At 39.7% G+C, this 89,547-nt stretch carries 84 protein-coding genes, 4 tRNA genes, 2 pseudogenes and 1 riboswitch; of the genes and pseudogenes, 36 read left to right on the forward strand and 54 right to left on the reverse strand.

Going from position 1 to position 89,547, the window contains the following annotated elements; genetic code table 11:
- Window positions 1–178: 178 nt before the first annotated feature.
- From MSG66_RS10985 to MSG66_RS11070, 18 genes are all read right to left on the reverse strand, one after another.
- Window positions 179–253: transfer RNA gene (locus MSG66_RS10985), tRNA-Thr, on the reverse strand.
- 13 nt (window positions 254–266) lie between these two features.
- Window positions 267–342: transfer RNA gene (locus MSG66_RS10990), tRNA-Gly, on the reverse strand.
- 37 nt (window positions 343–379) lie between these two features.
- Window positions 380–463: transfer RNA gene (locus tag MSG66_RS10995), tRNA-Tyr, on the reverse strand.
- A gap of 54 nt (window positions 464–517) precedes the next feature.
- Window positions 518–593 (reverse strand) — tRNA-Thr (locus MSG66_RS11000).
- Between the two features lie 98 nt (window positions 594–691).
- Entirely contained in the window at window positions 692–2,185 is a 1,494-nt protein-coding gene (trpE, locus tag MSG66_RS11005) for an anthranilate synthase component I (protein ID WP_045437291.1), read from the reverse strand.
- 109 nt (window positions 2,186–2,294) lie between these two features.
- Window positions 2,295–2,963, reverse strand: coding sequence for a phosphoglycolate phosphatase (locus tag MSG66_RS11010; RefSeq protein ID WP_262474530.1), 669 nt, complete (start codon window positions 2,961–2,963; stop codon window positions 2,295–2,297).
- 65 nt (window positions 2,964–3,028) lie between these two features.
- On the reverse strand, window positions 3,029–3,658 hold the full coding sequence (locus MSG66_RS11015) for an FHA domain-containing protein (protein ID WP_324654141.1): 630 nt from the start codon (window positions 3,656–3,658) through the stop codon (window positions 3,029–3,031).
- A 44-nt stretch (window positions 3,659–3,702) separates the two neighbouring features.
- Window positions 3,703–5,970 (reverse strand): type II secretion system secretin GspD, encoded by a 2,268-nt coding sequence (gene gspD / locus MSG66_RS11020; RefSeq protein ID WP_324654142.1) that lies wholly within the window; start codon window positions 5,968–5,970, stop codon window positions 3,703–3,705.
- 41 nt (window positions 5,971–6,011) lie between these two features.
- Complete coding sequence (locus MSG66_RS11025; protein ID WP_262474524.1) at window positions 6,012–6,851, reverse strand: type II secretion system protein N; 840 nt, start codon at window positions 6,849–6,851, stop codon at window positions 6,012–6,014.
- Window positions 6,851–7,594, reverse strand: a complete 744-nt coding sequence (gene gspN, locus MSG66_RS11030; protein ID WP_324654143.1) for a type II secretion system protein N — start codon at window positions 7,592–7,594, stop codon at window positions 6,851–6,853. Before gspN ends, MSG66_RS11025 begins: the two co-directional genes overlap by 1 nt.
- A 335-nt stretch (window positions 7,595–7,929) precedes the next feature.
- A complete protein-coding gene (locus MSG66_RS11035; RefSeq protein WP_075431230.1) occupies window positions 7,930–8,256 on the reverse strand; it encodes an H-NS family nucleoid-associated regulatory protein in 327 nt (108 codons plus the stop codon).
- A 194-nt stretch (window positions 8,257–8,450) separates the two neighbouring features.
- A complete protein-coding gene (locus MSG66_RS11040; protein ID WP_003654484.1) occupies window positions 8,451–8,891 on the reverse strand; it encodes an acyl-CoA thioesterase in 441 nt (146 codons plus the stop codon).
- A gap of 7 nt (window positions 8,892–8,898) precedes the next feature.
- On the reverse strand, window positions 8,899–10,092 hold the full coding sequence (locus MSG66_RS11045) for a heme biosynthesis protein HemY (protein WP_324654144.1): 1,194 nt from the start codon (window positions 10,090–10,092) through the stop codon (window positions 8,899–8,901).
- A gap of 9 nt (window positions 10,093–10,101) precedes the next feature.
- On the reverse strand, window positions 10,102–10,944 hold the full coding sequence (locus MSG66_RS11050) for a hypothetical protein (RefSeq protein WP_133975739.1): 843 nt from the start codon (window positions 10,942–10,944) through the stop codon (window positions 10,102–10,104).
- 8 nt (window positions 10,945–10,952) lie between these two features.
- The gene (locus tag MSG66_RS11055; RefSeq protein ID WP_324654145.1) at window positions 10,953–11,720 is read right to left on the reverse strand and encodes a uroporphyrinogen-III synthase; all 768 of its coding nucleotides are present in this window, start codon (window positions 11,718–11,720) and stop codon (window positions 10,953–10,955) included.
- A gap of 3 nt (window positions 11,721–11,723) precedes the next feature.
- Window positions 11,724–12,641, reverse strand: coding sequence for a hydroxymethylbilane synthase (hemC, locus tag MSG66_RS11060; protein ID WP_262474517.1), 918 nt, complete (start codon window positions 12,639–12,641; stop codon window positions 11,724–11,726).
- Between the two features lie 101 nt (window positions 12,642–12,742).
- Window positions 12,743–13,483 carry a LytR/AlgR family response regulator transcription factor gene (locus MSG66_RS11065; RefSeq protein WP_324654146.1) on the reverse strand — a complete coding sequence of 247 codons (741 nt, stop codon included), beginning with the start codon at window positions 13,481–13,483 and terminating at the stop codon, window positions 12,743–12,745.
- A gap of 60 nt (window positions 13,484–13,543) precedes the next feature.
- A complete protein-coding gene (locus MSG66_RS11070) occupies window positions 13,544–14,683 on the reverse strand; it encodes a sensor histidine kinase (protein ID WP_324654147.1) in 1,140 nt (379 codons plus the stop codon).
- Here MSG66_RS11070 and argH point away from each other — a divergent pair.
- Together argH and MSG66_RS11080 are read left to right on the forward strand one after the other, a co-directional pair.
- Entirely contained in the window at window positions 14,674–16,107 is a 1,434-nt protein-coding gene (gene argH, locus MSG66_RS11075) for an argininosuccinate lyase (RefSeq protein WP_324654148.1), read from the forward strand. The two genes, MSG66_RS11070 and argH, sit on opposite strands and share 10 nt — an antisense overlap.
- 9 nt (window positions 16,108–16,116) lie before the next feature.
- Window positions 16,117–16,386: an oxidative damage protection protein gene (locus MSG66_RS11080; protein ID WP_004699209.1), complete on the forward strand. Its 270-nt coding sequence runs from the start codon at window positions 16,117–16,119 to the stop codon at window positions 16,384–16,386.
- Between the two features lie 312 nt (window positions 16,387–16,698).
- Here the strand turns inward: MSG66_RS11080 and phoU are convergent, their stop codons facing one another.
- The 4 genes from phoU to MSG66_RS11105 all read right to left on the reverse strand — a co-directional run bounded on the left by phoU (window position 16,699) and on the right by MSG66_RS11105 (window position 20,433).
- Window positions 16,699–17,421 (reverse strand): phosphate signaling complex protein PhoU, encoded by a 723-nt coding sequence (gene phoU / locus MSG66_RS11085; protein WP_003654470.1) that lies wholly within the window; start codon window positions 17,419–17,421, stop codon window positions 16,699–16,701.
- A 105-nt stretch (window positions 17,422–17,526) separates the two neighbouring features.
- Window positions 17,527–18,858 carry a TolC family outer membrane protein gene (locus MSG66_RS11090; protein WP_324654182.1) on the reverse strand — a complete coding sequence of 444 codons (1,332 nt, stop codon included), beginning with the start codon at window positions 18,856–18,858 and terminating at the stop codon, window positions 17,527–17,529.
- A 95-nt stretch (window positions 18,859–18,953) separates the two neighbouring features.
- Complete coding sequence (locus tag MSG66_RS11100; RefSeq protein ID WP_324654149.1) at window positions 18,954–19,859, reverse strand: DMT family transporter; 906 nt, start codon at window positions 19,857–19,859, stop codon at window positions 18,954–18,956.
- Complete coding sequence (locus MSG66_RS11105; RefSeq protein WP_324654150.1) at window positions 19,852–20,433, reverse strand: TetR/AcrR family transcriptional regulator; 582 nt, start codon at window positions 20,431–20,433, stop codon at window positions 19,852–19,854. The genes MSG66_RS11100 and MSG66_RS11105 overlap by 8 nt, the downstream gene beginning before the upstream one ends.
- Window positions 20,434–20,541: 108 nt before the next feature.
- On the opposite strand from MSG66_RS11105, the gene MSG66_RS11110 reads away from it, so the two are divergent.
- The 6 genes from MSG66_RS11110 (at window position 20,542) to gluQRS (ending at window position 26,967) form a co-directional block, all read left to right on the forward strand.
- Window positions 20,542–21,627, forward strand: coding sequence for a hypothetical protein (locus MSG66_RS11110; protein WP_324654151.1), 1,086 nt, complete (start codon window positions 20,542–20,544; stop codon window positions 21,625–21,627).
- Between the two features lie 34 nt (window positions 21,628–21,661).
- Window positions 21,662–21,796, forward strand: a riboswitch (TPP riboswitch).
- An 88-nt stretch (window positions 21,797–21,884) separates the two neighbouring features.
- Window positions 21,885–23,762 (forward strand): phosphomethylpyrimidine synthase ThiC, encoded by a 1,878-nt coding sequence (thiC, locus tag MSG66_RS11115; protein WP_202743757.1) that lies wholly within the window; start codon window positions 21,885–21,887, stop codon window positions 23,760–23,762.
- Between the two features lie 75 nt (window positions 23,763–23,837).
- Window positions 23,838–24,473 (forward strand): NUDIX domain-containing protein, encoded by a 636-nt coding sequence (locus MSG66_RS11120; protein ID WP_324654152.1) that lies wholly within the window; start codon window positions 23,838–23,840, stop codon window positions 24,471–24,473.
- Window positions 24,470–25,282, forward strand: coding sequence for a 3',5'-cyclic-AMP phosphodiesterase (cpdA, locus tag MSG66_RS11125; RefSeq protein ID WP_042894358.1), 813 nt, complete (start codon window positions 24,470–24,472; stop codon window positions 25,280–25,282). Before MSG66_RS11120 ends, cpdA begins: the two co-directional genes overlap by 4 nt.
- Window positions 25,283–25,492: 210 nt before the next feature.
- Window positions 25,493–26,032 (forward strand): RNA polymerase-binding protein DksA, encoded by a 540-nt coding sequence (gene dksA / locus MSG66_RS11130; protein ID WP_042894354.1) that lies wholly within the window; start codon window positions 25,493–25,495, stop codon window positions 26,030–26,032.
- Between the two features lie 2 nt (window positions 26,033–26,034).
- The gene (gene gluQRS, locus MSG66_RS11135) at window positions 26,035–26,967 is read left to right on the forward strand and encodes a tRNA glutamyl-Q(34) synthetase GluQRS (protein ID WP_133975757.1); all 933 of its coding nucleotides are present in this window, start codon (window positions 26,035–26,037) and stop codon (window positions 26,965–26,967) included.
- A gap of 51 nt (window positions 26,968–27,018) precedes the next feature.
- On the opposite strand, the gene ftsW is transcribed toward gluQRS, so the two are convergent.
- The 5 genes from ftsW to MSG66_RS11160 all read right to left on the reverse strand — a co-directional run bounded on the left by ftsW (window position 27,019) and on the right by MSG66_RS11160 (window position 32,132).
- The gene (gene ftsW / locus MSG66_RS11140) at window positions 27,019–28,215 is read right to left on the reverse strand and encodes a putative lipid II flippase FtsW (protein WP_133975759.1); all 1,197 of its coding nucleotides are present in this window, start codon (window positions 28,213–28,215) and stop codon (window positions 27,019–27,021) included.
- 24 nt (window positions 28,216–28,239) lie between these two features.
- On the reverse strand, window positions 28,240–29,586 hold the full coding sequence (murD, locus tag MSG66_RS11145; protein ID WP_324654153.1) for a UDP-N-acetylmuramoyl-L-alanine--D-glutamate ligase: 1,347 nt from the start codon (window positions 29,584–29,586) through the stop codon (window positions 28,240–28,242).
- Between the two features lie 160 nt (window positions 29,587–29,746).
- Window positions 29,747–29,998 carry a DUF6587 family protein gene (locus MSG66_RS11150; protein WP_324654154.1) on the reverse strand — a complete coding sequence of 84 codons (252 nt, stop codon included), beginning with the start codon at window positions 29,996–29,998 and terminating at the stop codon, window positions 29,747–29,749.
- Window positions 29,999–30,018: 20 nt separating this feature from the next.
- Complete coding sequence (gene feoB, locus MSG66_RS11155; protein WP_324654155.1) at window positions 30,019–31,872, reverse strand: ferrous iron transporter B; 1,854 nt, start codon at window positions 31,870–31,872, stop codon at window positions 30,019–30,021.
- Window positions 31,869–32,132, reverse strand: coding sequence for a FeoA family protein (locus MSG66_RS11160; protein ID WP_016801736.1), 264 nt, complete (start codon window positions 32,130–32,132; stop codon window positions 31,869–31,871). Before MSG66_RS11160 ends, feoB begins: the two co-directional genes overlap by 4 nt.
- A gap of 143 nt (window positions 32,133–32,275) precedes the next feature.
- Between MSG66_RS11160 and xerD the strand changes: the two genes are divergently transcribed.
- The 4 genes from xerD (at window position 32,276) to thrC (ending at window position 36,895) form a co-directional block, all read left to right on the forward strand.
- Window positions 32,276–33,196, forward strand: coding sequence for a site-specific tyrosine recombinase XerD (gene xerD, locus MSG66_RS11165; RefSeq protein ID WP_324654156.1), 921 nt, complete (start codon window positions 32,276–32,278; stop codon window positions 33,194–33,196).
- A gap of 146 nt (window positions 33,197–33,342) precedes the next feature.
- Window positions 33,343–34,155 (forward strand): DsbC family protein, encoded by an 813-nt coding sequence (locus tag MSG66_RS11170; protein ID WP_324654157.1) that lies wholly within the window; start codon window positions 33,343–33,345, stop codon window positions 34,153–34,155.
- Window positions 34,156–34,399: 244 nt separating this feature from the next.
- On the forward strand, window positions 34,400–35,701 hold the full coding sequence (locus MSG66_RS11175; protein ID WP_042894330.1) for a homoserine dehydrogenase: 1,302 nt from the start codon (window positions 34,400–34,402) through the stop codon (window positions 35,699–35,701).
- Between the two features lie 54 nt (window positions 35,702–35,755).
- Window positions 35,756–36,895, forward strand: coding sequence for a threonine synthase (gene thrC / locus MSG66_RS11180; RefSeq protein WP_202743750.1), 1,140 nt, complete (start codon window positions 35,756–35,758; stop codon window positions 36,893–36,895).
- Window positions 36,896–37,003: 108 nt separating this feature from the next.
- Here the strand turns inward: thrC and pbpG are convergent, their stop codons facing one another.
- Window positions 37,004–38,050, reverse strand: a complete 1,047-nt coding sequence (gene pbpG, locus MSG66_RS11185; RefSeq protein WP_202743749.1) for a D-alanyl-D-alanine endopeptidase PBP7/8 — start codon at window positions 38,048–38,050, stop codon at window positions 37,004–37,006.
- 212 nt (window positions 38,051–38,262) lie between these two features.
- On the opposite strand from pbpG, the gene MSG66_RS11190 reads away from it, so the two are divergent.
- Genes MSG66_RS11190 through MSG66_RS11200 form a run of 3 tightly spaced genes read left to right on the forward strand, consistent with a single transcriptional unit; the run spans window position 38,263 to window position 41,922 of the window.
- The gene (locus MSG66_RS11190) at window positions 38,263–38,898 is read left to right on the forward strand and encodes a response regulator (RefSeq protein ID WP_042894320.1); all 636 of its coding nucleotides are present in this window, start codon (window positions 38,263–38,265) and stop codon (window positions 38,896–38,898) included.
- Window positions 38,899–38,908: 10 nt separating this feature from the next.
- The gene (locus tag MSG66_RS11195; RefSeq protein ID WP_262474490.1) at window positions 38,909–40,477 is read left to right on the forward strand and encodes a sensor histidine kinase; all 1,569 of its coding nucleotides are present in this window, start codon (window positions 38,909–38,911) and stop codon (window positions 40,475–40,477) included.
- 23 nt (window positions 40,478–40,500) lie between these two features.
- The gene (locus MSG66_RS11200; RefSeq protein ID WP_324654158.1) at window positions 40,501–41,922 is read left to right on the forward strand and encodes a sigma-54 dependent transcriptional regulator; all 1,422 of its coding nucleotides are present in this window, start codon (window positions 40,501–40,503) and stop codon (window positions 41,920–41,922) included.
- A 3-nt stretch (window positions 41,923–41,925) separates the two neighbouring features.
- On the opposite strand, the gene MSG66_RS11205 is transcribed toward MSG66_RS11200, so the two are convergent.
- The 4 genes from MSG66_RS11205 to lptF form a co-directional block, all read right to left on the reverse strand.
- A complete protein-coding gene (locus MSG66_RS11205; protein WP_324654159.1) occupies window positions 41,926–43,110 on the reverse strand; it encodes a S41 family peptidase in 1,185 nt (394 codons plus the stop codon).
- Between the two features lie 15 nt (window positions 43,111–43,125).
- Window positions 43,126–44,673, reverse strand: coding sequence for a 2,3-bisphosphoglycerate-independent phosphoglycerate mutase (gene gpmI, locus MSG66_RS11210; RefSeq protein ID WP_324654160.1), 1,548 nt, complete (start codon window positions 44,671–44,673; stop codon window positions 43,126–43,128).
- A 126-nt stretch (window positions 44,674–44,799) separates the two neighbouring features.
- The gene (gene lptG / locus MSG66_RS11215; protein ID WP_042894311.1) at window positions 44,800–45,870 is read right to left on the reverse strand and encodes an LPS export ABC transporter permease LptG; all 1,071 of its coding nucleotides are present in this window, start codon (window positions 45,868–45,870) and stop codon (window positions 44,800–44,802) included.
- On the reverse strand, window positions 45,870–46,970 hold the full coding sequence (gene lptF, locus MSG66_RS11220; protein ID WP_042894309.1) for an LPS export ABC transporter permease LptF: 1,101 nt from the start codon (window positions 46,968–46,970) through the stop codon (window positions 45,870–45,872). The genes lptG and lptF overlap by 1 nt, the downstream gene beginning before the upstream one ends.
- Window positions 46,971–47,113: 143 nt before the next feature.
- Between lptF and MSG66_RS11225 the strand changes: the two genes are divergently transcribed.
- The 4 genes from MSG66_RS11225 (at window position 47,114) to MSG66_RS11240 (ending at window position 49,989) form a co-directional block, all read left to right on the forward strand.
- Window positions 47,114–48,562: a leucyl aminopeptidase gene (locus tag MSG66_RS11225; RefSeq protein WP_133975783.1), complete on the forward strand. Its 1,449-nt coding sequence runs from the start codon at window positions 47,114–47,116 to the stop codon at window positions 48,560–48,562.
- Window positions 48,555–48,962, forward strand: a complete 408-nt coding sequence (locus tag MSG66_RS11230) for a DNA polymerase III subunit chi (RefSeq protein WP_042894304.1) — start codon at window positions 48,555–48,557, stop codon at window positions 48,960–48,962. The genes MSG66_RS11225 and MSG66_RS11230 overlap by 8 nt, the downstream gene beginning before the upstream one ends.
- Window positions 48,963–49,000: 38 nt before the next feature.
- Complete coding sequence (blhA, locus tag MSG66_RS11235) at window positions 49,001–49,639, forward strand: cell division protein BlhA (protein WP_324654161.1); 639 nt, start codon at window positions 49,001–49,003, stop codon at window positions 49,637–49,639.
- Window positions 49,640–49,770: 131 nt separating this feature from the next.
- Window positions 49,771–49,989: a hypothetical protein gene (locus MSG66_RS11240; RefSeq protein ID WP_003654423.1), complete on the forward strand. Its 219-nt coding sequence runs from the start codon at window positions 49,771–49,773 to the stop codon at window positions 49,987–49,989.
- A gap of 60 nt (window positions 49,990–50,049) precedes the next feature.
- Here the strand turns inward: MSG66_RS11240 and MSG66_RS11245 are convergent, their stop codons facing one another.
- From MSG66_RS11245 to glnK, 6 genes are all read right to left on the reverse strand, one after another.
- A complete protein-coding gene (locus MSG66_RS11245) occupies window positions 50,050–50,709 on the reverse strand; it encodes a riboflavin synthase (RefSeq protein ID WP_324654162.1) in 660 nt (219 codons plus the stop codon).
- A gap of 43 nt (window positions 50,710–50,752) precedes the next feature.
- Window positions 50,753–52,045: a DNA adenine methylase gene (locus MSG66_RS11250; protein WP_075431217.1), complete on the reverse strand. Its 1,293-nt coding sequence runs from the start codon at window positions 52,043–52,045 to the stop codon at window positions 50,753–50,755.
- The gene (gene ribD, locus MSG66_RS11255; protein ID WP_324654163.1) at window positions 52,042–53,127 is read right to left on the reverse strand and encodes a bifunctional diaminohydroxyphosphoribosylaminopyrimidine deaminase/5-amino-6-(5-phosphoribosylamino)uracil reductase RibD; all 1,086 of its coding nucleotides are present in this window, start codon (window positions 53,125–53,127) and stop codon (window positions 52,042–52,044) included. Before ribD ends, MSG66_RS11250 begins: the two co-directional genes overlap by 4 nt.
- A gap of 15 nt (window positions 53,128–53,142) precedes the next feature.
- Entirely contained in the window at window positions 53,143–53,601 is a 459-nt protein-coding gene (gene nrdR, locus MSG66_RS11260) for a transcriptional regulator NrdR (RefSeq protein WP_003654416.1), read from the reverse strand.
- 124 nt (window positions 53,602–53,725) lie between these two features.
- On the reverse strand, window positions 53,726–55,120 hold the full coding sequence (locus tag MSG66_RS11265; RefSeq protein ID WP_042894292.1) for an ammonium transporter: 1,395 nt from the start codon (window positions 55,118–55,120) through the stop codon (window positions 53,726–53,728).
- Window positions 55,121–55,176: 56 nt separating this feature from the next.
- Window positions 55,177–55,515, reverse strand: coding sequence for a P-II family nitrogen regulator (gene glnK / locus MSG66_RS11270; RefSeq protein WP_000780326.1), 339 nt, complete (start codon window positions 55,513–55,515; stop codon window positions 55,177–55,179).
- Window positions 55,516–55,793: 278 nt separating this feature from the next.
- Between glnK and MSG66_RS11275 the strand changes: the two genes are divergently transcribed.
- From MSG66_RS11275 to MSG66_RS11290, 4 genes and pseudogenes are all read left to right on the forward strand, one after another.
- Window positions 55,794–56,021: an accessory factor UbiK family protein gene (locus MSG66_RS11275; protein ID WP_324654164.1), complete on the forward strand. Its 228-nt coding sequence runs from the start codon at window positions 55,794–55,796 to the stop codon at window positions 56,019–56,021.
- Window positions 56,022–56,086: 65 nt separating this feature from the next.
- Complete coding sequence (locus tag MSG66_RS11280) at window positions 56,087–57,571, forward strand: YifB family Mg chelatase-like AAA ATPase (protein ID WP_324654165.1); 1,485 nt, start codon at window positions 56,087–56,089, stop codon at window positions 57,569–57,571.
- 105 nt (window positions 57,572–57,676) lie between these two features.
- Complete coding sequence (locus tag MSG66_RS11285; RefSeq protein ID WP_324654166.1) at window positions 57,677–58,222, forward strand: NADPH-dependent FMN reductase; 546 nt, start codon at window positions 57,677–57,679, stop codon at window positions 58,220–58,222.
- A gap of 15 nt (window positions 58,223–58,237) precedes the next feature.
- Window positions 58,238–58,327 (forward strand): annotated as a pseudogene (locus MSG66_RS11290) (hypothetical protein); the annotation flags it as partial.
- A 25-nt stretch (window positions 58,328–58,352) separates the two neighbouring features.
- Here the strand turns inward: MSG66_RS11290 and MSG66_RS11295 are convergent.
- Window positions 58,353–59,786: a PLP-dependent aminotransferase family protein gene (locus MSG66_RS11295; protein WP_202743738.1), complete on the reverse strand. Its 1,434-nt coding sequence runs from the start codon at window positions 59,784–59,786 to the stop codon at window positions 58,353–58,355.
- 111 nt (window positions 59,787–59,897) lie between these two features.
- Here MSG66_RS11295 and MSG66_RS11300 point away from each other — a divergent pair, with 111 nt between their 5' ends.
- Window positions 59,898–60,674 carry an aldolase gene (locus tag MSG66_RS11300; protein WP_324654167.1) on the forward strand — a complete coding sequence of 259 codons (777 nt, stop codon included), beginning with the start codon at window positions 59,898–59,900 and terminating at the stop codon, window positions 60,672–60,674.
- A 15-nt stretch (window positions 60,675–60,689) separates the two neighbouring features.
- Window positions 60,690–61,568: a dihydrodipicolinate synthase family protein gene (locus MSG66_RS11305; protein ID WP_202743736.1), complete on the forward strand. Its 879-nt coding sequence runs from the start codon at window positions 60,690–60,692 to the stop codon at window positions 61,566–61,568.
- 42 nt (window positions 61,569–61,610) lie between these two features.
- Here the strand turns inward: MSG66_RS11305 and MSG66_RS11310 are convergent, their stop codons facing one another.
- Complete coding sequence (locus tag MSG66_RS11310) at window positions 61,611–62,423, reverse strand: TorF family putative porin (RefSeq protein ID WP_197730948.1); 813 nt, start codon at window positions 62,421–62,423, stop codon at window positions 61,611–61,613.
- A gap of 959 nt (window positions 62,424–63,382) precedes the next feature.
- Here MSG66_RS11310 and MSG66_RS11315 point away from each other — a divergent pair.
- Window positions 63,383–64,672: an OprD family outer membrane porin gene (locus MSG66_RS11315; protein ID WP_324654168.1), complete on the forward strand. Its 1,290-nt coding sequence runs from the start codon at window positions 63,383–63,385 to the stop codon at window positions 64,670–64,672.
- Between the two features lie 108 nt (window positions 64,673–64,780).
- Here MSG66_RS11315 and ppa read toward each other — a convergent pair whose 3' ends face one another.
- Complete coding sequence (gene ppa / locus MSG66_RS11320; RefSeq protein ID WP_004640620.1) at window positions 64,781–65,305, reverse strand: inorganic diphosphatase; 525 nt, start codon at window positions 65,303–65,305, stop codon at window positions 64,781–64,783.
- Between the two features lie 127 nt (window positions 65,306–65,432).
- Window positions 65,433–65,831 carry an MAPEG family protein gene (locus tag MSG66_RS11325; protein ID WP_202743734.1) on the reverse strand — a complete coding sequence of 133 codons (399 nt, stop codon included), beginning with the start codon at window positions 65,829–65,831 and terminating at the stop codon, window positions 65,433–65,435.
- 106 nt (window positions 65,832–65,937) lie between these two features.
- On the opposite strand from MSG66_RS11325, the gene MSG66_RS11330 reads away from it, so the two are divergent.
- Complete coding sequence (locus MSG66_RS11330; protein WP_324654169.1) at window positions 65,938–66,327, forward strand: hypothetical protein; 390 nt, start codon at window positions 65,938–65,940, stop codon at window positions 66,325–66,327.
- Window positions 66,328–66,366: 39 nt separating this feature from the next.
- On the opposite strand, the gene MSG66_RS11335 is transcribed toward MSG66_RS11330, so the two are convergent.
- The 6 genes from MSG66_RS11335 to MSG66_RS11360 form a co-directional block, all read right to left on the reverse strand.
- A complete protein-coding gene (locus tag MSG66_RS11335) occupies window positions 66,367–68,046 on the reverse strand; it encodes a long-chain-fatty-acid--CoA ligase (protein WP_324654170.1) in 1,680 nt (559 codons plus the stop codon).
- 295 nt (window positions 68,047–68,341) lie between these two features.
- Window positions 68,342–70,561, reverse strand: a complete 2,220-nt coding sequence (gene parC, locus MSG66_RS11340; RefSeq protein ID WP_324654171.1) for a DNA topoisomerase IV subunit A — start codon at window positions 70,559–70,561, stop codon at window positions 68,342–68,344.
- Between the two features lie 152 nt (window positions 70,562–70,713).
- Window positions 70,714–72,033: an MFS transporter gene (locus MSG66_RS11345; RefSeq protein WP_324654172.1), complete on the reverse strand. Its 1,320-nt coding sequence runs from the start codon at window positions 72,031–72,033 to the stop codon at window positions 70,714–70,716.
- Between the two features lie 81 nt (window positions 72,034–72,114).
- A complete protein-coding gene (locus tag MSG66_RS11350; RefSeq protein ID WP_324654173.1) occupies window positions 72,115–72,759 on the reverse strand; it encodes a trimeric intracellular cation channel family protein in 645 nt (214 codons plus the stop codon).
- A 45-nt stretch (window positions 72,760–72,804) separates the two neighbouring features.
- The gene (locus MSG66_RS11355; protein ID WP_324654174.1) at window positions 72,805–73,272 is read right to left on the reverse strand and encodes a YchJ family protein; all 468 of its coding nucleotides are present in this window, start codon (window positions 73,270–73,272) and stop codon (window positions 72,805–72,807) included.
- A gap of 71 nt (window positions 73,273–73,343) precedes the next feature.
- A complete protein-coding gene (locus tag MSG66_RS11360; protein WP_133975815.1) occupies window positions 73,344–74,936 on the reverse strand; it encodes a TerC family protein in 1,593 nt (530 codons plus the stop codon).
- 326 nt (window positions 74,937–75,262) lie between these two features.
- Between MSG66_RS11360 and MSG66_RS11365 the strand changes: the two genes are divergently transcribed.
- The 5 genes from MSG66_RS11365 (at window position 75,263) to MSG66_RS11385 (ending at window position 80,044) form a co-directional block, all read left to right on the forward strand.
- On the forward strand, window positions 75,263–75,886 hold the full coding sequence (locus MSG66_RS11365; RefSeq protein ID WP_042894269.1) for a TIGR00730 family Rossman fold protein: 624 nt from the start codon (window positions 75,263–75,265) through the stop codon (window positions 75,884–75,886).
- 201 nt (window positions 75,887–76,087) lie between these two features.
- Entirely contained in the window at window positions 76,088–77,479 is a 1,392-nt protein-coding gene (gene mdtD / locus MSG66_RS11370) for a multidrug transporter subunit MdtD (RefSeq protein WP_324654175.1), read from the forward strand.
- A gap of 77 nt (window positions 77,480–77,556) precedes the next feature.
- On the forward strand, window positions 77,557–78,315 hold the full coding sequence (locus MSG66_RS11375) for a GH25 family lysozyme (protein WP_133975819.1): 759 nt from the start codon (window positions 77,557–77,559) through the stop codon (window positions 78,313–78,315).
- A 1-nt stretch (window position 78,316) separates the two neighbouring features.
- A complete protein-coding gene (gene dinB, locus MSG66_RS11380; protein WP_133975821.1) occupies window positions 78,317–79,372 on the forward strand; it encodes a DNA polymerase IV in 1,056 nt (351 codons plus the stop codon).
- Window positions 79,373–79,690: 318 nt separating this feature from the next.
- On the forward strand, window positions 79,691–80,044 hold the full coding sequence (locus MSG66_RS11385) for a RidA family protein (protein ID WP_239975894.1): 354 nt from the start codon (window positions 79,691–79,693) through the stop codon (window positions 80,042–80,044).
- A gap of 147 nt (window positions 80,045–80,191) precedes the next feature.
- On the opposite strand, the gene MSG66_RS11390 is transcribed toward MSG66_RS11385, so the two are convergent.
- From MSG66_RS11390 to MSG66_RS11405, 4 genes are all read right to left on the reverse strand, one after another.
- Window positions 80,192–80,692, reverse strand: a complete 501-nt coding sequence (locus tag MSG66_RS11390; protein WP_133975825.1) for a DUF2726 domain-containing protein — start codon at window positions 80,690–80,692, stop codon at window positions 80,192–80,194.
- Between the two features lie 314 nt (window positions 80,693–81,006).
- Complete coding sequence (locus MSG66_RS11395; protein ID WP_324654176.1) at window positions 81,007–83,388, reverse strand: YgiQ family radical SAM protein; 2,382 nt, start codon at window positions 83,386–83,388, stop codon at window positions 81,007–81,009.
- Window positions 83,389–83,602: 214 nt separating this feature from the next.
- Entirely contained in the window at window positions 83,603–84,862 is a 1,260-nt protein-coding gene (locus MSG66_RS11400) for an esterase-like activity of phytase family protein (protein WP_133975829.1), read from the reverse strand.
- 142 nt (window positions 84,863–85,004) lie between these two features.
- Window positions 85,005–85,409: a helix-turn-helix domain-containing protein gene (locus MSG66_RS11405; protein ID WP_324654177.1), complete on the reverse strand. Its 405-nt coding sequence runs from the start codon at window positions 85,407–85,409 to the stop codon at window positions 85,005–85,007.
- 81 nt (window positions 85,410–85,490) lie between these two features.
- Between MSG66_RS11405 and MSG66_RS11410 the strand changes: the two genes are divergently transcribed.
- The 4 genes from MSG66_RS11410 to MSG66_RS11425 all read left to right on the forward strand — a co-directional run bounded on the left by MSG66_RS11410 (window position 85,491) and on the right by MSG66_RS11425 (window position 87,695).
- Window positions 85,491–85,976 carry a DUF2938 domain-containing protein gene (locus tag MSG66_RS11410; protein ID WP_324654178.1) on the forward strand — a complete coding sequence of 162 codons (486 nt, stop codon included), beginning with the start codon at window positions 85,491–85,493 and terminating at the stop codon, window positions 85,974–85,976.
- Window positions 85,977–85,992: 16 nt separating this feature from the next.
- Entirely contained in the window at window positions 85,993–86,559 is a 567-nt protein-coding gene (locus tag MSG66_RS11415) for a flavodoxin family protein (protein ID WP_324654179.1), read from the forward strand.
- Window positions 86,560–86,563: 4 nt separating this feature from the next.
- The gene (locus MSG66_RS11420; protein ID WP_202743724.1) at window positions 86,564–86,782 is read left to right on the forward strand and encodes a DUF2798 domain-containing protein; all 219 of its coding nucleotides are present in this window, start codon (window positions 86,564–86,566) and stop codon (window positions 86,780–86,782) included.
- Window positions 86,783–87,086: 304 nt separating this feature from the next.
- On the forward strand, window positions 87,087–87,695 hold the full coding sequence (locus tag MSG66_RS11425; RefSeq protein WP_324654180.1) for a lytic transglycosylase domain-containing protein: 609 nt from the start codon (window positions 87,087–87,089) through the stop codon (window positions 87,693–87,695).
- Between the two features lie 54 nt (window positions 87,696–87,749).
- Here MSG66_RS11425 and cysK read toward each other — a convergent pair whose 3' ends face one another.
- Together cysK and MSG66_RS11435 are read right to left on the reverse strand one after the other, a co-directional pair.
- Window positions 87,750–88,748, reverse strand: a complete 999-nt coding sequence (gene cysK / locus MSG66_RS11430) for a cysteine synthase A (protein ID WP_324654181.1) — start codon at window positions 88,746–88,748, stop codon at window positions 87,750–87,752.
- Between the two features lie 288 nt (window positions 88,749–89,036).
- Window positions 89,037–89,547 (reverse strand): annotated as a pseudogene (locus tag MSG66_RS11435) (GNAT family N-acetyltransferase); the annotation flags it as partial.

Raw genomic sequence — 89,547 nt, forward strand, 5'->3', positions numbered from 1 at the left:
GGCTTATTACGTTCAAACTTAGCCTTAGCCATGTTTATATTCCTCGTTTACGTCGAACACCACTCTGAGCCGAACTCAGCATCGACATATCGCCTAAAAAATCAAACACCCAATACTTGAAAAGCAGACTAATAAGCCTGCTTTTTAAATCTTTGTAGAAAATCTACTAAACTGTATCTGGAGCTCTTATCGAGATTTGAACTCGAGACCTCTCCCTTACCAAGGGAGTGCTCTACCACTGAGCTATAAGAGCGATTATCCTTCGATGGAGCGGGAGACGAGGGTCGAACTCGCGACATGCAGCTTGGAAGGCTGCCGCTCTACCAACTGAGCTACTCCCGCACGATGCTGGTATACTTAGCACTTCAATCGAAGTTAATGGTGGTGAGAGAAGGATTCGAACCTTCGAAACTTTCGTAGCGGAGTTACAGTCCGCCCCCTTTGACCGCTCGGGAATCTCACCACTTCACACTTATTTCAGTGTTATTCTTCACTCAACAACTTTACACTTTTAAGATGGTGCCGGCACACGGATTCGAACTGTGGACCTACTGATTACAAGTCAGTTGCTCTACCAACTGAGCTATGCCGGCGTTTCTTAGTGTTTCGTACGTTTCGTATCGGAACGGTGTGCAGTTTAGCAAAACTTCCAAACGATGCAAGCAGTTTTTTAAAAAAAACTGCTAAAAACTCATAAAATCAATCCGTTTGACGATAATTCAACCGCTTTGATCACTGCGCGAGCTTTTATTTGTGTTTCATTCCATTCTGATTCAGGGTTTGAATCGGCAACCAAGCCTGCTCCAGCCTGCACATATACCTTCTTATCACGGATAACACACGTACGGATTGCAATCGACATATCCATTTCCCCATGCCAACCTAGATACCCCACCGCCCCACCAAAAACGCCTCGCTTAACAGGCTCAACTTCATCAATAATTTCCATTGCACGAATTTTCGGTGCGCCAGATAAAGTACCTGCCGGGAAAGTTGCTTTAAACACGTCTAGTGCATCAATATCATCACGCACCTCACCTTGTACATTTGACACAATGTGCATGACATGCGAATAGCGCTCGATGACCATTTGATCAGTCACTTTAACCTTACCAATTTTAGAAACTCGACCGACATCATTTCGACCAAGGTCAATTAACATTAAATGCTCTGCTATTTCTTTTTCATCAGAAAGTAAGTCTTTTTCTAAAGCGATATCTTCTTCTTTAGTTTTTCCACGTGGTCTGGTACCAGCAAGCGGGCGAACTGTCGCAATTCCATTTTCCAGACGAGAAAGAATTTCAGGCGATGATCCTACAATATGGAATGGTTTGTTATCTGTAATGGTTTGACCCTGTACCAAAAACAAATATGGTGAAGGGTTTAAATGACGTAAAGCACGGTAAACTTGCAAAGCCTCACCATCAAAGTCCGAAACCATACGCTGGCCCGGAACAACCTGCATCACATCACCTGCACGGATATATTCTTTAACCTTTTCTATGGTCTCAAGGAATTTCGCCTTACCCGTAATCGATTCAAAATGAGGCGGTGTATGCGGCTTAGCTTGCAAACTCACTGGTGTAGCTAATAACTGCTCTAATTGATCTAACTTTTGCTGAGCATCTTCATAAGCATGTGCCTGCGTTGTATCTGCATGCACAATTAAAAATAAAGTATCTTTCAGGTTGTCAAAGACAATGACTGTCTTTGAGAGCATCAACCACAAGTCTGGTAAAGCAATTGGATCAGCCGCAGGTACATTCTTTAAACGTGGCTCAATATAACGAACTGCATCATATCCCAAATAACCCACTAGCCCGCCAGTAAAACTTGGTAATGCTGGCAAAAGCTCAGCTGGTGGCACTGTAAATTGCTTCTGAAATTCACGAATATATTGAAATGGATCTAGGCAATCTTCTTGTGTAATTGAGCCATCAGCATGCTGTATAGACAAGACCCCTGCATTACATGAAAAAACTGTCGATTCGCCTAAACCGATCATGGAGTAGCGCGCCCAATTTTCACCACCTTCAACTGACTCAAATAAATAAGCTTGTTTTTGCTCCTTAAAACGAGCAAAAACAGATAAAGGTGTTTCCGTATCTGCCAAACGCTGGCGATAAACTGGAATAGTGTTGTAACCCGATGCCTTAAGTTGTTCAAATTGCGCTAATGTGGTCATGAATTTTTCTCTAATATGGTTTCGATTTAAAACGGTGTTTTTCTAGTTTCGATTTAGACACGCCATCGAAAAACCATACGCTTATTCATGCTGATCTCCATTTCACTCATTAAATAATTAACTCAGCCAAACTATCAACCACTTGCTGAGGTTGGCAATCATAGATATTTTCTCCATGATTATAGCCATAGCTAACCACAATACAATCAATTCCCGCACGGCGCGCCGCCTCAATATCATTACTTGAATCGCCAATCATGAGCGCGTGCGAAGCAGATACCTTTAAACTTTGCATACAATGCAACAACGGCAATGGATGTGGTTTTCTCTCTGGCAAACTATCTCCCCCAAGGACAACTTGAAAATAAGAAGAAAGTTCTAAGGCATCAATTAACCCTTGAGCAAGTTGCACAGGCTTATTGGTAACACATGCCATATGTATATTCAAAGCTTTACAGTGCTTTAAGAACTCAGTTACTCCAGGATAAATTTGAGTATTCACACAAAGCTCTACCCCGTATATGTCAACAAATTTCTGTAAGAGGACTTTATGTTGTTCGGTGTCTAATTTTCCAAAAATATGCAACAGAACACTTTCACAAAGTTTAGACACTCCTTTACCGACCCATGCTCGTATCTGGGCTTCTGTTATTAAAGGCCATTCTAATTCTTGCAAGCTTAGATTCATTGATCTATATAAATCAGCAGCAGAATCAACCAGTGTTCCATCTAGATCAAATAAAATTAAATCGCGCTTACTTAGTTGTGCAACAGACATCTTCTTCTTCTCAAAATTAAAAAGGCATGCGTTTAGCATGCCTTGATTGTAAAAGCACCAACAGATTATTTAAAGAATAACCATGCTAATAAAGCTAAGATTACTAAAATAATAATAGTGATTAAACCAACTGAGGCATTCTTCTGTTGCTCTTTTTCTTCAGCAATACGAGAAACAGGCTCATCAAAGCTAACAGGCGCTTGTGGCTGCTGTGCTTTAACATCTATACCTTCTGGAATAGGTGCAGGTTTTGGTATAGAAATATTTTGCGGCATACCATCGCGGCTCACTTCTATTTCAGTAGCACGCTCTGTAAGGCTTGGCATCCCTTGATCGCTTAAATCTTGAGATGGTGCCGTATTTACAGGTTCTGCTTCAATTTCGGGTAAATCAGCAACTTCTTGCGCAGGTGCAAACACAGAGAATTTAAAGCTAGCGAATTGAACAATATCGCCCTCATACAATTGCTTCTCTTGCTCAATACGAATGTCATTTACAAATGTACCATTCGAAGAGTTTAAGTCTTGAACCCAAAGTAATTGGTCTTTTAAAAGCAGAGCTGCATGGCGACGTGAAATCTCAGCAGCTTGTAATAATAAATCGGCATCTTGATGGCGCCCCACCAACATATCACGATCAATATTAATTTCTTGTCCAGTAAACTCACCAGTAATTGCTTGTAATTTCCAAGTCATGCCTATGTGTCCTAATCCATCATTTTCTCAATAATAACACGCTACTATGGTGCTGTGCTTGGACGCAATGTCGTTGTTGTTACCGTATTTTTAGTACGGTTCACCTCAGGGTCTGGTAACTGTAAAGTTTGCTTTTGCACTGCTGGCTCTACAGCAACTGGTGTAGTGACTGTCGAGCTTTTTCCACCAGAAGGAACCTGTTGATAATTTTTTGGCTGAGAGGCAATACTTGGCGGCGTCATTTTTTGATTGTAGACGTCATCAACCTGTTCAGGCAGTTTGGCAAAATTGCCATTTTTATCCATCGCCAATTGCAAGCTGTAAAGTTGGCTATAGCGCTGCTGAGACAAACGGCGTACATCATTTGCATCACCCACAATTGTTGGATGAATAAAGACAAGTAGATTACGCTTGATATTACTTCGAGTATCCGATCGGAACAATCTACCTACGTATGGAATACTGCTTAATCCCGGTATTCCTTGGCGATTAAATTCAACATCATCAGATACTAAACCACCCAAAACCACCGTCTGTCCATGTTCAGCCAATACAGCCGTTTTAATAGCACGTTTATTGGTAATCAAATCGGCAGCCTGACCTTTACTCGCCTGAACATTTGAAACTTCTTGTTCAATTTCAAGTCGAACTGTGCCATTTTCACCTATGTGAGGTATAACTTTTAATGTCACCCCCACATCTTTACGTTCAACAGTTGTATATGGGTTGATACCGGTACTATTCGTAGTAACTGACCCCGTTACAAATGGAACGTTCTGACCTACAACAATATAAGCTTCTTCATTATCCATTGTCACAATAGATGGTGTAGACAATAAATTAGAAGCTGTATTTTCTTTTAATGCTTGAATTAGAGCGCCATAAAGTTGACGAGAACCATCTGCACCCTCTTTATATTTACCTAGTGCTATTGAACTACCCGCACCAATTGCACTTCCTAGACCAGAGGCACCGCCAGTTAGGTAACCTGCCGCAAGCGATGCCAAACTAGAACCTGCATTGGTAAAGTTAATTAAACCTATACCACTATTAATATCACCAAGTGCCCACTGCACCCCCAATTGATCGGCATCTTTCCCAGAAACTTCAATAATCGCTGCTTCAATGAGTACCTGCTGACGGCGGATATCAAGCTGCTGGATAGCAGACTCAATTTCACGCATTAACTGTGGATCAGCCTTAACAACTAATGAGTTTTGGGCATTATCCGCAATAATGCTTACACCATTTTGGTTAAAGCTACTGATATTATTCTGATTATTACTATTTGAATTACCATTCAAGTTTATTGAAGGCGTAGAAATTGAAGTACCACTTGAACCTGAATTTGTTGAACCTGAATTTTGGTTATTACCCATTAAATTATTAATCGGATTCGACGAATTAGAAGAATTATTACTATTTGACGAAGAAACTGCTTGTCCTGTTACAAGGCCTTGTAAAATTTCTGATAAATTTTTTGCACTTGCATATTTTAATCGAAAAACTTTTAGGCCCCCTAAACGGTCTGCCGAAGGCACATCTAGCATTTCAATCATGTGGCGAATGCGCTTACGTGTTTCAGGATCACCTTTAACCATAATACGATTCGTTCGATTGTCTGCAATAATACGGATACGTGCACCGCTAAAATCTTTCGAAGCTCCTGTTGCACTCATCGCCTCAAGTTGAGTAATGATTTCTTCCGCCTGACTCGATTGCAAGCTAATGGCTTCAATATCATTTTGCCCCGTACCATCTAGATTACGAATGATATTTTCAAGTTGATATATATTCGCAGCCCTGTCTGAAACAATCAGCGCATTCGTGCCTGCTATTGCAGCCATATGTGCAAATTGAGGCATTAAAGGGCGAAGTGCGGGAATTAAGTCATTTGGATTGGTATTTTCAAGCCAAATCACTCGAGTGACGATTTGATCACCCCGCAGTCTATTTCTAGAATCGTAAGGAATTCCCGAATTTTTAACATTGCTATCCGGCACCAGTTTAATGGTGTTCCCAGAGGGAATTGCCACCACCCCATTTACATTCAAGACCCCGAGAAATAGATCATAAACTTCATCTTTATTGAGGGGTTTATTGGATATTACGGTGACATTGCCACGCACTCGCGGATCTACTGCAAAGTTTTTCCCCGTAATGTCTGCAACTTCATTAATAAATGCAGTTAAGTCAGCATCACGTAAATTGATCTTCCATGTCTGGGCATAGGTACTGCTGCTCACTGTCGCAATCAATGGGGCTGCTGCAAGTAATGCCCAAAGTGGACGTTGATGATTCAAAAAAGCCATAACTTGCGATATTTCCTAACTCTTATGGTGACGTGTTATCACTAAAAATTTTGTTGTATGGTCATCACTTGATCACCACGTTTTATTTCTAATTTCACTTGCCCAGCTCGACGAGCCTGTTCAAGTAACTGCACATCCGTTTGTCCCTGCCCAACCGTTTGACCATTTAAAGAAACAATACGGTCACCCGGCCTTAAACCTAACTTATTTCGAAGCGCAGTGGGTGTACGTTCTGTAACTTCAAAACCTTCACTTGAGCTCCCGCTTACGCCCATATCACGTAGATATTGTTCACGGTTACCTTGCATTTGCTGAATAGCCTGTCCAAGCGCTTCTTGAGTACTATTAGCCGAAGGTGCCTGTTGAGTAGCGGTCGGCGGATTTGCTGGGGATGCCTCTGGATTAGGTGGTTGATATAATCCGTTTGGCAAACCTTTAAACTGAAGCTCACGCGTACTTCCATTACCTTGACGTAATATCACGTGATCCCAATAAACTTCTGCTAGCTGGTAGGATGTAGAAGCTATTGTTTCACCCACCCGATAACGATCAGCAGTATTATCAAGCTTAATAACAGCCGAAGAAAAACGGTTAGGATAACCCACTATCACACCTTGCAATTCTAGGTTGACATTTTCCTGAGCTGCATTGGCTGAAGGTTCATTAAAAAGCGAAAAAGTACTAATGTTAGGAATTTGTGGCTGCTGTGATCCTAACTCTACCCGATCAAACTGCATCATTTGAGGAGGTGCAATGACCCACCAAAATAATGAAGCCAATTTCCAGCATAGCCATAAAATTAAAAAGGCAAATACAATAACGCTTAGCCGATCTAATTTTTGCCATTGTAGTTGCTGTAATTTTTCAATCCATACTTTCATTAGTTACCCCCTTGCATCAAAGGTTGGCGAGAACTAATGACAAATGTATCTAAACCAGCTTTCCCATCATAAGACGGAATATTCAGTAATAATCTTTGTGTAAGCTGCACATCAAGCATCATATTGGCATCTAATAAAAGGTTTGCCATTTTTTGACTGCGTTGATCACGTATATCTATCTGTAATTGACCATTTTGATCCGTTAATTGCCCATTTAAAGAAGGCATATTCATTCGGTCTTGACGGTCACCAATATTATAAATTAAAGCACCACCACCCCAATGCAATTGGCCATCAACTGCGGTGAAACCTTGGTCTTTTTTATAATTAAAATCAATATCTTTTAACTGGATACTGTTCACAGGCCATTGCCAGTTCACAACTTGTTTTAATGTTTCAGGCGCGATTTGACCATTCATTGTCCTTATAAGTACTTTTTTACCCATACCATAAGCCATTACCCCAGATAATTGGGTATTTCCACTATGGATATCTACATCAGCCGCGAACCTTAATAAAAACAGGTCAAGAGGTCTAGTTTTCCAATGAATCGAGCCTCTCAAAGTACCGCGCCGCCAATCTGCTTGGCCTTGCCAGATATTTCCACTTACATTGTGTAGAGTTTGATTATTCTTTGAAAATTTAGAAATAAGCCACGTCGCGGGGATCTGTAAAATAATAAAAATTAAAAATGCAATGAGGGCAAATAACCACCACTTCCATTGCTTAGACTTTTTCTTCATTCAGCCTTACCAACATGCAAATTATCGTCCTTATTTTGAGAGTAGCTCCCTAGTCTGACATTATGCATACTTTTTCAACATCGCCAATTCACTTCATATAAAAAAACCAAGCAATCAGGCTTGGCTTCTGTATTAAGACTATAAGTTGAACGTATGACAAAATCATGAAAACTGGCTAATCAACTTACTAAGTGTACATTTGATCTCAACAATCTATTTAAAAATGAATTTAAGTACTCAATTTTTTAAATAATATTTACTACAAAATTTTAGATATTTTCACGCATAAAAAAAGCCAAGCAGATTTGCTTGGCTTTTTATTATGAGCAATACAATTAGATTAAGAAATCTTCAAGTTTTGCGCCTTTTTCAATTTCAGCAACTAACCAGCGTGGTTGTTTACCACGACCAGTCCAAGTCTCTTCAGAATTGTTTTTGTTACGGTAACGAGGTTCTACAGATTTACGTGTAGTTTTCTTACGTTTTTGAGCACCAAATTCAAGAAGCTGTTCAACAGTAAAGCCAACTTTTTCAGCAATCTCGATAATTTGATTATAAGCATCTTCGATTGCTTGATCTTTTTTACTCACAATTAAAGCTTCCGCTTCTTCTTGTAAACGTTTTAACTCTTCAACAGATAATTCACTGATATCCGGTTTCATTAATAAATACTCCAGTCTTACAGACAATTCAAAATAATACAGACAAAATTTAAAAACATAAAATCAAGACCAATATTATTTATAATCTATTCAATAAGCAATAGTTTGAAAGCCGTGTTCATCAGAATAACCAAAAAAATTACCTTTTAATTACATTATCAATTATAAATGAAATATATTTAATTAATATTTATTTAAGATAAATGTATTAAGTCATGTCCAACAGTTTTTTCTAGCTCTATAATTTTTTGTTTTATTTCCTGAGGTATTTCACATTTTCGTTCTGTTAATTTATCTACGCATACCATAACAGCTTCACCAGTAGCCACAATTTGTTGTTGTGTTTCACTCCATAATATATAAGCCATACGGAACGCACTATTACGGAGCTCTTCCACGCGAACACCGACTTTCAACACATCAGGATAAAAAACTGGCTTTAAGTATTTACACTGGCTTGAGGCTACAACGGTATATAATTGTGGCGTTAATATATTTATCGCTTCCATATATAAAATACGTGAGCTTTCAATATAACGATAATATTGTACATTATTGACATGACCAAAAGCGTCCATATCTCCCCAAGCTACTTTCTGTTCATATATTATCGGATAGACAGACAGTTCTTTCATTTTTGCCTCATATTTTAAATTTTAAAAAATTCGCATCATTTTCAAAGATTAGGTTTAACTGATTGATTAACACTTCATCTTCTTTAAGGGTCGACTTAATACGCAAATAGCTCATTAAAATATTATCTGGATATAATGTTAATAATGTTTCAGCCTCTGCTTGACGTCCGGTTGCCATATAGACATGCCATTTTGCAAAAGTTAAAACTGGTAAATTCATATATTGATTTTCAAATTCGATAATTTTTTCTTCGACATCAACATAGTCTGGAACCTGTTTAAGCAACTGTTGCTGAAACCACAGGTAAAACACTTCTGGATCGAACTGCTCTTTTAATAGGTGTATTGTTAAGGCTGCATGCTGCATGCTCATATCAGGCATACGCGCTAATAGTTTGAGCCATAACAACTTACTACTATAAGGTCGAGTTTGAATCTCAGACTCTAAATCTAGATAACGTTGTTGCAAGGCATGCAAGTCGTCAATTGAAGCTTGATCAAACTGCTGAAGAAGTTGCTGCAACCATAAATCACGGTGCTCAGCATCTAATAATCCATACTTCATTGACCGTAAATATACCCATGGATGTTGCAGCGCTAATTGCCCCCATAACGCAGTTAATCTTTGCTGGTAGGCTGTTTCTATTTCCTCAAGCCAAGGCGATAACTGATGCTGGTATAAAAATTCGAGATGGGTTAATGCACGGTCAGCTTCGTTTTGGGCTAAAAAGATTTCGATTCGCTCTAACTCTGCCAATTCAAATGCCATGGGCGGTGATTGATCTAAAGCAGTTAATGCTTTTGGATAATCTCCACTTAAAACCAGAAATCTGGCATCAATAATATTTTTTAAAAGTCCTGACTGAGTAAAAACACGTTCAATAAATACACGTTGGTCTTCGGCGGCTTCTAATAACCAGACAATACCTAATTGCTCATAGGGATGAAGGTTTTTAAACTGGAAAATGTTTTCATTTTTTCTTTGTTCACGAGAGGAATATCGTTTAACCCAAAGCCATATGAGTTGAGCAATAAAACTCATCACCACAAAAGCAAGGGTTAATCCCCAGACATTTGTTTGCAACTGCAATTGTCGCCAGTAGATATAGACATACCCCATTCCATAGCCATAACTAAATAAAGCTAAAGCTGCAAAGAGTATTAAGCTAATTACGAAATAAACCGACAGGAGGTGTTTCATATCTCCTCCTTATGAGCCAATTAGACCAAGTGTAGATAATTTAGGAACAGGCACTACCGATAAATGTGCCACTTTAGCAATACGTTTTTTTAACTGCTGACTGGTTGCATCAGGCATTTCATCTAACTTTTGCATCACAGATTGCAACTCATTTTGAAACTCTGTCATTTTCCCTTGATTGAGTGCCTGTTCAGCAATTAATAATCTTAGTTGAACTTCTTTGAGCACTACACTTCGATTCATTAAATTAATAGATGGGTTTTCTACTTTTTCTATACGGAACCATTTTTTCCACCAAGACACAGCCTCTGATTGATCCATCTCAAGTTTAGGCTGAGCTAAAGCTTGCTGAATATTTTTATCAATCGTCTGTAATAAATCGTCAATCAATTGATGGCGTTGATTTTGAGCCAATGTAAATTGTTGAACTGCCTGCTTATCCTGCTCAAGCGATTGATTTAAGCTTTGTTGCAATGCAGGAGCAATTTCATAATGCACAACGGATTGCTGCAACTGATTTAATTGATCAACTGCATAAATCAATTGTTGCTGATCAATTGCAAATTGAATTAAATCCAATTTTTGTTTTATTAAAACTGTAGGAGCAATCCCCATCGGTGGAGCTTCTAAATTGCTGGCTGGACTCAGTTTATTGCCTATATTTACGGGCTGATTCTGTAATTGTCGCTGCAAAGCAACCAATTGATCATTTAGATTGGCATAGTGCTGTTCTGATTGAAGCAGACTTTGCTTAAGCTCAGGAACAGTACGAGAAATTTGCCACATATCGTAACTGAGCTTAGCCAACCAAGCCACGCCCAGTAAAATGATGATAGAAACAAGTTTTCTCATACGAATCCTTATAATGCCTGAATGTGATGAATCATCCCCGAAGGCGATAAATTTTCAAGTTGAATAATGTGAAAATGAGCCTGTTGCTGATCGCAATATTCTTTAACAATTTGAAAAAGACGTGGTCCTAAAACCAAATATACACAATCAGGTTTTATATTATTTTTTGAACAAAGCTCTAACCAATACTTCCAGCTCGCCTCACTCGTAATTAAGATCAGCCATTTATTTAAATTATAATTTGAATTCTGTGTTAGATGTTTGAATGTGGAATATGAAGTTTCTGGGCACTGCCGATGATATAAAACGAAATTTAAAATCTGAATTCCTTGCTGCTGCAAAGTCTCCATCATAAATTGACGTCCACCTTCTCCTCGCCAAAAAGCGATGCTACCGGCCTGCTTCATATGATGCAGAATAGGTAGATTTAACATCCCCTCAGAGGTTTCAACATCTGGAATATGCGCTTCTATTCCATACTCATTTAGACAATTGGCCGTTGACTGCCCAACGGCAATCCACTGAATATTTTTTAAATCACTGAGCTTTAAACCGCTTTGCAGTAAATACTTCATCCCCACCTCAACAGCGGTTGGACTCACTACAACAATAGCTTGTGCCTTAACTAATTTTTGGTAAAGCTGAAGTAAATGTTCGGAAAAGGGTTTAGCAACGAGTTCTAAAAGAGGTAAAGACTCAACCTGATAACCTTCATTTTGCAAAACTTCAGTTAATTCTGCAGCCCGAGAATCAGGTCGAGTATTAATAAACAACATAGCTTAGTAGAGAGCCTTTAATAGCTCGCCAGCACCTTGATCAAGTAAGTTTCGAGCAAGGTTTTCACCTAATTGATGAGCATTGCTGGCTTCGTCTGTCAGTTCAGCACGTAATAATGTTTGACCATCAGGACTTCCGACACGCCCTTCAATATGGATTTTTCCATTTTGTAGTGTGGCATAACCTGCAATGGGTACCTGACAACCACCTTCAAGATAAGCATTAAAAGCACGCTCAGCACGCACACAAACATCTGTTTCTTGGTGTAATAACGGTTGAATTAAAGCTAATACGTCTTGGTCAGTTGCACGGCATTCCAAGCCCAATGCACCTTGACCCACCGCAGGCAAACTAATGTCTGGTGTTAAACAATGACGAATACGTTCTGACAGCCCTAACCGCTTCAAACCAGCACTCGCTAAAATAATCGCGTCATATTGACCATCATCTAGCTTCGCTAAACGTGTCCCAACATTTCCACGCAAGTCAATAATTTGCAAATCAGGGCGTTGTTTTAAAATCTGAGATTTACGACGTAAACTTGATGTACCAACTTTTGCACCTTGAGGCAGATTAGCAAATTTTTCAAATTGATTTGAAACGAAAGCATCTAATGGATCTTCACGTTCACAAATGACCGCCAAGGTTAAACCTTCTGGCAAAGCCATCGGAACATCTTTCATTGAATGTACAGCTAAATCTGCACGCCCATCTAAAAGTGCTGCTTCTAACTCTTTAACAAACAGCCCTTTCCCACCAATTTTTGCTAAAGGCGTATCTAAAATTTTGTCGCCCTGCGTGACAAACTTAACCAACTCCACCGTTAAATCGGGGTGAAGCTCCTGTAATCGGGCACGAATATATTCTGCCTGCCAAAGAGCAAGTGGGCTTTGTCGTGTAGCAATTTTCAAGGTTTTCATAAATTCAAGCATGGGCTGGTCAAACAATACACCCTAAACTTAACTTGATCCCTTAAAATTGCAAGTAAAATCTCGCACGTCCAAGATAACTCTTTTTAAGTTTAGAGCTGATGAATTCGGTCTCTAAGCATAGATAAATGTCGACGGCTCACCGAAAGTCGTTCATCTAAACCACGTAATCGAACTTGATATTGTCCCGAACTGACCAACTCCAATCCATCTAAATAGGCAACCGCAACTAATGCATTGCGATGAATACGAATAAATTGATCTGCAAATTCGGTTTCAAGCTCTTTTAATGTTTCATCAATTAATACACTGCCATTTTGATGACGCACCGTGACATATTTCTGATCTGCTAAAAAATAATAAATATTTTCAACAGGAATCAGCTCAACTCCACGATAGGTTTTTGCGGCAATTTGATGCCGTTGTGTTTTTAGATCATGTAAAAAATCATGTTGTGGCAAAGCATTGAGCTGTGCTTGAGTCAGTTGAGTCAGTTGACTAAAAACTTGTTCAAGTTCTTGAGGATCAATGGGTTTAAGAAGATAAGCTTGAGCCTGAGATTTAAATGCTTCCAATGCATGTTGATCATAGGCAGTACAAAATACGATAGCAGGTCGTGGATTGAATTGACTTAACTGTTCTGCGCAGACAAGACCATTCATACCTGGCATTTGAATATCAAGTAAGATTACATCCGGTTGATGAAGCCGCGCCTGTTCCAAGGCCTCCTGTCCATGATGAGCTGTTGATACAACTTCATGTCCCATCTTTGAAACTAAACGTGATAATCGCTCCACTGCAAGTGGTTCGTCATCACAAATCAGCACCTTCATTCATCCTCCTTGTCACCGTTAACTTGATCCATTTTTTTATGGTTAACTCTGACTAACTTATTATTTTGTTTGATATTGATAGCTCATAATGGTGGTATATAAGGCTTCACCTTTATAAACCTGAAATCTTACGGAATTCCCATAATATGCTTTCAGGCGTTGTTTTACATTTTCAAGCGCGATTCCATGCCCTTTCCGTGAATTTATTGTATCGTCTGTATATGGGTTGGTAATGACTATACTGACCTGATTTTGCAATATTTCAACCAATACCCCTATGGTTGCTTTGCCCAACATTGGTTCTACCCCATGAAAAATACTATTCTCTAACAAGGGTTGTAATGTCAATAAAGGAATAGTGATCTGTTTCATTTGCACAGGTGAAAGCTCAATTTTCCACTCTACTTTTAAACGTTCTCCCAAACGCACCTGCTCAATCATTAAATATTGTTTACTCAGCTCAATTTCTTCATGCAGACTCACCAATTTCAATTCTTGGAAGCTTGCGCGAAATAAACGTGACAGGCTAATCAACATACCTTCTGCTTTGTCTGGGTCTATCGCAATTAAACTCACCACATTATTTAAACTATTAAATAGAAAATGAGGATGAATTCGTGCTTGCATGGCCTGAATACGGGCATTTAATTCTGCATATTGTTGATGCAGCCACTGTTCTCTGACATATAGATAACGTAAGCAGAAAGCCCCCAGCAATATTCCATAACTTAGATATAAAGGCACATTGGTAAAATAAATGCTCCAGTCCTGTGTTAAAGAAGCATGTTTATTTAAAAGGCCAAACTGAAAAAAATTACTCATTAAGGTCGTCAAAACAACAATACCTTGCAGCATGACAAAACCGATAGCCAAGGCAAATTCTTGACGTAGGCTGCTAAAAAAATACTGAAAGCGTTCAACCAAGGCAAAAAACGACAATATGACCCAGTTAATGAAAACGATGTATTGTAAAAGACGTCCACCGCTTAATGCTTGCCATGACTGGGCTTCAGCCAGTGCCAAAACCAGTGCCAAAATGTTACTTGCGATAATTAATTCGAATAAGTGTTGCCAACGCCCGTTTTTCGTAAAAAAATAGGAGGAATTTTGATTTCGGTATGCTGTAGGAAACAACTTTGTTTGTTGAGCTTCGGCAAGTGATATACTCTTTTTTATTTTACTGAGCCACCATGACCACATCTTCAAATCCCCCTAATTCAGTAACCCCAGACCAGACCTCAGGTATGTGGGGTGGTCGTTTTTCTGAAGCGACGGATGCTTTTGTAGCCGAATTTACCGCCTCTGTTCAGTTTGACCAGCGTTTTTATAAACAAGACATCGCGGGTTCTATTGCGCATGCTACCATGCTTGCGAAAGTTGGCGTACTCACAGAAGCAGAACGCGATGACATTATTGAAGGTTTAAGCACCATTCGCTCAGAAATTGAGGCTGGAACCTTTGAATGGCGCATCGATCTTGAAGATGTTCACATGAACATTGAATCACGTTTGACTCAACGTATTGGTATTACAGGTAAAAAATTACACACTGGTCGTAGCCGTAACGATCAGGTTGCAACCGATATTCGTCTTTACCTACGTGACGAAATTGATGACATTTTAAAATTATTAGAGCGCCTACAAAAAGGCTTGTTAGGCTTGGCTGCCAAAAATGTAAATACAATTATGCCGGGCTTCACACATTTACAAACTGCTCAGCCCGTGACTTTTGGTCACTACTTGCTGGCTTGGTTTGAAATGTTAGTACGTGACTCTGAGCGTCTTCAAGATTGCCGTAAACGTGTCAACCGTCTACCACTTGGTTCTGCCGCTCTTGCCGGCACGACATATCCGATTGACCGCGCTTACACAGCAGAATTATTAGGTTTTGAAGCTGTATGTGAAAACTCACTCGATGCTGTATCTGACCGTGATTTTGCCATCGAATTTAATGCAGCTGCATCTTTAATTATGATGCACTTATCACGTATGTCAGAAGAACTGATTCTTTGGACTTCTGCTCAGTTCAAATTTGTAAATATTCCTGACCGCTTCTGTACTGGTTCTTCAATCATGCCACAGAAGAAAAACCCAGATGTTCCAGAACTGATCCGTGGTAAATCAGGCCGTGTATTTGGTGACTTAATTAGCTTACTTACGCTCATGAAAGGTCAACCATTGGCATACAACAAAGACAACCAAGAAGATAAAGAACCTTTATTTGATGCAATCGATACGGTTCGTGGTTCACTTATGGCTTTCGCAGACATGATTCCTGCATTGGTTCCAAATATTGAAATCATGCGTGAAGCTGCACTTCGTGGATTCTCTACGGCAACCGATCTTGCTGACTATTTAGTGAAAAAAGGCGTTGCTTTCCGTGATGCACATGAAATTGTAGGTAAAGCAGTTGCCTTAGGTGTAGCTGAAGAAAAAGATTTATCTGAGTTAACGCTTGAGCAATTACAACAATTCTCAGACTTAATCACAGCAGATGTATTTGATAAAGCTCTAACACTAGAAGCTTCTGTAAATGCACGTGATCATATTGGCGGAACTTCACCAAAACAGGTTGAAGCTGCGATTGCTCGTGCCCATACACGTTTAGAACAGTTATACGCTTAAGGATAAAACATGAGCCGACAAGTATTTTGCCGCAAATATCAAAAGGAAATGGAAGGTCTAGACTTCGCTCCTTTTCCTGGTGCTAAAGGCCAAGATTTTTTTGAAAATGTTTCTAAACAAGCATGGCAAGAATGGTTACAACACCAAACAACGCTGATTAATGAAAAGCGCTTAAATGTGTTTGAACCAGATGCGAAGAAATTTCTTGAAGAACAACGTGAAAAATTCTTCAACAATGATGAGAGCGTAGAAAAAGCTGAAGGCTGGAAACCAGAATAATCGGTTTGTTTAGCTTACTCACCATTAAAAAGGCGGATCTATATACATAGACCCGCCTTTTTTTACGTGAAACTTACACAAGCATAAAAAGCCTTACATAGAGCGAACAGGACTCTACATGACATAAAAAAGTGAAGAACTTAATATCAATTTATAGTAAGAAGGCCACGATCCCTGTCGTGTTTTCTCTTAATGTACTTGATTTTCTGTCCTGAACTTCCCCCCAAAGTCCGGGACATTTTTTTATCTATTATCTTCATAAATAAAAAAGCCTTGTTTGAAACAAGGCTTTTAAATATTTCAGCTCAAGTCTTACTTTTCGTGGACTTTGGCTTCAATTTCTTCAATTTTAGTATGGCGAGCATCAAAGCCTTTTGCCATGTAAATCACCTGCTCAGCAATGTTACGGGCATGGTCACCAATACGCTCTAAAGAACGCAAAACCCACATCACATTAATCACACGAGCAATATGGCGCGGGTCTTCAATCATATACGTCATTAATGTACGCGTTGCTGATTGATACTCACGGTCAATATCTGCATCGGCTAAAAGCACACGTAAAGCCTGATCAGCATCTAAACGCGCAAAAGCATCAAGTGCGTCATGAATCATGACACGAACTTGGTTACCAATATGACGGGTTTCCATATAGCCACGTGGGGAGCCGCCCTCTTCACAAAGGTTTTGTGCAATACGTGCAATTTTTGCAGCTTCATCACCAATACGTTCGAGGTCTGTATTAGCTTTGCTCATTGCAATAACCATACGTAGGTCAATCGCTGCGGGATGACGACGTGCCAAAATTAACGTAAGGCCTTCATCAATATCACGTTCATATTGATTAACTGCGTTATCTTTAAACTGAACGTCAATTGCTAAATTTGCATCTGTATCAAGCAAAGCATGAATTGCATTTGCGACCTGTTGTTCGACCAAGCCACCCATGGTCATAAACTTTGTGTTTACATCTTGCAAATCTTCATTAAATTGAGAAGAAATATGATGGCTTAACACCGGATTACTTGGACTCAAGGGAAGCCTCCAACATGATGGCGCAGGAATAAAATGATTGAGCATTAGAACACAGCAATCATTAAGTTTTTATGACAAAATTAAAATTCAGATAAAAGCATTTTATTACTGATAAGTTAACCAGTTATTTAGCTCGACCAGATCTTTTTCACCTAACTGGCCTACCGCAGCTTTTAAACGAAGTACATTCAATAAATAATCATATTGAGCATTAAGATAATCCTGTTTTGCCGAAAAAGCATTACGCTGTGCTAATAAAACATCAACCATACTTTTCAAGCCTTCGTTATAACTCGCTTTTGAAGCTTGGGAAACTAAAGAAGACGAATCCATTGCAGCTTTTCTTGCTTCGAGTTTTGCTTGATCGGTATCGACCTGCATAAAGGCACTTTTCACATCGACATTGGCACGGCGAATGGCCGCATCAAGTTGAGCCTGAGCTTTACTGGCTTCTACGGTCGCTTTTTTAATTGATGTTCTGGTGCGCCCACCATTAAATAAATTCCAGTTCATTTCCACACCCACCTGATCAAATTTTCCATCAGTCGAAATGAGTGTCTCTGGGGTCTGTTTGGTATATCCGTAGCTTGCAACAGCATCAATTTGAGGATAAAGCGCGGCCTTTTCTACACGGCGCTGATCTTCACTATATTTTTGCTGTAATCGGGCTTGCTGGATCTTTAAGTTTTTTTGCTGCGCCAAAGAAAGCCAATCATTAATCTGGGCTGGATAAGGTTTTTGAAAAGTGAAATCACTTCGCAGTACAGCAAGTTTATCTTGATAAGAACCAATATATTCAGAAAGCTGTTCTTGGGCTAAAAGTAATTGAACATTGGTTGAAATACGATTGGCTCTGGCATTTTGATATTGAGCATTTGCTTCACTTACATCACTACGTGCCACTAAACCCTCTTTGAGTTTGGCATTCATCATATTGAGTTGCTCAAGCAAAGCCTTCTCTTCTTGTAAATATGCAACCCCCAATGCCTGCTGACGCAGCACATTAAAATAGGCTTCTGCTACATTTAAAACATGATCTTGTTTTTGCAGTCTTAAAGTGATTTCACTTAAAGCAACCGAAGTTTTAACCTGCTTATAACCTTCCCAAGCATCCATTCGAAATAGCGGCTGGCGTGCTGTTAACGTCGCTTGACGAGTCGTTGAGGTATTACTCACCAAAGCATCTGATAGCCCTTCTTGGTCAACCCCCGGAAAGTTTGAACGTTTTACAGTTTGTCGATTACGGGTAATATTTCCAGACAATGTGACCGTTGGTAATAAGGCTCCTGTTGCCAAGCCTAAATTAAGTTGATCTGCTTCAAATTGTTGTTGATTGGCTTGCCACGTTGGGTCATTTTGTTTTGCGCGCTCATAGGTTTCAACCAAATCTAGAGCAAAACCTGAAGATGCAAAACTCCAAAGGCCCATAGTGACCATTAATTTTATTTTCATTGTTCAAATCAACGATAAAACTTGCCTTTAAGACTAAGAAAAATTCGACTCAAACTCAAGCCATTAAAAGTTTTAGTTTTTTAAGCGCTTTCGGTTTTTGACAATATTAAAATACAAGTAAAAATCAAAAACATGCCTATCCAACCCACCCATGAAATATGCTCGCCCACCAACACAATGGCAAAAATCGCAGCGACTAAAGGTTCAAATAAAGTTAAGGTCGTCGCTTTGCTAGCATTTACTGTTTTTAGACCAAAACCGAAAAGTAAATAACCCAAAAACATAGGAATCAGCATCATATAACCAGCAACAAGTAAATTGGTTGAGCTGTGCAATAACCCTCCCCCTGTAACCAATAAAGTTGGAAGCAAAATCACTGCCCCACCGCCCATAATCATGCCCATTGCGGCTTTAGCTGCGACACCTCGGTCTATTAATCTTTTCGCAGCCCATGAATAAAGTGAATAGGTTGTAGCCGCGACGAGCCCAAGAAAAATACCAAATATTTTATTCCACTCATTTGTACTCTCTTGTACCGCATGGTTTCCGCCTACGGACAATAAACTTACACCAACCACCCCACAAATGAAGCTTACAAACCAAATTTTCGATAAAGACTTCCGATCAAAGAATCGTTCTAAAATTGCTGCGATCAGTGGCGCTGAACCAATAGAAACCACGGTGCCGATCGTAATCCCTGCATAATGCATTGAAGAATAAAAAGCCAAAGGATAAATACCAACGGCCACAATACCTAAAAGCAGTATTGAAAGATTTCTCCTTATAAATTGTCGGTTTTCCCGTATCGCCCGTGATGCAACCAAGGCTTGTAAAAGCCCACCGCCACCCATAGCCACAGCACCAATTGCTAGTGGACCAAGTGTTGGTGCAAATGCGGCCGCCGTACCTGTTGTTCCCCATAAAACAGAGGCAACTAAAATCGCAATTGTGCCGCCATAACTACTATTTTTAATGAGGCTAATCATGTTGACATTCTCTCTTTAGAAGATCGTCCGCCATTTGCTTTGCTAATAGGAGTTGACGACTATTGCCTTCCAACCCAGCTCTTGCCATAGATCCTTCTAAAAGAAAGGAAAGCTGTGTAGCGACATAGTTAACACGCTGCGAGTCTGGTATTAATTTTTTTAAATGCTCGGCAACAATGGCTTCGACTTCTTCTTTATGCTGCCTTACTGCATTTCGACCTGCACTATTTGCTGGAAACTCTGCCGCAGCATTTAATAATCCACACCCTCGGAAGCCCTTTTCATAGGCAAACTCTGCATGGTCTTGATAAGCATCAAATATGGCTAAAATAGCTTCTGTAGCTGATTTTGTTGTCTCTAAACGTTTTTGATAAAGATCAAGCCATTCTTGATGCCGCGCAGCAATGTAGGCATCAACAAGCTCTCCTTTTGAAGAAAAATTATTATAAAGCGACATCTTAGCAACATCTGCTTTTGCCGTAACCGAGTTAATTCCAGTTGCAGTAATGCCATCGTTATAAAACAAAGTTGCAGCGGCATCGAGAATTTTCTGTCTTGCAGATTTATCATTCATAGTTTTACTTTTAAGTAGACCGATCTACCTAATAATAAAGATTTCTAACAATGATGCAATCTTTTTCAGAGTTATAATTTGATCAATGTTTACTTCGATAAAAATACAATGATGAAAAAATTTCTAATGATGAGTATGTGCAGCGCACTACTTTTAGCTGGCTGCAATAAGACATCGCAGCAAGATCAAGCTGTTTCTAAAGAGCAGAAATCAGCTGAACAGAAGCCTGCAAGCAAACCAGATAACAGCTGCATACAGATCAATGCCGCGATGCAGAAAATCAATCAAACCAGCAAAATAGAAGACTTAAATCAAATTAATGAGAAACTCAAAACGTGTGTTCCATCTTTAAAGAATGATGAACAGCTTAAGCTTATTAATGCATCAACTGCTATGTATCAACGTTTTCTTAAGCAAGACTACACTGACAAAACAGCCAGAGCGTTTGAAGCTTTTGGCTATACTGTTTTAGAACAAAAACAACGAGACCCTAAAAAAGTCATACAAAGCCAGAAAAAATTATTCGATCAACTTAGTCCACGTGATCAATACTTACTTCAACATAATGGTGAAGCCTATATTGAACTACTCTATCAAGGCGAAGGCATGTTTACCTATCGACGTCAGCCAAACTATCTAGTCGATGTTTTTTCTAAAGCCTTACCTACTGACCAAAAAGATTTCCTAACTCGTATGGCCAAAGACAATCAGGATATTTTCTATAACGATGGTGCTTTGGCTGTTTCGTGGAAAGAACTTACTGAACGAGTACTTTTTTGGGAAAAATTTATTCAAAAATATCCTAAGAGTTATTTTATTGGTGATGCAAAACTACTCTTTAACGAATATCGCTATTTTATTTTCTTTGGCTTAGATAACACCCCTGTGTCAGATGAATATGCTCCAAACACATGGATTGATAAAGATGCGCTTCAACAAATCCGTTTTCTATCTACACAAAACCAGTCGAGTTTAGCGAAACCTGCCCAGCAATTTCTTAAATTTATTGCCACGCCTGTAGAGGAACGCAAAGCACAATTTAAAATAGATTCAACTGACAAGAATGGCGATAAAAAATCAAATTATCAGATTATACATGAACAACTTGAGCAGTTATTAAAATTAGACTCCCCATGGAACACGGAAGTCTATCGCGACTGCCATATAGATGCCGTTTGTATAGATACAAATTGACAATGCCAGCCAACCTAAATCATGTTAGTCTGTAATTCGCTTGACGGAGCGCGAGTAATAACTCGCTGAGATTGTGTAGATTCTGTGTTTTCAAAACACAAGTTTGATCACAAGTACCGTTGAACCTGATCAGGTTAAGACCTGCGTAGGAATCAAGCCATCTAAAAACTAAAGCCTCAAATTTATCTAGTAAAGATAAATCCGCCATCGTTTTTGGTCGTGCTTGATTCGTTGATGTTATTCATAAGGATCATGTAATGAACCAGTTAACGAATCTTTCTTCTGTTGAAATTTCAGCGCAACATGAACAAGATGCAAAAGATTTAACTCGCATCTTACCCGCTTCAAAAAAAGTTTATATTGAAGGCTCTCGCCCTGACATTCAGGTTCCAATGCGGGAAATTTCTCTCACCGATACCCCTACTGGTCTTGGTGGCGAACATAATCCCCCTATTATGGTCTATGACACTTCAGGTGTTTATACCGACCCAAATGTTCAAATTGATTTAGACAAAGGTTTACCTTCAGTTCGCCAAAACTGGATTGAAGAACGTAACGATACTGACGTACTTTCTGGTTTAACTTCAACGTTTGGTCAAGAACGTTTAAAAGATATCCGTACCGCAGACATTCGATTTGCCCACATTCAAAACCCACGCCGTGCCAAAGCTGGCAAAAATGTCTCTCAAATGCACTATGCCAAGCAAGGTATTATCACACCTGAAATGGAATATATTGCAATTCGCGAAAATCAGCGCCAGCGTGAAGGTGTGGATACGCGCCAGCATCCGGGACAAAATTTTGGTGCAAAAAATTTAAAAGAAATCACACCTGAATTCGTTCGCCAAGAGGTTGCTGAAGGTCGCGCAATTATTCCTGCAAACATTAACCATCCAGAACTTGAACCAATGATTATTGGCCGTAACTTCTTGGTTAAAATTAATGCCAACATTGGTAACTCAGCGCTTGGTTCTTCAATTGACGAAGAAGTTGCGAAAATGACATGGGCAACCCGTTGGGGCGCTGACACCATTATGGATTTGTCGACGGGTAAAAATATTCATGAAACACGTGAATGGATTATTCGTAACTCACCTGTTCCAATCGGCACCGTACCAATTTATCAAGCACTAGAAAAAGTGGATGGTGTTGCAGAGGACCTGACTTGGGAAATCTTTAAAGACACGCTCATCGAACAAGCTGAACAAGGCGTTGACTACTTCACGATTCACGCAGGTGTATTGCTTCGCTATGTGCCACTCACAGCAAACCGTTTGACTGGTATTGTGTCTCGTGGTGGTTCAATCATGGCGCAGTGGTGTCTAGCTCATCATGAAGAAAACTTCCTATACACTCATTTCGATGAAATCTGTGAAATCATGAAAGCCTACGATGTTTCGTTTAGCTTAGGCGATGGCTTACGTCCGGGTTGTATTCAAGATGCGAATGACGAAGCACAGTTCAGTGAACTTAAAACACTCGGTGAACTCACTCATCGTGCATGGGAACATGATGTTCAAGTCATGATTGAAGGCCCTGGTCACGTGCCAATGCACATGATTAAAGAAAACATGGACTTGCAGCTAGAAGTTTGTAAAGAAGCGCCATTCTATACGCTTGGGCCTTTAACAACGGATATCGCTCCAGGTTACGACCACATTACCTCTGCAATTGGCGCTGCCATGATTGGTTGGTACGGCACGGCTATGCTTTGCTATGTCACACCAAAAGAGCATTTGGGTCTACCAAATAAGAAAGATGTTAAAGACGGGATTATTACCTATAAGCTTGCGGCTCACGCGGCCGATCTTGCTAAAGGACATCCGGGTGCACAGGTTCGCGATAATGCCTTGTCAAAAGCACGTTTTGAATTCCGTTGGGACGATCAGTTCAACTTAAGTCTAGATCCTGACACAGCTCGTAGCATGCATGATGAAACCTTACCGAAAGAGGCTCACAAATCTGCACACTTTTGCTCAATGTGCGGACCAAAGTTCTGTTCAATGAAAATCACCCAGAATGTTCGTGACTATGCCAACAACCTCACTAATAGTAATTCAGAGGTTGAAGAAGGCCTCAAAGCCATGAAAGAGGTTTATCAAGAACAAGGTCAAAAACTGTATCATAAAGTGTAAATATTCAAAAAAAACACTTGCCTAGCCATGATTCTCGGTTAGGATGAAATAAATAGATTTCGTCCTGATCGAATCATGAGTATTGTTGAACGTCCAAGTTATACATCTAAAGATGTCGAAGTAACATCACGCGAATCTCTATTCCGTGGTTTTATTCAAGTTGAAAAAGTCAGCCTTCGACATCGTCTATTTAATCAGCCTGAATATACCCACGTATTGCAGCGTGAACTTGTTCATCGTCCTGAAGCAGCTGGCGTTCTACTCTACAACGATCAAAGACAACAATTTGCACTGATTGAACAATTTCGGGTTGGCGCAATTAATGACGCCTATTCACCATGGCAATTGGAAATCATTGCAGGTGTATTAGATGGAGATGAGACTCCTGAAAGCTGTATTCGCCGTGAAACGCTTGAAGAGTCAGGATGTACCATTAATCATGTACAACATCTATTCAGCTTTTATCCGTCTGCAGGGGCATGCTCAGAAATATTTCATTTATATGTTGCCGAAACAGATTTACCATCAGAAGGCGGAGTTTTTGGCATGCCTGATGAAGGTGAAAATATTCTTTTACACCTGTTTGACTACAGCGAAATATCAACATTATTAAGTCAAGGACGTTTGAGAAATGCCCCTGTCATTATGGCGTTACAATGGCTATCTCAACACATCACAACGATAATAAAATCCGACGAGGTAGGACGGTGACTTTTCAAGTCTCAACACTTTCACAAAAAGACCATGTCATTATACAAATTACCGATACCCACTTATTGGAGTATCCACATTTAGAATTTGTGGGGATGAACCCTGAAGAAAGTTTTCATGCCATTATTCAGCAGATCCTGAAAAAGCATCCAGAAACTGATGCCATTATCCATACTGGAGATCTCGCTCAAGCACCAACGCCTATTACCTACAAACGTTATATTCAATATATGCAAACGTTAGGGCTGCCATTTTTTCAGACACTGGGTAATCATGATAACGTTGACCATTTTCCATTGCATAAAGAAAACCATCAGGAACCTGTGGTCATTTGCTTAGGAAACTGGCGTGTTATTTTATTAAATAGTGCGGTAAAAGGTCAGATTGATGGTCACCTGTCGCCAGAACAACTACAAAATTTAGCGACATTACTCGAAGAGTTTTCGGATAACCCTATTTTGCTGGCTTGTCATCATCATCCTTTCGCAATGAAATCTAAATGGATTGATCATCACAAGTTACAAAATTCTAATGCGTTGCTTACAACATTAGCTCCATTTAAAAATGTAAAAGCTTTAGTCTGCGGGCATGTTCACCAAGACTCACTAAACACTTGGCAAGGGATCGAATTTTTCTCGACCCCCTCAACAAGCGTTCAGTTCAAACCGTTTAGTAATGAGTTTGCCCTAGACCAAAATGCTCCCGGCTACCGTTACATTCGTCTAAAAAACGATGGTAGTTTTGAAACAGAAGTCTTCCGTCTTGAAAATTTTCAGGGCCTTATAAATACTGATATTTCAGGCTATTAGCTCTATTTTTTATATGCTTATATGCAATTATGACTAGGCTAAACATGTTTTGAAAATATTTACGGGTCGGAATGACTATCATCTTGCAGGAAAAATCTATATGATGACGACCCGATGGTAAAATCCATCGATGGTTTTCTATAAAAACACTTGCATATCACCATATTTTTTGCGTATAGATAATACGTGTATGATGAGGAATGCCCTATTATGGCGAATGACAACCACAACCAAGTTTTGGATGAACATACAGAAGTTGTAGTAGAAGGTGAAAAAGCTTCTGCTGTGAAACGTGCACGTAAAGTGAAACCTAAAACTTCTGACATAGGCACAACTGCAAGTTTATTTGGTATTGCACCTTATCAACCTAAGAAAAATGAAGAGTACATGTCTGAAGGACAGCTCGAGCATTTCCGACAAATTCTGCAAGCATGGAAAGCTGAATTGATGTCTGAAGTTGATCGTACGTTGAATACGATGCAAGACGAATCGACTGCATTGCCCGATGTGAATGACCGTGCCACCCAAGAAGAAGAGTTTGCAATTGAATTGCGTACACGTGACCGTGAACGTAAGTTAATTCGTAAAATCGAACAATCTATGGAAGCAATTAAAAATGAAGACTATGGTTTCTGTGAAACGTGTGGTATCGAAATCGGCTTACGTCGTTTAGAAGCACGTCCAACGGCAACTTTATGTATTGATTGTAAAACTTTGGCAGAAATCAAAGAGAAGCAAAATAACGGTTAATTGTGACTGTTGAGAATCCTCCAGTCGAGCACAGCTCGACTCTTGCGCAACAGCGAAACGATGTTTCGCTGATTCGCTACTCAGGCCGGTTTGCGCCATCGCCAACCGGCCCTTTGCATTTTGGATCACTCATTACTGCCGTTGCCAGTTATTGTGATGCAAAGGCCCATCATGGCACATGGCTCGTTCGTGTCGAAGACACAGATATCCCTCGTATTTATCCGGGCAGTGAAGATCATATTCTCACATCACTAGAAGCCTTCCAGTTTGAACCCGATGCAGAAATCATCTTTCAAAAAAACCGTTTAGACATTTATGAAAGTGTATTAGACCAACTTAAAAAAGAGGGTCTTATCTATGCTTGTCAATGTACGCGCAAAATGCTGGGCTCAAATGCAATCTATGCAGGGACTTGTCGCAATCTAAATCTTGATTTCCAAGACCAAGCCATTCGGGTAAAAGTTCAAGATCAACAAATCTGTTTTAATGACCGACTACAAGGACTTCATTGTTCTAATCTGCAACATGACCTTGGAGACTTTGTTCTTAAACGCCGTGACGGGATTATTAACTATCAACTTGCCGTAGTCGTTGATGATTATTTGCAAGGCATCACCCATGTCGTTCGAGGCGCAGACCTATTAGATAACACTGAACGTCAGATCTGGCTTGGTGAGCTCTTAGGTTACCCTAAACTGAGCTATATGCACCTTCCCCTCGCCATGAATGATCAAGGACAAAAGCTTTCTAAGCAAAACCTTGCTCAAGCACTCGATTTGTCAAAAGCTCCTCAATTGCTGCAACAAGCAATACAAGCACTAGGTCAACCTAACGTTGATTTAGACCAGCCTAAAGTTATGCTCAAACAGGCAGTAACGCAGTGGAATGTAGATTTAATTCCACATGTAGAGCAGCTGAACGGAACCTATCTATAAAAATAAAAAAACCCGATATCAAATCGGGTTTTCTAATGCCAAAATACTCAACTAGAAGTTTGATTCTTCCCTTTCAGGGTTTACTTCTTGTGTTGAAGCATCAATCTTTAAGATCAAGCTAATCATCGCAGCACACATCATTAAAGATGTACCACCATAACTAATAAATGGCAGAGTCAAGCCTTTAGTCGGCATCAAACCCATATTCATGCCCGCATTTACTAAAATCTGGAGCAAGAAAATAATACTAATGCCGTAAGCCAAATAACCTGCGCGAAGGTAATGATGTTTCAATGCACGATGACCAATTTTGATACAACATGCTAGCATCGAGAAAGATAATATAATGACAATAGAAATACCTACAAAACCAAACTCCTCACCTAAAACAGCCAACATGAAGTCAGTATGTGCTTCTGGCAAATAAGATAGTTTTTGTACACTGTGCCCTAAGCCTGTACCAAACCACTCACCACGGCCAAAGGCCATTAAAGCATTTGATAACTGATACCCCACCCCTAAAGGATCTGCCCATGGGTCGGTAAACGAAATCAAACGTTGGAAACGGTAGGGTTCAAACAAAATCAAAAACACAATACCGGTTACAATCGCGCCAAGCATGATTAAGAACTGTGTTGGCGGCGCACCAGCTAAAAAGAATACTCCGACCATCATCAGCACAATTACGATCGTAGCACCCAAGTCAGGCTCAGCAATAATTAAACCAACCGTAATTGCCATGACCCCACTTAAACGTAATAAGCCTTTCCAGTGGGTACGAACCTCTTTGGCACGGCGAACAACGTAGTCTGCGGTAAAGATCGCCATCATGACTTTGGCAACCTCTGTTGGCTGTAAAGTAAAGCCACCGATCTTAATCCAGCGTGTAGAACCGTTGACTTCTGAACCCACCACCAAAGCAGCAAGCAACAGAACCATGGTCAACAACCACAACGGGAAAGTATTTTTAAACCACGTATTGAGTGATATCCGATAGGTCAAATAAGCCACCACAGCCGCAGCGACAATCGAAATACCATGACGAATCACATAGTGAAACGGGTTTTCATGCATATATTCAGCATAGGGCATCGAAGCGGATGCGACCATCACTGAACCGATACACAACAATGCAACGACACAGAAAATCAGGACATTACGTGGCGTCACTTCCGCTGGCCATTTAGGCAATATCCGTTCATACCAATGATTGATTTTCTGGATTGTGGTCTGAGCTAAGCCTGCCATACAACATTCCTAATCATGTTTTCTTTAAATCAACGAATTGACGCAGGCAACAAACTGCTGACCACGGTCATTATAACTTTTAAACATATCAAAACTTGCACAGGCTGGTGATAACAACACCACATCTTCAGCTTGTGTTTCACGTTGACACAGCTCTACAGCTTCTTTAAGCGTTACTGCATGCAAAATTTTGGTTGCACCTTGAATTGCTTGTTCAATGACTGAAGCATCCTCACCAATCAATACCACAACTTTGGCATATTTTTCGATAGAAGAACGTAATGGAGCAAAATCTTGACCTTTGCCCTGCCCACCTAAAATCAAGGCAACCTTACCCTTTTTAACCTCAATCGCAGCGCCTAAACCATCAATTGCTGCAAGTGTAGCACCAACGTTAGTTCCTTTAGAGTCATTGTAATAACGTACATCATGTACGGTTTTGACAAACTCGCAGCGGTGCTCCAATCCTTTAAACTGTTTTAACGTTTCAAGCATAGATTCCATCGGTAAGCCAATTGCTTCACCTAATGCCAAACAAGCTAAAGCATTGGCTACGTTGTGCATGCCTTGAATATATAAATCCGAGCTTTTAATTAAACGCTGTAGGCCGCGCGCAAGCCAAAGCGTACCATCGCCATCTCTTAAAACGCCATATTGATTTAAGTCCGGAGCATTTAGGCCAAAGCTTTGCATTGGTGTTGTATCTGGAACAAGAGGACGACTTAAAGCATCATCACGGTTAAATATGACTTTTTTAACGCCTTGGAAAATACGGTGTTTTGCTTGGTGATAACCCCACATATCGCCGTGACGATCTAAATGGTCTTCACTCATGTTAAGAACCACAGCAACCTCAGCATTTAAATGAGACGTGGTTTCTAACTGAAAACTTGATAACTCAAGTACAAGCAACTCTGGTTGATCTTTTAATAAATCTAGAGCTGGGCGTCCAAGGTTTCCACCAACAGCAACTTTCTTACCTGCATCTTTAGCCATTAAGCCAATTAAAGTCGTTACTGTACTTTTCGCATTAGAACCGGTAATCGCCACAATAGGTACTTCGGTCGCACGGCGTAATAGTTGAATGTCGCCTACAACTGAAATCCCTTGAGCAATAGCTGCCTGAATTTCTGGTAATTGCGGTGCAAGGCCTGGGCTTAAAATAATTTCTTCTGCTTGTAATAATAATTCTTGGTCAAGTTGACCGAAACTGGTTTTAACGCCTGCTGGAATCTGATCATAGCCTGGGGGTGTGGGACGAGAATCCGTTACTGCAACTTGGTAGCCTTGTTCATGCAGGAAATTAACGGCAGAAACGCCTGATATTCCCAAGCCTGCGACAACTTTTAATCCACCACGTTGTATTAACATTTTTGCCCCACAATTTATCAATCGACAGAATGGCAAAAATGTTAGCACTTTGCTGTTTTGAATGCTTTTTCAGTTTGAACTTTATTCATCTTTTTTTGTGTCAGTGCGTAAAAAAGCCATCAATATGATGGCTTTTTAGACGAAACAAGAAATACTAAATTTAGTGCCATTTAATCGGCTTAATTTCTTGAACTATATTCGTAGGTTTATCTTCACTTGAACAACCACAACCACCAGCACAGCCAAAGGTCATTTTTGGCTTAAGCCATTTTGCTAAGGTTGTCCAACCCTGCTTTTCACAAAATGCAGATAGTGTAGAAAAGACTGAATTTGCTGTTTTTGGAAATACTTTCTTAAAAACAACAACAGCACTCCAACTCACTACAACTGCAATAATCAGATATTGAACCATGTACAACCTCCTTTCTTGCCTTAACCCCAATAGTGGGAAGCAATTTGATAGGTAACAAACGATGCCAAATAAGCCAAGCCGAACAGATATGCAGTCATGACAGCAACATGTTTCCATGAACCTGTTTCACGTCGTACCGTTGCCAATGTGGCCAAACAATGTGGTGCATAAATAAACCACACTAAAAGCGACAATCCTGTTGCCAAAGACCAACCCGAGCCATCTGCACTAATCAGATGTGACAAACCTTGAGCTACAGCATCGTCACTCGTTGCAGACAAGGCATAAACTGTACCTAATGCTGCGACTACAACTTCACGCGCTGCCATTGCTGGAATTAAAGCGATACAGATTTGCCAGTTAAAACCGATTGGAGCAAATACAGGTTGAATAAGATGTCCGAGCATACCGGCAAAACTATAATCTATTGCAGGTAATGTCGCCCCTTCAGGTGGCTGCGGGAAAGTACACAAAAACCAGAGCAAAATAGAAAGCGCAAAAATGATTCCACCAACACGTTTCAAGAAGATCTTTGCGCGATCTAGCAATCCGATTCCCACACTTTTTAAATCGGGGAAACGATAACTCGGTAGCTCTAGCAATAAAGCATGCTGTGACTTATCTTTTTGCAAAAACTTCATTAAAAATGAAACGCAAAGAGCACTCACAATACCAGCCATATACAGACCGAATAGCACCAGACCTTGTAAGTTGAAAATACCCCAGATCATTTTTTCTGGAATAAATGCAGCAATAAGCAAAGCATATACTGGCAAACGTGCTGAACAGGTCATTAAAGGCGCAACCATAATGGTCGTAAAACGATCACGAGGGTCACTAATACTACGCGTTGCCATAATTCCCGGTACTGCACAGGCAAAGCTTGAAAGTAAAGGAATAAAAGCTCGCCCACTTAAGCCAGCTTGAAACATTAATTTATCAAGCAAGAATGCTGCACGCGGTAAATAACCCGATTCTTCTAATACTAAAATGAAGAAGAACAAGATTAAAATTTGTGGCAAGAACACAACTACGCCACCTGCCCCCGCGATAATTCCGTCAACAACCAAACTATGCAGTAGTGGCTGTGTAATCACAGTTCCTACTACTTCACCCAACCAGCCGAAGAAGCCTTCAATGCCATCCATGAACGGAGCTGCCCAAGCAAAAACTGCTTGGAACACAATAAACATCATGAGAGCAAGGCTAAGTAGGCCTAAAACTGGATGTAGGAAAATTCGATCTAGAAAGTCAGTACGCTTATCTCCCTGATCGACATATTGAACAACATCTTTAAAAATCATATCGATTTTTTGATGATGAGTTCCAGTCAAACCACTGAGTTCGGTCTGTGGCACACTGTATTTTTCTTGATCAAGGGCATGTAATAAATTTTCAATACCCGCATTACGAACAGCAACTGTTTCAACGACTGCTACGCCCAAACGTTGAGATAACTTTTGAGTATTAATTTGGATGCCACGACGACGCGCTTCATCCATCATATTCAGTACGAGTAAAATCGGACGACCAAGCTCGATCATTTCGAGCACTAGTCCTAAATGCAATTTTAAGTTAGTCGCATCGACCACACATAAAAAGGCATCTTGCTGACCTTCTCCGGCAATCTTACCCAAGCAAACATCACGGGTAATGACTTCATCAGGACTGGTTGCATTTAGACTATATGTACCCGGTAAATCGAGTACACGCACTGCACGCCCTGAAGGTAACTGAAAATGACCTACTTTACGCTCGACCGTTACACCCGCATAGTTTGCGACTTTTTGTCGAGTTCCAGTTAAATGGTTAAAAAGAGAGGTTTTACCACAGTTCGGATTTCCCACAAGGGCAATACGTAACGCATCACTCATGCGGGTACTCCTTCTTCTACTTGAATTTCGATTTTGTCCGCTTCTGCTTTACGCAAAGCGAAACGAGTAAAGCCAATTTGGATCAAGATCGGATCACCACCAAAAATACCCTTGGTAATCACTTCCACTCGTGTGCCTGGCACAAAGCCCAGACTTTCCAAACGAATTGCGACCAAATCTTGCTGCTCGGACTCTACTGATATCCGATTCACTTTGCTGATGGTCGCCGCTTGCTTCACTTTTAAAGCTGATAAACGCACCGCATCCGATCCTAAACCTTTTTTAATAGTATACATATAAATGAGAATAATTACCAAATAAGGTTAAATTTCACTTCCTATTGAGTTTAATCGACAAACCTTAAAGTTTCTTTTACAGTACAGAGGTTTAGAGGATGTAGTGTATGTTAAATAAAAAACCGCGTATTCCAAGCCCAGTTCAAATTCCAGAACATTTAAGCTTTTTACAAGGTTTTCGCGACTATCTCGTTGCCCAGACAGTGAGCCCACATACACGTAATGCTTATTTATCTGACCTCATTCAATGCAGTGAACTCCATAAAAAAAATGCGCTTCCACAATGGTCAAGTGATGATATTGCCGATGTTCTTATTGAACTGACCAAAACAGGAAAAAGTCCCCGCTCGATTGCACGGTGTTTATCTGCCCTACGTCAGTTTTACAAATTTTTACGTGAACAGAAATTACGGAGTGATAATCCGGTTGCGACCCACCACTCTCCTAAAATTGGGCGGGCATTACCCAAAGATCTATCTGAAGAAGATGTCGAATCACTAATTCAAGCACCAGATATCAATACTGCACTTGGCTTACGTGACCGAGCAATGTTTGAAGTGCTTTATGCATGTGGTTTGCGTGTTTCAGAACTACTTAACTTGCGTATGGAACTCATTAATTTAAAACAAGGCTATTTAAGGGTTACAGGTAAAGCCAATAAAGAACGCTTGGTCCCGCTAGGACAATTCGCCTGTGAGTGGGTAGAACGTTATTTAAATATTGCACGGCCTCAACTCTATAAAAGCTCGACTGACTATCTCTTTTTAACCCAACATGGCGGGATCATGAGTCGACAAAACTTTTGGTATGCCATTAAACGCTATGCGCTTCAAGCCAATATTCAAGCTGAACTCTCACCTCATACCTTACGTCATGCTTTTGCAACGCATCTGCTCAATCACGGCGCAGACTTACGCGTCGTGCAAATGTTACTGGGTCATAGCGATTTATCTACAACACAAATCTATACGCATGTTGCACAAATCAGAATGCAACAATTACATGAAAAACATCACCCTAGAGGATGATAAAGGTTTCAGACCCCACTCAAGTATTTCATATCAATCACTTGATTTCGTTCACAAAGGTTAAGAAAGTTTTAACAATACACGTTAGATTTTTTGGTATGCTTAGCAGCTTCTGACTATAAATACTGATGAAATAAGGGTTATCTATGTCTTTTACCCGTTCTCAAATTTTTCTTGCCTGTACTTTGGCATCTAGCCTTTTGTTCAGTGCTTGTTCTAAAGAAAACAAACCACAAAAAGAAGATGCGCTCACAGCGACTGCACCTGCTACAGGGGAAGCTTCAACCATTATCGAGCGTAATGCCAAGCAGCGTTTGATCGAAACTTTGCAAAAACAATTTAAGAATGCAAATATCAGCGCCAAAATTTTAGATATCAAACCGACTGAAGTTCCAAATTTATATTGGGTGAATCTTGAAGGGATGACATCAGTTTATACAACAAGTGATGGTAAATATTTAATTCAGGGTGATGTAATCCGATTAGGAGGCAAAGAGCTTCATAATATTGGTGATTCACTTCAAGCATCAGAAAATAAAAAGCATCTTGCCGCTTTAAAAAATGAAGATCTTATTGTCTACCCTGCAAAAGGCAAGGCTAAGCACGTGATCTATGTGTTTACCGATGCAAGCTGCCCTTATTGCCATAAGCTACATGAGCACATACCCGAAATTAATGAAAAGGGTATTGAGATACGCTATATCGCTTGGCCACGCGGCGAACAATTTATGCCGACCATGGAAGCTGTATGGTGTAGCGCAGATCGTAAAGCTGCCTTTAATCAAGCAGTACAAGGTATCAACATTCCACAAGCTCAATGTAAAAACCCTGTTCGAGAGCAATATCAACTTGGCTTGAATATGGGCGTAAATGGTACACCTGCTATTTACAATGCTGATGGCGAGTACTTGGGTGGATATCTAACACCAGATGAATTAATTAAACGTCTGGATAAATAATCCACTTAAAGTTGATGAATGATTAATCATCTGTCTCTTAAGAAAAGCGCTGCTCTTATTGCAGCGCTTTGTTTTTTCAATAAATAATGCTTTACCTATCGGTGTTTAAAGACTGATCTACTCTTCTTTTCCAAACATCGCACTCTAATTCATTGAACAGGCACTAAAAGCGCTAGAGTCTGGCGTTTTTTTTAGCTATGATCTAGCTTCAACTAAATGATTAAATGATGATATGGAGTGTGACGTGAAACCAGTTCGCCTGGCAATACTCGGTCTAGGAACCGTAGGTGGAGGAGCCCTTAAACTACTACAAGAAAATGCCGCTGAAATTAAACGTCGCACCGGTCGAGAAATTCAAATTACCCACGTTGGAACACGTCGCCCTCGTCCAGATCTTGAACTGGAAGGGATTAAACAAAGCGCAGATTTACTTGATATCGTTCGTCAACCAGATGTTGATATGGTTGTTGAAGTGATGGGCGGGATACACCCTGCTTACGAAGTTATCATGGAAGCGATCAAACACGGCAAACAAGTCGTGACCGCAAACAAAGCTTTACTTGCTGAACATGGCAATGAATTATTTAAAGCAGCTGAAGATAATGCTGTACAAATTGCCTATGAAGCAGCAGTTGCTGGCGGTATTCCAATTATTAAAGTCATCCGCGAAGGCCTTGCTGCAAACCATATTCAATGGTTGGCAGGCATCATTAATGGTACAGGCAACTTTATTCTGACCGAAATGCGTGAGAAAGGCCGTGCATTTGATGATGTATTAAAAGAAGCTCAAGAACTTGGTTATGCAGAAGCAGATCCAACTTTTGATGTTGAAGGTATTGATGCTGCGCACAAGCTTACAATTTTAGCGTCTTGTGCTTTTGGTATTCCTCTTCAGTTCGATAAAGTCTATACCGAAGGTATTAGCAAAATTACCGCACAAGATGTGAAATATGCCGAAGATCTCGGTTTCCGCATTAAACACCTAGGAATTGCACGTCGTGCTGAAAAGGGTATTGAACTACGCGTTCACCCAACACTCATTCCAGATGAGCAGCTTATTGCGAATGTAAATGGCGTTAAAAATGCTGTTTTAGTTCAAGCGCATGCTGTAGGTCCTACACTCTATTACGGCGCTGGTGCTGGTGCTGGTCCAACTGCTTCTGCTGTTGTTGCCGATGTAATTGATATTGTCCGTGACATCTCTTATACCGAAGATGGTGCAGGGACGATTCCTCAACTTGCTTTTGAAGCATTAACAAATGTGCCAATTTTAAGCCGTGAAGAAATGACCACAGGTTATTACATCCGCATAAATGCAGAAGATCAAACTGGTGTACTTGCAGATGTCACGACCATCTTAAGCCGTGCTGGAATTAGTATTGATGCCATTATGCAACAATCTCGTTTAAAAGACCTCATTCCAATCGTGATTCTGACCGATCCAATCGTTGAATCTAAGATGGATGAGGCACTTGCACAAATTCAAGCCTTACCCGCAATTCATGGCGAAATCGTAAGAATTCGTTTAGAATCGCTCGATAGTTAATCAGGTTGAGGGAAAGACTCCCTCTCCCGCTTCATCTTTAATTGGAACACCATCATGTCTAATGCCAATCGTTATACTGGTCTTGTAGATCGTTATCGTGACCGTTTGCCAGTTTCGGCAACTACTCGTGCTATCTCTTTGGGTGAAGGCAACACCCCACTCATTAAACTAGAGAATATTCCACGTATTATTGGCAAAGATGTTGAAATTTATGTGAAATATGAGGGTTTAAACCCAACTGGTTCATTTAAAGACCGTGGTATGACCATGGCTGTAACCAAAGCGGTTGAAGAAGGCTCTAAAGCGATTATCTGTGCATCTACTGGTAACACTTCTGCTGCTGCTGCTGCTTATGCTGCACGTGCAGGTATCAAAGCATTTGTTTTGATTCCAGAAGGCAAAATTGCAATGGGTAAAATGGCGCAAGCGATGATGTATGGTGCGATCACTATGCAAATCCGTGGTAACTTCGATGATGGTATGCGTCTTGTAAAAGAAGTTGCTGATCAAGCGCCTGTAACGATTGTAAACTCAATCAACCCTTACCGTTTGCAAGGCCAAAAAACCATTGCTTATGAAATCGTTGAGGCTTTAGGCCGTGCACCTGATTATCACTGCTTACCTGTAGGTAACGCGGGTAACATCACAGCTCACTGGATGGGCTATACTGAAGCAGTAGCAAATCAACCTGCTGATCAGTTTGAACAAGTTATTTATGACGCAGCAACAGATCAGTTTACTGGTCCAAAACCTGAAGGTTTACCAACAATGGTAGGTTATCAGGCTTCTGGTGCAGCTCCATTCTTACGTGGTGCTCCAATTGAAAACCCAGAAACAGTTGCAACTGCAATCCGTATTGGTAATCCACAAAGCTGGAACCATGCGAAAGCAGTCGTACGCGACTCAAAAGGCTGGTTTGATGAACTTCAAGACAGCGAAATTTTAGAAGCTCAGCGTTTACTTTCTATGTATGAAGGTGTGTTTGTTGAGCCTGCATCTGCTGCTTCTATTGGCGGTGCAATCCGTGATATTAAAGCGGGTAAAATTGCTGAAGGTTCTGTGATTGTTTGTACCGTAACAGGTAATGGCTTGAAAGATCCAGACACAGCAATCAAGCAATGTGCCGATGCAGTCATGTTGTCAATTGATGCAACAATGAGCCAAGTCAAAGATTCGATTTTATCTAATATGTAAAATCTGAGTTTTCATAAAAACGGCTGTTCAACACAGCCGTTTTTTATGTCTTTTTTAATAGCCATAAAAAAAACGCTTCTTGATCGAAGCGTTTTTAAAATATTTAAATTAAATACGTTTTGGTAAATTACTCAACCAACTCAATAGGTTAGTTGCATCATTATTACGTGCTTGCGAACTTGGCTCACCAAGCAATACAATCACGGCTGGACGTGAGTTTACAGTCGTATGCATGACAACACAGCGACCTGCTTCATTGATATAACCTGTTTTAGACAAGTTAATATTCCAACCACCATTACGCACTAATGCATTGGTATTGTTAGATTTCAACACACGATAACCCAAGTTAAAATCATAAGTTGGTGTTGTTGAAAATTGACGAATTAAGCCATATTGAGATGCTGTACTCGCCAAAATTCCTAAGTCACGCGCAGAAGATACATTTTGTGGATGTAAGCCCGTAGATTCAACATAATGGGTAGCTGTCATACCCAAAGCACGTGCTTTAGAATTCATTGCAGCTACAAATGCAGGACGACCACCCGGATATGTACGAGCTAAAGCCGCTGCTGCCGGATTTTCAGATTTCATTAAAGCAAACAGCAACACTTCTGCGCGGTTCATTTTGTCGCCAACACGCAGTGTTGAGCTGGAATTTTTCCCGCCAGCCCCCGCAAAATCAATTTGCTCAAGCATAATTTCTTCTGACATGTTTAAACGAGCATCTGCTGTTACCACTGCTGTCATAAGTTTAGTAATAGATGCAATTGGAACAGAAGCATTCGTATTTTTACTATAAAGAACCTCACCAGTTTGCGCATCCATCACCAATGCGGCACGAGCACTTACACTCGGCTGGGCATTGTAACCAGAGGTATCGCGGATTTGAGCAAATTTTGGTGCAGATGCCACAACTTTGGGTGCATTACCACCACGTAAAGTTGTAGTTACAGATGTTGACCCTTGTATAGTTGGCTCATCATCTTCATCATTCAAAAGTTGACTAGCGTCAGCTGAAGACCAATTTAAACTTGCACTCCCACCGCTCCCTGAGGACGGGTTATTGACGAGTTCTGCAAAGCTTGTTGAACTCAAACTAAGCAAAATAGACATGCTTAGCACATGCATTAAAGACTTTTTAGAATTTTTCACGGCACAATACTCGACTCAGGGTGATACACATTTGCGCTAACTATAATTATGCCTTACATTTGAGGTATAAGGTATAACGCTTTTACCGACACAATTGTGCACAACTATTCGCTCACTATATAAGAATAGGATTGCTAATTTTGTCATCCCATTGCAAGCTAATTTTGCTTTATGTAACAAAAAACTTGTTTTTTGAAAGAAAGGAGGTCTTCTTGATTACAGTTTTAGTTGTCGATGACCATGAACTGGTACGTACAGGCATTTGCCGTATGTTAGAAGATCATGCCGATGTTGAAGTAATTGGACAGGCCGAATCTGGTGAGGAAGCTATTGCTATTGTTCGTCAGAAACATCCTCAAGTTGTGCTACTTGATGTCAATATGCCAGGCATCGGCGGTGTAGAGACAACACGTCGTTTATTACAAAGTGCACCAGATACAAAAGTTATTGCTGTAAGTGGTTTATCAGAAGAACCATACCCTTCTCTTTTGCTTAAAGCAGGAGCTAAAGGCTACATCACTAAAGGTGCTCCAATTACAGAAATGGTTCGGGCAATCAACAAAGTCATGCAAGGCGGCAAATACTTCAGTGCCGATATTGCTGAGCAGTTGGCGAGTTCCTATCTATCGGACACACAACAATCACCTTTTGACGCTCTATCCGAACGAGAAATGCAAGTTGCAATGATGGTTGTAAATTGTATTAGCGCTCAAGAAATTGCGGACAAACTTTTTGTAAGTGTTAAAACGGTGAATACTTATCGCTACCGTATTTTTGAAAAACTCTCCATTGATAGTGACGTTAAACTGACTCATCTTGCGATCCGTTATGGTCTGATTAAACCTTAATCAGACTTATATGCAATTTCCCTTAAACTCATCGTTGTCCCATACGATTTTTCGTTTGGGCACGTGGTATGGTTTATATCGTCTTATTATTGCGGTTAGCCTCAATATTATTTTGGTTTTAACCGATGCTCAAATCGACAATAGTCTACAGCAACCCGCTTTATATTCTTACACACTGCTTGGCTATTCCATATTAAGCCTTCTTCAGCTTTTGTGTTTTAAGTTTATTTCAACTCAGGCAACAAAGCAGCTTATTTTATTTTTTGTAGTTGATGTTATCTGCCTGAGTTTACTTACATTTTCTGTAGGTGAACCAAATCTTCAACTCAGCTTGCTGTATGTTATTGCCATATTCACCTCGGCAATTTTGCTCAGCGCAAGAATGTCTTTACTCATTACATTACTTGCGGTCATTGCCGTTATTTACCAACGCTTTGTCGGTAGTTTATTTGACTACAATAATCTAAATACAATTGGTAATAGTGCCTTATTAGCCTTTTTATTTTTTGTGGTGCATGGCATCGGGCAAATTGCGGTTCAGCGCTTTAAATTACTTGAGGCGCTAACTTTCCACCAATCCATCGAACTATATCAACTACAAAATATTAACCGCTATATTTTGGAACAAATTGAAGAAGGTTATCTGGTTCTAGATGAAAACTACGACATTGTTCTAAGTAATCCGGCTGCCTGCTCCCTGTTAGGCATTCCGCCACAATTTGCCAGTGAAAAATATCCTTTAGCTAAGTGGCACCCCGATTTATTTGAAATTCTTAAGTTTGGTAACTTACAAGAAGGTGACCGATTTATTTTTGAATCAAAGCTTTCTGCCTACTCTATTAATATTAAAGTGCAGCATCTTGTGGTGCCACAACAGGCATTGACGCTACTCATTTTACAAGATGCACAACACATTAATCAGCAAGCTCAACAACTCAAACTTGCCGCTTTAGGGCAACTTTCAGCCAGTATTGCACATGAAATCCGTAACCCTCTGGCAGCAATTGTTCAGGCAAATGAATTATTTAAAGATAGTGATTTAGAGCAGCAAAATACTTTAAGCCGTATGATTGGCAAGCAAACAAAACGCATCGATAGTATTGTTCAAGACACATTAGGACTTGCCAGCAGCGAAAGAACTCACCCGATTCAGATTGAATTAAACGACTTCATAAAAACGTTATTAGACGAAGATCTATCGGATGTTAAACATTCTATACAGCTTAAAATATCTGATTTATCCTTAAAATTATTATTTGACGAGAAACAACTCAGACAGGTGCTGATTAACCTTGTTAGGAATGCTTTACGTCATAATGCACCCGATTCGCCGCATGTACTGATCAACATTCATTCACAAACAAATAAAATCTATATTGATGTGATCGATTACGGTGAAGGTGTTTCAAAACGTGATATATCTCAATTATTTAAACCATTTTTTAGTACCGAAATTAATGGAACTGGTTTAGGATTATATTTGTCTCATAGTTTTTGTGAGGCAAACCATGCAAAGCTCACGTATGTAGAGCAAAAACAAGGGGCATGCTTCCGAATGGAATGTCCAATAATATATTGATTATTTATTAGGTTTTTGGGGAAATGGCAGAACAGCAACCACTAGTTTTGCTTGTAGACGATGAAGAAGATTTGTGCCTTTTAATGCAAATGACTCTTGCGCGAATGGGGATTAAAACACATCTTGCTTATCGGGTTGAACAGGCCAAACAACTCTTTACTCAGTTTCATTACGATGCATGCTTAACCGATTTGAACCTACCCGACGGTAGCGGTTTAGAATTAGTTAAACATGTTTCTCAAACTTATTCTCAGACACCAATTGCAGTTTTAACTGCATACGGCAATATGGATATTGCAATTGCAGCGTTAAAGGCGGGAGCTTTTGACTTTGTAAGTAAACCTATTAACCAAATTCATTTAGATCAGTTATTAAAAAAAGCACTTAACCAGCCAAAACTAGAGCATGAGTTTGGTGAAACAACGTTGGAAAATGACCTATTAATTGGACGTTCTCCACCGATACAAAACCTACGTATTGCTATAAAAAAAATAGCCCGTTCCCAAGCTCCAGTGTTTGTTACGGGGGAATCTGGTACAGGTAAAGAAGTTGTTGCTAATCTTATTCACCGTCTGAGTAACCGCAGCGAAGGTCCATTTATTGCGATTAACTGTGGAGCAATTCCAACTGAGCTCATGGAAAGTGAACTTTTTGGGCATAAAAAAGGTAGTTTTACTGGAGCGACCCAAGACAAACAAGGCCTTATTTTATCCGCTCATGGCGGCAGTTTATTTTTAGATGAAATTGCCGAATTGCCGTTAAATATGCAGGTTAAATTGCTTCGGGCAGTGCAAGAGAAAAAAATTCGCCCAGTAGGTTCAGATCAGGAAATTGACGTTGATTTTCGGGTGATTAGTGCCAGCCACCAAGATTTAGATTTATTAGTCCGACAAGGCAAATTCCGTCAGGACTTATTTTTCCGCATTCATGTGATGGATATTATGTTGCCGCCACTGCGTGAGCGCGGTGGAGATATTTTGCTATTAGCCCATCACTTTATTCAAAAGGTTTGTATGGAATGGGAAATTCCAAATAAACAATTAACCACGACTGCTGAAACTTATTTATTGCAGCAAGATTTTCCGGGTAATGTTCGTGAATTAAGAAATATGATCGAACGCGCTATTACCTTAAGTGATGATGAATGTATTGATTTATCACACTTGAATACGACTCTTCTCAGAAGCAGTAGCGTTAACTCGCAAATCACCACTAAACCAGTGAATGACACATCAACTGCGATTGCTCAGGCTCGACCAAAATTACCAATGGAAGGCTTAGAACGCTACTTAGAAAATATTGAAAAAGATATTCTGCTAAATGCATTGGACATGACACATTGGAACCGGACCTTAGCAGCTAAAAAGTTAGGAATGACCTTCCGCTCTTTACGCTATCGATTGAAAAAGTTTGGCTTAGATACCGAATTAGGAGAGGAGGTATAAAAACTATTTTTTCTTTAGAAATAAGTCTGCAACGCGATCTAAATATACGTCTTCTTTCATTTCTGGGGGCAAAGGATAGCTCTGATTAGGCTGAATACCTTGCCCTTCAATCATATTGCCATTTGGCGTGTAATAGTGTGAGACTGTCATTTGTAGTGCCGCACCACTTGGCAAAGGAAACAGTTTCTGCACTACGCCTTTCCCATAACTTTTTTCACCGATTACCCATGCACGCTGGTGTTCTTTCATGGCCGCAGTAAAAACTTCGGCTGCCGATGCAGAACGATGATTAATTAATATACCTAATTTTATATTCTGAAATTCATTGCCGGGCAGAGCCTGAAATTGCTGATTACCTTCCGAACGGCTTTTAGTTGAGACGATAATCCCACTATTTAGAAATAAATCTGCCGACTCGACTGCTGCCGATAACAATCCACCCGGATTATTTCGTAGATCGATTAAAACGGCTTTTAAACGTGGTGAACTATTTTCTTCAATTAATCGTTTAATTTCATTTGCGGTGTCTTGCTGGAATACTCTAATTTTTAATACGAGCACCTGATTATGTAGCATTACAGGTTCTATATCAGTTTCTATTTTTTTATTACGAACTAAGTTGAGGTTTCCATTTAAATCTTCTGCTTGTACTTGAAGCGTACTTCCGATAGAACCATAAAGCAGCCCGAGCACTTGATCGTGGTTTAAATTTTTTAAGTCTTGATTATCAATCTTGAGAATAGCCTGACCATTTCTCAAACCTAATTTGTATGAGTCTGAGCCCGTTTTAAGATCACGAATCATCCATTTATGGGCATGCAATTCAGGGCTTAAAGCAAAATCAACAGAGGCGAGGTCACCTTCAGTATATTGAATCAATTGACGATATTCTTCTGCCGACAAATAGCGTGAGTAACGATCAAGCCCACTTACCAGCCCTTTAATGGCTTGCTGAAATAAGGCATCGTCAGACTTCACGTCAACGTAGTTATCTCGGACAATTCCATAGATTTGAACAAACTGTTGAATTGACTCGATCGGCACCTCTGCATAACTATGTTCCGGTTCTTCCGAATCGGAATGCAAAGGTGACAATTTCTCTTTTACAACTGGCGCTGCAAAAGCAAATTGGCTGCAACACAGCAACATACTTACAATAAGTTTTTTATATTTAATGTGTTGCAGCATCCAATCACCTTTGGCTTATGCAGATAATGTAATCAGGTTACGTCCTTGCATTTCAGCAGGAACAGGAATCTGCATTAAATTGAGAATCGTCGGTGCTACATCGGCAAGCACGCCACCTTCTGCAATTGTTGCTTGTGTTGGGCCAACATAAATAAACGGTACAAGTTCCGTTGTATGTTGAGTGTGAACTTGACCACTTTCGTAGTCTTGCATTTGTTCAACGTTACCATGGTCAGCAGTAATCAACATATGGCCTTTCTTTGCCATTACTGCTTCATAGACACGCCCTAAACAAAGATCGACTGCTTCAACTGCTTTAACTGCAGCATCAAAAATACCTGTATGACCTACCATATCACCATTGGCATAGTTCACAACCAATAAATCATATTCACCAGAATTAATGGCTTTAACCAATTCATCAGTGACTTCATAAGCACTCATTTCAGGCTTAAGGTCATACGTTGCAACGTTTGGAGAAGGAATCAAAATACGCTTCTCGCCCGGATATTCATCTTCACGTCCACCACTAAAGAAGAATGTTACATGAGCATATTTTTCAGTTTCGGCAATACGTAACTGAGTCTTCCCTAAAGAAGATAAATATTCACCTAATGAATTTTTCAATGCTTCTGGCATATATGCAACTGGCGCATCAATGCTAGCCTGATAACGGGTGAGCATGACAAATTTAGAAAGATTCGGTACAACTTTACGCTCAAAACCGGCAAAGTCTTTTTCTACAAATGCACGAGTAATTTCACGAGCTCGGTCAGCACGGAAATTCATAAATACAACGCTATCGCCGTCTTGTACTTTAGCAACATCACCAATACGAGTCGCTTTTACAAACTCATCGTTTTCATTGGCTGCATAAGCTAACTCTAAGCCTTCCACTGCTGTTTGCGCAGTACGAAGTGCCTCGCCTTCGGTCAACAAACGATAAGCTTGCTCAACACGATCCCAACGGTTGTCACGGTCCATTGCAAAGTAGCGGCCAATCATGGTCGCGATACGGCCTTGCCCTTGGTATTGAGCAAATAATGCATCTAATTTTTCTAAAGACGACTGAGCGCTACGTGGAGGCGTATCACGGCCATCAAGAAAAGCATGTAAATAAACTTTTGCACCACGTTTTAATGCAAGCTCACACATCGCCACAATATGGTCTTCATGTGAATGGACGCCGCCGTCTGAGAGTAATCCCATAATATGGACAGCACCACCAGCGGCTTTGGCTTTTTCAACAGCGTCAATTAGCACTTCATGTTTAAAAAAGTCGCCAGTACGAATATCTTTAGTAATACGAGTAAAGTCTTGATACAACACACGACCAGCACCAAGGTTCATATGACCAACTTCAGAGTTACCCATTTGTCCATCAGGTAAACCAACATCTTCACCAGAACCAGAAATTAGACTATTTGGGTGCTTTGCTGTCATTGCTGCCAAATTCGGTGTTTTTGCTGCAAGAAAGGCATTATCTTCAGTCGCTTCACGGTGTCCGACACCATCCATAATGACCAGAACGTGAGGGATCTTGCCAGCAGTTGCATCCGTCATAATCTATTTCTCTTTTGTCTACAATTTCGTCACAATATCTTACCGAATTTTCGGTCAAGACTCTATTTTTTCCTATGGCTTTCACCAATATCTACGATTGATGAAAGCTATAAATATCAATAATTACTAGCGAGCGCGGTAAAGCAAATAACTTCCGGCACCAAACATTAACAAGATAGGTACGAGTACAAACCATGCTGGAGATGGGGAATAAACCAAGCTGGCATAGCCCAAGAAATCCTGCAAATAATAGAAACTCAAACCAATAAACAATGCGATCACTAAACGGAAACCCATTGATTGTTGGCGTAAGGGCCCAAAAATAAATGAACACGCCACTAGAACCAGAGCGATCAATGAAAATGGTGAAGCAACTTTTTGCCAGAAAGCCAATTGGTAGGTCTTTGGAACCTGACTATATTCATCCATATAGCGCATAAAACTAATCAGCTGGCTTGGTGATAAATCTTCAGGATCTAAAGTCACCATGTGCACATATTTAGGCTGTAATGCTAAAGAAAGCGATTGTTCGTCATGGTCAGTTTTGATGGCATTTCCTGCCGCCAGAATATCCATTTGTTCTGCTTTCTTCAAAGCCCATTGACCATCTTTTACGAACTGTCCTTGCTGAGCATTAATTAATGATTGCAAGTAATAGTTCTGATCAAAATCGACCACTTGAATATCTTTTAAATTGCCTTGAGAGTTCGCATAGTCGATATAGATAAATCGCTGCCCTTCACGTGACCAATAACCTTTTACTTCGCCTAAAGCAGCGATAGAGCGGTGACTTTTAACACTTTCTGCTTTTTCATTGGTATATGGAATAACCCATTCACTTAAAGCAAAAGACAAAATAATAAGCAGTAAAGCTGAGCGCATCACCCAACCGACAATACGCCATAAGCTAATACCAGCAGAGCGCATAACAATAAGTTCACTGCTTGTCGCGAGTGACCCTAAACCAATTACAGCACCAATCAAGGCAGAAATAGGCAAAATTTCATATAGATAACGAGGCGCCCCCCACAACACATAGATGAGAGCTTGCCATGCGTTATAGTCTGGTTTGAGCTCACCCAACTCGCCAAGGTACGTAAATAAGATCTGTAAAATCGACAAAACAACTGTGGTGCCAAACATTGCAAGCGCAGTGGTTTTCGTCACATATTTGGCGACTATTCGACGTGCTAACATTATAATTTCACTCGCTTGATCTGTTTCTTGATTTTTGGTGCCAACTTCTGTTTACGTGAAAATAAGGCAGCTGCAACGCCATAAACAACCAACACGGCAGGATAAGCCCAAATATCGAGTTCTTCTTTACTAATACGAGTCTTGATTGCAATCATTAATACGATCAGACTGGAAAAAATAAAAACCGCCGGAATAAGACGATAATAACGACCTTGTCTTGGGCTCACCTCAGACAATGCCACAGAAAGCATTAAAGCAATAAGAATAGTGAATGGTCCAAACAAACGCCATCCCAACTCACTTCTTATCACTGGATCATTCGTTTTTGAAAAAAGTTTAGTCGTTGATAATGCTTCTACATCACCACTTTCAAACTTAACATCTTTGTCATTTTCTAAACGTAGACGATAAGACTGAAACTCTGCTTGTGTATATTTTGGTTGTCCCGGGAATATTTCATAACGGCGGCCTTGCACCAGATCAACCACATTGGCTGTATCATTTGCGACTTCTACACGAGTCGCTTCTTTTGCCAAAATCATGACATCTGGCTTATCTTCTTTGGTAGCGCGTTGATAAAAGAAAATGTCTTTTAGATTTTTTCGATCTTCAGATAGCGAACCTGCATAAATCGTATAGGGTCCAGAAGAAATAAATTCTCTTGGGCGAACCAAATCAAAACCTGTCCGAACCGCTTGAGTGGTGGTTAATTTTTCAAACTCACGTAGTCCCCACGGCGTCATCCAGAGCATAAGCACAGACTGACAAACCATATAAACAAGTGTCATTGGAATAAGTAGTCGCGCCAATTGATGACGACTCACACCACTACCGTTCAGGACTGCCATTTCATGGTCAACATATAAGCGACCAAACACCAACATTAAACCAATAAAAAAACCCAGTGGTAAAATGAGTGTTAGAAATTCAGGTAAACGATACCCAATGATGCTAAACAAGATACTGGCATCTAAACGCCCCTGCGCCGCCACACCAAAGTATTTGATCAGACGACCACCCATCATGATTAAGGTCAATAAGGAAATGACCACTAATGAGGTAGAGACAACTTGCTTGACGAGATAACGCCGAATAATCAAAGTAATACTTCCAAAAGGCTAATCGGGACGACTGCTAGTTTACCCGAATGTTAAAAATATAAAACCGCACATTGCAACGCTATGCTTGAAAGTGTTTCAATGTTTTAATTCATCATAACTTTCTATAGGCAATCACGGCAGCCATGAAATTTACAACTTATACAACTTTTCCCGAACAGACATCTAATGAATCTTTGTGGATTTTAGTTGATTCAGAACAGCTACAAAGCAACATCAACACATATCAAATCAATAACCTAGAAAGCGTTCTTACTGCTACCCAATTTAAAGGCAACCTTAATGAAACTCTGCCACTATTTGGTCAGATTTCAAATCAGCCTCACAGCCAATTACTTGGCTTAGGAAAAACAGCCGAACTTCAGGCAGTTAAGCTCGCTAAACTTGCTCAAACTATTATCAAATCGACACAAAATAAATTTAAGCATATCGCAATTGATATTGCTGCTTTACCTGTCGAGCACCATTATTTATTTGCTTTAAGCTTAACTCAAGCAGCTTATGGTTATGATGAGTTTAAATCGAAAAAAAATGAATTTGTGTTACAACAGGTTGATTTAATTAGTTCAACGACTAGCCTAGATAAACAACAACTGGCGTTAGTACATGCGGTACAGTCTGGTCAGTCTTACGCGCGTGACCTTGGTAACCGTCCGGGTAATATTTGTTTCCCTGAATATTTGGCAGAACAGGCTCTAGCTTTAGCGGCAGAATTCCCTGACTTACTTAAAGTCACTGTTTTAAATGAGCAGCAAATGGCTGATTTAGGCATGTATGCTTTTCTTGCAGTGAGTAAAGGATCTGAACGTCCGGGTCGCATTGTAACTCTCGAATATCAAGCACAGATTGATCAAGCTCCAGTTGTTCTAGTTGGTAAAGGCGTAACTTTTGATACAGGTGGCATTTCTTTAAAACCAGGCCTTGGCATGGATGAAATGAAATTCGATATGTGTGGTGCAGCCTCTGTACTAGGCACCATTCGTGCGCTATGCGAAGCGAAACTTCCTATTCATGTGGTTGGTGCAATTGCAGCAGCAGAAAATATGCCTTCTGGCAAAGCAACCCGTCCAGGCGATATTGTAACCACCATGAGCGGACAAACTGTTGAAATTTTAAATACAGATGCTGAAGGACGTTTGGTACTATGTGACACATTGACCTATATCAAACGCTTCAATCCAGCAGTAGTGGTGGATATTGCGACGTTAACAGGTGCGTGTGTAGTTGCTTTGGGCAAAGTACTCAGTGGTTTGTTCTCACCAGATGATGCCTTGGCAGCTGAACTTCAACAAGCGGGTGAGCAGTCTTTTGACCGTGTATGGCGTATGCCAGTGATTGATGATTATCAAGAGTTGCTTGATTCACCATTTGCAGATATTGCGAACATCGGTGGTCCATACGGTGGTGCGATTACAGCTGCATGTTTCCTTGAGCGCTTTACACGTGAGTATCGTTGGGCTCATTTAGATGTTGCTGGAACAGCATGGCTTTCTGGTCCAGCTAAAGGCGCAACTGGTCGTCCAGTACCACTCCTCATGCAATTTTTAGCAAATCGTGTAAATACGAATGGCTAAAGTTAGTTTTTATCTGTTTGAAACCAGTGAAGAACGGCAAGTCGATAGTGCTTGCCGTTTATGCCGAAAAATTTTACAGAAGCATCCTAAAATCTGGTGGTATTGCCCAGATGTGCAGCTACAACAAACTCTTGATGAAAGATTATGGGATTTCGACCCTGTTAGTTTCATTGCACATGGGGTTGATCAAGCTGATGCTGCTGTATGTATTTCGGCTAAACAACCACTTGAACAAGGCTTGTTAGTATTTAATTTTAACAATCATGCACTTGAACAAGTTGATCATTTTAGCCACATTATAGAAATTGTTGAAAATAATGAAACAGCCAAGCAAATTGGTCGAGAAAAATTTAAAATGTATCGCCGTTTGGGTATAGAACCGCGGACCTTTAAATTATAACGCGCTAAAATGTAAATACTGTTGAACAAAGGAGAAGCATGGTGGCATTAAATGTCGGGCAAGATTTTAAAAAAAGATGGTTAAATGCGCCTGAAGCTGTCCGTCATGCCTATCAACAGGATCTGGCACGTATTTGCGACTTACTAGAACCTCAAACACCTATTCAGCTTTGGGTTTTAAATGACGAAAAAGCGCAGTTAGAATCACAGCAAAAAATTGAACAAGCCTACGCTGATCTCAAAGCAGAGCTCATTGAGCAAGCACGTATTCGTCGTCAGCTTGCTTTAGAAAAAGCACTTGCTGACAAACGTGCATCAGAAGCAGCCTATGCTGCAGAGTTGCAAGCAGATGAAATTCGTAAATTTAATGAACAGACTGAGATATTACATACTTTACGTAGTCATTTAGAGCAAGAAGTTGCGGAACAAACCGCACGTTATCAAAAGAACCCTGAAACCCCAGCAATTAATTACTCATCTGGTGTAAAACTTAGTATTACCGATGATCAAATCTTATCTGAGCTTGAAAGTTTACGCATTCGTTTAGAACTTGAAGCTGAAAGCTTAATTGAACAGTCTGTAACGGCTTTCCGAGCTAAACTACATTCGGCAGCTCAAGAAGAAATTGAATACATTTTGAAAAATTCTAAGTTTTCTGATGAAAAAATAGAAAAGTAAACCTTTAAATCTTATTCTTGTCATAAAAATGACACTTATATGTCACAAAATAGACATATAGATTATTCTTATAGATCAATTAATTATAAGAATGAAAAGTAGTTATTCAAGATAATTAATGAGGATAAGAGATGGACATTCTGCATCAGATTTCAAAGCAAGTTGAACAGCTTAATCAGGGTGAGCAATGGACGTTTTCAGCACAAGAATTTTATATGAGTCATAACGACTTTAACTCTTTATCTATCTTACTTACACGTGAGTCTGAAACCCGTGATTTTACAATTACTCGCACTCAGCATAACAAGCCATGGGTCGGTACACATTCGGTTACTCTAACCAAACATTAAATTTTCAAAATAAAAAAACCGGAACATGTGTCCGGTTTTTTTATTTTAACGACCTGGCTTTTATTTTAAAAAGCCATTCTCAGCTAAAAAAGACATACTAATATTTGACTCTGTTTTTTGTTCAGCTGCCTTGTCACCTAGTAATAAACGCTCGATATAACGCGCTAAAACATCGACTTCAAGGTTTACCTTGCTGCCGACTTGCCAAGTTCCAATATTAGTACGGTCTGCTGTATGCGGTATTAAGTTCAAGCTTAAAATATTTCCACGTAAGTGGTTAATCGTTAAACTAATACCATCTACGGTCACAGAACCTTTTTCCGCTAAATATTTAGCAAGTTCTGCGGGTGCCGTAACTTCATAATAGATTGAACGAGCGTCTTCACGTACTACGGTAATTTCACCCACGCCATCAACGTGACCACTTACAATGTGTCCACCAAAGCGTGTTGTCGGTAACATTGCCTTTTCAACATTGACACGTTGCCCAACTTTCCAGTGACCCAAAGTCGTTCGGTTCAAGCTTTCACGAGAAACATCGGCAGCATACCAATTATCGCCCCATTCAATTACGGTGAGGCAAATACCATTGGTCGCAATCGAGTCACCCAAATGTACATCTGACATATCCAGATCAGTCTGAATACGTAAACGCACATCTCCACCTACGCTTTGCAGGCTTTCAACTTTTCCTAAACTTTCAATAATGCCTGTAAACATGGCTCAATCTCCAAATCTTTTTACACTGCTTAAATTGCAGTGCTTACCAAAGTGCGAGCTGTGTACTATTACCTGAAGTATCTACACCACCTAGCTCGGCGAAGTGGTAAAGCTGGCCTAATAACTGACGTAATGGTGGTCCTGACTTGGCATGAGTATCTGTAATCACAATAAACTCAAGCACGCGTGCTCGTTCAGATTGTCGTTGTTTACTCACTCGATAGCGCGGAACATCTTGTGTTAACAAGGTCACTTTGCCGCGCTCCAGATTGGCCATAAGCAAATCTTTCGGCTCGATATTACCATCAGTTGAATAACTGGTCAGAATATAGCGGGCATTGATGGTTGAAAGTAATTTTTCATACGCATCTTTCGCATATTTAGAAGAGTTATATGGGCTTGGTCGCTCTTTACGCCAAGCTCTGTCAATTCCACTCTTATAACCTTTAGTATCTGGTGAAGGTAAATCGGCCTGATCCCATAAAGTTAATGCATTCAAAACATGGTAATTACTACTATATGCATGTTGGTTATATGGTGGATCAAGATAAGCAACATCTACTTCAAAACCACTCATTTGATTTGCTAGATGCTGTGAATCTACACACCACATTTCAGCAGCAGGACGTTTACGATCACCAATCTCGCAAAAACGACTCGGTGTTAACCAAAGTAATGACTCAATTCGCTCTAATGCAGTTTGAGTACGCCCGCCCCACCCTTGATGGAAGCTTTTAAATACACCACTGGTGTTACTGACAAAACTGGCTGAATAGAGCAAAGGCGCGAGCAATGCACTCATCTCTACATCATTAATTGCGCCTTGAGATTGCCATGTTGCAATCTGCTGGCGAATCGCATCAATACGCATACCATTACGGCGTTTAAAGAACAAACGGTCACGAGCTGGATCATAAATATCATCATTACGTGGGCAAAGGTTATGTGTTACCCAACCTTTAACTTCAGGTAAGCGATTTAAATAATCGATTGCCTTCTGATAACCGCCCAACTCTTTAAAAGCAGGTGCATCAATACAAGCTAAAATCGCATGATTTAACGCATGGCTATAAGGTTCCCAGTCATTCGCAATGACACGGTAACCATTTTGACGTGCCAAACGAGACACGACACCACTGCCGGCAAAGAAATCGGCAAAAATCGGAGGATTCTTTTTCTTGCTATTCAGCGTCCCTGTAATTTCAAGGGCTTCTAAAATTAGATGGAGCAATCGGCGCTTATTACCCAAGTAAGGAACAAGCTGATGGAAAAGATATTCGTCTGTCGTACGGGCTGCATGACGACGTTTGTGATAAACCGAAGGCTCTGGATTCATACTTTCTCTTGCGTAGGGATTAACCTTAAGCGTATATCTTGATCAAGTTGTGTCACATCAAGAAGTGTAAAACGGAGTTGCTGTACCATATATTCAAACTCTGCATTGAACATGGCTCTTGCACTTTTCCCCAATAATGTCGGGGCAATATAACTGATCAACTCATCTACCAAACCTTCTTGTAAAAAGGCAGTAGATAAGGTTGCACCGGCTTCTACCAATACATCATAAATTTGATATTGCTTAGATAGGGACTGTAACAGCACTTTTAAAGGCTGAATTTCTAATTGTATCACGCCTAAATCGGCAAGTTCTTGACGATATGGTCCCATTACCATCACAGTTTCAGGGTTTTCTAAAATTTTAGCAGCGAGCGGCAAACGACCTTGGCGGTCTAAAATAATCCGTTTTGGCTGTGCAATTGTCTCAATATCAACACTGTCCAGAATTCGTACATTAAGCTGACAGTCATCTGCAATCACAGTTTCAATCCCTGTAATCACTGCTCCTGAAATGGCACGCCAGTGCTGAACATCTTGACGCGCAACTGCACCAGTAATCCATTTCGATTCACCAGATGCCATTGCCGTACGCCCATCTAGACTTGAAGCTACTTTTAAGCGTACATAAGGCATGCCCGTAGACATCGCCTTTAAAAAACCTTGGTTTAATTTTTCTGCCAAATCTTCACAAATGCCAACTTCTACTTCAATTCCGGCATTTTTCAAAATCTGAACGCCCTTACCCGCAACGAGTGGATTTGGATCAGGACATGCCACAACCACCTTTTTAACCAGTGCCTTAACCAGTGCTTCAGCACAAGGAGGAGTTCGCCCATAATGTGCACATGGCTCAAGCGTCACATACGCTGTTGCACCTTGAGCCTGTTCAGCGGCCTGACGCAAGGCAAAAACTTCGGCGTGTGGTTGACCTGCTTTAGGATGAAAGCCCTCGCCTATTAACTGATCATCTTTGACAATGACACAACCCACATTTGGATTAGGCTTAGTCGAATATAGACCTCGTTTGGCAAGTTCAATAGCTTGCTGCATCCAATATTGATCTTTTTTCAACTCAGACATAAAAATCTCAAATAGTTATTGTTCACGTTGCTGCATTTGCTCAATTTGACGGCGAAAGGCCTCAACATCCTGAAAATCTTGATAAACAGAAGCAAATCGGACATAAGCGACATGGTCGAGTGCAAATAGAGATTGCATGACGACTTCACCAATTGTTCTAGACTTCACGTCACGCTCACCTAAACGGCGGATCTGCAATTGAATATCACTTAAAACAGTTTCTATCTGTTCTTGGGTGACCGGACGTTTTTGCAAAGCATGCATTAACGAACGGCGTAGCTTAGCCTCATCGAAAGGTTCATTTTTTCCATTCGATTTGATCACACGGGGCATAACCACTTCATAGCTTTCAAAAGTGGTAAAACGTTCACCGCAACTTACACACTCACGACGTCGACGAATCTGACAGCCTTCGGCGGCTAAACGTGAATCAATGACTTTACTATCTGCGGCGTTGCAAAATGGACAATGCATAGCGGACTTATAGGGTCGATTACTTTGACCTAGTGTAGCAAAATTTCTACACTTACAGAACCAGCATTCTTCGAGACAAAAAAACAGTCCGAAGACTGTTTTTTTGATTGGAATATATTACGAATTATTCAATACGTTCGCCATGCTGGCTTAAATCCAGACCCATGCGTTCATCATCAGCGTTAACACGGATACCAATCACCAGATCAATCACTTTAAGAATTACAAAAGTCGCTACACCACTGTAAATCATGGTTGCCAATACGCCTTCAACTTGTACCCATAATTGACCAGCGAAGGTTGGAGCTAAGGTAACGTTGGCTGCTTTAATAATTTCATCACTGTAAAATACGCCAGTTAAAATCGCACCGACAATACCACCTACAGCATGTAAACCAAACGCATCCAAAGCATCATCAGCTTTAAGTAAGCGTTTAAGTGCAGTAATACCCCAGAAGCACACGACACCACCGATAAGGCCCATGACTAAAGCACCGCCTACACCGACGAAACCTGCTGCTGGCGTAATCACAACTAAACCAGCGACAGCACCAGAAGCACCACCTAATACAGAGGCTTTACCACGAATCATGCGTTCAACAACTAACCATGATAATGCAGCAGCAGCGGCAGCAACTTGAGTCACTAAAATTGCCATACTTGCACGAGCACCAGCACCTAAAGCACTACCACCGTTAAAGCCAAACCAACCCACCCAAAGTAAGCTTGCACCGACAACGGTTAGAGTCAAGTTATGCGGAGCCATAGATTCACGACCAAGGCCAATACGCTTTCCAAGCATGTAAGCAGCAACTAAACCAGCAACACCTGAGTTGATATGTACAACTGTACCGCCAGCAAAATCTAAGGCACCTGCTTTAAATAACCAGCCATCTGCCGCCCAAACCCAGTGAGTAATTGGCGCATAAACAACAAGTACCCAAACTGCAATGAAGATCATGAAAGCTGAGTACTTCATGCGGTCTGCAATAGAACCACTTAGAATTGCAACTGTAATGATGGCAAAGGTCATTTGGAAAATAACAAAGAGACTTTCAGGAATTGTCCCACTCAATGCATCAAACGCAACTCCGTTTAGCATTGCTTTAGACAAATCACCAAAAAATGCACCTGTGCCAGAGAACGCGATTGAATACCCAGCAATTACCCACAGCAAACTTACTAAGATTGCAGCTGAAAGGCTGAACATCATAGTACTTAATACATTTTTTTTACGTACCATACCACCGTAGAATAATGCCAACCCAGGAATGGTCATTAATAGAACCAATGCGGTTGAAACTAAAATCCAAGAGGTATCACCCGTATCAAGAGTAGGTGTCGGTGCTGGAGCTGCTGGAGTTTCAGCAACTGGTGCTTCTGCAGTGGTTGCAGTAGCTTGAGATGTTGATGTAGCCGCAACTTCCGATGTAGGCGTTGTTACAGCATCTTCTGCCCAAACGGCAGTACCACCCAAAAGAGCGCCTGATAGACTTAGCGCCATAAGCATTTTTTTCATTCGTGTCCCCCAACCTCATTTGCGAGTTATTTTCTACTCAGCAAGCTTTGTGCCAATTAGACAGCATCTGGTCCAGTTTCACCCGTACGGATACGGATAACTTGTTCCAGGTTAGTCACAAAAATCTTACCATCGCCAATTTTTCCTGTGCTTGCTACACGTGTAATTGATTCAATTACCGCGTCGACCATTTCATCACTAATCGCAATTTCGATTTTTACTTTAGGTAAGAAATCAACCACATACTCCGCGCCACGGTAGAGTTCTGTATGTCCTTTTTGACGACCAAAACCTTTAACTTCAGTTACGGTAATCCCTTGTACACCAATGTCAGAGAGCGCTTCACGCACATCATCCAATTTAAACGGTTTTACAATTGCAGTTACAAGCTTCATGTTTGTTTCCTTCGGCTTCTTTTCACCAGTAAGGTTTTATGTTCAATTTTCATGCCAATATTTCAAAGGTTGAGGGAAATGAATCTATTGCATGAACTTTCTTTATAACCTATTTAGTGATCAAGATGTAGATGAGCTATTAAAAATAAAATGAATTTTCAGTATAGTTACATGCTGATTTAATGTTCTATTTGTACTAAAAGAATTGAAACCTATATCCCACGTTCAAGCAGTGGTAAACTGTAAACCATAAGGTAATACAACACTTTGGATATTTCATGCTAGAAACTTTATTACAGGCCATTCTGGAACAAATTGATGAGCCTAAAAAAGATTTGGAAAAAAATTTACGTGCATTATTAAATGAAGCAGTCGAGAAGTTAGACCTTGTTTCCAGACAAGAGATTGACCGTCAAAAAACCGCACTTCTCTCAGCTAACCAACGTTTAGCAGAGCTACAAAAACAAGTGGAACTATTAGAAGAAACTTTAAAGAACAAAAAATAAGCACCAATGTAGCGCACTTATACTTTACAACGATTAAAAATGAAGCACCATAATGGAACAATAAAATGTCTTTTTCTAAAATTTATACACGGGGACTTTTGGGTTTACATGCACCTCTCATTGAAGTAGAGGTCCATGTGAGTCAAGGCTTACCCTCTCTTACCATTGTAGGCCTAGCAGAAGCGGCCGTAAGGGAAAGTAAAGACCGAGTTCGCTCAGCAATTATTAACAGTGGATTTCAATTTCCGACTAAACGACTGACTATTAATCTTGCACCAGCAGATTTGCCCAAAGATGGGTCACGTCTAGATTTACCGATTGCTGTAGGCATTTTAATTGCCTCTGGTCAACTTCCTGAAAACTGTGCCGAAGATTTTGAATTAATTGGCGAATTAGCGCTGGATGGTCATGTAAGGCCAGTGTCAGGTACTTTAACTTTGGCAATGGCGTGTCAACAGGCCAAGCATAAAATGCTTTTACCTCTCGATAATAGTCAGGATATTAGCCATTTACCGGATCTTGAATGTTATCCAGTGAGCCATTTAAAAGAAGTCTGTGAACATTTTCTGGGCACGAAATCTCTATCTTCGATTGAACCTTCAACTACATCAAATCAAATGCCTTATAAATTTGATCTGGCAGATGTAAAAGGTCAGCTACGCCCACGCCGCGCACTCGAAATTGCTGCTGCTGGGGGGCACTCTTTACTTTTTAAAGGACCACCCGGCACCGGTAAAACTTTACTCGCCTCAAGGCTTCCTTCAATTTTACCGCCTCTGTCTAATCAAGAAACGCTTGAAGTTGCTAGTATTTACTCTATTTCAAATACATCACATACTTTTGGTCAGCGACCATTTCGAGCGCCCCATCATACAGCATCGGCTATTGCACTCGTTGGGGGCGGTTCTCACCCTAAACCGGGCGAAATTACATTATCGCATTTAGGAGTACTTTTTTTAGATGAGCTTCCCGAATTTGATAGAAAAGTATTAGAAGTTTTACGTCAGCCGCTTGAGTCCAAAGAAATCATTATTTCACGAGCAGCTCGGCAAATTACTTACCCAGCTAACTTCCAACTAATTGCAGCGATGAACCCCTGCCCATGTGGTTATGCATTTAACCAAGATAGTCGTTGTCAGTGTTCACCTGAGAGTATTAAGCGCTATCAAAACCGTATATCAGGACCTTTACTTGACCGTATCGATTTACATATTGATGTACCCCCGTTAAAGGCCCAAGAGCTACAAGACCCAACACCTGTTGAAGATTCGAATAGTGTTCGACAACGTGTGATTTATGCCTATGAACAACAGATTCAAAGACAAAATTGTTTAAATCAAGCGCTTTCGCCGAAACAGCTAGAACAACATGCTGTACTTGATAGTACTTCTCAACGAATGATTGAAATGGCTCAACAACGTTTAAATTTATCGGCCCGCGCTTATCATCGTGTTTTACGGGTTGCTCGTACTATTGCCGATTTAGCTCAAAGTGAAGTGATTCAAAGTTCTCACCTTACAGAAGCATTATCCTATCGAGGAAATAGTTAACAAATGAAAAAACAGCGGATCGTGAGTCCGCTGTTTTTTAATATTTATATGAGTTGTTAATTAAAGAATTTATTACTGCCTATATAAAAAGGCAAAGAGGATGCTATGAAAATTTTGGCTATATCCGGCAGTGCAAGAGAGGCATCAACAAATACAGCGCTATTGCGAGCAATGAAAGATATAGCACCGTCCAGTATTGAATTTTCAGTTTTCCATAGCCTTAATAAGCTTCCCATTTTCTCTCCAGATGATGAGGGAGAAAAAACGCCTGCTATAGTAGAAGAATTTATCAAATCTGTTTCTGCCTCAGATGGCATTATCATCTCAAGTCCTGAATATATCCGTTGTATTCCAGGCGGTCTCAAAAATGCAATTGACTGGATGGTTTCGCGCACTGAAATCATAGATAAACCTATTGTTCTAGTTCATGCATCTAGTCGCGGTGACGATATGCTGGTTTCTTTAAGAAGAGTACTGTCGACTGTTAGCAGTAATTTTTTTGAAGATTTATTTTTACGGATTTCTCTTCTTAGCAAATCTCCTGAACAAATTATTGAGATGCTACAAACTGAACAATATAAATCACAAATTACAACTTTTCTGCTGAGCTTTGTCTCAGAGATTCAAAAGTATCAAGATCAATTAGAGTGAACTTTTCATCGTGTTTTACAATTAGTGCAGATCATTGCCGATTTGGCTCAAAGTGATGTAATTCAAATCTCTCATCTTACAACAGCGCTGTCTTATCAGAGATAATCAGTACTAAGATTAGAACAAAGGATTATGAGTCCGTTGTTCTTTTATTAAGAACCTCATTTAACTTCTCGATTAAAGAAGTGATTTCTTGCTCGGATAAAGCTGCAAAGCCAAAGCGAATACAACGATTAGAAGAATCATCCCGTCTAAACTTATGCTCTGTATCCATGTTGAGTTCGTCTAATTTTAAGGCTTGCTCTTTAGTAAAAGATTTCTGGAATTTCACCCATAAAGCCATTCCACCTGCTGGAGGTTGAATCTGGACATCACCTGAAAAAACTCTGCTAAATTCAGTTAAGGCATGGTCACGGCGTAACTGATATATTTTTTTCATTTTACGAATATGTCGTTTGATTTCACCGCGCTGCATTAAATCTGCTAAAGCAAGTTCCGTAATATTATTACCTTGTCGATCGATCAATAAAATATCTTCGGTAATGGATTGAATAACTGATGCAGATGCCACGATGTATCCCAAGCGAATACCGGGTGCAAAGACCTTAGATAATGAGCCAACATGAATGACTAGCTCAGAATGAGGCAAACTCGCTAAGGGTGGCATAGGCCGACTGTCATAGTGGAATTCGTGGTCATAGTCGTCTTCAATAACATAAAAACCCCATTTTTTTGAAAGTTCTAAGAGCTGAAGACGGCGACTCATTGGCATCGTGACTGTTGTAGGATATTGATGATGCGGAGTTGTATAAATGGCAGCAACTGAGTGTTCTTGTAAAATCTGTTCCAGATCTTCAATGACAATACCCTGTTCATCTAATTTGACAGAAACGACCTGAAACCCATTTGACTCAAACGCTTTAAAAGCAGAGGGATAATACAGCTCTTCAACTACAATCACTTCCTGCCGATTTGGCAATGCACGGGATGCAAGAAAAATTCCCATCTGACTGCCACGTACAATACAAATCTTATCTTCGGCAACACTCATAAAACGTTCCATCGACAACATTTTTTGCAAGGCTTGTCTTAACTCAATCATACCTTGGGGGTTTCCATAACCCATGTACTGGTTTTGGGTGATTTTAATTAATGCATGCCGATATGCTCTCGAAAATAACTCATACGGAATAAGCCTTGGGTCAGGCACACCATCGTTGTGTGGATATAAAGCAACTTCTTGAATAATTGGCTTATCATCAACTTTTCGCTCATTTACGGGCTCTATTTTGAGCTGCTTTTCCGGCAAAATATCTGCCACAAATGTGCCTTTTCGAGGACGAGTCACAAGCCAGCCTTGCGCCTCTAATTCTTCATAGACTGCTTGTACTGTTTTTCTATTAATTCCCAATTCTTTTGACAAGCTACGAGACCCGGGCAACATAGTCCCTTGCACCAAGCGACCACTTAAAATCTCCTGACTAATCAAGTTGGTCAGTTTTAAAAAAACTGTTTTTTCTTCTCTTTCATCGATACGGAAATGTATTTGCCAAGGTCTTAGCATATTCGCCCCATCTGGACCATATAATTTGTAAAAACTGGATGTATTGATTCACCCAGTTGTTTTCTATTCTGCCTTCACCTACTTAATTTGGTCAACTGGACTGGAGAAGAGATGAAGACTGCTTCTGTAAACAAACAAGATCTGATGCAACATGCACAGCAAGACATGCAAAAGTGGATTAGCGATTCAGATTTAACTGATCGCCAAAAGCTTGCACTCACTTGTCGTATTTTATTTGATCATGGCCATGATGTTGGTTTAGCGGGCCAAATTACATGTCGTGGTGAAAACGAAGATTCCTTTATTACTCAACGTTTTGGTTTAGGCTTTGATGAAATTACTGCCTCAAACTTGCTTGAGGTTAATCAAGATTTAGAACCAATCAATCAAGGAGGAATGGCAAACCCAGCCAACCGTTTTCATACGTGGATTTATAAAGAACACCCAGAAGTGAACTGCATTATCCACACGCATCCTACCCATGTAGCAGCACTCTCCATGCTACAGATTCCACTCATGATTTCCCAAATGGATGTTTGCGCACTCTACGAAGACTGCTCGTTTGTAGGTCATTGGCCAGGTGTTCCTATAGGTAACGAAGAAGGCATTTTGATTTCTTCTGCTCTGGGTAAAAACCGTGCTGTTTTATTGTCTAACCATGGCCAATTGGTCACAGGTAAAACCATCGAAGAAGCATGCAACTTGGCTCTTTTAATTGAGCGTGCAGCTCAACTGCAACTGCTAGCGATGTCTGCCGGACAAATTCAGCCTATCCCTCACGATTTGGCCACAGAAGCTCATGACTGGGTATCTACCGACAAACGTAACAAAGTGAACTTTGCTTATTACGCACGTAAAGCTTTGAAAAAACATTCCGACTGCATTTAAAAAGAGACTTCTACCATGAAACTAAACGGTATTATTGGCTACCCTGTCACCCCATTTTCTAATGACAACACCATTAACATTGCAGTTTTAAAGCAGATGCTCGATTTACTTATCGAAAATGGCTGTGATGCCATCGCACCTTTAGGCAGTACTGGTGAAAGCGCTTATCTTGAATGGGATGAATGGTGCTTAGTGGCTAAAACTTCAATTGAAAGCATCAATAAACGTTTGCCTGTCATTATTGGGATTTCTGAACTCACAACAGATCAAGCAATCAAAAAGGCCCAAATCGCGCAAAGCTATGGTGCAGATGCACTGATGATCATTCCTGTATCGTACTGGAAACTAACAGATCAAGAGATTTTTGAGTATTACCAAGCGATTGCTAAAGCGACGACTCTACCAATTATGGTGTATAACAACCCTGCAACCAGTGGTGTTGATATGTCCCCAGAGTTAATCGTGCGTATGTTTAATCAGATTCCAAATATTACGATGGTGAAAGAAAGTAGCGGTGATATTCAGCGTATGCATAAAATTTATGAGCTTTCAAAAGGTGAACTACCGTTTTATAACGGTTGTAATCCTCTAGCTTTAGAAGCTTTATGTGCAGGAGCAAGCGGTTGGTGTACGGCAGCACCGAACCTGTTAGGTCAACGACCTCAACAGCTCATTGAATATATAAAAAATGGTGAATTGGAACAGGCCCAAAAGTTATTTTATCAGCAACTTCCTCTACTACGCTTTATTGTAAATGGTGGTTTACCTAAAATGATTAAAGCTGGTTTAGAACTAAAAGGTGTCTCTGCGGGCTTACCACGCAAGCCACTGTCTAAAGCTGCGGATATTGAGCTTACCCAGTTAAAACAGCTACTTTCTGAAATAGAAAACTAATAAAAAAGCGGGTTTACTCACCCGCTTTTTTTACAACAAAACTTAGAATGTTTTAGTTAAACTAAACACTAAGCCTGTGTCATAAGGTTTTTTACCAGCATCGGACATACCAGAAGTGCTAATGTCTGTACCCACAACATCTAGTTCAGCAACAATACCCAAGATATTATAGTTTACGCCAACTTTATAATCGATATAGCTATCGTCTTCACCTGGTCCACCCGCAACTACAAGTAAAGAGTCTTTATTTTTTAGTTTGTTATAGCCAACTGAAGCAAGTCCTGTGAAGCCTGTATCTGCAATTGGTGCTGAATAACCTACGTTAAAATACCAGAACTCATCAGAGTGACCCCAATAATCATCTGAGTAGCTTACGCCCACACTAAGTGCATCACCTTTAAATAAAGAATCAGCAAAAGTTAATTTTCCATAAAACTCGGTAAAGTCAAAACCAGTATCCCCATTATATGGGTTAGTAAATTTTGAGTCAGAACCAATATAGCCATAATGAATTACACCTACATCATAAGTTGGTGCAAGCGTATCAGACAGTTTTAATGTATTGGTATAACCTAAAGAGATATCGGTTTCAGTTGAAACACCTGGTGTATTAAAGTCAACGCTTGAACCCCATAGCGCGACATAGGCACCTGACTTATGAGAAAAAGTAAAACCACCTTGAATAGCTGGGTTATTTGATGATTGTGTAACACCGCGGAAGCGGTAGTCTGTAGTTGCCGCTACACTACCTGTTGCTGTGATACCATAAAAAGATGGTGCTTCTTCAGCCATAGCCATGGTTGAACCAGCTGCGAAAATACCAAGACCTAAGGTCTTAAGTGCAAATTTCATCATTTTGATCTCCCCCATAATGAATGCACGATTTATGTATATAAAACACATTGTGTTACTTTAGCTTTAGCAATTGCTGTGCCAAGTTCATATTTCCGCTCTCTAAACATCATCAATATTGAAATCAAAATATCTCTACAATAAAATTTCCATTTAGTTTTTATAAAAATATATTTATAAAAAACAATATTATAAAACAATACTTCTATCCAGTTAAAAAAGAGCAATATAAGAAAACACCTTGTCGGAAATAAATTAGCGACATCAGCAGTATCTATTTACTCAATGTAAAATTTCTATTTAAACTTAAATAAGAGATATAAAAATTACGTAAATTTCTTAAAGCTGGCTTTTAATGATCTGTGAATGGGCATTTCTTTTAATTAAATTTCTTTATTTTTTCTGTTTTAAAAATTATGAACTATTTTGGGTCTTTTTTAAGCAACAATATGAGCAAAAAGAGTAATGCACAAAATTTATGCAAAATATCGCACTAATTTTGATCAACCCAATTAAATTCCATGGGCTTATTATAGTGATCTATTTTTGTACATCAGACTTTAAAATAATGTTATATAGTAACACTTTAGAAAGTATTCAAAATAAATCGTCGAAAAAAGCAACTTAAAATGAGATTAAAAAGTAAACATATCCACCAAAAAAGATCAAAAAATAAACACAAGAATCAACTATTTTTTGAGCTTTGAATATAAAATAAATGGTAAAAATCCACTAAAAAATAAATTACTTTTTTTATTTTAAACAATACATTAAGTATAAAATGTTAATAGTAAATTTAGCAAACAATCAGTAACACATTAATCAATTTCTGCATAGCATATATAAAATAAAATCAACAAAAATATATCTTTTTTATAGATTACTTATACAATTGATGGAAATCCTAGGCCCTGAACAATAACAAGGCACAGGATTTATCGTTTTTATGAGGTTCTTTAAATATGCTAAAAGCACAAAAACTTACATTAGCAGTTCTCATTTCTGCGGCAATAATTTCCTCAGCTCAGGCAAGCGAGCAAAGTGAGGCAAAAGGATTTGTTGAAGATGCGAACGGTTCTATTCTCTTCCGTACAGGTTATATCAGTCGTGACAAAAAACAGGGCGCGAAAGATACTAGCTCATTTGCTCAGTCAGCAATTGTAAGTATCGATTCCGGTTTTACCCCTGGTATTGTTGGCTTCGGTGTTGGCGTTGTTGGTGATGGTTCATTTAAAATCGGTGAAAATAAAAATGCCGGAAACCAAATGATTCCATTACATAACGATGGCTCAGCTTATGATCACTGGGCTCGTGGTGGTGGTAGCGTTAAAGCACGTTTCTCGAATACAACAGTACGTTATGGTACTCAAGTACTCGATTTGCCTGTTCTTGCAAGTAATACTGGACGTATGGTTCCTGAATATTTTACAGGTACTTTATTAACCAGCCATGAAATCAAGAACCTTGAATTGGTTGCTGGTAAATTTACTAAAGACCAAATGTCTGATCAAATCAATACCGATGCGGATGTAAATGGTAATGGGCTTGATCGCGCCATTGTTTGGGGTGCTAAATATAAATTCGATGACAATTTAAATGCATCTTACTACGGTTTAGACAGCAAAAATGCTCTTGAACGTCATTATGTGAATGTGAACTTTAAACAGCCTCTGGCTAATGACAGTTCATTAACTTATGATTTCAGTGGTTATCATACTAAGTTTGATGAAAATGCTATCACATATTCAGAAACTACTGATGACAAGTCTAACCGTAAAAACAATATTTGGGCAATTTCTACAGCGTACAACACTGGCCCACATAATGTAATGGTTGCCTATCAACAGAACAGTGGTAACGTAGGTTATGATTACGGCCAAAATGCTGATGGTTTCCAAAGTATTTATTTACCAAACTCTTATATGTCTGACTTCATCGGCAACGATGAAAAATCTGCACAAATCCAATACAGTCTTGATTTTGGTAAGTTAGGCGTATTACCTGGTCTAAACTGGACAACTGCATTTGTATACGGTTGGGACATCAAAGTTAAAGGTTTAACTGATGATGCTGAAGAACGCGAATTCTTTAACCAAGTGAAATACACAGTTCAAAGTGGTTTCGCTAAAGATGCGAGCCTTCGTATTCGTAACTCTTACTACCGTGCAAGTGATGCTTACCAATCTAATGCGTACATCGGTGATACCAATGAATGGCGTTTATTCCTTGATATTCCTGTGAAATTATTCTAATTCATAGATCTATCGAGCATAAAAAAACCTACGTCTGGCAACAGATGTAGGTTTTTTTATTAAGCTCAGAATATCAATTAAGGCATTCTGAGCCTTATCAATTAAAGCTTATTTAGCAGCTTCAATTGCTTTTAGTACTTCAGCTTTAGCAACATCAGCACCTTCCCAACCACTGATTTTTACCCACTTACCTGGTTCTAAATCTTTATAGTGACTGAAGAAATGCTCAATTTGGCTAATCAACAATGGAGGAAGATCTGTATATTCCTTCACATCTTTGTAAAGTGGAGACAATTTTTCGTGTGGAACAGCGATTAATTTCGCATCGATACCACCGTCATCTTCCATTTTTAATTTGCCCACTGGGCGGCAACGAATTACAGAACCAGCAGCAACAGGATGTGGAGTTACAACAAGTACGTCTAACGGGTCGCCATCTTCAGACAAAGTATTTGGAACATAACCATAGTTCGCTGGATAGAACATTGCTGTACCCATGAAACGGTCTACAAACAATGCATCAGAATCTTTGTCGATTTCATATTTAATTGGTGCTGCATTTGCAGGAATTTCAATGATGACATAGATGTCATTTGGGGCATCTTTACCTGCAGGGATATCGCTGTAACTCATATCAATACTCTTTCGTTATGAAGTCAGATGTAAAATCCACTCGATTATAGCGTGGATATCATCAAAATGATGCCGATTATACAATGCGCACACGCGAAAGTTGATATGAATGATAACAGAATGACACTCAAGTCAGTTTAATCGTGACCACCAATAAGAAGATTGGGCACAATATAGATAAGAACCAGACAATCGAGCGTAAAGTTGCCCAGTTACTTAAATAGCAGATCCCATAAATGACTCTTAAAATAATATATGCCCAACCTAATCTCAGAATAAAATATTCTGGAACGACCATATATTCAGCCATTAAAATAGCCGTTAAGAATAAAGGTAGGCTTTCAAAACTATTTTGTTGTACGGCATTAGCGCGAGCAGCCAGACCAGTTGTTTTGGCAAAAAAAGCTCTCGGGTTTTGATTATCGGCAGGCTGAAAACCACCTGTAATTTTTGCAATTGCGGTAAATGCGTATGGCAGTAAACATACCACTAAAATAATATAGATAATGCCGCTGATGCCCTGCATAGTGCCATCCATCACTGAAAATACTGTTGATCATGCTATCATAACATTGCGTTTTTACCTGAAATTTTATGCAATCACTTGTCAACACTGATGAATAGGGCCATGTATGCAACAACCTGATCAAAAAGAATTGTTTGAAGTCTTGGATAAGCAAAAACAGAATCAACTTCAGATAGATCGCATATTAAAGATCGTACTCCCTATTGTCGCTTTTTTATTGAGTGTGATTTGTGCAAATCTAAATTGGCAATCTACACTTGGCACCTTTGTTATCTTAACAATTACCTTTATTGCTGTTGGCATTAAACGATTTCCTTTGTGGCACTGGCTCATTGTGATTACGATATATTGCTTAGCAGATAATTATTTAAGTTATGGTCAGCTTGATTTAACTCACCTACGCCTGCAACTGGGCACAATGCTGGTTTTTGTGGGGATGGTCGGAATTGGACGCCCTTATATAGACCGCTGGTTTATAAAAAGTCATAAAATATAAAATAAAAAAGCGCCCTAAGGCGCTTTTTTTATTAATTGATTAGGCTGGTTTACGTAAGTCTTTACGTAAAATTTTGCCTACATTTGATTTTGGTAATTCATCCATAAACTCAACGTAACGAGGACGTTTATAGCCTGTCAAGTTCTCTTTAGCGAAGCTCAAAACTTCTTCAGTCGTTAAGCTTTGATCTTTTTTCACAATAAAGAGTTTTGGCACTTCACCTGATTTTTCATCTGGGACACCAATTGCTGCAACTTCCAATACTTTTGGATGTTTAGCAATAACTTCTTCGATTTCACTTGGGTAAACGTTAAAGCCAGAAACCAAAATCATATCTTTTTTACGATCTACAATTTTTGTATATCCACGGCTATCCATAACACCAATATCGCCCGTACGGAAGAAACCATCTGCTGTCATGACTTTAGCTGTCTCATCTGCACGGTTCCAGTAGCCTTTCATCACTTGAGGTCCACGAATCGAGATTTCGCCTTGCTCACCTAAAGCAACTTCTTTACCGTCATCATCTAAAATAGTTACTTCTGTTAAAGGTAACGGAATACCAATGGTGCCACTAAACTCAGTAGAAGCAGGTGGGTTGGCCGTTGCTACTGGTGAAGTTTCAGACAAACCATAGCCTTCAATAATGGTGGTGCCAGTAATTTTCTTCCAAGCTTCTGCTGTAGAAGGTAAAACTGCCATACCACCGCCCATCGCCATTTTTAACTTGCTATGGTCAAGTTGTCTGAACTCTTCATTATTTACCAATGCATTAAATAATGTATTTACAGCCGGGAAGAAAGATGGCTGATATTTACGTAACTCATTAATTACTGCTGGCAAATCACGAGGGTTCGGAATCAAGATATTTGCCTGACCTTTATACATACCGTACATCGCACAAACCATGAACGCAAAAATATGATAAAGCGGCAATGCACAAACAATACGATCGCCTTTAGCGCCATCGTTTGCTCCAAATTTACTTTGGAAAATACCATCACACTGAAGTAAGTTTGCTACAAGATTACGATGAGTAAGCTCTGCACCTTTTGAAACACCCGTTGTACCCCCAGTATATTGAAGTACAGCAGTATCACTTAAAGTTAAAGTCGGACGCTTATAATTGCTCGAATTTTCTTTATTTAATGCTGAATTAAATTTAACGTGGCCCGGAATATTCCAAGCTGGAATTTGCTTACGTACTTTACGTAATACAAAGTTCACCAAAGTACCTTTGAGTGTACCGAGCATATCTCCTACTGACGCAACTACAACATGCTTCACTGGCGTTTTACCTAAAATGCTTTGGTAAACACTGGCAAAGTTTTCGATAATCACGAGTACTTCCGCGCCTGAGTCATTTAACTGATGCTCAAGTTCACGCGCCGTATAAAGCGGATTGACGTTCACTAAAACCAAGCCCGCACGTAGAACTGCCAATGCCACCACAGGATACTGCAATACATTTGGCATCATTACTGCAACACGAGTGCCTTTTGCTAACCCCAAATTTTGCAAATAGGTCGCGAACTTACGGCTTGCAAGTTCTAACTCGTTAAATGACATCGCTTTATCCATGAAGATAAAGGCATCACGAGAACCAAATTTTTGGAAATTACTCTCAAAAATATCAACAAGTGAGGTATTTTCCGCAGGCAATGCTACTGTTTCTGGAATCCCTGTTTTTTGGTATTCTGCAAACCAAATTTTTTCCATAATGCCATTATCTCCGATTCGTAATCCTTAGTAATAACTGTTATTCAATGCCCCAGCTATTCTTTAGCTTCTTGGTGCCAGAACATATTTAAAACTTATTGGCACATTCATGACACTTTCGAACACGATTATGAGACAGAAATTTTGACAATTTCACCCTGTCAATTTTTGTATGGAGTACAAAATACGTACTCCAAATTGCTGCCCTTTTAATCATTATTCAATACCAACAAGTTCAGTTCATTGCTTGAACATGTTGCCATATATAGCGTATTTATGTTGCCCGACGCTAGCTTTATCTCTGAATCAACAGTTTATTTGCTTTTTGATATCCACGTGGTAAGAGCTGACCTTTTGATGCACGTTTACCCATGTATTTTTGTAGATCATCACCTTTTAATTTTAAATGTTGTTGACCTGCAACCACCTGAATTATTTCATCTAAGTTCAGGGTTGTCATGGATAAAATTTGCTCTTTCGCTTCAAGTTGTATCAACTTATTACCTTTACCCTTATTTAAGTTCGGCAGTTCTGCTAAATCAATAATTAACAGGCGTCCTGCTGAGCTGAGCACGGCTAAATGTGACATGTTTTGGGTAGGAATTAAGGGTAAAGCTTTTGATTTTTCAGGTACCGATAAAAAGTTTTTACCTGCTTTGGCATTGGTATCTAATTGTTTGGTTTGAGTTTTAAAACCATAACCTGATGAACTGGCCGCAATAAGTTCAGCTTCTTCATCTTCTAGATAAACCTGAATAAAAGACACACCACTTGCAGGTGCCAATTTTGAACTTAATGGCTCACCCAAGCCTCTTGCTGATGGCAAGCTACTTATTGGTAAAGCATAACTACGTCCAGTTTCATCAAGGAAATAAATCCGTTGGTTAGTCTTACCTACTGCATGACTTAAATATTGGTCACCAGCACGGTAGTTTAAGTTTTCTGCATCGACATCCGCCCCTTTCGCGGCACGAATCCAACCTGCTTCAGATAAAACGACTGTGACTGTTTCTGCCGGTACTAAGTCTTGTTCTTTAATCTGCACAGCTTCAGATCGCGCTACAATTGGAGAACGACGTTCATCACCAAACTTTTTAGCGTCTTCTTTTAATTCACCGATAATCAGGTTTTTTAAAGATTCAGGATTTTCCAATTGCTCACGAATAATCGCTGCTTTTGCTGCAAGTTCGTCCTGCTCTTGACGGATTTCCATCTCTTCAAGTTTTGCTAAATGACGTAACTTCAGTTCTAAAATTGCTTCTGCCTGCACTTCATCAATCTTGAAGTGCTCCATCAACACAGGTTTGGGCTGATCTTCTTCACGAATAATACGAATGACGGTATCTATATCAAGATAAGCAATTAAAAGGCCTTCCAAAATATGGAGGCGTTTTTCAATTCGATTTAAATGATACTCTAAACGGCGAGTCACCGTTTTTTTACGGATTTCAATCCATTCGAGCAAAATACGGCGAATTGATTTAACCTGAGGGCGACCATCTTCCCCAATCATGTTTAAATTAACACGATAGCTTGATTCTAAATCTGTGGTCGCAAATAAGTGACTCATCACCGCTTCAGCATCAATACGATTAGAACGAAGTACTATCACTAACCGTGTTGGGTTCTCATGATCTGACTCATCACGTATATCCACCACCAATGGTAGCTTCTTGGCCTGCATTTGATCGGCAATTTGAGTAATGACCTTAGAGCCGGATACTTGATAAGGCAATTCAGTAATTACGATTTCATTTTTTTCAACGGCATATACCGCTCGCATGCGGTAACTACCACGACCAGTAGTCTGAATCTTGAGTAACTCTTCAGGCGGAGTAATAATTTCAGCTTTTGTTGGCAAATCTGGCGCTGGAATATATTCGGCCAATTTTTCATCTGAAGTTTGTGGGTTACGAATTAAGGCAATTGTTCCCTTAATCACCTCACGTAAGTTATGCGGCGGAATATCGGTTGCCATCCCGACAGCAATACCTGTTGTGCCGTTGAGTAGAATATTAGGCACACGTGCTGGCAATGTAATAGGTTCTTTTAATGAACCATCAAAGTTATCTTGCCATTCACTTGTACCTTGGCCTAATTCACCAAGCAATAACTCACTATAAGCCGAAAGTTTGGCTTCGGTATAACGCATTGCAGCAAAGGATTTAGGGTCATCAGGTGAACCCCAGTTACCTTGTCCTTCAATTAAAGGATAACGATAACTAAACGGCTGAGCCATTAATACCATCGCTTCATAACATGCCGAGTCGCCATGAGGATGATATTTACCGAGTACATCACCTACTGTACGCGCTGATTTTTTTGGCTTACCACTATTTTTCAAGCCTAATTCGCTCATGGCAAAGACAATACGGCGCTGTACAGGCTTTAAACCATCACTGATATGCGGCAATGCACGGTCCATGATGACGTACATGGCATAATTCAGGTAAGCCTGTTCAGTAAATTCGGCTACAGAGCGGTTTTCTGTCGCTTGATGCGCAAGGCTGGTCATAGTCAGCTTATCTTCCAAATCAGTCGTTATTTTAAATGAGTCTTATGCTAAGTGGGCTATGTTACAGACACAAGAGGGAGTCTGTCACCTGAGCGTCAAATTATGTCTCATCTCTCTATATTTTTAGTTATTTGCTATAAAGTTAGGCAAAACTAGAGGCCTATCGACTCTAGTCTTTTCCCTTGAGTTTCTTCACCTAATATTAAAATTACAGCTGCGACCAAAAGTAAAACGACGGTAAACATCATAAAGACATGACTAAATCCATTCTTAGCCACCATCATATGTGTAACGACTATCGGTGCCAAAATCCCCCCTAAACGCCCCATTGCCGATGCCCAGCCCGAACCGAAAGCCCGAATATTGGCTGGATATTGTTCTGGCGTATAGGTATATAAAACTCCCCATGCCCCTAAATTAAAAAATGACATGAGGCAGCCCCAAAACATAATGCTGTTTACGCTGTCGGCCTGTCCAAAGAAATATGCAGACAATGCACAAAAACCAATAAAAGAAGCCAGTGTAATTTTTCTACCCAATCGTTCAACAAACCATGCCGCTGCCAAGTACCCCGGTAGCTGTGCCAAAATCATTAAAAGTACATATTCAAAAGATTTAACAATGTCATAGCCTTGTTTCACTAATAAACTTGGTAACCAAGTGAAAATGCCGTAGTAGGAATACACAATTCCAAACCAGATAAGCCACAGCATTAAACTACGACGAGCAAAAGGACCACTCCAAAGTTGTTTAAAAGAAACCTTTTGTTGTATGGCTACAGGCACAACTTCAATATGATGAATAATTTGAACACCTGCCTGAGCTTCTAATTTTTGAACTAAAGTATGTGCTTCTTCAATACGACCACGGTTAATCAGGTAAGGTATAGATTCAGGAAGTTTTTTCCAAATCACTAAAATATAAATCAATGGGAGGCCGCCCATCAGAAATGCAATATGCCAGCCAAATTTAGGAATAATAAAATAAGAAATTAATGCAGCAACTAACCAGCCTAAACCCCAAAAACTTTCAAGGAGCACAATAAAACGACCGCGTACATGTGAAGGTATATATTCACTAACCAGTGTTACCGCAACAGGTAACTGTCCGCCAAGTCCAACGCCAACAACAAAACGAAAAATTAATAACCACTTTAAATCTGGAGCAAAAGCACATAAAGCGGTAGCGATGCTATAAATTGCCATGGTAGAGGCAAATATTGTCTTTCGACCAAAACGGTCTGCTAAAGCGCCCGAGCAAACGGCTCCAATAGCCATTCCTACAAAGCCAATGCTCACAATCCAACCACTTTCAGCTGGAGTTAATGCCCAGTCCTTGACTAAAGTTGTCATGATAAAAGCAATGATCCCTGTGTCCATCGCATCAAACATCCAACCTAAACCCACTACCCATAAAAGCGTGTAGTGAAATTTGCCAATTGGAAGATTTTGTATACGTGAAACCAGATCCATAAGAAAACTCTACTGGAAAAAATAAGTGAGCAAGACAATATAGTTAATTGTTATAGCATGCTCACATAGCATTCTGCATAATTAATGTTCATCGGTTGAAGAAGCCGATTCTGCATCATCATCTTTATAAATAAACTTAGGCATTTCTAAGCCGAAATAGATCGCAAGCAAACGCAGGGTAAAACCGAAAATTAAGGTTGAAATAACAGTTAACTCTAAACTGAATCCTAAATCCTGACATATCCAGTAACAGATGACTGCCACAAAAGAAATACTCGCATAAAGTTCACGACGGAAAACGAACGGAACATCGTTACATAAAATGTCACGTAAAATACCGCCAGAAACTCCAGTTAACACCCCTGCGACTGCCGATACGACAAAACCATGTCCCATTTGTAAGGCAATCTGACAACCAATAATGGTAAATCCAATTAGGCCTAAGGCATCGAGTACCAAAAAGATGTTATGTAAATGACGCATCCATTTGGCAATAATGATTGTGACAAATGCAGCACAACAAGTCAGAACCAAATATTCAGGATGTTTTACCCAAGTTAAAGGATAGTGTCCGAGAAGTACATCACGTACAGAACCACCTCCTAAAGCAGTCACACAGGCAATCAGTACGACACCGAACCAGTCCATACTCCGTCGCCCCGCAGACAATGCCCCTGTCATGGCTTCGGCAGTAATCGCAATAATATAAATAACGGTGAGTAACATTGCCCTTTCCCTCAGGCCAAACGGTGGGCGTATTTTAAGGTAAAGTTATATGAATTGTGCACAGCATTGCTTAAATTTTTTTCCGGAGCCGCATATACAAGGTTGTTTCATCGTGACATGCATCTCTACAGTCGGATCAAGAAAAAACCATTGTTGTTGTTGATATACAAAATGTGAAATTTCATGGTGAACCTGAGCTTTTTGTCCATCATGATAATGTGCCTTGAATTCAACCTGTGCATGGGTTTTATCTAGCTTTTCTTTGGCGTTTACGACCTCTAAACCCAACCATTGATTTTGTTTACTCCAGTCTGCAATAGCCTCTTTATCAAGCGCAGGTTGCTGACCTAAAGCGGTCGTTTTAACAATATAATCAATTTGCTGTAATGCAAAAGCACTATAACGTGAACGCATAAGCTGCTCTGCTGTTAGGGCTTTTGCTATGCCTAAATGTAAAGGCTCACAACATTCTGCATAGCTGCCTTTTCTACATGGACAAGTATGTTGAGTCATTCTGTGTTTCTCAAATAAAAAATAGCTCAGAGTTGAGCTATTTTATGATGTTTCTAGACTTAAAATATCATTTAATCTTTTGATTCATCTTGTTCGGTAGAAACAATATGAACTTTCTCGATTTTATGGCCTTCCATTGTCACCACTTCAAAGCGATAACCATCGGCTTCAACAGTTTCACCATTTTCAGGCAAGCGACCTAAATGGAATAACAAATAACCCGACAAAGTTGAATACTGTTCACTTTCATCAACCAAATCACGGCCTAATAACAAAGATACATGGCGGATGTCGGTTGAACCTTCAAGTATTAATGAACCATCTTCCAAGCTCTCAGCAGCTGCATCTAGTTCATCTTCATCTGGGAATTCACCCGCAATTGCTTCTAAGATATCGATTGGCGTTGCAATACCTTCAATTGAACCGTATTCATTTAAAACGATTGCCATTTGTAAAGGCGCTTGACGTAATTGCTCCATCACCATAAGTACTTGAGCATTTTCATGCACAATAACGGGTTCACGTAAATGCTTTTGAAAATCGACCACACCTGTTTCAATAAAGCCATTTAGAACTTTATGAGTGAGTGCAATGCCCTCAATATTATCAAGTTCACCACGTGCAACAATCAAACGAGAGTGTGTCATTGACATTAAACGTTCTTTTAAAACTTCTGGCTCGTCGTCTAAATCAATCCATTCAAGTTCAGGTCGTGGAGTCATAACAGACTTCACAGGACGTTCTGATAAACTAAGAACACCTTGCACAAGCACACTGTGATAAGCGCCATTGTCTTCATCAAACACTTCATCTGCAAAAGCTTGTGTAGCTAATACATCTTCTTTATCAGAAGATTGTGTATCTGAGCTAGAACCACTGCTTTTACTTCCTAGCATACGTAAAACCGCAGAGGCAGTGCGATAACGCAAGTCTGTGGTTGTCACCAGCTTTTCCTGATTGCGGCGCATGCTCTGATTGATTATTTCTACCAAAATCGAGAAACCAATTGCAGCATATAAGTAGCCCTTCGGAATATGGAAACCAAAACCTTCCACGACCAAAGAGAAACCAATCATCATTAAAAAGCCAAGGCAGAGAATAACCACGGTTGGATGCTTATTGACAAAGTCCATAAGTGGTCTTGATGCCCACAACATGATTCCGACAGCAACAATCATTGCCAGCATCATGACACTCTTGTCTTTGACCATCCCCACTGCGGTAATCACACTGTCTAATGAAAACACAGCATCAAGCACGACAATCTGGACAATGACCATCCAAAATGCTGCATGCACTGGATTGTCTTCTTTTTGCAGTTGTTTGCCTTCCATGCGCTCATGTAATTCCATGGTGCCTTTAAAGAGCAAGAACACACCACCGAACAACAAGATCAAATCACGACCAGAAAATGGATGATCAAAAATATGGAAGAGTGGTTGGGTAAGTGTCACAACCCAAGCAATAGCGGCTAAAAGTACTAAACGCATTCCCAAAGCGAGTACCAAACCAATTACTCGCGCTTTAGCTCGCTGTTCTGGCGGCAACTTTTCGGCCAAAATAGCAATGAAAACGAGGTTATCGATGCCCAATACAATTTCAAGAACGATTAAGGTAGCTAAACCCACCCAAGCAGAGGGATCAGACATCCATTCAAAGATCATCGATCCTGCTCCTGTGCTGACTGGATTTTATCTTTATTTGGCAACACAGCAGGCATACCCATACAAAGGAGGGAAAATGTTTTTTTAGGACAAAAAATTAAAACGGAGCGACTACAACCACTACCCATATTTGTTCATATGTTGTTAAACGAATTTTTAGTATAGGCAAGATTTAATAGAAATTCATCATTTTTATTTGTTCATGACAGGCATTCACCAAACCCATACAAAACATGAATCTTTCTTATAAATCTGCTTATAAAGTTGTCATATCTTTGGCTTAGTGTAGACAAGAAATATGAACGTGATAAGGTGAAAATAAAGCAATGAATAGCGTATTAACAATGTCAGTAAATGATTCACCAATAACAGCTGTAAAAACAAAACAACCTCTTATTGCATTATATTGTGGTTCACGTGCAGGAAATAATCCAATCTACCGAGAAAAAGCAATTGAACTTGCTCATGGAATTGCGGATCAAGGTTTTGGTTTAGTCTACGGCGGTGCAAGCATTGGCTTAATGGGACAAGTAGCCGACAGCGTACTCGAAAATGGCGGTGAAGCTGTGGGAGTGATTCCTGACTTTATGCTTAACTATGAAGAAGCACACTCAAGATTAACCGAATTACATGTGGTAGAAACCATGCACGAACGCAAAGCCATGATGGCCGAGCGAGCAAGTGCATTTATTGCATTACCTGGCGGTTTGGGTACATTCGAAGAAATATTGGAAATAGCCACTTGGGGTCAACTCAACCAACACCAAAAACCCATGATTTTATATAACGTCAATGGCTTTTATAATGCATTAATTGCTCAGTTAGATCATGCCGTTCAAGAGGGCTTTCTCCCGCTTCAACACCGCGCTAAATTGATTATCTGCGAAGACGTTGATCAAATTTATAACGTGATTAAAAACTTAAAAATGCCAAAAAGATTTGTTGTCTAGTTTCCCCCTCCTCTCCTTTAAAAAAGCGGTTCTGCCGCTTTTTTTGTTTAACTATTTTCACCGCCATCTTCAGAAGAATTTAGCTTGGTAACTTTGATAAATAAAAGAACTTAGATTTAGTAAAGAGGTATTCAACATTGACTTACTTTTTTTACTTTCAATTTGTTTTACACTAGACCAAAACGTTAACTTTCAAATGTTATGAATGCCACGCCGACTCACCAAGCCTTGCAACCTGAATACCGCCTACTCGTTCTTTTGGTTTCCATTGGCTTTTTTATGCAGGCTTTGGATACAACAATTGTAAATACCGCTATTCCTGCAATGGCTCATCATCTAAATGAAGATCCTTTACGCATGCACAGTGTAGTGGTGGCCTATGTCTTATCAGTAGCTGCCTGCATTCCTTTAAGTGGCTGGTTAGCAGACCGCTTTGGTGTTAGAAATATTTTCTTATCGGCAATTGTTATTTTTACTCTGGCTTCTTTAGGATGTGGTCTTTCTCAAAGTCTCAATGAGCTGTTATTTTTCCGGGTCATCCAAGGTGTGGGTGGAGCATTATTACTCCCTGTTGGTCGACTATCACTTCTAAAAATCATTCCTCGAACTCAGTTCTTAGCTGCAATGAGCTTAATGAGTCTTGCAGGTTTACTCGGACCTTTGGCTGGTCCAACTTTAGGCGGCTGGTTAGTTGAAGTTGCAACTTGGCACTGGATTTTTCTCATTAATATTCCTATGGGTATCTTAGGCATATTAATGACATTAAAAGTCATGCCAAATGTGAAAGAGCCTATGGTCAAAACATTTGATTTGGTCGGTTTCATATTGTTAGTTGTAGCAATGATTGGATGGTCTTTGGGCATAGAACATCTTGCTTCACCAGAATATTCAAAATGGTTCAGCATCTCTCTATTAATCGTTGGAATAATCGCAACACTTTGGTATGCCTATCACTCTCATACACATCAAAACGCATTATTCCGCAGTCGGCTCTTTAGAAACAAAATTTATGCGATTGGTATTTTAGGTAATTTCTTTGCCCGCTTTGGTGGTAATGCCTTACCTTTTGTTTTACCACTCATGCTACAGGTCGCTTTTGGTTTTGAACCCTTTATTGCGGGTTTAATGATGATTCCTCTGGTCTTGGGTTCATTATTTTCAAAGCCAATTGTCAGACCTATTATTCAGAAAATTGGCTATCGACGTTTTTTACTCATCAATACAACGCTGGTCGGGCTATGTATTGCCTCTTTTGCCATCATGACAGTCGACACCCCAACTTGGTTTAGAGCCTTACACTTTTTCTTATTTGGCACATTAAATTCATTACAATTTGTTGGAATGAATACTTTGACCTTAAAAGATTTGCCTCAACAAGATGCGAGTAGCGGTAATAGTTTTTTATCGATGATCATGATGCTATCAATGAGTATTGGCGTGGCGCTAGCAGGTACGCTCATTAATGTATTTACCAGTTATTATGGTGCCGCTCACGTGACAACAGCATTTCATCTCACTTTAATTTGCCTCGGTTGCATCAATGTAATTGCTGCACTTATCTTCTGGCAAATTCCAAAAAATACTCCTGTATAAGCCGTTGCATTTTTAGCGTGGTTTCTCTCTCTTGAATCACGCTATGATATCGGCTTCACATCTTTAATGAGTTTTGCATGACCAAACTGGCTAAAACCTTTTTCACAGCACAGCACAATACCTTAATCGGAATTGGCTTGGCATGTGTTATGGGAGTATTGGCTTATTTTGGTCTGTTCTATCAGCAAAAAGCGGTTGCACAAGATTATCCAGTTCAAGGATTCGATGTTTCTCACCATCAAGGTAATATTGACTGGAAAAAAATATCACCCGAAAAATTCCAATTCGTTTATTTAAAATCGACTGAAGGCGGTGATTACAAAGATTCAAAATTTCAAGAAAACTGGCTCAAAGCGCGTGAACATGGCTTTCATGTAGGGGCTTATCACTTTTACCGCCTCTGTCGTGATGGTAAAACGCAAGCAGATAACTTTATTGCGACAGTGCCTAAAAAATCAGATGCGCTTCCACCAGTTATTGATCTGGAATACGACAGTAACTGTATTAATTCATACACCAAAGAACAATTAATTAAAGAAATTGGCATCATGCATGACCGCTTAAAACAGCATTATGGCAAACAGCCCATCTTTTATATTTCTAAGACTTTTTATCACATTGTGTTAATGGGTAATTTCCCAAATACACCCCTTTGGGTAAGAGATTACGAGGGAAAACCTGAACTTAAAGACAAAAGAAAGTGGCTCTTTTGGCAGCATAGTAATCAAGGTAAAATTGAAGGGGTGATAAAGCCTGTAGACTTAAATGTCTATGAGGGTTCAGTCAAAGAATGGCACCAATTTTTACAGCAGCAAGGCATCGTGAAAGCACAATAATATGCGCAAAATCATTCATATCGATATGGATGCTTTTTATGCATCAGTCGAGTTACGGGAACACCCTGAATTAAGGCATTTGCCCGTTGTCATTTCATCTCATCATCCGCGAGCTGTAATTGCTGCTGCATCTTATCCTGCCCGCGAATTTGGTTTACGTTCAGCCATGTCGATGAGTCAGGCAAGAAAACTATGCCCTCAAGTCGTTATTATTGAGCCAAATTTTGAAAAATATCGTACAGTTTCAGCTCAAATTCATTCTATCTTTCAGCAATATACACTTCTTATCGAACCATTATCTTTAGATGAAGCCTATTTAGATGTCACTGAAAACTTAAAACAAATTGCAAGTGCAACCGAAGTCGCCATGCATATTCGGGAAGATATTTTTCGGTTAACGGGGCTTACTGCGTCGGCAGGTGTGGCCCCTAATAAATTTTTGGCAAAAATTGCTTCGGACTGGAACAAACCGAATGGTTTATGTGTAATAAAACCCTCACAGGTCGCCAATTTCATTCAGGACCTTCCACTTAAAAAAATTCCTGGAGTCGGCAAAGTCACTCAGGAAAAATTACAACAGCTTCAATTACATACGCTGGGTGACTTACAGAAAATTGAAGAATCTATTCTAGTTCACCATTTCGGTAAATATGGTCAACAGCTCTACCTCTATGCACAAGGAATTGACCATCGACCTGTTCAAGCTGAAAGAGCACGCCAACAAATTTCGAAAGAGACAACTTTCGATAGTGATTTTACTTTGGTTCAATGTCAGCCCTATTGGCAGGGATTAGCAGAAAAAGTCTGGCAAAGCCTCGAGAAAAAACAGCTCAAGGCGCGTGGTGTGAATATCAAGCTTAAACTCAAAAATTTTCAAACATTACAACATAGTAAAAGCTTTAAAAGACCTATTCAGTCGTTGCAAGACTTAATCCAAGTTTTATTTTTATTATTAAATGAAATGCAGATTCCTGAACATTTTCAGTTTCGCTTAATTGGTATAGGAGTTTATCAATTACAAACACAAGCAGATGACTTTCAACTTAACCTTTGGTGATTGGCTAATTTTCACTCAACAAGAGTGGATTTTGAACAAAAACTATTCCCTTTTGTTCCAAGTTTAGAGTAACCTAATCAGCGCATATTCATTACCCATGTATTTGCAACATGCCAAAAGCAACCTTTACTTTCGGCATATCGTCCTGTGATTGGCGTGACGACCAAATCCGAATATTACAGGGCCCTTCCGATACATGGCTTAGCATATTCTCTTCATCACAATAATCTACTGAAATTCTTTTCTACTTGCTTGCACCCGCATAGCAACACTTCATAAAATCAAAACTATTAAATAAAGCCACTCTAGAGCATTTTTATGACGGTAAAGCGTTTACACGTTACTTCACGCTACTGCGAAGTTGCAATTTCAGGTAATTTGGTACACTTAGCTGGACAACTCGCAGATGATACAAGCGTAGATGTTACAGGACAAACTCAACAAACTTTAGATAATATTGACCGTCTATTGGCAGAGGCTGGAACCGATAAGACCCATATTCTTTCTGTCATGATTTTTCTAAAAGATATCGAAAAAGACTATGCAGCAATGAATGCCGTTTGGGATGCATGGATTAGCGAAGGACATCCACCAGCACGGACGTGTGTAGAGTCCAAACTTTATGCACCGGATGTACTTGTAGAAATGACAGTGGTGGCTGTACTTCCATAATTTTTATAAATATAAATCGACGTTAAATTGAGCAATATCTCTAGTTATATTGCTCAATTTTTTAGTTTTTTTAAAATTTTTAATGTCCGCGTGTTATTGAGATCTGCTTTAATGAGTTCTCCTAACAATTGTTATAGTCTCTAATTTTTAAGACTTCACAAAAACATTTGACATTCGTTCTAGCTGAGGCGTTGCATGTAAAGTTGCCATCTCTGCTTCTGGAGTCAATAAATCTCTTCTCAGATCATCATAATCAGGCACCTCACTGTAATGCAGCACGCGATAACCAGCCAATTGTAATAGACGACGTTCATATTGTTGATGTGCTCGGCGCAAACCACTTTCTCCAAGAACAACAACTACAACAACCTGATAATTTTGATCAAGTACAACAAAATCAGCCGCCATATTTTGATATTTTCGACGCGTGTGCGCATATTTTGTGGTTAATAGCGCATCAAAGGATACATGTGCCAGCACGGTAAATTTAGGCAAAACTGTTTGTAGTCTGTTTAATGTCATTTGCTCATGACTGGTTAATACTGCACGGCGCTTCAAGGCACTATCATGTTGATGCCTTCGCGAAAGACTTTTCACTGCCATCACAACAGCTAAAAATAATAATAAAATCGTAATTAGATAATACATGGGCCTAATCCTTTAAGTTTTTTATAATGATTTTGCTAGATCACACTTTGTTTTAATTGATAACGACACAGCCGTTTTTTAAAAGCTTCACTTAGTAATTTCACTTGTAGTTATCAAGCTTGGCTTAAATTTAGCCACCCTCACATTATTTATAATCATAGAGTCAACAACAATCAAGTGCAGCTCGTCAGATTTGTGGAAATTATCATTTTTCGTTACTCTTTTTGTACTTTAAAACCTCAAAAATCTCACTATACGATTTAAATATATACTCTGAAAACAAAACAGGCTCTGTTTAAGAGCCTGTTTTATCATTAACTGCGTGCTTTAGTTCTTGGTTTACTTTTCCCACCAAACGGTCTTTTCTCACCTGTTTCACGAGGAGGCAAACCTGTATGCTGGGTTAGAACCTGTCCTTTTTGTGGCCGTTTTTGCCCTGCTGCCGAGTGAGATTGCCCCTGACCACGTTTTGCTGAATCTCCCGCTACAGACGAGTTCTTCTTACGCGCAGACTTATATTCACCTTCGGCAGTCCCTTGTGGTTGATAAGTCGGAATCAAATGCTGTTTTGAATTACCAATCAAATCTACACGGCCCATTTCTTTTAAGGCTTCACGAAGTAATGGCCAGTTGTTTGGATCATGATAGCGTAAGAATGCTTTGTGCAAACGACGACGCTTCTCACCTTTTACAATATCAACCTTTTCAGTATAGCGAGCTACTTTAGCAAGTGGGTTTTTACCCGAATAGTACATGGTCGTTGCGGTTGCCATCGGTGATGGATAGAACGTCTGTACCTGATCGGCACGGAAACCATTCTTCTTAAGCCAGATTGCAAGATGCATCATGTCATAGTCTGAAGTGCCTGGATGTGCGGCAATAAAGTAAGGAATTAAGTATTGCTCTTTTCCTGCTTCTTTACTAAAGCGATCAAACATTTGCTTGAAGCGATCATATGTTCCAATACCTGGCTTCATCATCTTAGACAACGGGCCATTTTCGGTATGCTCTGGTGCAATTTTTAAATAACCACCAACATGATGTTGTACCAGTTCTTTCACATATTCAGGGTTCAATACCGCAAGGTCATAACGCAAACCTGAACCAATCAAAATCTTCTTCACACCTTTAATTGCACGAGCTTTACGATAAAGCTGTACTAAAGGCGCATGATCGGTATGCAAGTTTTGACAAACGCCCGGATATACACACGAAGGTTTACGACAGTTTTTCTCAATTTCAGGGTCTTTACAGTGCAAACGATACATGTTTGCTGTTGGACCACCCAAGTCTGAAATAATGCCTGTAAAGTTTGGTGCTGTGTCACGGATTTTCTCAATTTCACGTAAAATCGAGTCTTCCGAACGGTTTTGAATGATTCGGCCTTCATGTTCAGTAATCGAACAGAAAGTACAGCCCCCAAAACAGCCACGCATAATATTGACCGAGAATTTGATCATATCAAACGCAGGGAAACGTGCATTGCCATATGTCGGGTGAGGTAAACGTGCATAAGGTAAATCAAATACATAGTCCATTTCCTCAGTGGTTAGAGGAATTGGAGGTGGATTAATCCATACATCACGCTCACCATGGCGTTGAACCAATGCACGAGCATTACCCGGATTGGTTTCAAGATGCAAAATACGGTTTGCATGTGCATAAAGCACGTGATCATTTGACACTTCTTCAAAAGAAGGTAAACGAATGACCGCCAACTCGCGTGGAGGCAATTTATGTTTAATAGCTTTTGACGGTGCTGGCTTTAATTGAACGATTTGAGTATCGTCGTCTAGTTTGTCGCCTTCACGAATAATCGGATTTGCAACAAACTCTTTTTGGAAGTCTTGATATTGAGCTAAAGAGTTGCCTTTTTCTTTTTCAACCTCACAGCCATCAATATCTTCTGTCATAACATAAGGGTTAATAATTGGATCAACACGTCCAATCGTATCTACATCATTACTTGCAACTTCAACAAACTTTGCTTTTGATGCTTTGTTATGTTTATTAATAATAAAAGCTGTACCACGAACATCAGTAATTTCGTGGATTTTTTCACCTTTAGCCAAACGGTGCATAACATCAATAATGGCACGCTCACCATTACCATACATAAGCAAATCGGCTTTAGAATCCATCAAAATTGAACGACGAACTTTATCCGACCAATAATCGTAGTGCGCAATACGGCGTAAACTGCCTTCAATCCCACCTAATAACACAGGTACATCTGGGAATGCTTCACGACAACGTTGGCAATATACCGTTGCCGCACGGTCAGGGCGTTTGTTCGGCTCATTATTAGGAGAATAAGCATCATCCGAACGGATTTTACGATCTGCCGTATAGCGGTTGATCATCGAATCCATATTACCTGCTGTCACACCCCAAGCAATGGTTGGCTTACCTAAAACTCGGAAGCTTTCAGCATTGGTCCAATCTGGCTGTGCAATAATTCCGACACGGAAACCTTGAGCTTCAAGAACACGGCCAATAACGCCTGACACAAACGAAGGATGGTCAATATAAGCATCGCCACATACTAAAATAAAGTCACATGCATCCCAGCCGAGTTGGTCCATTTCTTCTCGTGACATCGGCAAAAATGGTGCTGGTTCAAAACACGAGGCCCAATATTTGTCGTAATCAAACAGCGCTTTTGGCGCAGTTTGCATAGTATAAGCGGTAGACATGGCTTGCGAATCTCGGCTAGCAAATGGAGGAGAGGCATCTAAAGATGAAAGCCGATCATTTTAACATGAATTTCATTCATTTTCCCTGTTTATAAAACATGCGAAAACAACCATATAGAAATTAATTTGATTAAATTTTATTCAATATTTTATTCTTATAATAAATGCGGCGGAATAAAATCCACCGCAGTTTTAACCCATTTATTTATATAACTTAGAATAAAGCTTTTGGTAAGCGGATTTGAATAATTTCGTTATCGTCGGCCAGCTTAGCATTACGCCCAGTAGATCCAGGAAAGTTATTATCATTTAGAACCGTCAGCGTTGTACCATTTTCAATAATGACATCTTCAATGGTTTCAAATGGGAAGGCGAAAACTTGTTGTGTGCCAATATCCCCTGCTCTTGCTGTGCCATAAAGTAAATTTGGATTGGCAATTTTAATTAAATCAACTAAATCTTCACGACTGACGGGTTGACCTGTCTCATTCAGTTTAATACGGATTAATTTTTTATATCCGCCTAAATTATTCTGAGTTGCATCACGCTCAATAATGATGCCTTCATTATTATTAAAGAGTTGGAAGTCACCAATATTGGTTGCCTTACTGTCCAATTGGAACCAATAATATTTTCCGGTATAAGCTTTTTTCTTCACATCAAATTGAGAAATCAGCAATTGTCGTTCCGTTTCTTGAATTGATTTAAGCGGTTTCTCTACAAGAGGATAGAGATACTGGCCATCTGGAGAAATTGCCATGCCTTCAAAACCGCCACTTTGCTGAACTAAAGGTTCTACAAAATTAATTTGCGCTTTATTAAACTGATTTTGAGGAGAGCGAAGTTCTTGATCCGGATTTAATGGATTTGGCAGAGCAATCGGAGCATCTAGCAACACACCATCTGCTGAAAAATGAAGTAAATAAGGGCCAAACTCATCCCCAATCCAATAAGTTCCATCATTAGTACGTTGCATTGACTCTGGGTCAAAATCAGCGCCCGTTAATAAACGCTCAGCTGTATGACCATTAACAATATTAAATGGAATTAACTTGTTTGGATCACGCAGTTGGATAAAGCTTTGCACAGTCACTTGACCCGTGCCTTTAGCTTTAGTTTTGAAATCAGGCTTTAATTTATAGATACGAAGTAAAAAGTCTGATGAATTATCTTGAGTCCCAAACCCGTTATCGGCCATTGCCATATAACTGCCATCTTCATTTTTTAATGCCGCAGAAAAACCCTGCACAGGTTGGCCTTTAAATGGAGGATAAATTCCATTTGCACCTTTCACATATGCTCCAGAATCTGGTCCAACAGCATAGGTTTCTACAGGTAACTTGGCAAAAGAAATTAAGGTCGGTTCGGTAACGTTTTCAATGGGTGAGGTTTGTTCTTGATCGTTATCATCGTTACATGCCGTCAATCCTAAACTGGCACAGCATAATAATGCGACTAAAGTTTTTTTGCTCATGGTTTTATACAGTCGGTAAAAAATTAAGCAAATTTAATCAAGCTTACATGAAGTTTTGGTTTCAAAAAGATGAAACCTTTATGGCGAAAATATGACAAGCCTAGCTGTTCAATACAAAATTAAACTTCTTATTAAAAACTAGTTAAAGTTTGGTTGGCGGATATTCTCCAGCAATTGCTGCTTTCAAAAAGTTCTGAAAAGTAGGACATTCCATATGATTTTCAGCAGGACACACAGCAGCATGTTGTAATCCCTGACTAATAAAATGTAATCGCTTTGCCATTTGCTCTAATTGTTCAGCTTTATCTTTTAATTTTTGCCGATCAAGATCTGGTTTACCATCTTGTCCAAACATTGTGGCGATTTCATTTAAGGAAAAACCCGCAGCACGACCTAAAGAAATTAATGCAAGTTGATCAATCACTTGTTTACCATATTGTCGACGCAAACCTTGCCGCCCTATCGACTTAATTAATCCCTTCTCTTCATAAAAACGTAGCGTTGCAGTTGTAACTTTTGCCTTCTTAGCAACTTCACCAATATCCATAATACCCTCTTGACTTCAAGTTGACTTGAACTTGCACAATAAATTTATCACGTTTTATACGTATAAAAGCAAGGTGCAAAAATGAATACTCTTACTTTACTTTTTCAAACTTTATGCCTTGGTATTGGCGCAACAATAGTTATGGATATCTGGCTGTTAATACTAAAGATATTTAAGGTTCCCACCTTAAACTTTGCCTTTCTCGGACGCTGGGTTGGTTGGATATTTCAAGGAAAACTAGTCCATCAATCTATTGCCCAAAGCCCTCAAATTAAGGGGGAATATTTATTAGGCTGGATTACTCACTATAGTATCGGGCTGATCTTTGCATTCAGCTTTCTTTTCATTGTAGGCTCCGATTGGCTCATTCACCCTCAGTTTTACTCAGCGCTACTATTTGGTGTAGTCACAGTTCTCATTCCCTTTTTTATTATGCAACCTGCGATGGGTAGTGGTTTTGCCTCTTCAAAAACCCCTCATCCATTTTTGAATTGTCTAAAAAGTTTAATGAATCACAGCATTTTTGGCTGTGGTTTATATCTCACTGCAAAAATCTTTCAATTTTAAGATAAAGGAAAATCTCATGAAAACCGTTGCTATTATTTACCATAGCCGCCAAGGTCATACACAATTTATTGCCCAGCAGATTCAAACTGGTGTATTAAGCCAAAAAAATATTAAAGTGGATCTATTGAGTGCTGAACATCTCATTGAAAACCCTGAAACACTTATCCAATATGATGGCTTAATTTGGGGATCTCCTACTTACTTAGGCGGAGTGTCCTCAAAACTAAAACAACTCATGGATGCAACAGGTCCATTGTGGAAAAAACAGAGCTTTAAAGGAAAACTAGCTGCTGGGTTTACCGTCTCCTCTCTCCCCGCAGGCGATAAGCAATCGACCTTAATTTCACTTTTTACCTTTTGTATGCAACACGGCATGTTATGGGTCGGTAATCCAATTCTGCCCGAGCAACATCAAGGTGTACCTTATGCTCAAGCAGCTAACCGACTCGGTTCATGGTCAGGCTTAATGGCTCAGGCTGAACATTCAAGTAATGCCGATGGATTTGATGAAGGTGACATCAAAACTGCTCGATTATTTGGAAGTAATTTTGCAATGACCTTGAATGCCTATCTGGGAGTTTAAAACTATGACAGCACAAAGGTTTTTATTTCCGCTCATTTTATCTGCAATGATATCATTTATAATTTCAGGAATTACGACTTTCAAAGCACTAGGTCTAGTTCAAAATTTCTTTTCATTATGGATATGTGCCTGGTGTATTGTGTGGATATTTGCTTTCCCAAGCGTATTAATTTGTGCCCCCTTAGCCCAAAAATTGGTGAATCTTGTTCTTCCCAAAAACTAAAGAATTTATAAAATATATGTAGGCTAAAACGTACATAATTTGTGGTCATTAGCGAATATACGACTTTAAAGTTTTCTCATAACATATGAATCATAGAGAGACAGGAAGTCTCATTAAAGAAGAATAAGAACGCAGGAAGTGGTAGTTGACAGGAGTTAGCTATATAAGCTGAATACGAAGGAGCCTCGACAGGAAGTCGGGGCTTTTTCATTTTGCTCACTATACAAAATTCTTACTGTCCAATTGGGCTTAGCAACAGAAATGATATTGATCCATGAGTGACTGCTGACTACCATCATCTCATTTGAAACTTGATTATTGGTTTTATATTTTGTTTACCTCATCTTTAGCTCACAACTGTTATAAGCCAACACAACTACGTTTTTTAAGCCTTAAATTTTTTGTAATTGCTTTAACCGCAATCATGACAGGATGTACAAGTTTAGGCCCTAATAGTGGTTCATTTTCATGGCGTTCAAATAAACTCTCGTCTGGTTTACAAAAAGCTTATTCTGTTCCACAAAGCACAGCTAATCGTTTATCTCCAATTATTATTCAAAGTGCTGATCAGTATAATGTGCCGCCTCTTTTACTTGCCGCGGTCATAAGACAAGAATCGAGTTATAATACTAATGCTCTATCACCTACGGGTGCAGTAGGTTTAACTCAAATTATTCCCAGCTATTGGCAACAAACTTGTGCTGGTAATTTGTATGATGAATCTACAAATATTCAATGTGGTGCATATATTTTAAATCATTATTATCAGACAGCTGATAGTTGGTTTAAGGCTACGGCTTATTATAATGTGGGACCTACGGGATATGAGAGAAGTTTCTGGACACGTCACAAAGCTAAGAAATATGCTCGGTCTGTAAAACGTCATCAAAAAGCTTTAAAAAGCGCTCTATAAATAAGGTCAAATAAAAAAGCCCATCTGTTAATGGGCTTTTTTATAGAAGTAATTTTATTCTTCAAATAAACCTTCAAATAGAACAGAAGATAAATAACGTTCTCCACTGTCTGGAAGAATAACAACAATAGTTTTTCCAGCATTTCCAGAACGTTCTGCAATTTTTACAGCAGCTGCCAGTGCAGCTCCACTTGAAATACCCACTAAAATGCCTTCTTGAGTTGCACAATTTCTGGCCCATTGAATTGCTTCTTCACTAGTTATGGGTAAGACTTCATCAACAAGATCTAAATCAAGATTTTTTGGAATAAAGTTCGCACCAATTCCCTGAATTTTATGCGGTGCAGGTGTAATATTCTCACCATTTCTGGTTTGAGTAATAATTGGTGACTCGGCAGGTTCCACTGCTACAGAGTACAAAGGTTTATTTTGGACTTGTTCGAAATAACGAGAAATACCTGTAATCGTACCGCCAGTCCCTACACCAGCAACCAAAATATCAACTTGCCCACCTGTTGCTTGCCAAATTTCAGGACCAGTTGTATCTACATGAATTTGTGGATTTGCTGGATTTTCAAATTGTTGAGGTAAGAAATAAAGATCTGGTTGTTCTGTCGCTAATTTCACAGCTTCATCAACTGCCCCTTTCATCCCTTTCGCCGGTTCAGTTAAAACCAAATTGGCACCGAGCGCTTTTAATACTTTTCTACGCTCAAGACTCATACTTGCTGGCATAGTTAAAGTAATTGGGTAGCCTTTGGCTGCTGCAACAAAAGCCAGTGCAATTCCTGTATTACCACTGGTTGGTTCAACAATATGCATGCCTTCTTTTAACACGCCACGCTTTTCTGCATCTGTAATAAGTGCCGCTCCAATACGACATTTCACAGAAAATGCAGGATTACGGCTTTCTACTTTTGCTAATACGGTTGCATCAGTTTGAATGAGGCGATTAATACGTACTAATGGTGTATTTCCAATCGCTTCTGCATTATTAGAATATACTGCGATCCCTAAATTATTGGGTGTTGGGAATTGCTGGTCGGTAGACATGTTATATCCTTATTAGATTTGGAATGATTCTGAATCATTATATGCTTCTATAATAAACAGGAAAGTAGAAAAGCCAAGTAATGCCTAACTTCTCAAATTAACAGCTTGTCTTGTCAAAAATTTATTTTAAAAAAATCAAATTATTAGATTAGATGAATTTATTTACCTATCTAGCTACTACATTAGAAATAATAGGAACTCTGGCTAATATTTCACCTTATTAAGACTAGGCGAATCTTCTGATCAGACATGAAACCTAGTGTTTTTCAAGATATTATGTAATTAAAACTACCAAAGTTCACCTTCTCTCCAATCGGCACAAATAGTATTCTCTTCTGAATGTTGTGATAGTCTCTCTTTCAGATTAGCACTCAACGGAAATAGCATGATTTGATTGTCATCTGTTAGATAAGTAGAAGCACCTTGTTTGATCTATAAATTCCCCCGCCACGGAATCCAATCTAATTTTTTTATAGAATGCCCCATCTTCGGGTTGTAATGCCGCGAGTTCATAATCTAAGTAGTTAAAATATCGGTTAAATATCTTAATAATTGTGAGGCAAGCCCTTTACCCCGCATATGGTAACCAGTAGTCACATACTCTACATAAGCAGTTTTTACAATGAAGTTGCCATTTATAGTGAAAACTCTATCTGTCCATAAAGCATGTGACACAATATTATCATCTAATATGCCTACAATATGAACAGCAGTTTGCATGAAGGTATATTGACTCCAAGGATCTTCATCAAAAGCTGTAAAACATAGCTCAGCAATCTGTTGTCGCTGTTGAGTATTA

The organism is Acinetobacter sp. IK31 (assembly GCF_035615195.1).
GTDB lineage: Bacteria > Pseudomonadota > Gammaproteobacteria > Pseudomonadales > Moraxellaceae > Acinetobacter > Acinetobacter calcoaceticus_C.

Excerpts from the sequence above, each read along its gene's own strand:
- MSG66_RS11365 (WP_042894269.1), top strand. The coding sequence starts at position 75,263 with ATGAATAGCGTATTAACAATGTCAGTAAATGATTCACCAATAACAGCT.
- MSG66_RS11410 (WP_324654178.1), top strand. The coding sequence starts at position 85,491 with ATGAATACTCTTACTTTACTTTTTCAAACTTTATGCCTTGGTATTGGC.
- MSG66_RS11150 (WP_324654154.1), bottom strand. The coding sequence starts at position 29,998 with ATGGTTCAATATCTGATTATTGCAGTTGTAGTGAGTTGGAGTGCTGTT.
- dksA (WP_042894354.1), top strand. The coding sequence starts at position 25,493 with ATGGCGAATGACAACCACAACCAAGTTTTGGATGAACATACAGAAGTT.
- xerD (WP_324654156.1), top strand. The coding sequence starts at position 32,276 with ATGTTAAATAAAAAACCGCGTATTCCAAGCCCAGTTCAAATTCCAGAA.
- MSG66_RS11200 (WP_324654158.1), top strand. The coding sequence starts at position 40,501 with ATGGCAGAACAGCAACCACTAGTTTTGCTTGTAGACGATGAAGAAGAT.
- MSG66_RS11065 (WP_324654146.1), bottom strand. The coding sequence starts at position 13,483 with ATGAAGGTGCTGATTTGTGATGACGAACCACTTGCAGTGGAGCGATTA.
- MSG66_RS11055 (WP_324654145.1), bottom strand. The coding sequence starts at position 11,720 with ATGTTGTTTATTAATACTCGACCTGATTCTCGGGCTGCAGAATTAACT.
- MSG66_RS11305 (WP_202743736.1), top strand. The coding sequence starts at position 60,690 with ATGAAACTAAACGGTATTATTGGCTACCCTGTCACCCCATTTTCTAAT.
- MSG66_RS11345 (WP_324654172.1), bottom strand. The coding sequence starts at position 72,033 with ATGGATCTGGTTTCACGTATACAAAATCTTCCAATTGGCAAATTTCAC.
- MSG66_RS11265 (WP_042894292.1), bottom strand. The coding sequence starts at position 55,120 with ATGAAAAAAATGCTTATGGCGCTAAGTCTATCAGGCGCTCTTTTGGGT.
- MSG66_RS11420 (WP_202743724.1), top strand. The coding sequence starts at position 86,564 with ATGACAGCACAAAGGTTTTTATTTCCGCTCATTTTATCTGCAATGATA.
- MSG66_RS11040 (WP_003654484.1), bottom strand. The coding sequence starts at position 8,891 with ATGAAAGAACTGTCTGTCTATCCGATAATATATGAACAGAAAGTAGCT.
- gpmI (WP_324654160.1), bottom strand. The coding sequence starts at position 44,673 with ATGACGGATGCAACTGCTGGCAAGATCCCTCACGTTCTGGTCATTATG.
- MSG66_RS11315 (WP_324654168.1), top strand. The coding sequence starts at position 63,383 with ATGCTAAAAGCACAAAAACTTACATTAGCAGTTCTCATTTCTGCGGCA.
- MSG66_RS11285 (WP_324654166.1), top strand. The coding sequence starts at position 57,677 with ATGAAAATTTTGGCTATATCCGGCAGTGCAAGAGAGGCATCAACAAAT.
- MSG66_RS11170 (WP_324654157.1), top strand. The coding sequence starts at position 33,343 with ATGTCTTTTACCCGTTCTCAAATTTTTCTTGCCTGTACTTTGGCATCT.
- murD (WP_324654153.1), bottom strand. The coding sequence starts at position 29,586 with ATGTTAATACAACGTGGTGGATTAAAAGTTGTCGCAGGCTTGGGAATA.
- thiC (WP_202743757.1), top strand. The coding sequence starts at position 21,885 with ATGAACCAGTTAACGAATCTTTCTTCTGTTGAAATTTCAGCGCAACAT.
- MSG66_RS11035 (WP_075431230.1), bottom strand. The coding sequence starts at position 8,256 with ATGAAACCGGATATCAGTGAATTATCTGTTGAAGAGTTAAAACGTTTA.
- argH (WP_324654148.1), top strand. The coding sequence starts at position 14,674 with ATGACCACATCTTCAAATCCCCCTAATTCAGTAACCCCAGACCAGACC.
- feoB (WP_324654155.1), bottom strand. The coding sequence starts at position 31,872 with ATGAGTGATGCGTTACGTATTGCCCTTGTGGGAAATCCGAACTGTGGT.
- MSG66_RS11070 (WP_324654147.1), bottom strand. The coding sequence starts at position 14,683 with ATGTGGTCATGGTGGCTCAGTAAAATAAAAAAGAGTATATCACTTGCC.
- MSG66_RS11360 (WP_133975815.1), bottom strand. The coding sequence starts at position 74,936 with ATGATCTTTGAATGGATGTCTGATCCCTCTGCTTGGGTGGGTTTAGCT.
- MSG66_RS11225 (WP_133975783.1), top strand. The coding sequence starts at position 47,114 with ATGAAATTTACAACTTATACAACTTTTCCCGAACAGACATCTAATGAA.
- thrC (WP_202743750.1), top strand. The coding sequence starts at position 35,756 with ATGTCTAATGCCAATCGTTATACTGGTCTTGTAGATCGTTATCGTGAC.
- MSG66_RS11015 (WP_324654141.1), bottom strand. The coding sequence starts at position 3,658 with ATGACTTGGAAATTACAAGCAATTACTGGTGAGTTTACTGGACAAGAA.
- cysK (WP_324654181.1), bottom strand. The coding sequence starts at position 88,748 with ATGTCTACCGACCAGCAATTCCCAACACCCAATAATTTAGGGATCGCA.
- MSG66_RS11325 (WP_202743734.1), bottom strand. The coding sequence starts at position 65,831 with ATGCAGGGCATCAGCGGCATTATCTATATTATTTTAGTGGTATGTTTA.
- MSG66_RS11080 (WP_004699209.1), top strand. The coding sequence starts at position 16,117 with ATGAGCCGACAAGTATTTTGCCGCAAATATCAAAAGGAAATGGAAGGT.
- MSG66_RS11335 (WP_324654170.1), bottom strand. The coding sequence starts at position 68,046 with ATGGAAAAAATTTGGTTTGCAGAATACCAAAAAACAGGGATTCCAGAA.
- MSG66_RS11395 (WP_324654176.1), bottom strand. The coding sequence starts at position 83,388 with ATGTCTACCGCTTATACTATGCAAACTGCGCCAAAAGCGCTGTTTGAT.
- MSG66_RS11280 (WP_324654165.1), top strand. The coding sequence starts at position 56,087 with ATGTCTTTTTCTAAAATTTATACACGGGGACTTTTGGGTTTACATGCA.
- MSG66_RS11390 (WP_133975825.1), bottom strand. The coding sequence starts at position 80,692 with ATGTATTATCTAATTACGATTTTATTATTATTTTTAGCTGTTGTGATG.
- gspD (WP_324654142.1), bottom strand. The coding sequence starts at position 5,970 with ATGGCTTTTTTGAATCATCAACGTCCACTTTGGGCATTACTTGCAGCA.
- dinB (WP_133975821.1), top strand. The coding sequence starts at position 78,317 with ATGCGCAAAATCATTCATATCGATATGGATGCTTTTTATGCATCAGTC.
- ftsW (WP_133975759.1), bottom strand. The coding sequence starts at position 28,215 with ATGGCAGGCTTAGCTCAGACCACAATCCAGAAAATCAATCATTGGTAT.
- MSG66_RS11100 (WP_324654149.1), bottom strand. The coding sequence starts at position 19,859 with ATGATTAGCCTCATTAAAAATAGTAGTTATGGCGGCACAATTGCGATT.
- gspN (WP_324654143.1), bottom strand. The coding sequence starts at position 7,594 with ATGAAGAAAAAGTCTAAGCAATGGAAGTGGTGGTTATTTGCCCTCATT.
- MSG66_RS11230 (WP_042894304.1), top strand. The coding sequence starts at position 48,555 with ATGGCTAAAGTTAGTTTTTATCTGTTTGAAACCAGTGAAGAACGGCAA.
- MSG66_RS11330 (WP_324654169.1), top strand. The coding sequence starts at position 65,938 with ATGCAACAACCTGATCAAAAAGAATTGTTTGAAGTCTTGGATAAGCAA.
- trpE (WP_045437291.1), bottom strand. The coding sequence starts at position 2,185 with ATGACCACATTAGCGCAATTTGAACAACTTAAGGCATCGGGTTACAAC.
- MSG66_RS11120 (WP_324654152.1), top strand. The coding sequence starts at position 23,838 with ATGAGTATTGTTGAACGTCCAAGTTATACATCTAAAGATGTCGAAGTA.
- MSG66_RS11275 (WP_324654164.1), top strand. The coding sequence starts at position 55,794 with ATGCTAGAAACTTTATTACAGGCCATTCTGGAACAAATTGATGAGCCT.
- MSG66_RS11195 (WP_262474490.1), top strand. The coding sequence starts at position 38,909 with ATGCAATTTCCCTTAAACTCATCGTTGTCCCATACGATTTTTCGTTTG.
- ribD (WP_324654163.1), bottom strand. The coding sequence starts at position 53,127 with ATGTCTGAGTTGAAAAAAGATCAATATTGGATGCAGCAAGCTATTGAA.
- lptG (WP_042894311.1), bottom strand. The coding sequence starts at position 45,870 with ATGTTAGCACGTCGAATAGTCGCCAAATATGTGACGAAAACCACTGCG.
- MSG66_RS11350 (WP_324654173.1), bottom strand. The coding sequence starts at position 72,759 with ATGTTACTCACCGTTATTTATATTATTGCGATTACTGCCGAAGCCATG.
- MSG66_RS11240 (WP_003654423.1), top strand. The coding sequence starts at position 49,771 with ATGGACATTCTGCATCAGATTTCAAAGCAAGTTGAACAGCTTAATCAG.
- MSG66_RS11385 (WP_239975894.1), top strand. The coding sequence starts at position 79,691 with ATGACGGTAAAGCGTTTACACGTTACTTCACGCTACTGCGAAGTTGCA.
- parC (WP_324654171.1), bottom strand. The coding sequence starts at position 70,561 with ATGACCAGCCTTGCGCATCAAGCGACAGAAAACCGCTCTGTAGCCGAA.
- mdtD (WP_324654175.1), top strand. The coding sequence starts at position 76,088 with ATGAATGCCACGCCGACTCACCAAGCCTTGCAACCTGAATACCGCCTA.
- MSG66_RS11295 (WP_202743738.1), bottom strand. The coding sequence starts at position 59,786 with ATGCTAAGACCTTGGCAAATACATTTCCGTATCGATGAAAGAGAAGAA.
- MSG66_RS11405 (WP_324654177.1), bottom strand. The coding sequence starts at position 85,409 with ATGGATATTGGTGAAGTTGCTAAGAAGGCAAAAGTTACAACTGCAACG.
- MSG66_RS11090 (WP_324654182.1), bottom strand. The coding sequence starts at position 18,858 with ATGGTCACTATGGGCCTTTGGAGTTTTGCATCTTCAGGTTTTGCTCTA.
- MSG66_RS11105 (WP_324654150.1), bottom strand. The coding sequence starts at position 20,433 with ATGAATGATAAATCTGCAAGACAGAAAATTCTCGATGCCGCTGCAACT.
- MSG66_RS11375 (WP_133975819.1), top strand. The coding sequence starts at position 77,557 with ATGACCAAACTGGCTAAAACCTTTTTCACAGCACAGCACAATACCTTA.
- MSG66_RS11355 (WP_324654174.1), bottom strand. The coding sequence starts at position 73,272 with ATGACTCAACATACTTGTCCATGTAGAAAAGGCAGCTATGCAGAATGT.
- MSG66_RS11010 (WP_262474530.1), bottom strand. The coding sequence starts at position 2,963 with ATGTCTGTTGCACAACTAAGTAAGCGCGATTTAATTTTATTTGATCTA.
- MSG66_RS11245 (WP_324654162.1), bottom strand. The coding sequence starts at position 50,709 with ATGTTTACAGGCATTATTGAAAGTTTAGGAAAAGTTGAAAGCCTGCAA.
- MSG66_RS11300 (WP_324654167.1), top strand. The coding sequence starts at position 59,898 with ATGAAGACTGCTTCTGTAAACAAACAAGATCTGATGCAACATGCACAG.
- nrdR (WP_003654416.1), bottom strand. The coding sequence starts at position 53,601 with ATGCATTGTCCATTTTGCAACGCCGCAGATAGTAAAGTCATTGATTCA.
- hemC (WP_262474517.1), bottom strand. The coding sequence starts at position 12,641 with ATGAAAACCTTGAAAATTGCTACACGACAAAGCCCACTTGCTCTTTGG.
- MSG66_RS11400 (WP_133975829.1), bottom strand. The coding sequence starts at position 84,862 with ATGAGCAAAAAAACTTTAGTCGCATTATTATGCTGTGCCAGTTTAGGA.
- MSG66_RS11045 (WP_324654144.1), bottom strand. The coding sequence starts at position 10,092 with ATGAAACACCTCCTGTCGGTTTATTTCGTAATTAGCTTAATACTCTTT.
- MSG66_RS11050 (WP_133975739.1), bottom strand. The coding sequence starts at position 10,944 with ATGAGAAAACTTGTTTCTATCATCATTTTACTGGGCGTGGCTTGGTTG.
- MSG66_RS11025 (WP_262474524.1), bottom strand. The coding sequence starts at position 6,851 with ATGAAAGTATGGATTGAAAAATTACAGCAACTACAATGGCAAAAATTA.
- MSG66_RS11310 (WP_197730948.1), bottom strand. The coding sequence starts at position 62,423 with ATGATGAAATTTGCACTTAAGACCTTAGGTCTTGGTATTTTCGCAGCT.
- blhA (WP_324654161.1), top strand. The coding sequence starts at position 49,001 with ATGGTGGCATTAAATGTCGGGCAAGATTTTAAAAAAAGATGGTTAAAT.
- ppa (WP_004640620.1), bottom strand. The coding sequence starts at position 65,305 with ATGAGTTACAGCGATATCCCTGCAGGTAAAGATGCCCCAAATGACATC.
- MSG66_RS11110 (WP_324654151.1), top strand. The coding sequence starts at position 20,542 with ATGATGAAAAAATTTCTAATGATGAGTATGTGCAGCGCACTACTTTTA.
- MSG66_RS11205 (WP_324654159.1), bottom strand. The coding sequence starts at position 43,110 with ATGCTGCAACACATTAAATATAAAAAACTTATTGTAAGTATGTTGCTG.
- glnK (WP_000780326.1), bottom strand. The coding sequence starts at position 55,515 with ATGAAGCTTGTAACTGCAATTGTAAAACCGTTTAAATTGGATGATGTG.
- MSG66_RS11250 (WP_075431217.1), bottom strand. The coding sequence starts at position 52,045 with ATGAATCCAGAGCCTTCGGTTTATCACAAACGTCGTCATGCAGCCCGT.
- MSG66_RS11415 (WP_324654179.1), top strand. The coding sequence starts at position 85,993 with ATGAAAACCGTTGCTATTATTTACCATAGCCGCCAAGGTCATACACAA.